Annotated in this window: 76 protein-coding genes, 1 tRNA gene and 1 rRNA gene (1 of these 78 only partly in view); 57 read left to right on the top strand and 21 right to left on the bottom strand. The window is 30.6% G+C overall.

The window, feature by feature from the left end; translation table 4 throughout:
- A protein-coding gene (locus OF377_RS00800; RefSeq protein WP_263836004.1) for an ABC transporter ATP-binding protein crosses the window boundary here: on the bottom strand, positions 1 to 767 show its 5' portion. Its footprint begins 325 nt before the window's first position; 767 of the gene's 1,092 nt are visible here — the first part of the coding sequence; it begins with the start codon at positions 765 to 767; the stop codon falls past the left edge of the window.
- A gap of 248 nt (positions 768 to 1,015) precedes the next feature.
- Here OF377_RS00800 and OF377_RS00805 point away from each other — a divergent pair, with 248 nt between their 5' ends.
- The 12 genes from OF377_RS00805 (at position 1,016) to OF377_RS00860 (ending at position 10,719) form a co-directional block, all read left to right on the top strand.
- On the top strand, positions 1,016 to 1,321 hold the full coding sequence (locus OF377_RS00805; RefSeq protein WP_263836005.1) for an urease subunit gamma: 306 nt from the start codon (positions 1,016 to 1,018) through the stop codon (positions 1,319 to 1,321).
- A gap of 36 nt (positions 1,322 to 1,357) precedes the next feature.
- A complete protein-coding gene (locus OF377_RS00810) occupies positions 1,358 to 1,732 on the top strand; it encodes an urease subunit beta (RefSeq protein ID WP_263836006.1) in 375 nt (124 codons plus the stop codon).
- A 20-nt stretch (positions 1,733 to 1,752) separates the two neighbouring features.
- Positions 1,753 to 3,573, top strand: a complete 1,821-nt coding sequence (gene ureC / locus OF377_RS00815; protein ID WP_263836007.1) for an urease subunit alpha — start codon at positions 1,753 to 1,755, stop codon at positions 3,571 to 3,573.
- A 91-nt stretch (positions 3,574 to 3,664) separates the two neighbouring features.
- Positions 3,665 to 4,120 carry an urease accessory protein UreE gene (gene ureE, locus OF377_RS00820; protein ID WP_263836008.1) on the top strand — a complete coding sequence of 152 codons (456 nt, stop codon included), beginning with the start codon at positions 3,665 to 3,667 and terminating at the stop codon, positions 4,118 to 4,120.
- A gap of 25 nt (positions 4,121 to 4,145) precedes the next feature.
- Positions 4,146 to 4,814: an urease accessory protein UreF gene (locus OF377_RS00825; protein WP_263836079.1), complete on the top strand. Its 669-nt coding sequence runs from the start codon at positions 4,146 to 4,148 to the stop codon at positions 4,812 to 4,814.
- Positions 4,815 to 4,852: 38 nt separating this feature from the next.
- A complete protein-coding gene (ureG, locus tag OF377_RS00830; protein WP_263836009.1) occupies positions 4,853 to 5,479 on the top strand; it encodes an urease accessory protein UreG in 627 nt (208 codons plus the stop codon).
- Positions 5,480 to 5,482: 3 nt separating this feature from the next.
- Positions 5,483 to 6,349 (top strand): urease accessory protein UreD, encoded by an 867-nt coding sequence (locus tag OF377_RS00835; protein ID WP_263836010.1) that lies wholly within the window; start codon positions 5,483 to 5,485, stop codon positions 6,347 to 6,349.
- A 124-nt stretch (positions 6,350 to 6,473) separates the two neighbouring features.
- Positions 6,474 to 7,091, top strand: coding sequence for a hypothetical protein (locus OF377_RS00840; protein ID WP_263836011.1), 618 nt, complete (start codon positions 6,474 to 6,476; stop codon positions 7,089 to 7,091).
- A complete protein-coding gene (locus tag OF377_RS00845; protein ID WP_263836012.1) occupies positions 7,069 to 7,512 on the top strand; it encodes a hypothetical protein in 444 nt (147 codons plus the stop codon). Before OF377_RS00840 ends, OF377_RS00845 begins: the two co-directional genes overlap by 23 nt.
- Before the next feature lie 82 nt (positions 7,513 to 7,594).
- Positions 7,595 to 8,059, top strand: a complete 465-nt coding sequence (locus OF377_RS00850; RefSeq protein WP_263836013.1) for a CinA family protein — start codon at positions 7,595 to 7,597, stop codon at positions 8,057 to 8,059.
- A gap of 63 nt (positions 8,060 to 8,122) precedes the next feature.
- The gene (gene recA / locus OF377_RS00855) at positions 8,123 to 9,169 is read left to right on the top strand and encodes a recombinase RecA (protein WP_263836014.1); all 1,047 of its coding nucleotides are present in this window, start codon (positions 8,123 to 8,125) and stop codon (positions 9,167 to 9,169) included.
- 122 nt (positions 9,170 to 9,291) lie between these two features.
- Positions 9,292 to 10,719, top strand: a complete 1,428-nt coding sequence (locus tag OF377_RS00860) for an HDIG domain-containing metalloprotein (protein ID WP_263836015.1) — start codon at positions 9,292 to 9,294, stop codon at positions 10,717 to 10,719.
- A 44-nt stretch (positions 10,720 to 10,763) separates the two neighbouring features.
- Here OF377_RS00860 and OF377_RS00865 read toward each other — a convergent pair whose 3' ends face one another.
- Together OF377_RS00865 and OF377_RS00870 are read right to left on the bottom strand one after the other, a co-directional pair.
- The gene (locus OF377_RS00865) at positions 10,764 to 10,961 is read right to left on the bottom strand and encodes a hypothetical protein (RefSeq protein ID WP_263836016.1); all 198 of its coding nucleotides are present in this window, start codon (positions 10,959 to 10,961) and stop codon (positions 10,764 to 10,766) included.
- A complete protein-coding gene (locus OF377_RS00870; RefSeq protein ID WP_263836017.1) occupies positions 10,948 to 11,631 on the bottom strand; it encodes a deoxynucleoside kinase in 684 nt (227 codons plus the stop codon). Before OF377_RS00870 ends, OF377_RS00865 begins: the two co-directional genes overlap by 14 nt.
- A gap of 133 nt (positions 11,632 to 11,764) precedes the next feature.
- Between OF377_RS00870 and dnaX the strand changes: the two genes are divergently transcribed.
- The 6 genes from dnaX to OF377_RS00900 are packed head-to-tail and all read left to right on the top strand — an operon-like array spanning position 11,765 to position 19,370.
- Positions 11,765 to 13,798 carry a DNA polymerase III subunit gamma/tau gene (gene dnaX / locus OF377_RS00875; RefSeq protein ID WP_263836018.1) on the top strand — a complete coding sequence of 678 codons (2,034 nt, stop codon included), beginning with the start codon at positions 11,765 to 11,767 and terminating at the stop codon, positions 13,796 to 13,798.
- A gap of 11 nt (positions 13,799 to 13,809) precedes the next feature.
- The gene (locus OF377_RS00880) at positions 13,810 to 14,112 is read left to right on the top strand and encodes a YbaB/EbfC family nucleoid-associated protein (protein ID WP_263836019.1); all 303 of its coding nucleotides are present in this window, start codon (positions 13,810 to 13,812) and stop codon (positions 14,110 to 14,112) included.
- 3 nt (positions 14,113 to 14,115) lie between these two features.
- Positions 14,116 to 14,718, top strand: coding sequence for a recombination mediator RecR (gene recR / locus OF377_RS00885; protein ID WP_263836020.1), 603 nt, complete (start codon positions 14,116 to 14,118; stop codon positions 14,716 to 14,718).
- Between the two features lie 12 nt (positions 14,719 to 14,730).
- Positions 14,731 to 16,086 (top strand): signal recognition particle protein, encoded by a 1,356-nt coding sequence (ffh, locus tag OF377_RS00890; protein WP_263836021.1) that lies wholly within the window; start codon positions 14,731 to 14,733, stop codon positions 16,084 to 16,086.
- A 16-nt stretch (positions 16,087 to 16,102) separates the two neighbouring features.
- A complete protein-coding gene (locus OF377_RS00895; protein ID WP_263836022.1) occupies positions 16,103 to 16,330 on the top strand; it encodes a 4Fe-4S binding protein in 228 nt (75 codons plus the stop codon).
- Positions 16,331 to 16,352: 22 nt separating this feature from the next.
- Complete coding sequence (locus tag OF377_RS00900) at positions 16,353 to 19,370, top strand: hypothetical protein (RefSeq protein WP_263836023.1); 3,018 nt, start codon at positions 16,353 to 16,355, stop codon at positions 19,368 to 19,370.
- Between the two features lie 66 nt (positions 19,371 to 19,436).
- Here the strand turns inward: OF377_RS00900 and OF377_RS00905 are convergent, their stop codons facing one another.
- Positions 19,437 to 19,913, bottom strand: a complete 477-nt coding sequence (locus OF377_RS00905) for a hypothetical protein (RefSeq protein ID WP_263836024.1) — start codon at positions 19,911 to 19,913, stop codon at positions 19,437 to 19,439.
- Between the two features lie 261 nt (positions 19,914 to 20,174).
- Here OF377_RS00905 and OF377_RS00910 point away from each other — a divergent pair, with 261 nt between their 5' ends.
- The 9 genes from OF377_RS00910 to OF377_RS00950 all read left to right on the top strand — a co-directional run bounded on the left by OF377_RS00910 (position 20,175) and on the right by OF377_RS00950 (position 36,130).
- Positions 20,175 to 23,879 carry a DUF31 family protein gene (locus tag OF377_RS00910; protein ID WP_263836025.1) on the top strand — a complete coding sequence of 1,235 codons (3,705 nt, stop codon included), beginning with the start codon at positions 20,175 to 20,177 and terminating at the stop codon, positions 23,877 to 23,879.
- Between the two features lie 43 nt (positions 23,880 to 23,922).
- Entirely contained in the window at positions 23,923 to 25,086 is a 1,164-nt protein-coding gene (locus OF377_RS00915) for a hypothetical protein (protein WP_263836026.1), read from the top strand.
- A 321-nt stretch (positions 25,087 to 25,407) separates the two neighbouring features.
- Positions 25,408 to 28,239 carry an excinuclease ABC subunit UvrA gene (gene uvrA, locus OF377_RS00920; protein WP_263836027.1) on the top strand — a complete coding sequence of 944 codons (2,832 nt, stop codon included), beginning with the start codon at positions 25,408 to 25,410 and terminating at the stop codon, positions 28,237 to 28,239.
- A 14-nt stretch (positions 28,240 to 28,253) separates the two neighbouring features.
- Positions 28,254 to 30,221 carry a Vmc-like lipoprotein signal peptide domain-containing protein gene (locus tag OF377_RS00925; protein ID WP_263836028.1) on the top strand — a complete coding sequence of 656 codons (1,968 nt, stop codon included), beginning with the start codon at positions 28,254 to 28,256 and terminating at the stop codon, positions 30,219 to 30,221.
- An 83-nt stretch (positions 30,222 to 30,304) separates the two neighbouring features.
- Complete coding sequence (gene hpt / locus OF377_RS00930) at positions 30,305 to 30,895, top strand: hypoxanthine phosphoribosyltransferase (RefSeq protein WP_263836029.1); 591 nt, start codon at positions 30,305 to 30,307, stop codon at positions 30,893 to 30,895.
- Positions 30,895 to 32,994, top strand: coding sequence for an ATP-dependent zinc metalloprotease FtsH (gene ftsH / locus OF377_RS00935; protein WP_318032041.1), 2,100 nt, complete (start codon positions 30,895 to 30,897; stop codon positions 32,992 to 32,994). Before hpt ends, ftsH begins: the two co-directional genes overlap by 1 nt.
- A gap of 90 nt (positions 32,995 to 33,084) precedes the next feature.
- Complete coding sequence (serS, locus tag OF377_RS00940; protein ID WP_263836030.1) at positions 33,085 to 34,338, top strand: serine--tRNA ligase; 1,254 nt, start codon at positions 33,085 to 33,087, stop codon at positions 34,336 to 34,338.
- Between the two features lie 30 nt (positions 34,339 to 34,368).
- Positions 34,369 to 35,505, top strand: coding sequence for a restriction endonuclease subunit S (locus tag OF377_RS00945; protein WP_263836031.1), 1,137 nt, complete (start codon positions 34,369 to 34,371; stop codon positions 35,503 to 35,505).
- Positions 35,465 to 36,130: a restriction endonuclease subunit S gene (locus tag OF377_RS00950; protein ID WP_263836032.1), complete on the top strand. Its 666-nt coding sequence runs from the start codon at positions 35,465 to 35,467 to the stop codon at positions 36,128 to 36,130. The genes OF377_RS00945 and OF377_RS00950 overlap by 41 nt, the downstream gene beginning before the upstream one ends.
- 141 nt (positions 36,131 to 36,271) lie before the next feature.
- Here the strand turns inward: OF377_RS00950 and OF377_RS00955 are convergent, their stop codons facing one another.
- The 6 genes from OF377_RS00955 to OF377_RS00980 form a co-directional block, all read right to left on the bottom strand.
- Positions 36,272 to 37,786, bottom strand: coding sequence for an IdeS/Mac family cysteine endopeptidase (locus OF377_RS00955; protein WP_263836033.1), 1,515 nt, complete (start codon positions 37,784 to 37,786; stop codon positions 36,272 to 36,274).
- Positions 37,787 to 37,851: 65 nt separating this feature from the next.
- Positions 37,852 to 38,883 (bottom strand): hypothetical protein, encoded by a 1,032-nt coding sequence (locus OF377_RS00960; protein ID WP_263836034.1) that lies wholly within the window; start codon positions 38,881 to 38,883, stop codon positions 37,852 to 37,854.
- An 18-nt stretch (positions 38,884 to 38,901) separates the two neighbouring features.
- A complete protein-coding gene (locus OF377_RS00965; protein WP_263836035.1) occupies positions 38,902 to 40,938 on the bottom strand; it encodes an iron ABC transporter substrate-binding protein in 2,037 nt (678 codons plus the stop codon).
- A gap of 204 nt (positions 40,939 to 41,142) precedes the next feature.
- Positions 41,143 to 42,183: a 30S ribosomal protein S2 gene (gene rpsB / locus OF377_RS00970; protein WP_318032042.1), complete on the bottom strand. Its 1,041-nt coding sequence runs from the start codon at positions 42,181 to 42,183 to the stop codon at positions 41,143 to 41,145.
- Between the two features lie 316 nt (positions 42,184 to 42,499).
- Entirely contained in the window at positions 42,500 to 43,294 is a 795-nt protein-coding gene (locus OF377_RS00975) for a Vmc-like lipoprotein signal peptide domain-containing protein (protein ID WP_263836036.1), read from the bottom strand.
- Complete coding sequence (locus OF377_RS00980) at positions 43,295 to 45,424, bottom strand: Tex-like N-terminal domain-containing protein (RefSeq protein ID WP_263836037.1); 2,130 nt, start codon at positions 45,422 to 45,424, stop codon at positions 43,295 to 43,297.
- A gap of 75 nt (positions 45,425 to 45,499) precedes the next feature.
- Here OF377_RS00980 and OF377_RS00985 point away from each other — a divergent pair, with 75 nt between their 5' ends.
- Genes OF377_RS00985 through rsmG form a run of 3 tightly spaced genes read left to right on the top strand, consistent with a single transcriptional unit; the run spans position 45,500 to position 50,178 of the window.
- Positions 45,500 to 47,614, top strand: coding sequence for a DUF31 family protein (locus OF377_RS00985; protein ID WP_263836038.1), 2,115 nt, complete (start codon positions 45,500 to 45,502; stop codon positions 47,612 to 47,614).
- A gap of 4 nt (positions 47,615 to 47,618) precedes the next feature.
- The gene (gene mnmG, locus OF377_RS00990) at positions 47,619 to 49,475 is read left to right on the top strand and encodes a tRNA uridine-5-carboxymethylaminomethyl(34) synthesis enzyme MnmG (protein WP_263836039.1); all 1,857 of its coding nucleotides are present in this window, start codon (positions 47,619 to 47,621) and stop codon (positions 49,473 to 49,475) included.
- A complete protein-coding gene (gene rsmG, locus OF377_RS00995; protein ID WP_263836040.1) occupies positions 49,468 to 50,178 on the top strand; it encodes a 16S rRNA (guanine(527)-N(7))-methyltransferase RsmG in 711 nt (236 codons plus the stop codon). Before mnmG ends, rsmG begins: the two co-directional genes overlap by 8 nt.
- 104 nt (positions 50,179 to 50,282) lie before the next feature.
- Here rsmG and OF377_RS01000 read toward each other — a convergent pair whose 3' ends face one another.
- The 8 genes from OF377_RS01000 to OF377_RS01035 all read right to left on the bottom strand — a co-directional run bounded on the left by OF377_RS01000 (position 50,283) and on the right by OF377_RS01035 (position 57,010).
- A complete protein-coding gene (locus OF377_RS01000; RefSeq protein ID WP_263836041.1) occupies positions 50,283 to 50,867 on the bottom strand; it encodes a PQ-loop repeat-containing protein in 585 nt (194 codons plus the stop codon).
- Positions 50,868 to 51,168: 301 nt separating this feature from the next.
- Positions 51,169 to 51,660, bottom strand: a complete 492-nt coding sequence (locus tag OF377_RS01005; RefSeq protein ID WP_263836042.1) for a hypothetical protein — start codon at positions 51,658 to 51,660, stop codon at positions 51,169 to 51,171.
- A 2-nt stretch (positions 51,661 to 51,662) separates the two neighbouring features.
- Positions 51,663 to 52,232, bottom strand: coding sequence for a PQ-loop repeat-containing protein (locus OF377_RS01010; RefSeq protein WP_263836043.1), 570 nt, complete (start codon positions 52,230 to 52,232; stop codon positions 51,663 to 51,665).
- 99 nt (positions 52,233 to 52,331) lie between these two features.
- Positions 52,332 to 52,898 (bottom strand): L-threonylcarbamoyladenylate synthase, encoded by a 567-nt coding sequence (locus OF377_RS01015; protein WP_263836044.1) that lies wholly within the window; start codon positions 52,896 to 52,898, stop codon positions 52,332 to 52,334.
- Complete coding sequence (locus OF377_RS01020) at positions 52,885 to 53,754, bottom strand: HemK family protein methyltransferase (RefSeq protein WP_263836045.1); 870 nt, start codon at positions 53,752 to 53,754, stop codon at positions 52,885 to 52,887. Before OF377_RS01020 ends, OF377_RS01015 begins: the two co-directional genes overlap by 14 nt.
- Positions 53,755 to 54,834, bottom strand: coding sequence for a peptide chain release factor 1 (gene prfA / locus OF377_RS01025; RefSeq protein ID WP_263836046.1), 1,080 nt, complete (start codon positions 54,832 to 54,834; stop codon positions 53,755 to 53,757). It lies immediately after the preceding gene.
- Positions 54,835 to 54,963: 129 nt separating this feature from the next.
- Positions 54,964 to 55,266, bottom strand: a complete 303-nt coding sequence (gene rpmE, locus OF377_RS01030) for a 50S ribosomal protein L31 (protein WP_263836047.1) — start codon at positions 55,264 to 55,266, stop codon at positions 54,964 to 54,966.
- 346 nt (positions 55,267 to 55,612) lie between these two features.
- On the bottom strand, positions 55,613 to 57,010 hold the full coding sequence (locus OF377_RS01035; protein ID WP_263836048.1) for a DnaA ATPase domain-containing protein: 1,398 nt from the start codon (positions 57,008 to 57,010) through the stop codon (positions 55,613 to 55,615).
- Between the two features lie 142 nt (positions 57,011 to 57,152).
- Between OF377_RS01035 and rpmH the strand changes: the two genes are divergently transcribed.
- The 16 genes from rpmH to OF377_RS01115 all read left to right on the top strand — a co-directional run bounded on the left by rpmH (position 57,153) and on the right by OF377_RS01115 (position 70,250).
- Positions 57,153 to 57,299, top strand: coding sequence for a 50S ribosomal protein L34 (gene rpmH, locus OF377_RS01040; RefSeq protein ID WP_263818122.1), 147 nt, complete (start codon positions 57,153 to 57,155; stop codon positions 57,297 to 57,299).
- Between the two features lie 8 nt (positions 57,300 to 57,307).
- Positions 57,308 to 57,694: a ribonuclease P protein component gene (gene rnpA / locus OF377_RS01045; protein WP_263836049.1), complete on the top strand. Its 387-nt coding sequence runs from the start codon at positions 57,308 to 57,310 to the stop codon at positions 57,692 to 57,694.
- Positions 57,652 to 58,806, top strand: coding sequence for a membrane protein insertase YidC (yidC, locus tag OF377_RS01050; protein WP_263836050.1), 1,155 nt, complete (start codon positions 57,652 to 57,654; stop codon positions 58,804 to 58,806). The genes rnpA and yidC overlap by 43 nt, the downstream gene beginning before the upstream one ends.
- Positions 58,806 to 59,657, top strand: a complete 852-nt coding sequence (gene rsmA, locus OF377_RS01055; protein WP_263836051.1) for a 16S rRNA (adenine(1518)-N(6)/adenine(1519)-N(6))-dimethyltransferase RsmA — start codon at positions 58,806 to 58,808, stop codon at positions 59,655 to 59,657. Before yidC ends, rsmA begins: the two co-directional genes overlap by 1 nt.
- Entirely contained in the window at positions 59,644 to 60,438 is a 795-nt protein-coding gene (locus OF377_RS01060; RefSeq protein WP_263836052.1) for a GHMP family kinase ATP-binding protein, read from the top strand. The genes rsmA and OF377_RS01060 overlap by 14 nt, the downstream gene beginning before the upstream one ends.
- 13 nt (positions 60,439 to 60,451) lie before the next feature.
- The gene (gene gltX, locus OF377_RS01065; protein WP_263836053.1) at positions 60,452 to 61,903 is read left to right on the top strand and encodes a glutamate--tRNA ligase; all 1,452 of its coding nucleotides are present in this window, start codon (positions 60,452 to 60,454) and stop codon (positions 61,901 to 61,903) included.
- Between the two features lies 1 nt (position 61,904).
- Entirely contained in the window at positions 61,905 to 63,143 is a 1,239-nt protein-coding gene (locus tag OF377_RS01070; RefSeq protein WP_263836054.1) for an HD domain-containing protein, read from the top strand.
- Positions 63,144 to 63,148: 5 nt separating this feature from the next.
- The gene (gene rpoE / locus OF377_RS01075; RefSeq protein WP_263836055.1) at positions 63,149 to 63,622 is read left to right on the top strand and encodes a DNA-directed RNA polymerase subunit delta; all 474 of its coding nucleotides are present in this window, start codon (positions 63,149 to 63,151) and stop codon (positions 63,620 to 63,622) included.
- Complete coding sequence (locus tag OF377_RS01080) at positions 63,622 to 64,491, top strand: ketose-bisphosphate aldolase (RefSeq protein WP_263836056.1); 870 nt, start codon at positions 63,622 to 63,624, stop codon at positions 64,489 to 64,491. The genes rpoE and OF377_RS01080 overlap by 1 nt, the downstream gene beginning before the upstream one ends.
- 11 nt (positions 64,492 to 64,502) lie before the next feature.
- Complete coding sequence (ychF, locus tag OF377_RS01085) at positions 64,503 to 65,609, top strand: redox-regulated ATPase YchF (protein WP_263836057.1); 1,107 nt, start codon at positions 64,503 to 64,505, stop codon at positions 65,607 to 65,609.
- A gap of 101 nt (positions 65,610 to 65,710) precedes the next feature.
- Positions 65,711 to 66,367: a thymidine kinase gene (locus OF377_RS01090; protein WP_263836058.1), complete on the top strand. Its 657-nt coding sequence runs from the start codon at positions 65,711 to 65,713 to the stop codon at positions 66,365 to 66,367.
- Positions 66,368 to 66,374: 7 nt separating this feature from the next.
- Positions 66,375 to 66,848, top strand: coding sequence for a hypothetical protein (locus OF377_RS01095; protein ID WP_263836059.1), 474 nt, complete (start codon positions 66,375 to 66,377; stop codon positions 66,846 to 66,848).
- Positions 66,835 to 67,665 (top strand): ribosome biogenesis GTPase YlqF, encoded by an 831-nt coding sequence (ylqF, locus tag OF377_RS01100; protein ID WP_263836060.1) that lies wholly within the window; start codon positions 66,835 to 66,837, stop codon positions 67,663 to 67,665. Before OF377_RS01095 ends, ylqF begins: the two co-directional genes overlap by 14 nt.
- A 24-nt stretch (positions 67,666 to 67,689) precedes the next feature.
- Complete coding sequence (gene topA / locus OF377_RS01105; protein ID WP_263836061.1) at positions 67,690 to 69,702, top strand: type I DNA topoisomerase; 2,013 nt, start codon at positions 67,690 to 67,692, stop codon at positions 69,700 to 69,702.
- Positions 69,703 to 69,728: 26 nt separating this feature from the next.
- Positions 69,729 to 70,052 (top strand): thioredoxin family protein, encoded by a 324-nt coding sequence (locus OF377_RS01110; protein WP_263836062.1) that lies wholly within the window; start codon positions 69,729 to 69,731, stop codon positions 70,050 to 70,052.
- Positions 70,053 to 70,161: 109 nt separating this feature from the next.
- Positions 70,162 to 70,250 (top strand) — tRNA-Ser (locus tag OF377_RS01115).
- 69 nt (positions 70,251 to 70,319) lie between these two features.
- On the opposite strand, the gene OF377_RS01120 is transcribed toward OF377_RS01115, so the two are convergent.
- Entirely contained in the window at positions 70,320 to 76,157 is a 5,838-nt protein-coding gene (locus OF377_RS01120; protein WP_263836063.1) for a hypothetical protein, read from the bottom strand.
- Positions 76,158 to 76,606: 449 nt separating this feature from the next.
- Here OF377_RS01120 and OF377_RS01125 point away from each other — a divergent pair, with 449 nt between their 5' ends.
- The 4 genes from OF377_RS01125 to OF377_RS01140 are packed head-to-tail and all read left to right on the top strand — an operon-like array spanning position 76,607 to position 80,433.
- Positions 76,607 to 76,870: an HPr family phosphocarrier protein gene (locus OF377_RS01125; protein WP_263836064.1), complete on the top strand. Its 264-nt coding sequence runs from the start codon at positions 76,607 to 76,609 to the stop codon at positions 76,868 to 76,870.
- 14 nt (positions 76,871 to 76,884) lie between these two features.
- Complete coding sequence (locus OF377_RS01130) at positions 76,885 to 78,861, top strand: transketolase (RefSeq protein ID WP_263836065.1); 1,977 nt, start codon at positions 76,885 to 76,887, stop codon at positions 78,859 to 78,861.
- A gap of 53 nt (positions 78,862 to 78,914) precedes the next feature.
- Positions 78,915 to 79,886: a hypothetical protein gene (locus tag OF377_RS01135; protein ID WP_263836066.1), complete on the top strand. Its 972-nt coding sequence runs from the start codon at positions 78,915 to 78,917 to the stop codon at positions 79,884 to 79,886.
- Between the two features lie 40 nt (positions 79,887 to 79,926).
- Positions 79,927 to 80,433, top strand: coding sequence for a dUTP diphosphatase (locus OF377_RS01140; protein ID WP_263836067.1), 507 nt, complete (start codon positions 79,927 to 79,929; stop codon positions 80,431 to 80,433).
- A gap of 61 nt (positions 80,434 to 80,494) precedes the next feature.
- Here the strand turns inward: OF377_RS01140 and OF377_RS01145 are convergent, their stop codons facing one another.
- Positions 80,495 to 81,811 carry a lipoprotein 17-related variable surface protein gene (locus OF377_RS01145; protein ID WP_263836068.1) on the bottom strand — a complete coding sequence of 439 codons (1,317 nt, stop codon included), beginning with the start codon at positions 81,809 to 81,811 and terminating at the stop codon, positions 80,495 to 80,497.
- Between the two features lie 11 nt (positions 81,812 to 81,822).
- Positions 81,823 to 82,632 carry a hypothetical protein gene (locus tag OF377_RS01150; RefSeq protein WP_263836069.1) on the bottom strand — a complete coding sequence of 270 codons (810 nt, stop codon included), beginning with the start codon at positions 82,630 to 82,632 and terminating at the stop codon, positions 81,823 to 81,825.
- Positions 82,633 to 82,933: 301 nt separating this feature from the next.
- On the opposite strand from OF377_RS01150, the gene rplJ reads away from it, so the two are divergent.
- The 7 genes from rplJ to OF377_RS01185 form a co-directional block, all read left to right on the top strand.
- A complete protein-coding gene (rplJ, locus tag OF377_RS01155) occupies positions 82,934 to 83,437 on the top strand; it encodes a 50S ribosomal protein L10 (RefSeq protein WP_263836070.1) in 504 nt (167 codons plus the stop codon).
- A gap of 15 nt (positions 83,438 to 83,452) precedes the next feature.
- On the top strand, positions 83,453 to 83,815 hold the full coding sequence (gene rplL / locus OF377_RS01160) for a 50S ribosomal protein L7/L12 (protein WP_263836071.1): 363 nt from the start codon (positions 83,453 to 83,455) through the stop codon (positions 83,813 to 83,815).
- A gap of 110 nt (positions 83,816 to 83,925) precedes the next feature.
- Positions 83,926 to 84,498: an elongation factor P gene (efp, locus tag OF377_RS01165; protein WP_263836072.1), complete on the top strand. Its 573-nt coding sequence runs from the start codon at positions 83,926 to 83,928 to the stop codon at positions 84,496 to 84,498.
- Positions 84,499 to 84,506: 8 nt separating this feature from the next.
- Positions 84,507 to 84,899 (top strand): transcription antitermination protein NusB, encoded by a 393-nt coding sequence (locus OF377_RS01170; protein ID WP_263836073.1) that lies wholly within the window; start codon positions 84,507 to 84,509, stop codon positions 84,897 to 84,899.
- Position 84,900: 1 nt separating this feature from the next.
- Entirely contained in the window at positions 84,901 to 85,638 is a 738-nt protein-coding gene (locus OF377_RS01175) for an RsmE family RNA methyltransferase (RefSeq protein ID WP_263836074.1), read from the top strand.
- Positions 85,619 to 86,626: a hypothetical protein gene (locus tag OF377_RS01180; protein ID WP_263836075.1), complete on the top strand. Its 1,008-nt coding sequence runs from the start codon at positions 85,619 to 85,621 to the stop codon at positions 86,624 to 86,626. Before OF377_RS01175 ends, OF377_RS01180 begins: the two co-directional genes overlap by 20 nt.
- 223 nt (positions 86,627 to 86,849) lie before the next feature.
- A 16S ribosomal RNA gene (locus tag OF377_RS01185) occupies positions 86,850 to 86,933 on the top strand; the annotation flags it as partial.

Consider the following 86,933-nt stretch of genomic DNA (forward strand, 5'->3'; position numbering starts at 1 on the left):
TCTAAATGGTTTGTTGGTTCATCCAAAACAATTGTGTTAGTGTCTTGAGCAAGTGATAAAGCAATTAGGGCTTTTTGTCGTTGTCCCCCGGATAAATCCTCAAGTTCTTTATGTTGAAACTCATATATTCCAACATTTTTTAAAGCTGATTCAATAATTTGCTTTTCTAATTTCGGATTAGCATTCACTCCAATTGCATTTGACCAAGGATAACGACCCATTTTAACAAAATCATAAACAGTTGTGTTTTCCGGAAAAACGCTTAATTGGGGAACATATGCCAATTCTAAAGCTAATTTCTTTGAATTGTATGCAGCATGAGCGTGATTTTTAATCGATCAGATTAAGGATTCAATAACTTCTTTTCGATCTTTTTTAAATGCATGAATCATTCGCTCGTATTGCAATTTAAACCACTGAAAGACAACAAATTCTTTACGGATTAATTTATTGTTAAAAAAGATTTGACCTGTACGTGGTTCAATAATTCGACACAACCCTTTAATTAGAGTGGATTTACCAGAACCATTAGGACCAATAATAACCAAAAAATCATTCTTTTTAATTTGAGCATTTAGATTTTTAATGATCATTTTAGAACCATAACCTAAGGAAACATTTTTTAAATCAAACAAAATTTCTTTGTTTGTTTCATATTTTTTAGACTTTACTGACTGAAACAGTTTTACTTCATTTAGATCAATAGTATTAGTTTCAGGATTATATGTTCTTTTATCTTCGGTATTTTGTTGTTTTTTGCGATGCATAACAAACCTTTCATGGAAAATGTATAATTTTACATTCTATTATTTTAAAGGATACAATTTGGTTTTTCTTTAATATAGCACTATTTTAGAAAAAAAATCATTTTTTATTGTATATAGCACAAAATAAATATTTTTGCACATGGTTAGCAATATTTTTTTAAAAAAACGGTCAAAAAAAGATTTAAAACCCCTTTAAAGGTGTAAAATAAAATTGCAAATTATTTTGTCTATTCAAAATGAGGTAAAAAATGAACTTATCACTAAGAGAAGTCCAAAAGTTAATGATTACGGTTGCAGCTGATGTTGCTCGTCGTCGTCTAGCTCGTGGCGTTAAATTAAATTATTCTGAAGCTGTTGCTTTAATTACTGACCATGTTATGGAAGGTGCACGTGACGGAGCTTTAGTATCTGATTTAATGCAATCTGCTCGTGAAGTATTACGTATCGATCAAGTTATGGAAGGTGTAGACGCAATGGTATCAATTATCCAAGTCGAAGTCACTTTCCCAGATGGAACAAAATTAGTATCTGTACACGACCCAATCTACAGATAATTACATGAATATATTAACTAAAGGAGAAAACAATATATGTCTGGTGGATCAAACCAATATACACCTGGGAAATTAGTACCTGGTGCTGTTAAATTTGCTGAAGGTGACATCGAAGTAAACAAAGATCGTCCTTCTTACAAAATTACTATTAAAAATACGGGAGACCGTCCAATTCAAGTTGGATCACACTTCCATTTATATGAATCTAACACTGCGTTAGTATTCTATGATGAACAAGGAAACGAGGATAAAGAACGTAAAATGGCTTGAGGGCGTCGTTTCGATATTTCTTCTGGAACTGCGATTCGTTTTGAACCAGGGGATAAAAAAGAAGTTACAATCATTGACTTCCAAGGAACACGTGAAGTGTTTGGGGTTAACGGTTTAGTTAACGGAAAATTAGATAAATAAAAGATTAGGAGAGTCTATTTATGTTTAAAATTTCAAGAAAAAACTATTCTGATCTATTCGGAATTACAACAGGGGATAGCGTACGTTTAGGTGATACTAACTTATTCATCCGTGTTGAAAAAGACTACACTACATACGGAGAAGAGTCTGTATTTGGTGGTGGTAAAACATTACGTGAAGGTATGGGGATGAATGCTTCATTCACTCGTGACCATTCATATGTAAACGAAAAAACTGGTAAAAAAGTTGAAGTTATGGACTTAGTTATTACTAATGCTTTAATTCTTGACTATACTGGTATTTACAAAGCTGATATTGGTATTCGTGATGGTTTAATCGCTGCTATTGGTAAATCTGGTAACCCACACTTAACTTCAGATGTTGATATGGTTGTAGGGATTGCTACTGAAGCTTGTTCAGGAGAAGGTAAAATCTTTACTGCTGGGGGATTAGATACTCACGTTCACTTCTTAGAACCTGAAATTGCCGAAGTTGCATTAGATGGTGGTATCACGACTTTAATCGCTGGTGGTACTGGTATGAACGATGGTTCAAAAGCAACAACTGTGACACCTGGTAAATGATGAATTAAAACTCAATTACAAGGTGCTGATGGAATGCCTGTAAATATTGGTTTCCTAGGTAAAGGACAAGGTTTAAATGAACCTATTTTAGAACAAATCGCAGCTGGTGCTTGTGGTCTTAAAATTCACGAGGACTGAGGTGCAACTGGACATGCAATTGACTCTTCATTAACAGTTGCTGACAAAACTGACGTTGCTGTATCAATCCATACAGATACATTGAACGAAGCAGGATTTGTAGAACATACAATTGCTGCAATGAAGGGACGTGTAATCCACGCGTACCATACTGAAGGTGCTGGTGGGGGACATGCTCCAGATATTTTAGAAACTGTTAAATACTCATTCTGTTTACCAGCTTCAACTAACCCAACTCTTCCATATACAGTAAATACAATTGCTGAACACTTAGATATGTTAATGGTATGTCACCACTTAAATCCTAAAGTTCCAGAAGACGTTGCGTTTGCTGATTCACGTATTCGTGCACAAACTATTGCTGCAGAAGACTTACTGCATGATATGGGTGCAATTTCAATTACTTCATCAGATACATTAGCAATGGGACGTATTGGAGAAGTTGTAACTCGTACTTTCCAAATTGCTGATAAAATGAAAATGCAATTTGGTTCATTAAAAGGAGATAGTGAATTCTCTGATAATAACCGTGTTAAACGTTATGTGTCTAAATTTACAATTAACCCTGCAATTGCTCATGGTATTTCTGACTATGTTGGTTCAATTGAAGTTGGTAAATTAGCTGATTTAGTTGCATGAGAACCTAAATTCTTTGGTGCGAAACCATTCTTTGTAACTAAGATGGGTAACATTGTGCGTTGTGTTGTTGGGGATCCAAATGCTTCAATTCCAACATGTGAACCAGTTATTATGCGTAACCAATTCGCTGCAATTGGCACTGCACTAAACAGATGTTCAGTTTCATTCGTTTCTCAATTATCATTGGATAAAAAACCATCTGTAAAAGAAGAATATGGATTAACTAAAGATTGTTTACCAGTTCGTAATTGTCGTAATATTTCAAAAGCTTCAATGAAATGAAATGACACAACTCCTAACCTAGAAGTAGATGCTCAAACTTTCGAAGCTACTGTTGATTTAGCTGACCTTGAAGGATGATTAGAAACTCCAGCTGCTGAATTAGCAAAAACTCTAAGACAAACAGCTGATGGTAAATACGTATTGGATGCTGAACCATTATCTACAGTTTCACTTGCTCAACGTTACTTCTTATACTAATATTAAAAATTCATTCAATATACATGCATAATTTAAAAATAGTTATATAATAAAGTTATGTAACTATTTTTTTAAAAAGCGAGGTATTTCAATGACAACTTTTAAGAAAGTCATTAACAATGTGCATACATTAATTAACACAATCGGATATACAATTGAAAATATCCATCTTACAAATGATGATGCACTGAAACGTGTCATTATTGTCAAATCAGATTTGAATAATGAATACGGTATTAAATTAGAAGAAGGTAAAAAACTAGTTGATGGAGATATTTTATTCCTAGACGAAGAAAATAAAAAAATGGTGGTTGTTCGTTTAGAATTAGCCGATGTTTTAGAAATCTCTCCTGCAACAGTTGGACAGATGGCTTATTTAGCTCATAACATTGGTAACCGTCATACTCCAGCTCAATTTACAGAAACTTCAATGATTATTCCATACGATTACTTAATTGAAGAATTCTTGCAAACTAGTGAAGCAAAATATGAACGAAAAAAAATTAAACTCAAAGAAGCGTTCCGACACTCAGACGCTGCACGTTAATGAACCTTTATTGCTTTTAGATTTAATGCAAATTACAAATGCGAACTTTCCGATTGGAACTTTTTCTCACTCTTTTGGAATTGAAACTTATATACGGAAAGAAATCGTAGACAATTCAGAAACATTAGAAAAAGCATTACTATTGTACATGAATGAACAATTATTATATGGTGATTTATTAGCAATTCGTCGAGTATATGAATTACTTGAATCAGACGAAATTAATGAAATTTGAGAAGTTGATAATATGATCAGCTTTCAAGGTTTAGCTCGCGAAACTCGTGATGGACAACGTCGGATTGGTGTTCAAATGATTAAGATTTATAACGAATTATACAAAGGTCCGTTATTAATTGAATATTACAGAAAAATTAAAGCAAAAGAATGCTATGGAAATCCAGCAATTTCCTTTGCTTTGCTTGCTAATTATTTAAATATTGACTTACACACAGCTCTTTATACACATCTGTATTCTACAACTGCAGCATTAACGCAAAACTGCGTGCGTGCAATTCCGTTAGGACAAGTACCAGGACAAATTTTGGTTAATAAACTAAAACACACTTACTTTGATGATATTATCACCAAAGCATTGAATTTAGATTTTGAGTCAGATTTTTGCAAAAACATACCTGGTTTAGAAATTGCTCAAATGGAGCACGAGGATGTTCCGGTTCGTTTATTCATGTCATAATGCTACATACTACAAATAAAAGGAAGTAAAAAAAACTTATGAAAAAACCATTAGTTATTGGTGTAGGTGGTCCAGTTGGTGCTGGAAAAACTATGCTTATCGAAAGATTAACACGTAAATTAACAGATAATGGATATTCAATGGCTGCCATTACCAATGATATCTATACAAAGGAAGATGCACGAATTTTATTGAATACTTCAGTCTTAGATGCTGATCGTATTATGGGTGTGGAAACCGGTGGTTGCCCACATACAGCAATTCGAGAAGATGCTTCAATGAATTTTGCTGCTATTGAAGAAATGATGGAACGTCACCCTGATTTACAATTGATTTTTCTTGAATCTGGGGGAGATAATTTATCTGCAACATTTTCACCGGATTTAGTGGATTTCTCAATCTACATTATCGATGTGGCTCAAGGAGAAAAAATTCCACGAAAAGGTGGACAAGGGATGATAAAATCAGATTTATTCATTATTAACAAAGTCGATTTAGCACCATATGTTGGAGCTAACTTGGATGTAATGCGTTCTGATACATTAAAATCTCGTGGTCAAAAAGACTTCTTTATGACAAATTTAAAAACTGATGAAGGTTTAAACGAAGTAGCAAAATGAATCGAAAACCGTTTACAACTATTTTTAGAAGAACAAGCTGACTAATAAATGATTCTTACTAAGGATAAAATCAAGGAATACGCTGCGTATATGTACATCAAAATTAGTACAGATGAACGGAGACCAGATAACTATGCACACACCGTTTATTTTACTAATTTCTTCCGAACTTCTAAACCACTATATGTAGATCTTGATGATCCTACTAACCCATGTTTTCAATTAATTGCTATGGGTGGTGGTTATATTGCTGGTGAAGTTTATCGAAGTGATTTTGAGGTTGAAAAAAATGCAAAATGTATTATTACAACCCAATCATCAACTAAAGCTTATAAAACTGTTAATGGTAAATCATCTAAACAACATACTAATATTACATTATCTGAAAATGCCATTCTTGAATATCTTTCAGACAACGTAATTGTTTATGAGGATGGAATGTTTGAACAGTACAATGTTTTTCGTATGCACAGTAGTGCAACACTAATTTATACTGAATGTTTTGGTCCAGGATGATCTCGGTATGATATCCCTTACCAATACGAAAAAATGTATTTAAATTCTAAAATTTATTATGACGACAAGTTAATTTTGTATGATAATTTAAAGTTTCAACCACGTAAGAATGACGAATCATCATTTGGGATTATGAGTGGTTATTCGTATTGTGGAACAATGATTGTCATTGACCAAAAAGTTACAGAAGATGATGTGATTCATGTTCGTCATTTGATTAAAGAAGCATATCCTGATTTAGATTTCGAATATGGTGTTTCAGGGTTTGATGTTCCAGGACTAGGAATCAGAACCCTTGCACATACTTATTTTGATGTTGAAAAAATCAACGCTGTGGCTCATACATATTTCAGAAAAAAACTATGAAATAAACGTGAACTAAAATTAAGAAAAATGTAATAAAATGCAATTTAAAAAAGTCAAAATCCAATGGGGTTTTGGCTTTTTTTAAGTAAAAATAGTTTTTAATCCGGTCATTATATTAGGGTGAAGAAAAGTGCAGTTATATACAAGTAAAATGCAAATGCAAGTTCTAAAGTGGTTATGAACACACGAAAAAGTAATATCTTGTGATCATTTGCAAATCCATAAGTTTTTATTTTTCTATAGTGTTTTCATACACTTAAAAAATGAGGATGCAGATTGAAAATATTTATCCGCTTATCAACATGGTCCGGTATTTAGTAATCTTTATGGTGATTATTTGTATCGTAATCAATTATTGCGCGAAATGGTGGAAAAAGAAAGTATTGATAATCTTAATATCAAAATTGCAAATAAGGTTTTATTTCTAATTTTAACGCATACAAATCAAGAATTATCAATGCTAACACATCATTTAGATCTATGAAGAAAATACGAATATTTATTATCTATTAACAAAAAACATATACGCATTAAAATTGATGATTTAAGTAATAATGACCAGTTATTTTTGGACCAAATTTATAATAGTTGCAAGGATATTGATGATTATTTGGTGCTGAAAATTCAAAACAAGCGTTTTGTGATTAGACAGGAAGATATTAGTAGAGTTGATAGCACAGTTTATCAAACACTAACAGATATTAATAACAAAGAAGATTTAATGAATCCTGTATATATCCAATGAAATAAGAATGGAGAAATGATCGTTGATTAATGTTAGGGATGTAGTGATGTTGTATTTACCGTTTCCTGGTCTACAAGCATCACTTGCGAAAAAAGCACATATGTATATTTGTTTAAATAAAACTGAAGATGTAAAACAATTTTTAAAAGTTCAAACACCTAAACCACAATTATTTTGTTTGTTGAAAAACTTTATTATTGAGTTACCTGATATTCAACGAAATCCATTTATTAATCCATCACTAATTGATTTAGATAAGATTTTTAGTTTATATCACACATTTATTCCCTTATCTTTAAGGACTAAACGGCGTAAGGATATTGCAAATCATTTCTACTTTGAAATTTTAGATAAACTATCATTAAAACAAACCGCAAGTTATTTAATTAACGATCGTGAATTATTAGTATGCAATGAAAAATTGCGATTATATAATTTGTCTTCACATTAAAACGTTTATAAACAATGTTTATGGTTGGAATGTTAAAATTATTTAAGATGAAAAAAACTAGTAGTTGAAGGAATATGTATATATGATTAAAAAACTTGTTGAATATTTAAAAAAGAATCGGTTAACATTATCAACTTGTGAATCAGCAACGTGCGGGGCATTAGCATCAATGCTAGCAGAAGAATCAGGTATCTCATCGTTTTATAAAGGTGGGATTATTAGTTATGCAAAAGAAACTAAAATTAATGTAGTTGGTGTTGATCCAGATATAATTGCTCAAACAACTACCATTAGTATTGAAACTGCCAAAGAGATGGCTTTAAAAACAAATAAGTTATTAAACACCCAAATCGCTTTATCAATTACAGGAAATGCAGGACCAACAGGGGATGAAAATAAGGAAGTTGGATTGTTTTATGTTGGGATTGCTGTTAACGATTTTGCTCTAGCGAAAGAGTTTCGAATTGCGGATAAAGGACGAAGTAAAAATCGTTTAGAAATGGCATTTGATGCTCTTGCTTATTTGTCATCGATTTTAGAAAAATAAAAAAATTTTTTTAGTAAATTTCCTTTTTTTCTTCGGTTATTAAAGCATAGGAGATGAACTATTATGAAAACAAAAAAAGAATTAGATGACCAAATTGATCCAATCGCATCATTAGAAACTAGATTTAGTAAAACATCATATTGTTTAGCTGATGATTTGGCCGAACAGAAAATCAAGGTTATTTCAACCGGATCATTACAGTTAGACAATATTACTGGTATTAGTGGAATACCGGTTTCCCGCATTACAGAAATTTTTGGCAATGAATCAAGTGGAAAAACAACAATTGCATTACAAACCGCCGCTGAATGTCAGAAAAGCGGTGGTAAGGTTGCATTTATTGATATGGAAGGATCATTTGATATTACATACGCAAAAAAATTAGGTGTTGACACATCTCGTTTGATTATCGCACAACCAACAACCGGGGAAATCGCTTTTGATATGATTGAAACACTGCTAAAAACTAACAATATTAATTTAATTGTGGTTGACTCAGTTGCCGCAATGATTCCTGAAAATGAATTTTTAAATGATATGAATGAAACAGCGATGGGTGCTCATGCTCGATTAATGTCAAAAGGTTTAAGAAAAATTCAGCCTTTAATTTCGCGTTCAAATACAGCGATTTTATTTTTAAATCAGTTACGAGAAAAAATTAACACTTTTTTTGGCAATCCAGAAATGACAACAGGTGGAAAAGCATTACGTTTCTATGCATCATTGCGGATTGAAACTCGTAAAGCGGATTTAATTAAGGATGGAACAAACAAAATTGGTGTGAAAACAAAAGTAACGGTCATTAAAAATAAACTCGCTGCACCAATGCAAAGTTGTTATATTGACATTTTCTTTGGTCAAGGTTTTAATTCAAACAATGAAATAATTGATTTTGCGATTCAGTATGGTGTAATTCGCAAAAATGGATCTTGATTTTACTTAGATAACGAAAAAATTGCACAGGGAAAAGATCAATTAAAAACATATTTAGATAACAATTTAAAAGTGTTTGAAAAAGTTAAAGAAAAAGTGATTAGTTTGATTCAAACACCACAACCTAACACCATTGAATTAAATGTTCCAAAAAGTGTTGATGTAGTGATTGAATAGTTATTAGTAGTCTAGATAATAGACTACTTTTTTCTTAATAAAAAATAAATTTCTAAGTAGTTATCATATTTTGCTGCCTAATTTTAGTTAATAACTATCTATAATTAAATGAGGTGATATATATGGAAAAAACATATTTAATTTTATTTTATATATTACTGAGTTTATTTGTGATAATTGCACTATCACTTATAGTTGGGTTAATAGTGTTATTTAAAAAGAAACAACTAAAACTTATATGAATTAGAAAAGATCAAGTAGATTTATATAAGAAAATTAGGGAGTTCGATAATCTTAAAGCAGAAAAAAATAAACTGCAAGATCAGTATGATATTTTGATTTCTGAAAAAGAAGATTGTTTAAATCAGATTGCCGAATTAAAAAGAACATATGAACAATGATTGTTGAAAGCAAATAATTATAGTGAACAAGAAGCAAAACAAGAATTATTGAATTATATGCATCAAAAACATAAAAAAGAACTTGCGAAGGATTACTTAAAGCAAAAACGTGATTTTGATGAATACTTCAAATATTATGCAAACAATATTTTAGTTGATACAATGCAAAATTTAGCGGAACCACTAATTGTTGAGCGTTCGCTATTTAATATTACAATGCAAGATGACAGCCTAAAAGGAAAAATCATCGGTCGTGATGGCCGTAATAAAGCTGTTTTTGAAAATGTTGCAGGTGTAGACTTAATCGTCGACCGTCAACAACCGATTATTGGTGTATCTTCTCCTAATCCAATCCGACGTGAAATCGCTTCATTAGCGATGAAAAGATTAATTGAAAGCAAAAACATTGATAGTAACCGGATTGAGTTAATTTATGAAGAAGAGAAAAACAAATTTGATGAAAATTTAAAAATTATTGGAAAAGATGTTTTAGAAAACCAGTTAGGTTTTTTCGATTTTATTCCCGAAGTTTATGAATATGTTGGTAGAATGAAGTTTAGAACTTCATATGGTCAAAACATTCTGACGCACTCTCTTGAATGTGCGCAACTTGCAGAAATGATTGCAAAAGAATTAGGTATTGATTCTGTTAAAGCAAAAAAAGTGGCTTTCTTTCATGACATCGGAAAAACTATTGATTTTGAAAGTGATTTAGATCATGTTGAAGCGGGCGTGCTTTTGGGACATCGTTTAAAATTTGATGCTGATATTATCAATGGAATTGAATCACACCACAATAAAGTTACCCCAACTAGTATTTATGGTGCTTTAGTTAAAGTTGTTGATACTTTATCAGCAGCGCGTCCTGGTGCCAGGGTAAATTCTTATGATGAATATTTCAAACGGGTAAATGAACTAGAAAATTTATGTTATGAATTTGAGGGTGTTAAACAAGCGTATGTGATTAAATCAGGACGTCAATTACGTGTAATGGTTGATGCAAATATTGTAAATGATGATTTATTAAACTATTTAGGTTATCAAATTAAGAATAAAATTGAAACTAATGATTTGCTTGGCAATTATAAGATTCAAATAGTAATGATCAAAGAAAAACGAATTACACTAGAAACAAATATTCCAGTTTAATATATGAAGAAAAATGAACTATATGTTTTTGGCATATAGTTCATTTATTTTTCATTAGTGTTATTATCGTCAGAATTACCCTCTTGATTTTTATTATCAGGATTATTTCCTTCTTTTTTTAGTTCTTCGCGTGCTGTTGCATCCTCTTTGGCTTTACTCACACCATAGATTGCAAAAACACTACCTAGACCAACAATTGTTCCTGCAATAAGAATAATTTTAGCCTTTTTACTTAACTTCATAATTGTATTTTTTAAGTTCTTCTAAAACTTTATTAACTGATTCTTCCACAGTTGCGCGTGCATCAAGCACTAAATAATCAATTCCAAAATCTTTACAAACATTAACCATATAATCAGTATATTTTTCCAATAAGTTTTTAAAATAAGTTTCGTTTTTGGCGAAATTATTAATTTCAACGGCACGGTTACGTTTATAAATTCGTTCTTTAAACAATTCTCAATTGCCATCAAGAATAATGTATAGTCTAGGAACTCCTAATTCATAGACTAATTCCTTACAAACACCATCTCATAAACTAGCATAATATTGAAAAACACTCGGTTTGTTGATGTTTGCATGAGCAAATAATCAATCCTCAAAAATGCTTCGATCAAAAATCGTTAAATTTTGTTGATTACAATTTTTCTTATAATTGTCAAATCGGTTTAAAACAAAATATAGTTGAAATAAAGAACCATACAAAATATTATTTTCTCTTTCATACATTTTTTGTAATAATAATTGCATTAATTGATCATTATCGTTTAGTTCATAAACAACATGGCTTTTATTGATTGCTTTATGTAATGCTTCTGCGAGAGTTGATTTTCCAAAAGCAATCATTCCGCCAATTGCAATTGCATTGGCAATTCGATTTTTTTTAAATGGTGGTGTATTTTGATTATTCATATTCATATTCTCCTTGATTGTAATTAAAATTATAACGAATAATATCTTGATTAGCAGATACAAAAATTAGAACAGGTTTGTTTTATTAAAGGCCAATAACATATAATTATAATATGTGACAGAAAGGTTATTTATGTCCAATTTATCACTTTACCGTTTATATCGACCACATACTTTTGCAGATGTGATTGGTCAAGAACATATTAAAACGATTCTAATGAATGCGGTTGGATTAAACAAAATTAATCATGCATATATTTTTAGTGGACCAAGAGGAATCGGGAAGACAAGTATTGCACGTATTTTTGCATCGCTAATTAACTGTTTAGATCCGGTTAATAACGATTGCTGCACAAAATGTACTAATTGTATTAATTTGTTAAATGATACAGCTGTGGATTTTGTTGAATTAGATGCCGCAAGTAACAATGGTGTTGAACAAATTCGTTCAATTATTGATAATGTTTATTATCTTCCGACAAATTTCAAGAAAAAAGTATATGTGATTGATGAAGCACATATGCTGACGACTCAAGCATGAAACGCTTTTTTAAAAACATTAGAGGAACCACCAGCACATGTTGTTTTTGTTTTTGCGACAACAGAATTTCACAAGATTCCATTAACAATTATTAGTAGGAGCCAAAGGTTTGATTTTCAAGGATTAAATAGTGGACAATTGAAAACTTTATTATTAGATGTTGCGAAAAAGGAAAATATTGTAATTGATAATTTAGCATGCGATTTATTGATTAATTTAGCACGTTATTCCGCACGTGATATGTTAAGTTTGTTAGATCAATTGGCTACTTTTAGCAAAAAAATTAATTTAGATTTAATTAATAGAACATTTAATTTAGTTGGTTACGAAGAAAAAATTAATTTTTTAAAATTAATACTAAATAAGGATTTTGCTCAATTAAAAAAAGTTTTAAATAATTTTGCTGAACAAGGTTGTGATTTGCAAACTTTTGTCTATGATTTATTAAATATCTTGTTTGTTTATAAAGAAAACGCTTTAGCTAAAAAATATATTTCTAACGATATTTTAAAAGAAAATGATTTTGAAGATTTAAAAAATTTTGAAAATTTAATTGATGAGGCAACAAATAGTTTGATTAATGTACATAGTCAATTAAAGAATAGTTTAGATGAACAATTTGAACTACTAAAAAGCTTTTATAGTTTAATGTTCCCTAGTGTTCGGGAGTTAAAGGAAATTGATAAACTAGTTGGACAAAAGCAACAGTTAAGATTGAAAATCAATGAAACTGTTGAGCAGAACAGTGTAAAATCAAAATTATTAGGAGAACAAGAATTGCAATCTAATCCTATAAAAAATTTATATGGTAGTAAGGTTTCAATTGTTCAACCAAAAGTTTTACCAAAAACTATTTTTTTTGATTTTAAATTTTCTTATAGTGATGAAGATATTAACAGTTTAGGAAAATTCAAACCTGCTCAGCAATTGAAGAGAACTAAAAGTATATCACCAATCATTGATACTGGTGAAATAAACGTTGCATCTTCAGAAACAAAGGTTAGGACTGAACCGTTGTTGGATTCAAAAGAAATTTTTTCTAATTCAACGACTTCACCAGCAACCAACCCATTATTAACAGAACTTAGTCAGCCAATTATTTCGCAATCACTCGAAGAGATTGAGAAACAAAATGAAGAGTATGCTCTAAACACCATTTTTAATGTTTATAAAGATAAAACAAAAAGTATTTCAGTAAATGAACAACTTAAATCTTTAAAGAATAAATGATTAGATCCAAACTCAGAATTATCATATTCTAATGAAGAATTAAAATGATTAAACTTAGTCAAGGAAATTAAGAGTATAGCTGCAGTATCTGAAAACGGAATTGTTTGTTTATGTAATAAAATTATTCTTCCCAAAATTTATAAAGCATTTAGTAATATTAATTTTATAACTTTTATTTACAAAAACTTGGTTCCTAATAAACAGTATAGTTTTCTAGCAAAAGCAACCTTTAGCGAACTAATTGATGTTTATAAAAAACAAAGTTATGACGAAAAATCGCCTATAATTAAAGATAATATTATTTATCAATGAATTAATCTGTATGCAGATTACCAAAAAGAAGGAGATCAAATTATTGATTTGATCGCTAATTTAGATAACGAAGAAAATGAATAAGGAGTTCATATATGAATTTACAAAAAATGATGCAAGAAGCACAAAAAATCCAAAATTCTTTAAAGAAGAAACAAGCAGAATTTGAAGCGAAAGAATTTGATTTTGATTACAAAAGCTTAGTTTCAATCAAAATTAAAGGCAACTTAGAAGTTTTAAGTATGATTTTTAGCCCTGATATTGTTGATCCAGATGATTTGGATACACTACAGGATGTAGCAGCAAAAGCAGTAAATGAAGCTGTTAAATCGGTGCTTGCTGCAAAAGAACAAATTACTAACTCAGTAATGCCAGGTGCTGCTGGTAAACTATTTTAATAAATGCAAAAACCTGTCGAATTTGAACTTCTAGTTGATGCTTTACGTTCGCTACCAGGTGTAGGAACAAAAAATGCTAAAAAATGAGCATTTTTTTTATTAAAACAAGACGCAAAATATATTAATGATTTTGTCAAACGTTTGAACAATGCATATGAAAAAATTAAGCAGTGTAAAACATGTGGAGTAATGACAAATGATAAGCAATGCTATATTTGTTTAAACCCCTATCGTGACCAAACAAAACTAATGGTTGTAACAACAAATGAAGATGTTGAGCGGATTGAATCAGCAAATATTTATGATGGTCTGTATTTTGTAACTGGTGGAGAAATTTCCTTTCGCAAAAACGTTGCTGTTGAACACACTAATTTAAATAATTTATATAGCAGAGTAACAGAGCATGGCTTTAATGAAATAATTATTGCCACAAGTTTCACCCACGATGGAGAAGCAACAGCAGTATATATTGCAGATTTATTTAAATCCCATTCAAATATTAATATTTACCGGATAGGATTTGGAATACCATTAAATTCGAGTATTGATTATGCTGATGATGAAACTTTACGACAATCTTTGATTAATAAGAGATTTTTGAAATAAGGAGATTAACCGATGTTAAATTCAATGATTAGTTCGCTTGTAGCAAAGCGAATGGCTAAAAAATTAAAAAAAGAAACAATCCAAGCAGAAGATTTAAAGGAAGTTTTAAGTGAGATTCGAATCGCTTTATTAGATGCCGATGTAAATCTTGGGGTTGTAAAAAAATTTATCAATGATGTTCGTGAAGCAGCCGTTGGTGTCTATATTGAAAAAAACCAAACTCCATCAGATATTGTTTTAAAAATTATTAAAGATGAGTTAGTTAAAATTTTAGGTGCTCAACATCAACCTGTAAATACAGCCAAATCACAATTAAAAATTATGATGGTAGGGTTGCAAGGTTCTGGAAAGACAACGACCTGTGGTAAATTAGCAAACTATTTCCGCAATAAATTCAATAAACGACCCATTTTAGTTGCTGCAGATATTTACCGACCAGCTGCGATTGATCAATTAGAAACATTAGCAAACCAAACGCGTGTTAATTTTTACGCTGATAGAGAAAATAAAAAAGTTGATCAAATTGTTAAACATGCAATGCATCAGGCAGACGAAGCAGATAATAATTTGATAATTGTTGATACTGCAGGACGCTTACAAACTAACGATGAATTAATGCAAGAGTTGGTGGATGTAAAACGTGCTTTTGTACCTGATGAAGTTTTTTTAGTGGTCGATGCAATGGCTGGGCAAGACATTATTAATGTTGCTAAAGAATTTCATTCACGTCTAAATTTAACTGGAATTGTGGTTACTAAATTAGATTCTGACGCTCGAGCAGGTGCTGTTTTATCATTAACTTCGTTGTTAAATGTTCCAATTAAATTCACAGGAACTGGGGAAAAATTAGGATCAATTGATGATTTTTATCCCGAAAGAATGGCTGACCGTATTCTTGGACTTGGTGACATTATGACCCTTGCTGAAAAAGCTATGGATGTTGTTGACGAGAAAAAAGCGCGTGCCTCATATAGCAGAATGATGGCGGGGAAAATGGATTTTGAAGATTTGAAATTGCAATTTGAACAAATGAACAAAATGGGTTCATTGGGTGCAATTAAAAAAATGATTCCAGGACTAAATAAAATTTCTGATGATGAAACAGAAAATGCGAGCGAAAAAATCAAAGTTTGATCTTATTTGCTTGATAGTATGACATTAAAAGAACGTCGAAACCCGCGTTTATTTAAAAAAGAACCAACACGGAAAATTCGGGTTTTAAAAGGATCAGGAAGATCACCAGATGAATTTAATAAATTGTATAAACAATGAGAAAATGCTCGGGATAAAATGGCTGAGATTGGCAAAATGTTAAAAGGTGGAAAGAATCCATTTGGTAAAGATGGTGGATTAGGAGATTTATTCTAGATAAGAGGTTTATACTATGAGTAAATTAATTGCAATTGTAAATCGTGAAGATTGTATTGGCTGTGGTGCATGCGCAACTGTTTGTCCAGTTGATGCAATTGAACTTGACGAAAATAACATTGCTTGAGTGAATGAAAAATGCATTAGTTGTGGTGCATGTGCCAATGTTTGTCCGGCAATGTGTATTGATATGGATGATATGCAAATTTGGTATGAGAAACGTAAAAAATATTTCAACCAATAACCATAAGACAGGAGGTTAGGTTATGAAAAAGAAAAAAATCTGATGGAAGTGTCTTTTGGGTTTAACACCTTTAACAATTATTGCTCCCATTGCTGCAAGTTGTAGTAATATTCAAAAACAAAATAATTACAATTTAGAAAAATTTGAGTATGATGATTATGTTATTCCTGCATCTAGTACATACGTCGATGCAAATGTAGATTACAGCCAAACTGATAAGGACTTTAATACATATTTTAGTGAGTACAATCAATTAGAAAGTGTTATCCAAAATCAAAATGAAAATTTCTATAAATATCATTTAATTAAAAATGGTTCAATAGCTGATTATATGAAGCGAGTAATTAGTCTAAATGATCCAGAAGTTGCAGATTGATATCAACGATTAACTCTTAATGGTATTAAAAAAGATATTGCAGCATATATTAATAAAATTTATAGCCAATACAATACATTAATTAAGGATGATTTTAGTTTTAGTGCATCGGATATTAAGATTAGTGCAACTCGTTTGAACTTAAATCAAGAAACCATAATAATTAACCCTAATCAAAAGTTGATTAGATTTGACCCTGATATTAGTGTCAATGATTTAAATCAAGATATTAAAATTAATTTAGACTTTAGTATTACTTTGACTAATCAAAGCAAACGAGACATTATTATTAAAGATTTATTTAGCACTAATGCCCAAGCGATTAGAAAAAACTCATCATTAACTATTAATTTTGCTGTTAAGGACTCTCCATTAATACTTGATTTATATCGAGATCAAAAATACAAAACATTATCAAATTTTGAAAGCCAATTATTACACAATACTTATAAATTAGGATACTATTTCAATGCAATAAACATTACTTCAGAATCTAAAGAAGTTCGTGAGAATGCGAAACAGGGAGAGGAAAATTTATTTATAATCTCGCCAGGTCCAATCAATTTAGTTTGAAATAGAGCTATGGGGCGAGTGTTGTGAGATTCATATGTTCTAAATCAGTCTTTAAAAAATGTAACATATAAACAAAATATTTTTAATATGAATAATGATTTGTTAACCAAATTAAAAACTATTAAAGGGAACGATATCCTTGAGGATATTAAACATAATTTCGAATCTGGTCAATTGGTAGTCAAAACAACAGTTAATAATGTTTTTGATATTCTTAACAGCGTTTATGAAGATCAAAATTTAGTTACATTGTTTAAGACAAATGCGAATGCATTCTATGATTTACTACTAAATTATACTCGCAGTAAAGCAATTGCAAAAATTGCTCAGACCTTTGCGTCGAACCGCTCATTCGGTGAGGTCCTTGAGACCTTTAAACCGGTTTTGGGATATATTCTTGACATCTTGCTAAAAGATAAAAAGAGTATCAAGAAAATTATTTATGAGAAGTTTATGAGTATTAATTTTGCCCAAAACTTAATTAATGAAGCGGACCAATTACAAGCTTTAATCGCTTCGATTGATTTAGCACCCATTGTTCCGTTTAAGCGCTTGATTAATGCAGTATTTCAGGAAGTAATTAACTCAGAGAAAAAAGCGAAAACAGATAATGACGGAACTTATGGGATTTTTAATTTTTTTGACGACATTGCGAGTTTGTTATTATCAATTCCAACGAACGATTTGCCTGAATTAAATATTGGCGAGGATTTGACGCTAGCGAGTCTTGTTAATGAAATCAAAGAAATTATTGATTTAATTGTTCCTAAGCAAAATGATTCGTTGGGTGCGGAACAAAAATATTTATTTTCACAAATCAAAGTACTTGATTTAATTAGTTTAAATCAGGATGAAACAATTAACTATAAAGAAGGATTAATAAAAATTATAGATTTATTAAAAACCTTCAAAATCATGATTCCTGAAAATATTTTGGAAATTTTAAATACTTTTATTTTCAAAAATGGTAATTGAAGTAAAGCAAATATTCAAAAATTGTTACGAAGCTTTTTGTATTTGGAAACAACAACTAATAATGAAACCACAACAATTAGCTTAAAAGATTTTATTAACAACCAAATTGCTATTAGTTTTGACGAACAAACACTTGAGTTTGAATACGATGATGAAAAACAAACTATTAATAAATTACAAATGTTTTACACATATACAATCAAACAAAATGTTGGGTTTAATTTACAAAATATTTACGATTTATTACCATCAAGTGATGACAATCAACAAATTAATAAAATTATTTCGATTGTAAGAAACGAACTGCCTAAGCGATTGGAATTAATTGCTGGGGACTATCTTGAACATAAAGTTGTTATTAATGAACCTCAACAAATTACCCCAATGATCTACAGAGCAAAAGAAAATGATCAGTATGCTTTAGGTTATACTTTTTATCCCCAACACACTGTAAATGTACATTTTACAGAAACTATTAAGAAATTATTAGACCAGAGCCAATATACCGCAAATACAATTTTATCCAAAGATTATTTAGCACCAGTTTTAAGTTTATTATTTTATCGTCAATGAACATTTAAACAACCATTTTCAATTTTTGCAACAAATTCCATTAGCCCATTAAATAAAATTAATGAGCAATACAAGGATGAATGAAGTAAATTCAATCAGAACGCATACCATACTGACTATACATTTATATATGACCCTACCAAATGAAAAGCATTAGCTACAAATAATATCAGCGTACTAGATAATTTATTTAATGAAATTGAGACAAAATCGATTGATAAAATTACTTTAACAGATGCACTTAACCGAAGAACTAGTATCTACCAAACAAACGACGTTTTAAATGTTGACTTAGAAGAATTAATTAAAAACAAGGTTTTTGCTTTTGGAAAAGGTATAGATTTGGATAATGATGTGTATATTACCGCTTTACCGGTTGTTTTAGGAATTCCCAAAACAACCGAAAACGAATCTGATGAATTACTTTATCAAAATGTTTTAATGAAAAAAATATTGTTAGTTATACATTTTAAAAAACCAGTTGTTGATTTATCTAATCCTAATCAACCATTACTAGTTTGAACAAAAAGGATATTTATTTAATTTCAAAGAAAAACCTTTGCTTATAAAATAAAAGCAAAGGTTTTTATATTTTCAATAATAAATGAACTAATTAGTGCGTGTGTGAGTATGTTCATGACTGTGGTCATCATTGTTTGATGATGAACAACAATCTTCATTATCGTCTGAACAACAATCTGTGTGTTCGTGGTCGTGAGCTTCTTCGTTGTTTTCACTACAACAGTTGTCCTCACCACAGCAATCGTCTTCATCATCACAGTCATCTTCACTAAAATGAATATCTAAAAAGAATTCAGATAAGTCTAATACCGTTTCATTTGAAGCAACAAATTTGTCTAAACGTGCTTGTAGATCGTTTTCTTTTAACGAAAAAACAGCTACAGTTGATTGGTAGTCTTGGTATGAAACATAAAGTTCAGAACCTAAATCAGATGCTTCGTAACGAGTTTGATCTTCTTCGTTTGCAATTTCTAAAAATGTTTCAACATCTTCAGGTAGGACAACGAATGAGCGTGCATTTGATAGTGAAATATAGGTTGAGTTTAATTTAATTAATTTAGTCATTAAAAATGTTCCTTATTTTATATAAATTTATATATTATAAATTATAAACTAATACTAAGACACATAATTAAATAAGAGAAAAAAAGAACACAAAAATTTATAAACACCGATAAATCTTTATAAATTGAAAAAGAATAGGAACATTGAAAATCTTTTTTAAAATATGCGTTAAATTTTTATAAAATTAATTTAATTTGCTAATTCCTTTATATGTTATAAAAGGAATTTATTTTTTGCTATAATCACATAAAGGAGTGTACCATGCGTTTTAAAAAAACAAAAATCCTAATTAGTATTGGACTAGTTAGCACAACATTTCTCATAACTCCGTTATTAGCATCGTGTTTTGCATTTCCAAAAACACCATCATTATCGCCAGTTATTGAACCCAAAAAACCAGAAGTTAAAGCTGAAAAACCAGAATCAAAACCAACAGTCTCAGAATCAAAACCGAACGAAAAAAATGTTGAATTTGAGAATGAATCTGATGGTAATTTTAACACTGGCTTCGCATTTGAAATTGATAATTTTATCAATTATGATTTACATAATTTAAACTACTGAACTTTAGGTTATACAGTTAATAAATACACTTATTATAAAGCAACAAAAGCAATTATTGATATTAATGGTAATCAGATAGAATCTAATTTGAAAGATGATCATATTTTGATTCCCTTTAACCTGTTAAAACCTAATAGCGACTACAAATTAAAAATTATTTTTTACGATGAAGCAGGTAGTCGTTTATCTGAGCAAATTGTTACTGATATTACAACTCCCCCTCTTGACTTGATTGCAACTAATACAATTGAAAAAACAATTAGTTTTAATGAAACAGAGCAGAAATGACACTTTAATTTCCCGTTTGCATACAGTTTTTTAGATATAAATTACACATACCGTGCTGTTTTAAAAGAAGGCGAAGGGGCCCAAAAAATCATTGACTCAGAACCGGTTATATTAGTGAATAATACGTTAGATTTTACTTTCACTAAGGATCAATTAAGCCCTAATACTAAATATTATTTAATTGATTTAAAAATCAGTACGAGTCAAGAAGATGAAACCCGTATTGACCAATACCAGCTTGGGCAAAACTACAGCTTAACAACGGATTTATTAAATGAATTATCAAACCCAAATACAAATAATTTATCAGGGGATAGTGACGGGGATTCTATTAGTTCAAAACCAGTTGATGAGGCAAAGCATAAAGGCGAAAACAAGCCTGTACCACAAGCTGTTGAACTTAACTATTTAAAAAATTTTGATTTTTCTTATGATGTTAACAAGGGTTGGATTTTTCTTCCTATCTTCAGTCAAACAGATTTTAGTTTCTTTAGTTTTTCATATAGAAATAGTAATAATGAAACTAAAGAAACTAAAATCATTCCTGTGCATAATAGACTAGATTCATATGAATTGGGAATTATGTTAGATAATGAAAATTATGAATTAACTAAAATTGATTACTATAATGCTGATCAAGAATTAATTGGTAATCAAAATTTAGAAAATATAACTTTTAGTAATGAATTGTTGTTTTTGAATTCTGAAATGCAAATTTCACCTACTAAACGCTATTTAATCCAGCAAGAAAGTCAATGAATTTTAAATACAGACTTATATTTTGGTCCATTGACTAAAAAGATTAATAATCCAATTACTATTCAATTAGAACTAATCGATGCTAATCGCCAAATTCACAAATCAGAACTCGTAACTTTAGAAACATTAAGTTCAAGCCAAGAAATTAGTTTTGTTTTTAATGATTTAACTCCCAATACTCGTTATTTAGTAACTGAATATAAAATAAATTATCAAGACAAAAATTTAGAAGATTTAATCACTGCACAAACGCGTAATTACACAGTTGCAACACCGAATCAGTTACAAACGTTTGAATTGGAAACTATTAATATTGACAACTCTGACATTAATAATAAAGCGTTGCTACAATTACAATTTAGGAATTTAAAAAACAAATATATTGTTGTTTATTTAAACACCTTAAAAAAAGATGGTACTGAAGAATTTGTACGTGCACGTTCTAATCCATTTTATGTAAACGAGAATGGGCTTGCTACATACCGTTTTAACTACCACACAAACCAAGAATATTACTACTATGCAACTATGGTTTTTGATAATGAAGAAGCAGCAAAACGTTATCAGCAACAAGGGTTGTTAGAAGAAAAATATCAAGTTGTTTATCAACAGGAAAATAAACTTATTAGCGTTAATGAACAGCAATTAAATTTAGAGTTTAGTCAATGAACCCCAACTGGTTTTGATTATAGTAATAATTTTATTTTATCATTTAGAACTTCAACAACTGATCACATTGGGTACCAATTAGAAATCATCGAGGTTAATCATCCGGATAAGATTTATTATTCTTCAATTGTAGATGCCTCAAATCAAATTGTGCGTGCTCAAATATCAGGTTTAGAAATAAATAAAAATTATCAAGTACAAAAAGTTAATATTTTTAACATTGCAGACCACCAAATTAAACAGAAATTTTTTAGTGTTAGTTATCCTTTCACAATTAGTGAAACTAGTGTTAATAATGATGCAAACGAGAATGCAATTCGATTGTTGAAACAAAATTTAAAAAACGATTCTCGTTCGTTAGCGAAATTCATTCGTGACCGTTCATTTAGAATAAACTATCCAGGAGAAATCTATGAATTATATGGGGAGAGAAACCCTTACCATGCACAAACCCATTTGATTACAACTGGTTCGATGAATTCAGGAACTGGATGAGTTTTAGATAAAGATTTATCTGATCCGTCAGGAATGACTTACTATATTGCAACAAATTTACACGTTGTTGCGCAATTAGCATATCCGTTAATTATTAGTAATAACGAAAAAACACTATCAAATCCGAACTTAAACACACGACGTTTAAATGAAGAAGACCGAAATCGTTTAGGTAGTGACTATAATATATTTAATTTTAGTTATTCAGGTACAGATCGTTTACCGTTTAGTGCTTTATGAAAAAACCATATTAGTATTTATACACCAAGCACAGATTCCAATTGAAACACAAGAGAACGTTTCCAAGCACAAAATAATTCGGTTGATTTATTTAGATATTATGTTCGAAGTTATTTAAACTACCGTTATATTGACCAAAAACGTTTTGATGAACTAGGACTTGCAAATGAGGATAACAATATTATTAGTTTCGAAATTTTAGATCCTTATATCGTTGATTATGTACGAAAGGAATACAAAGACTATCGGAACACGGAAGATTACGTGGTTACCAAAACAATTTCTAATGCAGGTGTTGATATGGCGATTGTTAAGGTCAAACTAAATCCCCGTCTACCAAAACCACCAGCATTTGTAGAATATGATAAACTGCCAACGTTAGTTGCTGCATTAAAGACTGATGATTTGGGTAACCGAAGTGAAGAAATTAGTATTTATGGTTATTCGCGAATGCAAGATGGTAACATTCCATATGACCAAGCGGCAAGTTTTACTGGAATTAGCAATCGTTATTACAACCCCTCTTTATTTACATATAATAAAGCTTTTGGGGAGTACCGAGTTCCAAAAGAATATAGTAAATACGCATTTTATTATGATACATTTATCAATGTAGCATATAACCTACATAACACACAAGAAGAACGCCAAAATCTAAAGAAGTTGGTTGCAGCAATCACAGAAAATAATTTTTATATGATACCTTCGCCTGACCAACCACTTTCTACTTTTCATCGTGGTTCATCTGGATCAATGGTTATAAATAAAGATAAAGAGCTTGTAGGAATTTTTTATGCAGGAAGTACCGACCAAAACAATGTTTATGCATTATGACAATCATTAGACTACAACAAAAGTTGATCACCAATTGCTCATTATTTATCAACTCGGACAGCAGAAAACTCATGATTAAAAAAATATTGATCAGCAATTAAAAAACTAGATCAGTAAAAATCATGGGTTTTTACTGGTTAAATTAAGGAAATAAGTTTTGATGAGAAAATATAAATGATGATGGTTTATCATAAGTTTTATACCAATTAGCACAGTAAGTTTTTTAGCTGTTGCTTGTGCGCAATTAAATCAGAAAACAGTGGTGCAAAAACCTAAGACAATCTTTTTAACTAATGAATTAAATGATTTGAGTATATTAGAAAAAGAGCAAGAATTAATTAAGAAGGAACTTGAACAAAACCTTACAAATATTGATTTTAAATATGATTTAAATGAAGGTTGGGTATTTAGTGTTAAATTTAAAAATCCAAGTTTATTTCAAACTTTTAGTATTACTTTTGAAAACCAAGAAACCAAACAAAAGCACACATATAAGAGTGTACGATTCCAAGATGTTTATAAATTAAATATGCACCTTAACAATGATTTATATTTAATGAAATCCATTAGTTATTTTGATAAACATAGTGAGTTAATTCACCGAGTAAACATAACACAACCCCTTGGCTTCCAGAGAAAAAATTTAAATGTACTCATAAATGTTAGTGTCGCGGATGAAGCGAAAATGTTATATCACATTGATTCAAATACATGAAGAATTCCAATTAATCTACATATTGATTTTAGTAAGCAATTATATTGAAAAACCAAAGAGGTTGTCTTAAAAATTCGTGATGAAAATAATGTGGTTTATACATCAAACCCATTATTATTGAAGGATTCTAATTTGCATAATGCACATTTTTCCTTCATTAATTTATTGCCTCGGAAACAATATTTAATAGATAAATTAGAAATTAAGAATGTCCCAAATACATTTCATAATTTAGTTCGTGTACATTTTAACAAGCAATATATTGATACAGCAGCATTAATTCAACATTTCAGTATTACTAAAGGACTAATTAAATATCAATCATCAACTCAAAAAGCCCAATTGTTATTACTATTTAATGGTTTAAAAAATAAATATGTACAACTGGTTTTTTATAAGCATTTTAAGAACCAAACAACAAATGCAATTCATCAACAATATGTTGGGAAAATTGATTTAAATGGTCATCTACAAATTGAATTTCCCTATGATGAAAATGCTGATTATGAACTAAATAATATTCTGGTTTTCGATGATACAGATGCAATAATATATGTTTTAGATAACCAAAAAATGTTTAAAAAAATGGAAGTAAGAACAAATATTTAATACCATAAATTATCTAATTGATACACAATAAATTTAGTTTTGATATCTAATAATAAAATAAAAATTTGTAAATTATTTGCACAAATGTGTTTTAGTGTATTTTAACTGGTATTTGTTAAAAGTCGACAAATAGCGGTGTTAGCATTGAAGAATTTAACAGAATAATCAACAAATAGATAGTTTAGAGATTTGCGGAATAGATGAGCAAAATCAATTAAAAATAAAGTAATAGATTATTTAGGGATAATAATTTAATTATCCAACAAAATAATTTAAGAATCAATGCAATAGTGCATCCAAAAATAGCAAATAAGGAGACTTATGGATAAAATTATTATTAAAAATGCATATGCAAATAATTTAAAAAATATTGACCTAACACTTCCTAAAAATAAGCTAATTGTTATTACTGGTGTTTCGGGATCGGGAAAATCATCATTAGCGTTTGATACCATTTATGTTGAAGGTAAACGACGTTACTTTGAGTCCTTGTCTAGTTATGCACGACGGTTTTTAGGCGGAAATGAAAAAGCAGACGTTGAAAGTATTGATGGGTTATCACCCACAATTGCAGTAGATCAAAAAACAACTAGTCATAATCCACGTTCAACCGTGGGTACCAGTACAGAAATTTATGATTATTTACGCGTGTTATTTGCACGGGTCGGGGTAGTACACTGTATTAATAACCACGGAATTATTTATGCACAAACTAAAAAAGAAATTTTAAATTATATCCTTGAACAACCGCTTGGTAGTAAAGTTGAAATTCTCGCACCAATTGATATTAAGCACTATAAGAGTAAAAAAGAAATTTTAAGTTATTTACAGGATGAAAACATTATTCGGGTTTATTTAGATAATCAATTATTTTTAGTTAAAGATCTTCTTAAAATTGATGAAAAAACAAAAGCCATTAGTGTTGTTATTGACCGAATCGTTTTGGATAAGGATGAACAAATACGAACTCGTTTAAGCGAATCAGTGGAATATACATTAAAAATGACAGATCAACGCGTGTTAATTAAGATTAATGATAATTATAAAATGTTTTCTACTGTTGCAATTTGTCCTGTTTGTCACTTTAGTATGAGCAAAATTGAACCGAATCTTTTTTCGTTTAACTCGCCACATGGGGCGTGTGAAAAATGTAAGGGCTTAGGGTATAACTATGTACCTGATGAACGCAAAATGATTCCCAATCCTCAATTAAGTATTAACCAGGGTGGAATTGATTTTTTCAAAAATACAGTTAACACTACAAACATGGATTGACAACGCTTTGCATGTTTAATTAAACATTATGGTATTGACCAGTCAATTCCGATTGCAAATTTAAAACCTCATCAACTTGAATTATTACTATATGGATCCACAACTCCCATTAATATCGATTTATTATCTGCTAACAACAAAGCATACAATAGTGTAGATTATGTAGAAGGAGTTTTAGAGCTTGTTATGCGTCGGTATGAAGAAACTAATTCTGAACAAGCACGAGAACACTACAATAAATATATGAGTGAGCAAACGTGTAAAACGTGTGCAGGTAAAAAACTTCGTAGAGAAGCCTTGACAATTCGGATTAACGATTTAGATATCATTGATTTTACGCAATTAAACGTAAATGAAGCACTGGATTTTTTTATACAATGGAATCTAAATGATGAACAACAACAAATTGCTAATCCATTGGTTAAAGAAATTACAGACCGATTAGGATTTTTAAAAAATGTTGGATTAGATTATTTGAACCTTGCACGGAGTTCTTCGAGTTTATCAGGGGGAGAATCACAACGTATTCGATTAGCAACCCAAATGGGCTCAAAATTAACGGGGATTTTATATGTACTTGATGAACCATCGATTGGATTACATCAAAAGGATAACGACAAACTAATTGGAACACTTAAAGAAATGCGGGATCTGGGAAACACAGTTATTGTTGTAGAACACGATTTAGATACTATTCGTGCTGCAGATTATGTTGTAGACATTGGATTAAAGGCAGGCGCGGAAGGTGGTTACGTTATTGCCGCGGGGACTGTGGAAGAAGTTGCTAATAACCCTAATTCGTTAACTGGGAAATATTTAAGTAACAAACTAATGATCCCTGTTCCAACAACTCGAAGAAGTGGAAATGGTAAAAAAATTATTTTGCAAAAGGCAAGTGGAAATAATTTGAAAAAGGTTGATTTAACTATTCCCCTTGGCAAAATGATAGCAGTTACGGGAGTGTCTGGCTCGGGAAAATCAACCCTAATTATGCAAACACTAGTTAAAGCAATTGACTATCATAACTTTAATCCTTTTGTCAAACCAGCACCCTATAAAAATTTAATAGGCCATCAAAACATTGATAAAATGGTTTTAGTAAATCAGGACCCAATTGGGCAAACATCACGCAGTAATCCTGCAACTTATGTTGGTGTTTTTGATGACATTCGTTCGGTGTTTGAAAATACTAAACTCGCAAAGGAAAAAGGTTTTTTGAAAGGTCGTTTTTCTTTCAATGTTCCCGGAGGTCGTTGTGAAAAATGTTTAGGTGACGGAACCATTCGTATTGGAATGCACTTTTTACCTGATGTTTATATTCAATGTGACGAATGTAATGGACAAAGATATAATGATGAAACTTTAGAAGTAAAATTTAAACAGAAATCAATTTATGATGTTTTACAAATGAGTGTAGCCGAAGCATTAGAGTTTTTTGTTAATTTTCCGATTATTCATAGAAAACTGCAATTATTATCGGATGTTGGATTAGGGTATATTAGCTTGGGCGCACCATCAACTAGTTTGTCTGGTGGAGAAGCACAACGTATCAAATTAGCTAAATTTTTGCAGAGAAAACCTACTGGAAAAACATTATACGTATTAGATGAACCGACAACAGGTTTACATTTGCACGATATCGCTCAGTTGATTACCATTTTTAATCGTATTGTAGATAATAAAGACACGATTGTTGTTATTGAACATAATCTTGATTTAATTAAGGTTTGTGATCATATTATTGATTTAGGATTAAACGGAGGGGACGAAGGTGGTAAAATTATCGCTACTGGTACTCCTGAACAAGTGGTTGCAAATCATCCTGAATCCTATACTGCAAGATATCTTGCGCCATATTTAGAAAAAAATAACAAGTAAAGAAGGAATAAATAATGAAAAAGAAACATTTATTAATTAGTACAATTGCAGGGATTACTGCTCTAGCAGGAGTAGCAGCTGTTGCAAGCAGTTGTAGTCAGAAAAACAAAAACAAAGAGAATTTCTTTAAGATAAAAGTTGAAATTAACAATTTTTATATGTCTTTAACCCCAGCACAAAAAACAGTTTTTGATAATAAGTATAGAGCAATGATTGCTGATATTGAAAAAGCTTACAATGAAGCTAAAAACAAGGCGGATTTTACTAAAATTGATGTGAAATTTAATCAATTATTAACAGATATCAAGCATGATCCGTTATTTGAATCTTCTAGTACAAATTCAACGGAGAATACGAATCAGTCTAATACAAAGACAGATCCAATAGTAACTAGACCAGAATTTATTAAAACAAAACGCACTCCAGAAGAAATTATTGGTAATGGTCAAATTGCAACATTAGTTTTAAATGATGACGCGATTTTAAATAATTTTTTAAAACAAGCAAATACCGTTCGCAGCGTTACACCAACATATGTAGAGCCGACATTTGATTTAAAAAACATTAAAAACCAACAAACAGAAAATAACAATGCTTTTGGAATTGATGGAAAAAATATTTTTAGCTTCCAACAAAATGAAATTAGTTCGTTAGATTTTTATTCATTTATTCATAATTTTCAAATTAACGATTTAGGTTTAATCGCTAATTTAGCATTAATGGATGCTAAAACAGAAAACGATAAAGTAGTGTCAACAGCAGTTCCGTTTAACACATTAAGTGCAAGTAATGTTTCTTCATATGACCGAAACGGCTTCTTAGATTATGATATTCAACATGGTCAACTACGTTGATTCTCATTAATTCGTGACCCTAAAAATTCTAACAGCACTTACCAAACGCAAACCACAATTTTAAAAGGGTTTAAAGCAGATATTAGTAAAGTTTTTATCTTTGATGAAAAGACTATTGCATGAGCTAATAAAGAAACAAAGAGTCAAAACCTTATGGTAGAGTTTTCAAAAAAAGATAGTGATCAAAAAATAAGTGTGGAAACTGAATTTCAATATATTGAAGATCCAAGAGCAAATTTGATTTTAGCAAAAATTAGTTTAAACGAAGCAAGCGGTGGCGAATATACAATTAGTAAAATCTATGCAAAAGATGCACCAGATACTAATTTGTATAATGCTGCAGAAGATCAACAAGCAAATTTACACAAGTTTATTGTTTATAAAGACAACCAAACAATTGAACCAAATGCAAACATCAACATTAATTTATTTTTAACTCCGCAAGGGCAACAAATCCGACCGATGTTCGGAATAGGGAATATCGAAATAGATAATGTGTTACGCCAAAAAATGCAAGATGATGAAGCTTTTGCTAAAACTAACAAAGAATCGATGATTCTTTTCTCAAAACCATTAGCAAACATTTCTTTAAATAATTTAGATGAAACATTCTTTCCAGTTTTATTAACTACAGATGAACTTGCTAACTACAACTACCAATATGTTGTAACTAAGGATTCAGAAGTAAATAACCAATTAATTTTTAAAGTTAAATACATCAACAAAACAACAAATAAAGAAACATTGTCTGAAAATGAATTAAAAATTCGTTATACATCACTTTACGATGCAGAAAATATTACATCTGTAAAAGTTGAAATGGATGGATTTAAAAAAGATAGTGAAGCTTACACTCAGTATGTAAATGATAATAAAGATAAAGATTTAAAAGCTATGGATTACGATGATTTAATGGATTTAATTAATCAAGCGTACACTATCTATTATTCAGGGATTGATTTAGAAAACAATACTGTGTATACAAAAGCTGAAGTTTTAGATGATAAGACAATCCAATTGTCTTTCTATACTACATACCAACAAACAACAAGTGAAATTAAAACATCAACAACACCAAATATTTTATTAGGAACCGCAACAATTGATATCTTTAAGTCAAGCAATTAAACAACCATTAAGGCCAGCACTTAATGTGTTATAATTAAAAGATTAATCATATTGTATTGATAATCATAAGTAGAGGTTTTATTTTGAAGCAAGTAGATAGTAGAATTAAAGAAGTTTTAATTACTGAAGAGCAAATTAACGAGCGTGTCAAAGATGCTGCTGCGTGAATCAACAGTAATTATGAAAACAAAACGCCCATTATTATTGGGATTTTAAAAGGGTGTATTCCTTTTCTTGGAAAATTAATTCCTCATATCAATGTCGATGTGCGGTTTGATTTTATGGCCATTAGTAGTTTTAAAGGCGGAATTACTGCACAAACTGAACCTGAAATTGTAACTGATTTAAAATTTAGTGTTCAGGGTGAAGATATAATTCTAGTTGAAGACATTATTGATACGGGTCGAACTATTAAAAAAGTTATTAGTTTATTATTAGCTCGGGGCGCTAATTCAGTTAAACTTGTAACTTTGGTAGACAAAAAAGAAGGTCGAAAAGTTGATTTAGTAGCAGATTTTGTTTGCTTTGATATCCCATTGGTTTTTATTGTTGGTTTTGGTTTGGATTATAAAGAAATTATGCGTAATTTCCCATACATCGGGGTTTTAAAAGAAGAAGTTTATATGCAGGATTTACAACAACAAAAAGCTAATGAAGAAGTTGGTGAAAGATAGTGCAAATAAAACAATCATTATGACAAAAGCTTCGCCATTTTTTTAGCGCATCTGCTGATGATTCGCAAGATTTGAGTCAACCAAAGACTCCTAACCTATCAAAAGAAGATAAAAAACGAAATAAACGCAAAATTATTATTATTTCATTAGTGATTGCAGCACTTGTTGCTCTTGCAATTGGACTAATTGTTTATTTTTCATTACCATCAAATGACTTTTATTTATATGTAAATAGAGCTGTTTATGAAAATGGAGTTTTAAAGGTTTTTGCTACATCTCCTGATCCAGCCAAACAAATATTATTAACTGAAAATAGTTACTTTATCTTTAAACAAGAGTATTTAACAAACCCAACAACTAAGGTGTTTTTGAATACCGGATTTAATTATGAAATTACATATTATGACTCCGTAATGCGCCAATATGTGCATTTTACAGTTGTAAAAGATGGAAGAGAGTTATTTTTAGGTTCAAGCGCTTTATCAGAAGTTTTTGGTAATCAACCTAATTGATTTTTAGGATCATTGCAACGAGTGGGGTTTAGACCCCAAGGGTTTGACGCGCGTATTATCGTATCACCAATTATCTCAATTCTATTAATGTTTATATTTATTTGAATTTTCTCACGAATGGCTCGAGCACAAAATGACGCAATGATGGGAAATAATAAACAGTCTGCAAAACTGACACGTTCAAACGTTCGTTTTTATGATGTTGCAGGAATTGCAGAAGTTAAGAATGAGTTAATTGAAATTGTTGATTTTTTAAAAACTCCAAAAAAATATGTTGCAGCAGGTGCACGAATTCCTAAAGGGGTTATGTTATATGGACCTCCAGGAACAGGTAAAACTTTAATTGCAAAAGCAGTTGCTGGGGAAGCAAATGTACCATTCTTCCAAACAACAGGTTCATCTTTTGAAGACACGTTTGTTGGTGTCGGTGCTCGTCGTGTGCGTGATTTGTTCGCAAAAGCGAAAAAGGTGGCACCAGCAATTATTTTCATTGATGAAATTGATTCAGTTGCTAAAAAACGAGGTAATTCATTAAACAACTTACAAGACCAAACAATTAATCAGTTGCTAGCTGAATTAGATGGTTTTGAAACTTCTAGCGGTGTGATTGTTATGGCTGCAACTAATCGTTTAGATACCCTAGATGAAGCGATTTTACGTCCTGGACGTTTTGACCGCCATATTAGTGTCAATTTACCAGATTTAAATGAACGTCGTGACATTTTAAAAATTCATGCAAAAAACAAAAACCTTTCAAAAAAGGTTGAACTATTGGAAGTGGCACGTCGCACACCCGGTTTTTCAGGTGCTCAATTGGAAAACGTCTTAAATGAGGCAGCATTGCTTGCTGTACGTGATAATTCAGTTACAATTAAGATGCAACATTTAGATGAAGCGATTGATCGTGTTATTGCTGGACCATCACGCCCGGAAAAAGTGATTGAGGACCATGAAAAGAAGCAAATTGCATATCACGAAGCCGGCCATGCCCTTGCTGGTTTATATGCTCCTGGAACAGAGATTGTCCAAAAAATTACAATTATTCCGCGGGGTCAAGCTTTAGGATATACGCTACAAACTCCTGAAAAAGCAGAAACTGTTCTGCAAACTAAACAACAATTATTAAATCATATGCGAGTGGCGTTAGCGGGCCGTGCAGCAGAAGAGATTATTTTTGGTTTAGACCAAATTACTACTGGTGCTGCAAATGATTTCTATAAAGTTGCCCGGATTGCTCGGGGAATTGTTGCACAATTTGGAATGACTGATTTTGCACTAACTCAATTAGTTCCAACTGAAGGAGTCGACAACCCTTACCGGAATGCTTATTCAGAACAAACAGCTTTTAAAATTGACCAAGAAGTAGAAAAACTTGTGCAACAAGAGTATAAAAAAGCTAAACAAGTAATTAATGATCATCGTGACGAGTTAGAATTAATGGTGGAAACATTGTTAGAATTAGAAACAATTTTACGTCCGCAGATTGAATATATTCATGAACATAAAGAATTACCACCAGAAGTACTCACTGCACGTGCAAATCGTTTACAAAAAAAACAAAACGAACCAGTTGATGTTGATAAATAACTAAAAACAACACCTAAATTTAAAGAAAGAAGACTTGCTGGTCTTCTTTTGTCTTATAATCAATATTGTTTATCTTAATAAGGAGTCTTTATGTTAGACCTTAACCTATTTCGCAATAACCCATCATATATTAAAACCAAATTACAAGCACGTAATTTTGATGTATCAGTTGTTGATCAAGTTATTGATCTAGATGCACAAGCACGCGCATTAATGCTTGAATCTGAACGTTTACAAGCAAATAAAAATCAGGCAAGCAAACAAGTTGCAATTCTAGCCAAGGAAGATCCAGTCAAACACAAGGAAATAGTTCAAAAATTAAGTCTTTGAAAAGAAGAAATTAATCAATTAACAGACAAATTAATTGTTATTAAGAATCAATTAAATGATTTGTTGCTGAGTATACCTAATATATTTGACGATAGTGTTCCAATTGGAAAAAACGAGGATAATAACGTAGAAGTTAAACGTTGAGGAACACCTATTGATTTTGATTTTAGTCCCTTGGCACACTGGGATCTTGCTAGCAATAACAACTTGATTGATTTTAGCAAAGCAACCAAAGTTACAGGCTCTCGTTTTATTATTTATACAAATAAAGGAGCAAAATTATATCGCGCTTTGCAGCAATTTTGCTTAGATCATAACACAAAACAAGGGTTTATGGAGATTGCTTGTCCAGTGATTGTAAATCAAGATTCACTATATGCTACTGGACAATTACCTAAATTCAGCGAAGATTTATTTGCATTAAGTAATACTGATTATTACTTATCACCAACTGCTGAAGTCCAATTAACGAACTTATTTAGAAATGATATTCTTACAAAAAAAGACTTACCATATAACTTCACTGCCCTAACAGCATGTTTCCGTAGTGAAGCAGGATCTGCAGGAAAAGATGTGCGGGGTGTAATTCGTCAACATCAATTTATGAAAGTTGAAACTGTGAAAATTGTTGAACCAACAACAAGTATGGATGAACTCGAAAATTTGACACGCAATGCAGAGATGATTCTTGAAGCGTTGAAACTTCCATATCGTCGTTTATTATTATGTAGTGGGGATATAGGTTTTAGTAGTGCAAAAACCTACGACCTTGAGGTTTGACTACCTTCATACAATGCGTATAAAGAAATTTCTAGTTGTTCAAATTGTTTAGATTTTCAGGCACGTCGCGCAAAAATTCGTTATAAGGATAAAATTGAAGACCAAGCACAGTATGTACATACTTTAAATGGATCAGCGTTAGCGATCGATCGCCTATGGGCAGCAGTTGTAGAAAACTACCAAACGGCAGATGGCGGTTTTAATATTCCTGAAGCACTAAAACCCTATTATTAAAAATTGTGTTGCACCAATTAGGAGATTATGATGAACATAATTGATCTCATTAAAAAAGAAAAAGTAGAATGAAAAGCAATTGCTGATATTAAAGCGATTAAATTAGTTTCTACTAGCAATAAAATTAAAAAAGAAGGTTATTTGAAAAAAGGAGAAAACCCTATTATTGATCAGGGACAAAACTTTATCTCTGGTTACACTAATGACAAACGGGGTATATTAAACGAACCGCCCTATGTTGTTTTTGGGGATCATACTGAAATATTAAAATATATTGAATTTCCTTTTGTTCAAGGAGCTGATGGTATTAAGATATTCAAAGTTGATGAGTCAAAAATTAACTCCAAATATTTTTATTATGCTGCTTCAAATTTCTATCAAAAATCAGGAAAATATAAACGACATTTTTCGGAGCTAAAAGAAATTTTAATACCTATACCAACGCTTGAAGAACAAGAAAAAATTGTGAAAACTCTTGACAAATTTACAAAATATGTTAGTGAACTGCAATATAGAAATAATCAATATACTTACTACCGAGATTATTTATTAGATGATAAAAATCTTCTAAGAATGACGGAAAAATTAATCGCTGACAAAGTTCTTTTTGAGAATAAGAAATTAAAAGATATAGCATATTTGCAAAAAGGTAAAACGATTACTAATAAACAAATTATTACTGGTGATATTCCTGTAGTCAGCGGTGGAGTTAAACCAACTTATTTCCATAATCAAGCAAATATCTTTGAACCTGTAATTACCGTTGCCGCTAGTGGTTCAGCAGGATATATAGACTATTATGAAAAACCAATTTGATTATCTGATGCAATTGGTATCACTCCCAAAAATAATGTATTATTAAAATATATTTATTATTTGCTTAATAAGCAAAAAATGATTTATGGGCTTAAAAAAGGTGATTTAATACCACACGTGTATATTAATTATTTAAATAATATTTCTATTTTATTACCCCCATTGAAAATACAACAACAAGTCGCCAGCATCCTTGATAAGTTCAGTGAACTTGTAACCCAGACAACTGGTTTGCTTCCAGAAGAGATTGAGAAGCGTCAAAAACAATACGAATATTACCGCGAAAAACTCTTGACATTTGATTTAGAAAGTGGTAGCAAGCAAGCAAGCAAGCAAGCAAGCAAGCATTAATAACTACTTATCTTTATTGCAATCATTATGCCTTAAATACAATGTTAAATACTTAATAAATGATTATCCTAATTCAATTCCATATGTCAAATTAAAAGATGTTTGTGAAATGAAACGAGGAAGAACGATATCTAGAAAATATATTGCTGATAATGTTGGCCAATACCCTGTTTATTCTTCACAAACATTAAATGATGGAATCATTGGGAAGATTAATAGTTATGATTATGATGGAAATTATGTTACATGAACAACTGATGGAGCTTATGCAGGCACTATTTTTCATAGAAAAGGTAAATTTAGCATTACAACACATTGCGCAGTGATTAAATCAAATAATAACAATTTATTGCTAACTGATTTTATTGGTTATTTTTTATCAATTAATACTAAAAAATTAGTTAAAGGTTCATCCAACTTAATGCTAGGTATTGATGAAATAAGCAACATCGAAATCCCCTTAGTCCCAATCCACATTCAGCACCATATTGTTCAAACTTTAGATAAACTATCAAGTTTAATAAACCAAACAACAGGCTTGATTCCTAGCGAACTTACTTTCCGAACTAAACAATACGAATACTATCGTGAACTATTATTGAATTTTAAGAAAGAAATTGATTAGAAATAAAAACTATTTCCGTATAAACTGGAAATAGTTTTTGTTTGTTTAAAAGTATGATTTTTTTAAAATTGTTATTTATAGTGTTTTGCAAAAAATAACTAATAAATTTAGATTATTTATATACAAATTCGTAATTATAATTTACTGGTTATTCGGTTTATTTTGACGAGTGAAATACATTTCTCATTCTGCTGCACCACTGTCTAAAGTATAAAGATATAAAACCCTTTTACCATGAATTTTACCTGTATTTTTATCCTTTTTATAGCTGCTAATTCGCATATTAGTTCCATTTTCATTATAGTGGATTAATAAACGTTTTAAACCAACAGCTTGAGATTTATCATTATAATTCATTGTATTTCCTTTATCATCTCCATCGGAAATATATAAAGCAACAATTCGGTTATTTGCATCAAAATCTGCGCCTCAAACATTTACAATGTGAGCATATGTTGACGTCATATTAAAAACAAGTCCCATGGCTTTTTTGTTATTAATACTATCTTTAACCAATTTAGAGAACTGATCAATGTTGTTTAAACTGTGAATGTCAGTTAATAGTTTTTCATGAAAAACATCTTGAAAGAAACCACGCGTGGCAGATGGGGCATATTTCATAGGGTTATTACGATTTGGTACAGATACATATCTATAACCATTAATAAACATATCGATTAATTTATCTGCTCATGTATATTCAGCGTCAAACATCTTATTGAAAAAATCAAAGATTTTTGAGCGATCAGGGTACTTGTTTTCATCGTGATAAACGGCGTTTAGGTCATTTAAGGTGATTGACTCATTGCCCGCACGAATAGTTCCTTTAGTTGGATCAGTTAAAAAGCGATTAATATAGTCTTTGTTGATATCTAACCATCAGTGCAACATATTGGTTGCAACAATTGCAGTACATAGATAATCATCACCTTCTGCGAAACGTTTGTTGATATCATACCAACCTTCGTTTTCAGAGTTTAATAGGGGATATTCACGCATTTGTTCGAGTTCAGGATCTTGGGGTGTTGTGAATTTTGAAGGATCAACATTTACACCTTGGATTCATAATGTTTCAACAACTTGGGGTATTGCATCCAATGATGGTTCTAGTTGTGTTGAATTATTTGATTGTTCAGTATTTTTGGGTGTAGCTTGAATATTTGAATCAGAAGGTGATTCGTTAGTATTTTGTTTATTATTGGATTGGGGTATTGATGGTTGGGGATTTTCTTGATTCACACTAGGATTGTTATTTTTTTGTAATTCCTTTTTTGTTTGATTTTGCTTATTATTTTGAGTGGATGAATCTGTATTAATTTTAGTATGTTTCTCAAAATTGGCTTCAACTTTAGGTTGTTCTTTTGTTTCTGACTGTGTTGTTGGGTTATGTTGAAAAAGTAAATCTGGTTTAACAGATGATTTTTCTTTTGATTGAGAAGAAATTTGTTCTGTTATTTTTTTAACCACTTTTTCATTAGTATCTGCTTGTTGTTTTTGGTTAATACTACTATTACTTTGATTTGGTTTTTGAGGATTCTGAACTTCAGGAGTAATAGGTTTTTCTTGTTGTTTGCGTGCACAACTAACGATAGTTATTGCGCCAGCACTGATTATTAAACCAGTAGCTAAGAATATTGGAATAATTTTATGTTTCATATTTATTTATATATAGCTGATTATTTAATATTAGAGAAAATAAATTTAAGTGAATTATAAAGAATTTATTTAACAATAATCTCTACTGGATCCTTAAATTGAATTGTGTGTTGGTTGTACACATCATGATGGTGAGTATGTTGAAATGAAACCCCGGTGATTCGAATTTTATCGTGGTTTTTTAAATAGTTTAAATCATTAATGGTAAATTTTAAGACTGATGTTGTTCCTACTCCATCCTGAGGTGTAACGCTTTTTACGGTAACACTGTCTGTCCAAGCACCAACACCATCAATTCGTAATTGAATTTGTGAATGATCATGCTTAAATATATTATAAATATCTTTTAAAATAATATCGTTAATGACACCAGTGTTTTTATTTATTGAGTTATCGTTATTTACGAAATTAATGACACTATTTGATTCACCAAGTCTGGTTTTGGTGTTTCGAACTAGACGAACTTCATCTTGTTCTAAATCATGGTGGTGGTCGTGTCCAAAACTATCATCATCATTTAAAACATATCAATTGTAGATCATTAATTCATTTTCTTCGTCTATATTAAGTTCTTTCCCTAAAACATATTGGTTGTCAATCAAAGTTCTTTTTGGTCAAGGTTCAGTCGTGTTAAAACGAGGATCACTTGTAATGTTAAGCGCTAGTTTACTTTGGCCTGGTAGGTTTTCTAGGCTATTTTCACGATTAGGTTCTTGAATGCTATGTTGATGATTGTGATCGTGATGATCGTGATGATCATCAATGTTTGTAGGTTCGAGTGCTGTTTGTGTTCTAATGATTTCACTTAATTGATTGATTTTTATTTGCATCTTGTTTTTTAAGTCATCTAGTCGGCTTTTATTGCTTGTTTTTTTGTATTCAGCAACAAGGTCATCAAACGCCTTTTTAGTTGGTTTTTGATTAGTTTGCATATTGATTGACAAACTTTGGTATTTTGTTTCAAAACTATTAATTAATTCTGTTAATTGGGAATCTTCTTTTTCAGATTGGCATGCAGCAGCGATAGCAGGAATAGTTGTCACTAAGGCTGTACTTGCAGCAAGAATAGTTATTAATTTTCATTTTTTGTGTTTCATATAAGTTCCTTTTGTTAATTATTTAATAAATTTATCTCAGTAAGATCCCCATTGAAATGTATCATTAATTTCTGATGCATATTGATTTTTCTTCTCTTGAGGAATTAGCTGCAATAAATTATCTAGTGTTGCATCAAGAATTTCATTATATCCAATTGGGGAACGAATTCCTTCAGTTCATAAGGTGTAGTCTTCAACAAAGATGTTTTTGGAAAGAATTTTGGGATTGTGAACGGTTTCTTTTTGAACCTTGTTGGTTAACATCTTGTTGATATAAGTATTTATTGTATGATTCGAGAATAAGCTTTGTTTGTTTTTGGAAAGATTGAAAATGACATCAAAATTGTTGTTAAATTTTGCAAAGTTCCCTTCTTGTAACCCACCACTACCAAGATTTCATCATCAACCATGATCATCCATATTTAAAATGGAATTGGTAATTGATTCACGCGCTTTGCGTACTTCTTCGCTTCCGTCATCACGAATACAGTGTATTTCTCCGTTATCGTGAATATGACACCCCTTAGGGAGTCGGTTAGAAACAGGTTGTAATAATGCCTGATAGGCATTACCTTGTAAACGGGGATTAGGTCCGCGGAAGCCTAAGTCATAATAGAGAAAACCATATTTAGAAATAGTCTGCAAAGTGTTTGTTCCATTTCGTTCAAATGTAGTTAATAAACCTAGCGATAGAGATTCACGATTATCGAATTGATTTTTCTCAGGATTGTAGTTTGGATCAATGATTCCTAACTTTTGAAATAAAGATCGCATCTTATGCAAGCGCTCATAAATATTGCCTGCAATTTCATTTGCGTTCTTTAACGCATTTTTCATCAGTGTTAATCTTTCGGGTTCGTTCTTAAATAATTCTGCTGCTTCTTTTGAATATGCATACGCAGTTGTTCAGTATGCAATATCATAAAGATATAACATCGATTCACGCATTGAACCTAAATATACTTGAGCTCCACCATCCGCGCGTAAATTTTGTTCATATACAGGGTGGTGTTGTAAAATTGATTTACTTTCCGAACGATCTAAATCACATAAAGGTAAAGGACTATCAAGATCATAACTACACATATTTGGTGTATAGTTTAATTTTTTGACTCCTGCTTCTTTTTCTTTTTTACTAATGATTAAATTATTAAATAAACGGTAGATTTTTGAATTAAGGGAGTTTTGATTTTGTCATCCTTTTTCAGGTGCAAAAATAGGAATATTGTTTTGGTTAATAATAACCTCATTGTTGGCATTAACACCCTGAAAACCAATGATAAATTTAGCAAAATTTGATTTTCAAAAATCAAAATTAAGATTTGCGTAATCATGCAAATAACGTTCATTTACTTGTTTAGCGTGGTGAGCATAGTTGTATAGAGGGTATAATTGACCTTCTTTTTTATCTAAATATTCCAAGCCAAGTTTTAGATTAGTCTTTAAATCATTATTAGGATTATTTTCGAAATCTGTAATTGTTTCAGGGGATAATGTTAAAAACATATCTCGACTAACCTTAAAATCAACCGGATAAGCGTGTGTACTTTTTTCTATTGGACCACCTTGGATGTCTAATGTTCGCGCACCTGGTTGGTAGTGGGAGCTATCAAAAAGATAACGTTCATACATGACCATTGATCCTTTGTTAAAGTATCAATACTCTTCTGAACGTCCTTCGTTATATCCGTTTCCGCTAAAACTAAATCATGATGGATCAAAAACTTGTATTTTGCTTTCAATTCCTGCTAATTTATTTGCTAATGCATTTGCAAATGCGGGTTTATGTAAAACATAGGAAGTGAATTCCTTGTGGTTCATTGCGTTGATATAAGGAAAAGGTTCTTTTTTGTTTCAGAACAATTGAGTTGGGTAAAAATCGGGTGTAATCCCTAAAGCGAGCAAATTATCCGCTTGCGAGACATATGTAGGAAAAATTTTATATGTTTTTGCTTCGTGCTGGCAAGAAACAGCAACTGCACTAATACTAGTTAGGGTAGTGATTCCTAATAATACAGAAGATCAAATTTTTGCTTGTCGTTTAATTTTTTTCATGAAATACCTGTTAATGTCTTTAAGACTATGTTTTATATATTATATGAGTGGAATAAGAAAAAATCAGAGATTTATGGATATTGTTGTATTTTTAGTAATTAAGGAGAAAAACTAGCACAAAATACTAATATGTATATATGGGTAGAAAAAAACCTTTTGCAGAAAGACAAAAGGTTTTTTAATAATTGTTAATTAAAAACAGAATTATTTAGCTTCAGCGTTGATAACTGTTGGTTGTTTTGCTGGAGATTGGTTGTTTGGGCTTCGTGTATCGTTTGGACGATTGTTGTTAAAACGGAAATTATTACGTTGGTTAAAATGACGCACATAATTACGATTAAACATCCCTTTATTTTTGTTTTTTCAGTTTGAACGAGTTTCTGGTAAAACAATTTCTTCGTCTTTACGTCCAACAACTTTTGTTGCTTCGTTACGTACTTCAGCAATTGCATCGGCTAGTACTCCAAGGATTAAAGTAATAGATTTTACAGAATGGTTGTTTACTGGAATAATGTAATCAACTAATGCTGGATCAGCGTTTGTATTTGCTAATGCAATTACAGGAATTTTTAATTTTCTTGCCTCAAGCACTGCATTTTCATCATTAACTGGATCGACAACGACCAACACATCTGGCAATGCACGCATATTTTTAATTCCGCTATAGAATTTAGCTAATTTGTCAGTTTCTTTTTGAATTTCTAATTGTTCTTTTTTTGTGTATTTACTAATGTCGTCACTTTCAATTCGAGCTAAATTACGGTTATACTTACGAATTGAATTACTAATGTTGTTAAAGTTAGTTAAAGTACCACCTAATCAACGTTGTGTAACGTAGTAAGAATCAGTACGTTCAGCTTCGTTTTTTACAATGTCTTTCACTGCTTTTCCGCGAGTTCCAACAAACATTGCCTTTCCACCGCTAGAAACAATTTCTTGTAAAAATTTGTAAGCACGATCTAAAAATACTAGTGTTTTTAAAATATTAATCACGTGGTTGTTAGAACGTTTAACGTGAATGTATCCTTGCATTTTAGGGTTTCATTTTTTAGGATTTAATCCGATATGAGCACCTGATTCAGTTAATTTATTAATTGAAACAAGTTGTTTTAAATTTTTTATAGTTGAATTTGCGTTGACTTTAGACTGAATAGCATCAGCAGGTGTAGTAGGTTTGTTTTCTACTTTCGCAGTTTCAACTGTTTCTTCAACAGTTGATTCAACTTTGTTAGTCAAATTTTCCATTTGGAAGCACCTTTCGATTATTAATATTTGTTATTTTCAATAACCTATTTATTATATCACAAAGTTTTTTTGATTTTAGGATTATTTACTATTTTCTGATATGAAGAATTATGTTGCATCAAAAACAGAAATATAATTTTTTGATATTATTGATAATATAGGCTTTAGTTTATTAAATTATGGATAAAAACCAAGCATTTATTTTTATACAATATTTTTTATTTAATCATCGGTCATTCGTATTTGCTAATGTATATTTTTGTAAAAAACTTATTAGTGTAACTTATATACAAAAAACAAAACCAGTTTGGTCTTCTTAAGCAGTAGTTTTTAATTCAGTACGTATACTATGTTTCTGCTCACCAATACTGATGGTAATTTCGACACTTAATTTTTGTTCATTATAATCCGGTGAAAAATTATAAAATTGCAAATCAGTAATTTGAATTTTTAAGTCTTTGAATGGGGCTTGTGCTTTGTATGTTTGAACTTTTTCCATACTAGGGTTATTAATATTTAAAATCAAAGCTTCATTTCCGAGTTCCTTGATTTCGCTTAGGTTTTTGGTCTTATATTGATCTTTGATACGTACACCGAACATATCAAGATTTAGGGTTTTATTCTCCTCGATGGCATCATTTAATAATTTTAAGTTTTTGGTTTTTTGCTGTAAGACATCCAGTTCATTTGCAGTGATATAATTATCAATAACAAAATTTTTAATACGAGTTTGTTTATTATATTTAATTTCAATTTCGAAATAGATATTCTTTTCTCCAACCAGATGTGGCTTAGTCACAATGGAATAAGAGAGAAGTTTTGGGTCGATTCCATCCGATGATGAAAGGATTGGAGGAACAATTTCTAAAATTGTATAGTTTAAGGGATTTTGTTCATTTTTTGCGAAATGGTCCAATGCATATTTTGCTGTTACTTTTTTCTTTTGATATTCGGATGTTAATTTATAATTTGGTTCCAGTTTACGAAAAAGAACATCACCAATTTCAGTGGTGCTACAACTTGTCGCAACTGCAACAATTGATGCTGATAAGGCGATTGTTGCACTTAATAATCCTATAAATTTATATTTTATTTTTTTATTTTTTTGCATCTATATCACCATTACAACAACTTGTTGCTTATTAATATTGATTTTATCAATTTTGACACTAACTTTTTGATTAATAAACAAATTTTTTTGGTTTAGAACTAATTTATTGGGTGCAAAAACTTGTTTTGCAAGACCAATATCAATAAAAACGCCAAAGTCAGTTACATTACTAACAACTCCGTTGTAGATTTGATTAATTTCCAAATCTTCTCAGTTTTTAAGTTTGTTTCACAACATTAAACTATTATAAGATGTTCGGATATCATAATAGGGTTTAGCTAGTGCATTAAGAATATAACTAACTGTTCAGAATGAACTATGAAATTGGTCAGCTAATTGATTAATTAAAACATCATTGATGTTTATATTGACGTTTTGAGTTTGAATATCAGAATCTTTAATGTGTAATTCGCACATTATTTGGTGCGCCAGTGGGTAATCATCAGGGTGGATAATTGTTTGATCAAGAACTTCATTTGGGTTAATAACCCGTAGAAACCCAATTGTTTGTTGATAAATTAAAGCAGTGACATAAGGGATATTTTTAATTTCATCGCGAGAACTAATTGTTTGGTGAGTATTTAAATACTTCTGAATACTACTTGCGGCTCGTTTGTTCATTCCAGAAATATGGGCAAGTAAATATTTGTTGCTTTGGTTTACATCAACACCCACATTATTAACACACGATGAAACAATATAGTCAAGTTCTTGATTTAACTCCTTGTTATTCACATCATGCTGGTATTGACCAACACCAATGTTATGGGGGTCAATTTTAATAAGTTCATTCAAAGGATTAATTACCCGGCGAGCAATGCTGATTGCTGATCGTTCATTAATTGGAACATCGGGGTGTTCTTCAGCAGCGATATCTGTGATTGAATACGCTGATGCTCCGTCTTCATTTACCGATGTGAATGGAACTGATAATTGATTATTTTGTAATAATTCATTAATTCAAATTAATGTTTCACTAGACGCAGTCTTATTCCCAATAGCAATTAATTGGACGTTAAATGTTGTAATTAAATCAATAATTTGGTTTGTTGCTTTTTCTTTTTTATTTACTGGTGGATGCGGAAAAACGGTTCCTGTATATATGACTTGGTTATTTTCATTTATAATTGCTAATTTGCAACCATGAGCAAAACCGGGATCAATGCCTAAAACGGTTTGGGACAATAGGGGTTTAGTTAGCAGAAGATGTTTTAAATTAGTGCTAAAAACCTTAATGGATTGACTTTGAGCATAATTGTATAAATCTTGAAAAACATTATTAGCAACAGAAGGGAATAATAAACGTTTTAAACCATCTTTCGCGGCTAGTTGTATATATTTTGCACAATCGGTATTACGCTTCTTATGGTATTTGTTACTCATAAATTCAATAATATAATCTTCATCAAAAACCATCTTAATTGTTAAAATTTTTTGTTGTTCTGCACGATTTATTGCCATCATTTGGTAAGGTTTTATGTGGCTGATTTTGATTTGTCAATCATAATAAAGATGGTATTTTTCGTTTGGATCTAATTCAGGCTTAGCTAATTTAGTTTTAATAAAACCATAGTTTTTTAAACTTTTTAAACTCATCTGTAAAGCCGTTGGATCGCGAGCAATGATTTCGGCAATAATATCGCAGGCATAACCGATGATTTGCTCAGTGTCCTTAATTTCATTACTGACAAATTTTTGTGCTTCCTGTTTAACATTGGTGCGAAAATTATTAGCAAGAATAATATCAGCAAGCGGTTTAAAACCTAAATCAATTGCTTTTTGAGCACGGGTGATTTTATTTGACATATATGGGTGATAAATTGTTTCTAACTCACTCATTGTATTTGCGTTTAAAATAGCTTGTTTCAAACCATCGTCTAGTAAGTTTTTAGACATTAAGCTATTAATAATATACTCTTGACGTTTGTGAAATTTTTGTAAATACAAAAAACGATCAGCAATTGTCTTGATTGTTTGTTCGTCCATATTATTGGTCATCGCTTTTTTATACCGAGCAATAAAAGCAATAGTGTTTTTATGTTCTAAAAGATCTATAACATTTTGAATATAAACTGACTTTGTATTTAGCTCAGCGCTTAATATTTGAATAATTAAACTGATATCTTGCATATTGTGTTCCTAACTTGTCACGATATTTTGGTATCATTATATAATTATATTTGATTATATAGTAATTGGTGATTTATGATAAATTCAACGAAAAAGAAAATTCGTAAATGAGCGTTATTATTTGGAATTTCAGCGCTTTTGACACCGGCAATGAGCGGGTGTTTTTTACTACAGCATAATTCTTTAAAATTAGTGAGCGAGAACAAACTAGTTTATTTTGTCAATAAAGCTGAATACCAGTATGAAAAACTTCCGTCACAGGTTGATGACGAATTTTTATTATCATCATTTAATTATCAAATTACACACAAAAATGATCTGTTTCCTCTAGAACAAGATGATTTACGAATTATAAGTAAAACAGCAGATGACCAGAGTGGAACTCTTGCTGTCGTACTCTGGGTAGATTCTTTGAAAATCAGTATTGAGACACAGATTAAAAATGTTTTTTTATCTAGTAAAATCTATAATTTAATTCATAATAATCAATATTTAACACCTCAAATTTATAGTTTAGAAGATCTATTGAACTACCAGGGCAATGCTTTTTTATTTATTAGCCAAAACCCGTATTACCGTAAGTATTTGCAGCAAGCAAATGAGTATTTTAATAATGGTGCTAATGATAAGGAAATTACAGAGTTTTATTTAAAGAAAACAGGGTTTTTAGGTTTTAATACCGATCGTGAAAAACGAATTGGATTGTCTAAAAGTATCCAATCAAATCAACAGTATAAGTTTGAAGTTCAATTCTTAAATCTAATTAATTTCGAAGTTGAAAAAATTCAAAATAATATTGATCCAAACTACTATATTGATACACAAATCATTAATCATTTAATTGACAATAACCCTTATGGTCACTTACCATCATCTTTTTTACAGTTTTTTTCAATGTTAAAAAAAGATGATTATAGTAAATTGTTGAAAAAGATTAACCAAAATGTTAATGATGTAGAAATTAAAGATATTCGTTTCAATTTCACTGATCGTCATGGGGAATTAGATATTATCGTGGAATTAACGAATGGGTTATATGTCTATAAACAATTTAATCATCACAATTCAAGTTTAATGATTAATGAAGATTATTTCGGTTATATTTATGACAGGACAATTAGTTTACATATTTTACAAACTAATTCTGAAAATAAAATTTCTATCACTAGTGGAACGGGGTTTATTTTAGATCGTATCCTTGATGATGATACTGAGAACTTTACTTTTTTAGTTGCAACTAATAATCATGTATTAAATTTGCGAAACTATGGAGCACTAAAAGATGAAACACATTGGTTTGATGAACAGACTTATTTAGATTATTTAAAGAAGAATAAGCACAATTTATCAAATACAGTGTACGAAGATAAAGACCGCTATAAATATTTGTTATGAGGTAAAACTGATAGTAAATCCCCGATTTCAAATAATCGCTCAACGATTAATGGAATTAACTTCTCAAGTTTACACAAAGTCAAAAATTATACTAAGCAAATATATCAACAACCATTTTGGTTCACTCCTTCTTTGTTTGGTTATGATTTTGATTTTCAAACTAAGCAATGAAATCATTCGCTAATAACGACAAATTTAGGGACAATTGATTTGGTTGTTATTCCTATGAAATTTAGCAAGGAAGATGTTAGAAAGGCTTTTCCGAAATTGTATAAGAAAATTAATACTCCACAAGAAAAGGACTGATATCTTAATTTTAGTGAAGACTATCGCTATCATCCACAATTAACGACATTCTCTGCAGGATACGAAGGAACAAATCAATTATCTACGGGAATTAGCTTGTGAAAGGGTTCAAAAGGTGTAGGCTCATTAGTGACATCAGGTGATCATATTTTAAGCGAATCAAGTTTGTTAACGAACGGAAAAAATCCCATTACTAGTGATGATTATCGGTTTAATATAGGCGGGCAAATTTTTACTTCGGATCAGTTTGGAACATTAATTGGTGGTTCATCCGGCTCGATGATTATTGATGCAAACTTTAATTTAGTTGGGATTCATTATGCTGGGTTGGAGGGAGATAAAAAACACAATATTAATAGTTCATTAATTGGGAATTTATTTCATAACCAGTCACCTGATTTGCAAGGTGATATTAATGTTTTAACAGCTCTTAAAAAGCAGCTAAAACTTTATAATATTAAAACGATTAAACATAATCCAAGGGGGTAGAAAAATGTCAAATAAGAAATATGATGTGATTGTTGTTGGTGCTGGACATGCTGGTTTAGAAGCGTGTTTTGCGACTGCAAAACTTGGTTTAAAAACATGCTTAATTACTCTTGATGAAAAAAGTATTGGTCTAATGCCTTGCAACCCATCGATTGGGGGTCCTGCTAAGGGGATCGTCACCCGTGAGATTGATGCACTAGGTGGGATGCAAGGGAAAGCAGCGGATGCTTGTGCTATGCAGATGAAAATTTTAAATTCTTCCAAAGGCCCTGGAGTATGAGCGATTAGATCGCAAACAGATAAGGTTGCATATCATCAATACTTTGTTGACAAAATTAAACAACAAGATAATTTAGATTTATTAATTACAGAAGTTATTGGCCTTGTTGTAAAAAACGAACAAGTATTAGGTGTTAAAATAGTTGATAACTCCATTTTAGAATCACAGGTTGTTATTTTAACAACAGGAACATATTTAAAATCTGTAACACATAAAGGAGCAGTTCAAATTAACGAAGGTCCAGATGGTTTGAAAAACACTTCACAACTATCAGTACAACTAAAAGATTTGGGGTTTAGTTTAATTAGACTAAAAACTGGAACTCCGCCACGAATCCATAAAGATAGTATTGATTATTCGCAAATGTTATATGAACCGGGCACTGATGATTTAATTGCATTTAGTCATTACAAACCTTTTTACAAGCCTTTTAATGAACAACTACCATGCTATATTATTCATACTTATCCAGCATTACACGATTTAATTAATACACATTTAAATGAATCGGCAATGTATGGGGGAATGATTAATGGGATTGGACCACGTTACTGCCCATCGATTGAGGATAAAATCGTAAAGTTTGCAGATAAACAACGTCACCAGATTTTCATAGAACCAGAGTCATATAGTTTAGATTCCATTTATTTAGGTGGGTTTTCCACTTCCATGCCCATTGAAGTGCAGGATAAGATGATTCGTATGCTACCAGGTTTAGAGAATTGTCAAATTCTTAAATATGCTTATGCAATTGAATATGATGCTATTGATCCGACCCAATTGTTTGCCACTCTTGAATCTAAGAAAATCAAGAATTTATATTTTGCTGGTCAGATTAATGGGACAAGTGGGTATGAAGAGGCTGCTGCTCAGGGGTTAATAGCAGCATTAAACGCATATTTAAAAATTACAAATCAACCACCGTTGATTTTAAAACGAACTGAAGCATACATTGGAGTAATGATTGATGATATTGTCACAAAGGGTGTTCAGGAACCATATCGATTATTAACTTCACGTGCAGAACACCGTTTATCACTAAGAAATGATAATTCAGATGATCGATTAATTAAATATGGATATAAAATTGGTTTAGTAAGTAACGAAGTTTATGATTCTTATCAAAAACAACAAGCCATTAAAAAAGAAGTTTTTGACTGATTAAAAACAACTACTGTTGGACAGATTGATGTTTTAAAAAACACAACAAATAAGACCAATACGTATTTATTTGATTACTTAAAACGTCCTGAGATCAAACTAAAGGATTTACTTATATATAACGAGAAATTTGTTAGTTTGGACAACCAATTAGTGAATAAGATTCAGATTGCAGTGAAATATGAAGGTTATATCAAAAATCAGGAAGAGCATTTAGCTCAATTGCAAAGTTTAGATCATATTAAATTAGATCCACAATTGGATTATCATTTAATTCCAAATATTTCATTAGAAACCAGAGACAAACTTCAACGGATTAAGCCATTAGATTTACAACAAGCTTCTCGGATATCTGGTGTTAATCTGGTAGATATTGCAATGATTAAATACTATTTAGAAAGTAATAAAAAGAATGGATAAAACAACTTTTATTAATGTAATTCAAACAGATTTTCCGCATATCACTAAGGAACAAATTGATTTGATTATTACTTACAAAGAATTAGTTCAGGAATACAACCAGTATTTTAATCTTACAAGATTAGATACTGAAGAAAAAATCTACCAAGAGTTTTTGTACGACTCCTTACTGCCATATAAAAACAACACTTATATGCCTATTGATGAGCACAAAAAAATAATTGATATTGGTTCTGGATCAGGTATACCGGGTGTGTTAATTGCTATTGTTTTTAATAAATATGAAGTAAGTTTATTAGAGGCAAACAGCAAAAAATGTAGTTTTTTGGAAACAGTAAAAACAAAATTAAATTTAACTAATTTAAATATTTTAAATATGCGCGCTGAAGATATTAATAGTAAACAACGTGAAAGTTTTGATCTCGCAACTTCTCGTGCAGTTGCAGCACTGTATAAGATTCTAGAAATTTCTGTCCCATTTGTTAAAGTTGGGGGCTACTTGATTGAACCAAAAGGTTTAAATTACACAAATGAAATCAACGAAGCTGCGTCAACTATTGGTGTGTTAGGACTAGAGCAAGTTCATCAGATTGATTACATTTCTAATCAAAAAACAAATCATATATTGATTTATACTAAGAATAAACCGACAAACAAAAAATATCCGCGAACATGAGCCCAAATTGTGCAAAAACCATTATAACAAATAATATAAAACAGGTTAGGGTTTAGCGATATAAATAAAGTGTAACACCATTACGATGTTACACTTTTTATTTACATATATAAAAAAAGATTAATTTAATATTATTTTTGTTTTTTTAAATTAACTTTAGGTGCTAAATGAAGATCATAATATTCTTGTTCAGTGAGCCCAAGTTTTTTCGCTTTTTTAACATTGCTTAATTTTAAAAAAGCAACCATAAAAGCAGTTATTCCTAGAAAAGAACTTCCTATAAACATTAAAATTCCTGGAATTAAAAACCCAGAAATATATGATTGGTAATTAAAAACATATTTTCATTGGTTGTTGGTTGGATCAGTAAATTTACCGACTATAAATGTTTTTGCATTAGGAGAAACAGACATTAATCCGATGCCATAAATTGCTAATGTACTAGAAGCAATAGCAGTTAATAAAAAAAGTAAAAAACTTAATTGTGTTGTATTTTTGTCACGCATTGTTTTTAGTGTTTGTGGAAAGGCACTTAGAGCAATGAGAATAGTTCCGATAACAGAAAAGATTGATATTGCAATACCAATAGGTGTTGCAGATGATGAAATTTCAGAATTTATTTCTCCTTGATCATTGATTAGGTTCTTAATATTGTCATTAGTTAGATGATTATTCTGTTGTAGACGACTCTGGAGACTGTATAGATTATGATGCATATATTTATCCTCTTTATTATGTTGAAATTTTATTTTTGAAGTTGTATATAAATACTACAACATTTTCAATAGTAAATTGAAGAATAATTATTATTTTTTAAAATGTATAAAGAACTTGATTCCAGCCTTGTATAACAAAAAAGATAATGCTTTTAAAATTTGACAATTAGTGCATAAAAATTTTTCTTACGTTTTTATTGGTAAGGAATGATAATTTATTTATTTTTTTAAAACCCTAAATACATTATGTATATAAAAAAAGAAACCATTAGGTTTCTTTGATTAAAAATTCTTTAAGATATTATTTAGCAGTTTTAGCGTTCATTGGGAAGTGTAGGTTGCAGTATTCTAATTCTGTCATACCTGCAGCTTTTGCTTTTTTCATATTTGTGATTTTTACTGATAACACGATGATTGTTAAGAATAATGATAGTGTTTCAGAAACAGCGACTAAAGCGAACGCACCTGGTGCTAAACTAAAACCTAATCAAGCAAAGATTGTTAAGAAAGCCAACCCTAATACTGATAAAATTCACATTCCTAAAGATAATACTTCTGTACGACGAGATTTAAGCGTAGCAACTACCCCTGGTACATAAGCGATGAAAACTAAAACAGCTCCGATAACTTGGAAGAATACAGCTCAAGGATGTACAGGGAAACCGTATGTTTGTTCTGCATCAACCATATTTGTATAAACAATTTGGTCAGAAACAATAAAGCCCTTGTCTGTAAATGTATCAACAAGATTTTTTGAAGAATCAGTTGATTGCAATAGAGAACTAATACTCATAATTATTTAGCTCCTTTCAAGTTAAGTGTTGGTTTAATGTGAATTTCGTAGTATTCACTTTCTGACATTCCAGCTTTTTTAGCTTTAATTTGGTTTGCAAGTTTAACAAATGCAACCATAAATGATGTAACGGCCATAAAACCTTCACACGCAAGTAAGAAGATACCTGGTACTAAGTAACCGGCTACATATTCTTGATAGTTATATACATATTGCATTTTACCTTCTGCTACGAAACTACCTTTGGCAAAATCAGATGATTTTGGATCTACTGTAATTAATCCAATACCATATAGAGCTAAGAAAGTTGTTGCTAAACCTGTTAAGAAAAATAGTAAGAAACTTAATCCTGCTGTGTTTCTATCTTTCATTGTTTTGATTGTTTGTGGAAATACACTTAGTGCAATAACAATTGTACCGATAACACTAAATACTGATACAGCAATACTTGCTCCACTAGCTGCTGATGAAACACTTGAATCTGCTGTTAAAACACGAAATCCTTTGTTTACTTCTGTCATTAATTTAGAAAAATAATCAGATATTTCAACATTATTTTGTAATAAACTCATAATTTATAATAACTTCTTTCATTATTTTATATTTATGCATATTTATATTACAACAAAATTATTTGCTCCACACATTTTTTAAGGTTTTTTACACAAATTTTATAATTTAGTAGAATTTTTCGGATTATTACCATGCAAATCATTTAGAAATTCTTCTACTAATCGAACATTCGCACCCTTGCGAATATATTGCCAACGATCAATATCAATAATGGTTGAAGGCAATGTAGTTTTTGCTTGTCCTTGAATATACAAAATATTACTATTTGCTCCGAATTTAAAAATTGCTTCTTGCTCGTTTAAAACTGGTGCTTCCCCTGAAAGGTTAGCACTGCTGCAATATAAAGGTCCATGTTTTTGAATTAATTTTAAAATTGGTAGACTATTGGGCATTCGGTAAGCAATATTATTTTTTATTACAGTAATTTGACCAGGCCAAATGATATCTAAAAATTGTTTTTGAGCAATGGTTAGATCACCTAAAAGATCATAATTTGCTACAAAGCGGACAATCGGCTTATCAGCTGGTCGCTTTTTAATGTGGTAAATTAATTTATCGTTTTTTGCAAGGATTCCCATGATTGTATCAGTAGGGAGAATGATGCACTTATTATCATTCAGTGCGTCAGAAATGATATTAAGATCGTTAAAATTATGAATTTTCATGATTTTTGTCTCGTTCTTTGATCATTAAGATTCGATCTAAACCTTGATAATCTTTTTTGAATATATAATTAGTTATACCTAAGTTTTTTAGTAATTGAACTAATGGTTCACGTTGATCATATCCAATTTCAAAAAAAAGTATACATTTTTGATGATTTTTTACTCATCAATTAATGATGTTACTATAAAAACTGATACCCAGTGGATGATCCGGATCAACAAGAGCATTGTACGGGTCGTTTTGTAAGACACTTGTATCCAACAAAAAACTCGTTTTGATATATGGAGGATTGCAAATAATTAGGTCAAATTTTTTTGTTGTACTTTGCAGAAAATCTTGGTAATCCATATGGACGGTTGTAGTTTTTAAATTATACTTATTCGCATTTTTCTGAGTATTAATAATTGCTTTGTTGTTAATATCAACTGATGTTAAATTGATATTTGGATAATGGCTAACAATACTTAACCCTAAAACACCTGTCCCACAACAAAGATCTAAAACTTCGTTTACACTTGTTTGTTGAATAATGTAATTATTAACCATTTCTACCAATAGTTCACTAGTATTACGAAACATAAAAACATCATCATCAACTATCCAAGAACGGTCGTAAAAATAACCTTCTCTTAACAAACGCGCCAACGGAATTTTGTTGTTAATAAATTGATTTCAAATATTTATTAACGACTCTTTAATAGCATTAGGTATATTCTTACTAAAATAAGGATATAAATCCGTTAAATTAGCGATTTGCGGATAAAAGTGGTTAATAAGACTAAAAATATTAGTGTGTTCTAAATGGTGAACTAAACAATCTTGATATGCGATTTGGTAAAAACGTTGAAAAGTCATTTATATTTCGAGATTAGTCATTAAATTAGTTTGTTCATCAGCGATTAAAGGATCGATGATATCATCAAGTGTTCCGAGCATCACATACTCAAGTTTGTTTAAAGTTAAATTGATACGGTGATCAGTAATTCGGTTTTGTGGATAATTGTAGGTACGAATTTTTTCAGAACGATCACCTGTTCCCACCTGGTTCTTTCGCAAGTTAGAAAACTCTTCGTTTTGTTTTCGTTGTTCTTCTTCTCAGAGTTTAGAACGCAACATTTTCATTGCAGTTTCGCGGTTTTCGATTTGTGATTTACCCTCCTGGCAAGCGGCAACAATTCCAGTTGGGATATGGGTAATTCGCACAGCTGATTCAGTTCGGTTAACGTGTTGCCCACCTGCTCCACTGGCACGGTAAGTATCAATCCGCAGATCAGATGGGTTAATTGTTACATCAACTTCATCTTGCTCTGGCAACACTGCAACTGTAATTGTCGATGTATGAACACGTCCTTTTGATTCTGTCGCTGGGACACGTTGCACTCTGTGGACTCCGGATTCAAATTTCATTCGTGAATACACTTCATCCCCTGAAATCATGAAGGAAATAAAATTAAAGCCAACTGAAGATGGAGTCATTTCGATGATCTTCATCTTTCAGTTTTTGGATTCAACATACGCTCGATAGGTATCAAATAGGTTGCCAACAAAAATTGATGATTCATCACCCCCAGCAGCTGGGCGCATTTCGACAATTACGTTCTTGTCATCATTCGGATCGCTAGGCAATAAAAGAATCTTTAATTTTTCTTCTAATAGAGGAACAGCATCTTTTGCTTCATGTAATGTCATTTGTGCTAGTTCAAGCATTTCTTCATCTTTTTCGGTTTTAATAATTTCTTCTGCATAAATACCGTTGTTAATTGCCTGATCATAATCTTTAAAAACATCCGCAACTTTATTTGTTTTCTTTAATTGAATATTAATGTCTTTTATTCTTTTAAAATCATTTGAAATAGTTTCTAGTTCTTTTTTTAACTCTTCGTTTTTAATAACAACTTTTTTAATTGCTTCAAATAGTTTTTTGTTATATTCCATAACATACTCCTTATTTATTTAGTTAATGTGATAATAAAGATAAAAAATAAATAACAGATGCCTGTTATTTATTTAACAATACTTTTATGTAAATAATCCAAGCATTCAAATTCTTTGGAATGCGTAGGGTTAGTTGTTTCCTAAAGCATCAAAACCACTAGTTGGACGTGCTTTTGTTTTTTTCACGCTAGGTTTTTTAACAGGTTTGTTTTGTAAATTTTCTTTAGCTGTTTGGAATTTAGAACTTAATTTTTCAGCTCGACCACGTAAAGCGGTTGTTGCGTTTTGTTTTCCAATGTAGAATGAGTGGCAATTTGAACAAACTTCAACAGCCATTTCTGTGTTTTTAAAAGTTGTTAAAATGGGGTAATCTTTTTGGCAAGTTACACATTTAAAAACAGTTTCATTTAAATCTAAGTGAATGTTTTTCATTTAATATACTTCCTTATAATATTATTTTTTATCAATTATTAATTTGCATCATACGCTTGAAACTTTAATACAATACTCTTAATTATATAATAAGTATTAAAAATTGACAATAGAAATTTTTCCATAGTTTACATTATTATAAAAAACAATTGGAAATTTAATTTAATATTTTAAAAAATGTTAATAAGCCTAATTTTTCTAATGCATTATGAAAATTTTAGTATTTCATTGCTGAAATAACTTTTTTAGTTAAACTTAAAAATACTCATATGTTTATGATTCACTTTTACAGATTTATATATGATTAAAAGATAAATTCAAATGAGTATAACTTTGAAAAATAAGCTTAATTATTTTGTACAACCTTTTCGATCATTACTTTTAATTGTTGGGCAAAAATTTCATCCTCATCAATTTTTTTGGCAATTTTATCAAATGCATAGGTCACTGTGGAATGTGACTTCATATTTAATAGACTGGCAATTTCAGTATATGTCATATTTAATGAGTGACGCAAAACATAAATAATAATTGAGCGAATTCACACAACTTCTTGTTTGCGGGAATCTGATAAGATTAATGATTCGTTCATATTGTGGTAATGGGCAATTTTGCTTATAACCTTAGCAGGATCAATTTTGTTATCAATCATTTCTAAACCAATTCCATATTCAATAGATTTTTCTTGAATAAAAGGAAGTTCAATATAACTGACTTTTTTTTCTCCACTCAAAGCCCAATAACCAATTTGTTTTAAGAACCCAATCAATTGTCGAATATCTTTATGAAAATGATTAGCGATGTAGTTAATAGCATCACTTGCGATGGTAAAATGTTTGTTGATCAATAACCAGTTATTGATAATTTCAGTTGCATCACTAACACTTGGGACACTTAACTTAACTTGCAATCCCGAAGCAAGACGCGAAAGTAGACGCGTTTCGAAAGCAACCAACTCACTAGTTTTTTTATCTGCAGTAATAATAATTTTGCCACCATTATTTTTAATAGTGTTAAAAATGTTAAAAAACATTTCTAATGCTTTGGTTTTATCACTTAAATTTTGAATATCATCAATTATTAATAGATCACTACTTTCGATTTCGTTTTTCAATTGCTCAACAACGTGAACACCCTTAAAAGCGGCGGCACTAAAACGTCGGAAGTATTCTGAAGCTTCAATGTAATAAATTCGCTTAGTAGGATCTTTTTTATGGTACTCATTCGCCGCGGCAGCTGCGAGGTGCGTTTTTCCGATTCCTACTTTTCCAAAAATAAAAATTGGGTTAACATAAGAGTAAATATTGTAATCATCATCAAGCAATTGGTGGATTGCATTAATTGCTGATAAGTTGTATGTTGTTTTAACTAACCGAGCAAAAGTTAATTCTTTTAACTCTTTTTTGAAATTAATAATTTCATTGGCATTTGCCTTTTGTAAATCCATTATTAATTGATTTCTGGCACTTAAAATTTTAATTTCTTCATCTGTTAAAAATAAAACTTCATGAATTTCTTGGTTAAAATATTCAAATTCTTTAATAAGTGCTGTTTTTAAAACATCAAAATAAGTTGTCGAAGCAATTAGTTGTGAATGTTGATCATTGACATTAATTTGTAAAATATGATTGTCAAAAGCAAAAACTTTTGCTTTAATTAAATTGTTGACTAATCGAGGGTCTATTTTGTTAAAAGGAATCGACTGAATTGCTTTCAGATATTTATTTTGGATTTCATTTAACATATAATCTCCTTTGATGAAAAACAGACAAATACAATGTTATAAAGCAAAGATTTTACAACACAAACACATATATATTAATATATATTGATTAAAAGGTGTTATAATTTTTTAATATGTTTTTTAATTTGAAGGTGGTGTACATATGAAAAGAACTTTCCAACCAAATAACCGTAAACGTGCTAAAACTCATGGTTTCCGTGCTCGTATGCAGACAAAAGATGGTCGTAACGTTTTAGCTCGTCGACGTCTAAAAGGAAGACATAGTTTAACTGTTTCATCTGAAAGATAAAACACAGTATGGCTAAGTTTTTTAGTCTTAAAAAAAATTTACAAATTCTCAAAATTATTAAAAAACACCAGAAAATTTCAACAAATATTATGTCGTTTTATTATTTGTTCACAAACGACAGCAAAACCCATATCGCAATTTCTGTTTCTAAAAAACATTTTAAATTAGCAACAACACGCAACCGTATTAAACGTTTAATTAAAGCATATTTTTTAAATTTAAATATTAAGTTGGGTTATTGTAACTTGGTAATTATTGTTAATCCATCTTTTATGGATGGAGTTTTTAATGTTAATCAGTTAATTGTTGAAAAAGCAGTTTTAAAAATAATAAAGATCAGAAAGGACAAGAGATGGGAACAAAGATTGATAAAAAAGCAGTCGTCAACCGTTTAAGTTATGCTGTAGAAAACTTTTCCGGCGCGCAAACTGCAACATCGCATCTCAAAGCAAAGAAAAAGAAAATTACTAGTTTATTAGTAAAAATCTTTAAAGCTATTATTTATGCTTTCTTTTTAGGTATCGGATTGTACGGGTGTTTTCAAAACATGGCCAACCACTGAACAGTACAATCACTTGTTGTTGGAAATGGTTTAGAATTAGGTTTTAATCCAGATCCAACAAGTGCTTCTGGAGATATTCGCTTTGATCTTATCTATAACGGGTCAGGACCATTTTATGCCTATGATGGTTTTACATGAGCATATGGACCATTCTATGCATTGTTTGTTTGACCAATTGGTCAAATTTTATTGCATTTTTTATATGCAACTCGTGATTGACCAGTTGGACTAAATGTTATTTTAGGTTTAATTATTGTCTTGTTTATTATTCGTTTAATTACAGTTGCAATTACTGCACGCGCAACGTTCCAAGCAGAAAAAATGAGTGAAATCCAAGGGAAGATTGCCGAGATTAATGCCAAGTATAAAGATGCTAAAGATATGCAATCACGTCAAAAGAAGCAAATTGAAACACGAGAAATTTATCGTAAACACGGAATTAAACCACTTGCGCCTTTTGAAAGTATGATTATTACTTTACCAATTTTCTTAATTATCTACCGGGTTGTTACAATTTTAAGATATTTAAAATTTGTTAGTTTATTTGGAATTTGACAATTAACAGAAACGCCAATTTCCCAAATGTTCTCAAATTTTACAAATGGTGGTTGACATTATTTATTCTTCTTATTGTTAGTTATCCCTGCACAAATTGTTTCTCAAAAAACTCCACAATGACTTGCAAAAAAACGGGGTCGTGGAGCATCAGTTGTTGGAGCAAAAAACCAACAACAATTAAAACGTTCACGTATGACACAAAATATTATTATGATTGTGTTAGCAGTTGTAGTTGCTATTTCATCAACAGGGGTTGGATTGTATTGATTCTTTAATGCAATCTTCACTATTGTTCAATCTGTTATTATTCATAAAATTATTATGAAGCGTCGAGCAACAAGTGCGACACGTATAGATTCAAAATTAGCAAAATTGGGTATTAGTTAATGACAGAAAAAGATATTAAACACAAATTACACAAAGAAAGTTTTGTTCCATCCAAAAAAATGGGGCAAAACTTCTTGCTGTCTAATCAGATAAAAAAACGGATAGTAGATGAAGCTGATGTTGGTCCTGATGATCTTGTAATTGAAATTGGTCCTGGACTAGGAGCTATCACTGATATTCTTGTTCAACGCGCAAAATTTGTACAGGCTATTGAACTTGACAAACGATTATATGCACATTTAATTGAGCGAATTAAGGTTATAAATTTTAATGTTATTAATCAAGATGTTTTGAAACTAGATCTGGACCAATTAATTTTAGATTTATTGGCGAAACAATCATACAAGAATATTAAAGTGGTCGCAAATTTACCTTACTCAATTTCATCAAAAATTATTGAGAAACTGATTAAATGTCAGTTTATACAAAAAAGTTTTATTATGGTGCAAAAAGAAATGGCTGATCGAATTACTGCTCGTGTAAATAGCAAAGACTACAATGCATTTAGTGTGTTTGTACAAATGTTTGCAGAATCAACTACACTTTTTGATGTACCGCCTCAAAATTTTTATCCGGCACCCCAGGTGATGAGTTCGGTGGTATTGTTAGAAAATACACCAGCTGTATGCAACGACCCGCACACAATGCTTAAATTTTTGCGCTTATCGTTCTTAAATCGCCGTAAAAAATTAGTTAATAATCTATGTACTGTTTATCCAAAAAGCAGAGTATTAGATGCTTTAAACGAGTTGAAATTAAATGAGAATATCCGCGCTCAAAATTTAACACAAACAAACTTTATTAACTTGTTTAAAATATTAATTGGGGGGACGAATAATGAAGGCTATTAATATTAAGGCACATGCAAAGATTAACTTAGGTTTCAATATCTTAAAGAAAAATGATAATTGTCAAAAACATGATTTTGAATCAATCTTTATTCGAGTAGATAATTTGTACGATGAAGTGCAAATTAGTGAATCGCCTAAACCATACGATATTGTCAATTATTATATTAATAATAACGAGATACTTGTCTATAGTCGTTTGATTTATAAAACTCTCGATTATTTACGATCACAAAAATTTACTAAAAAATATTACTGAATTAAAATTATTAAAAACATTCCTATTGGTTCAGGTTTAGGTGGTGGTTCAAGCGACGCTGCTGCTGTTTTTAAAGGAATTTTAGAACCTGCTGATTTAAACAAGTTAAATTATTATGAAATCGGAACTTTACTTGGGGCAGATATTCCGTTTTTTCTTTCTGATTACTCATCAGCTTATGTAACTAATTTAGGAACTGCTTTAATGGATTTAAGCGGGTTTATTAAATTTAAATACAATGTTCATATTTTAAATATTAATGTGAACACCCAATTAATTTATCAGAAGTATGACCAATTTGAAAAAGAACAACCTAAAAATAACTATATTAGTATTATTGATCAATTAAAAGAGAATCAAATTCCAACTATGATTTTAAATGATTTGCAACAGCACTGTTTTGATCTTTATCCGATGATTAAATACCGGTATGATGAATTAAGGAAACAAACCAATGATCTAGTTTTATTGTCAGGTTCAGGAAGTTCTTTAATCTCAATTGCAAGAGAACAAATTAAGGAATAAAAGGAGTAAAGAAATGCAAATTAGAACACGTTATGCTCCATCACCAACTGGTCATTTACATATTGGTGGTGCACGAACAGCTTTGTTTAATTACTTATGAGCAAAACATAATAATGGATCTTTTATTATCCGGATTGAAGATACAGATATTGCTCGAAATGTAGAAGCAGGAATTGACTCACAATTCAACTATCTTGCTTGAATGGGAATTATTGCCGATGAATCAATTAAAAATCCCAACCCAAAATATGGTGCATATCAGCAATCTTTAAAGTTTACACAATATGAGCAACTTGCAGAAAAATTAGTACAAGAAAAGAAAGCTTACTATTGTTTCTGCACAAAAGAACAATTAGAAAAAGACAAAGAGTGAGCACAACAAACAAATCAAACTTATAAGTACAATAAGCGTTGTGCATTTTTATCTGAACAGGAGATAGCAGATAAACTCGCTGCAAACACTGAACACACTATTCGATTACGAATTAATGAAAACGAAAGTTTTAGTTGAAACGACTTGATTCGTGGTCCAATTACAATTAATGCGGATGCATTAACCGACCCTGTAATTTTAAAATCAAATAAAATTGCCATGTATAATTTTGCGGTAGTTGTTGATGATTATGAAATGCAGATTAGTCATGTTATTCGTGGTGAGGAACATATTTCAAACACCCCTTACCAACTAGCAATAAAGAAAGCTCTTGGTTATAATGATTACGATATTCAGTATGCTCACTTATCAATAATTGTGGACGAAACGGGCAAAAAATTATCAAAACGTAATTTAGCATTAAAACAATTTGTTCAAGAATATGAACAAGAGGGTTATTGGGGAGAAGCGATTGTTAATTTTATTAGTTTGTTAGGTTGGAGCCCTAAGTCATTTGCAGAAAAAATGGATTTAGCCACAATGGTTAAGGAATTTGATTTAGCACAAGTTTCGAAGTCTCCAGCCTTCTTTGATATTCAAAAAATGAATTGATTTAGTAATTTATATTTTAAACAAATGGACGAAAATGTTTTTGTAGATTTTTTAGCTAATCACAAGCTAACAAGAGATTTGTTTACTAATGATCAGCAATTTGCGCAAAAAGCTTTGTTGTTTAAAAAAGAGATTTATAATTTAACAAATTTATTAAATGTATTAGATGAACACTTCAATCCTAATAAACAATTAAATGATGAATACAAGGCAATTATTGAAACTAATGAAGCAAAAAATGTGATTCGCACTTTCTATGACTTATTATTGAACACAACCGCTTTTGACCCTGCGATTATTACCGATTTAATCAATGAAACTAAAAACAAAACGGGTGCAAAGGGTAAAAATTTATTTATGCCTTTACGAATTGCTACTACATTGAGTTCACATGGTCCTGAGCTAAATAAAATGATTTATTTCACAACAAAAAAACAAGTGCTAGCAAATATTTTAGATGTATTGGAGTTAGTTAAATAATATGCGTATTAATGATTTCAATTATATTAACGATCCTATTTTAGGGGTAATTACTTTTGATGATGATCCATGAGCTATGGAAATTATCAACTCAAAGGAGTTTTGACGTTTGCATAAAGTTAAACAATTAGGGACATCTCATGGTGGCTTTTATTCTGCGTCACATACAAGGTTTACCCACTGTATCGGGGTTTATTATGTAGTTAAAAAAATGTTATCAAAAATTAAATTCATTAATAGCGATATTAATGATTTAGATTCAAACAAAATTGTTGTTAAAGCAGCTGCTTTATTACACGATTTAGGTCATGGTCCTTATTCACATTCTTTTGAAGAAGCTTTAGGGAATTACAATCATGAACAAGTAGGATTAAACATTATTATCGACCCTCAATCAGAGGTAAATGCCATTTTACGCAAACACAATATTGATCCAAATCGTGTTGCATCAGTGATCGATCATACAATCGAAAAGAAATGGATGCACCAAATGATTTCGGGCCAAATCGATGCTGACCGTTTAGATTATTTACAACGTGATTCGCACTATTGTGGGGTAAAATTCGGTTTGCTAGATTATGATTTGTTATTTGCATCAATGATTGTTTATGAAGATGAAATTGCGTTCCACAAAAGCTCATGAAATGTATTAGAAAATATTTTATTCTCTCGCTACGCAATGTTTGAGAATGTTTATTACAAAGATATTTCAGTAACATATGATACACTGATGCAAAAAACACTGAAACGGGTTTTTGATTTATACCAAAAGAAACAATGGTTTAACAACCCTAGTGCTTTAAAAATTTTTACACCATTTCTTGAAAACAGAGCATGAACTTATGATGACGTAATGCTATTAGATGATTCATCCTTTTTGGAAGCTTTTAAATCTTTTGCCAACGAAGATGATGAAATCCTGCGCACACTTGCTCAAAATTGATTACACAACAAAGAGTTTATTACATATGAGTCAGGGTTAGTTGCTCGCTCATATCCAATTGATAATTCGAAAAAAGATTATTTTTACAAATCAACCGAATACTATAATAAAAAAATTTATGATTTTAATGATCCAGTTCGTTTATACAAAATTACAAACAAAAATGAAGTGCGAATTTCACACTTAGAAGATGTTAGTTTGTGCATTGGTGCATTAAAAAATCAAGACCGATTACGTCAGAAAAAATACATTTTCTACCGTATTAACCAAGACGATAAAGATTCTAAAGGAGTTTAAAAACGATGAATAAAAAATATTTAGATATAGCTTATGAAGCAATTGCAAACGATAAGGAGATTCAAAAACTAAAACGTAGTTTCAATTTTGATTTTATTGTGCATAAAATCGTGACTAACTCCGATTTACAAACTGATGAAATGGTTCAACATTATGGTGAATTGTATTCTGCGATTTTGCAAGATCCACGTTTTATTCTTGTCGCTGAAAAAGAGTGAAATTTACGAGAACATTTATCGTTAAAAGAAATTACAAAAATCGCAAATGCAATGTATGAAGTTGGTAGTTATAAGGATAATGACGAAGACGATAGTGACGATGTTAAATTAGCAAAAATTAACAAAGAAAAAGAAGTATTGGAAGAAGAAGAAATCGGTCTTTCAGACTTTGAATATGATTCTGAAGATGAGGAAGAACTTGTGATCGTGACAACCGATGAAAACGAATCGCAAGATGATGAAATCGAGGAAGACGAATAATGCAGAAAAAAATTGTAAATGCAACAGCAATGGTAAAACACGCATATGACAACCAATACGCTTTACCAGCCTTTAATGTAAATAATTTAGAATGACTAAAAGCAATTTTAGTTACCTTAAATAAGACTAGAACACCAGCGTTGTTAGCGTTTAGCGAAGGTGCTATTCGATATATGGGTGGGTATCAAACAGTTTATGATTTGGTAGTAAATATGGTGAACTATTTAGATATTGATATTCCTGTGTGTTTACATTTAGATCATGGAACATTTGATGGGTGTTTCAAAGCGATTGATGTTGGTTTTACATCTGTAATGTTTGATGGATCACATTTAAATTTTGCAGATAATTTTAGTCAATCACAAAAAGTAATTGCGTATGCTAAGGAACACAATGTTTCTGTTGAACTGGAAGTTGGTTCAATTGGAGGCGTAGAAGATGATATTGTTGCAGATGGTGAATTAGCACCGGTTGGTGATGTTTTACAAATGGCTAAACTTCAACCAAGTATGCTTGCTTGTGGAATCGGCAACATCCATGGCTTATATCCCAAAAACTGAAAAGGACTACATTTTGATTTATTAAATGAGATTAATCAAACTATTCGTATTCCTTTAACTTTACACGGAGGTTCAGGAATCCCAAGTGAACAAGTTCTGCAAGCGGTGAGTATGGGAATAGCAAAAATTAATATTAACACTGAAGTTCAATTAGCATATGCATACAGTTTACAAGCTTATTTTAAAAATCGTGATTTAAAAGAAGATAAAGCATATGCTTTTCGAACAATCGCTGAATATGCAGCAACAGATATTAGTAAACAAATTGCAAATATTGTTTATGAACTAAAAGCAAATAATCGAGTTTAAAAGGAGGATTTATGGCTTTAGCAGCAGGTATTGTTGGTTTACCTAATGTTGGGAAATCAACAATCTTTAACGCAATTACAAACTCCCAAGTGGAAGCGGCAAATTATGCATTTGCAACAATTAATCCTAACGTGGGCGTTGTGGAATTAAAAGACGAACGTTTAGCACAACTTGCGGCATTAATTACTCCTGATAAACTAGTTTATACGAATTTTAAATTTGTAGATATTGCAGGTTTAGTAAAAGGAGCAAGTCAAGGTGAAGGTTTGGGAAACCAATTTCTTGCAAATATTCGCGAAGTTGACGCAATTTGCCACATGGTTCGTTGTTTTGAGGATAAATCTATTTTACATGTACATAATAAAATTGATGCACTGAATGATATTGCTGTTATTAATTTAGAATTAATTATTGCTGATTTAGAAGTAATTAATAAACGTATCACAAGAATCAAAAAGAAAGCGGAAGCTGGCGATAAGGAAGCAAAAAAAGAATATGAAGTACTTGCTAAAGTGCAAGCAATTCTTCTACAAGATCAACTTGCTTCAACAGGTGTATATGATGAAGATGAACGCCGGATTTTAAACGCTTTCCAACTAATTACAATGAAACCAGTTTTGTATATTGCAAATATTGCCGAGAGTGAAATTAGTAACCCTGATAGCAACCTTGAGTATCTAAAAATTAAGCAATACGCAGCTGCTAATAATGCGAATTGTATTGCCTTATCCGCACGTATAGAACATGAAATTAGTTTACTAGATGAAGAAACACAAGCTATTTTTATGCAGGATTTAGGATTAACTGAGTCTGGTTTAAATAAAGTTACTAAGGCAGCGTATGATTTATTAGATTTACAAACCTTTTTCACTTACGGAAAGGTTGAGACGCGTGCGTGAACATTCAAAAAGGGAATGAATGCTCAAGAATGTGCAGGTATTATTCATACGGATTTTGCAAAGGGTTTTATTAAGGCAGAAGTTATTGGTTTTAATGATTTAATTACTTATAAAACCGAACAAGCCATTAAAGAAGCGGGTAAGTTACGGATTGAGGGTAAAAACTATATTATGCAAGATGGAGATGTGTGTCATTTCCGTTTTAATGTTACTAAATAGATAGATTCATAAAGAAATTAATCGGCAGATTAATTTCTTTATTTTGTTTAGAATTAGTTTTATAAGTTGTAAAATTATGTAATACATTAAGAGGAAATATTATGGCAAAACACAACGCATTTAAAAAACGACTAGGATGGATTGAGTTAATTACAGGTCCGATGTTTGCTGGAAAAACAGCAGATTTAATTCGTCGTATTTCTCGTTTAGATTACGCTGATGTAAAATATGCAATTTTTAAACCAAAACTAGATACACGACAAAAACAAATGATTTCATCACGCAATGGGCTAGAATTACCATCAATTGAAATTACAAAACCAGAAGAAATTTTGGATTATTTGATGCGCGATGAAGTACGTGCACAAGACATTAAAGTTATTGGAATTGATGAAGCTCAATTTTTTGATAACACCCTTGTGGAAGTATGCAATATTCTTGCGGAAAATAAATATGTGGTTATTGTTTCGGGTTTAGACAAGGATTTCCGGGGAGAAACTTTTGGGTGTATGAATGATTTATTGATTGCAGCAGATTATGTTACTAAACTAACAGCAGTTTGTCACAATTGTGGAAGTGAAGCAGCGTATTCGCTGCGGATCGTTGATGATAAGCCAGCGCGTTATGACGAAAGTTTAATCTTAATCGGATGTAAAGAGTCTTATATGGCTGTTTGTCGTCATCACCACCGAGTACCAGGGCGACCTTATCGTTCAGAATTAAGTAAAAAATTTATTGAGTTTGCAAGGAGTAAATAAAAAATTTATGATCATACCAGAAGATAATTTTATTATTTTTGATAAATTCAAACACTATATTACGCAACGCTGATATTATCGTTGTAAGTTTTTACCTATTACTTTATTTAGCGTTATGGGTGCTAGTTTAATTACTTTTTTTTATTTGTTAGTGGTTCATCTAAATGTTCTTTATAACCCATTTTTTAATTTTAATCAACACTACGATGAAAAAGGATATGTCATTGGGTTTAGTTTACTATTAATTTTTATAACTTTTTGTAGTGTTTTAATTGGCTTATTAGTAAATACTAATAAAGTGATTAATTATGTGCAAAATAAGGTTGTGAAAAACTACTTGCGTAAACAAAAAACAAACATCAATAAACGTTATTTTGTTTACCTATTTAACAGGTTTCAAAAACACTATCGTACGCAATTAATGTATGATCCTTACCACTTTTATAACTGAATGGTTAAACTTCATCATGACACTCATTAATCCTAATAAAATTAATTGATTTCCAGGGCATATGAAAAAAGCCACTGATGAAATTAAAAAACAATTAAAAAATATTGATTTCGTTATCCAAGTGCTTGATGCTCGTGCAATTAAGACTTCATCCAATCCTGATTTACAACAATGGTTTCACAACAAACCAGTGATTAACATTGTTGTTAAAAAAGATCTGGCTTTACTTGATCAAAACCCCGGTGATAATTATTTGGTTGGGTCATTAAAAAATAAAGGTTTTCGTCAATTAATTATCAAAAAACTATATCTTATCTTTGATGAACAAATGAAAAAGTACCAGCAAAAAGGTTTAATAAATCCACAATTTACAGGAATGGTGATTGGATTACCCAACATTGGTAAGTCTTCTTTAATTAATTTTTTATTACAAAAAAATCAATTAAAAACTGAAAACCGACCAGGAGTCACCAAAACCCAAGCCGCAAAAACAATTAATACTCATTTTAAATTAATTGATACGCCAGGCATTTTTATTAAAAATATTACTGATCAAAATGACGCTTACAAGTTGATTATGATTAACTGTATTCGCAAAGAAATAGTTGATTTAATTTATCCTTTAAGTTATATTTATGATTATTATGTTGCATATCATCCAAACGATCTCGCAGCATTTTATCATTTAGATCGTTCGTTGGATTTTATTTCCTTCGTTGATCACATCTGTGCTCGTTATCTGTTTTATTTACCAAATAATGAATATGACTATAATCGAGCATATAATCTACTTTATGATCACTTTAGCAACCAAATGATTTGCAAGGTGAACTATGATCGCAGTTAAAAAATAACTGCTGGAGGAAATTTTATGAATTTAGTTGTTGTTGAGTCGCCAAATAAGTGCAAATCAATTGAATCTTACTTAGGAGAAAACTATATTGTAGTTGCAACTGGCGGGCATGTACGAGAATTGTCAAAACGTTGAGGGTTTGATACGCAAACTTATGATCCCAAATGACAGTTGATTGAACAACCACGTGCAAAACAAAAGAAAAAAGACTTAGTAAATGAAATTAAACGCCTTGCTGGTCTTGCTGACGAGGTTTATCTTGCAACTGACCCGGATCGAGAAGGGGAAGCGATTAGCTGACATATCTATGATTTATTGCCGGCACTAAGTCAAAAGAAAGTAAAACGAATTACTTTTAATGAGGTAACCAAAAAAGCAATATTGAATGCAATTGATAATAAAACAGATATTGATTTAAATCTCGTTCACTCACAATTTGCTCGCCGAATTTATGACCGCGTAATTGGTTTTAAATTATCTGCATTAACTAAAAAATTATTAAAAGCTCAATCGGCTGGACGGGTACAATCAATTGCTCTTTTATTTGTTGTTGAACGAGAATGAGAACGACAAGCCTTTGTTAAAGAGGATTGATTTGAAATCAAAACCTTGTTAGAAAACAATTTAGAATTAGCATTACGAAAGATTAAATATACAATGAATTTGTATAAACCTGATGAGTCGAATGTTGTACGTTTTGCAAATAAAGAGGATGCACAAAAAGTTTATAACGATTTAGGTGATATTTTTACAGTTAGTCAAGTTGCTGAACCTAAGGTGAGTAATGGTGAAAAAGTATTAGCTTTGACAACAGATAAATTATTACAGTTTGCTGCAAATAACCTTGGGTGATCAGCGTCTAAAATTACAAATGTTGCGCAATCAATGTTTGAGGGGTTAGAAATTAACAATGAATTTCAAGCATTGATTACATACCCTAGAACCGATAGTGAACGGTTAAGTGAAGAATTCGTTGCTTCTGCTCATCAATTTATTATTGATGAGTTTTCGGCTGCTGATATTAACAAGGATGCTAAATACAAAGAAGCTAAGAATACCCAAAATACGCAAGATGCGCACGAAGCCATTCGTCCTGTTAATATCAATGTTCGCCCGCAAGATATCAAAGATTTTGTGACACCTGATGTTTATAAACTTTATCATCTAGTTTGAACACGCACATTAGCAGCGTTGATGAATCCACCAACTTTTATCCGTCAGGATTTATGGTTTGACAACAATGGTCACGAATTCCATTCAGCAGTTCGTAGCATTAAAACTCTTGGCTATTGAAAACTTGATTTTTACGAAAAAATTCGTAATGAAACACCTAAAAATTTAATGAGTGTTGAAGTTAATGACAAATTTAACAAAAAGGAAATTAGCGTTATTAACAAAGAAACAACCCCACCACCTTACTACACTGAAGCAACATTAATTAATGCTTTAAAAAAAGCGGGTGTTGGTCGTCCATCAACCTACGTAACCATGGTTAATGTAGGGTTAAAACGGGGATATGTTAATAAAGAAAAAAATAAATTAATTCCCACGGACTTAGGTATGCTTGTGATCAAGGAACTAAAAGAAGCGTTTAAGGATGTTATTTCGATTCCTTTTACTTCAAATATGGAAGAAATTTTAGACCGAATTGCTGCAGGGGAATTAGAATGAAAAGAGCCATTAAAGGACTTTGTTCCAAAATTTGATAAAAAAATTCAAGATGCTTATGCTACAATTGAAAAGATTGAAGATGAGAAATATGGTGCATTGTGTCCGGAGTGCGGTAATGAGTTGTTAATTAAAACAGCTTTCCGTTACCGTACGAAATTCATTGGCTGTTCGAACTTCCCCGCATGTAAGTATGCACAACCGTTAGAAAAACCCGAATTACTAGATGAAATATGTCCAGAATGTAAAAAAAGTCCGTTAGTTAAACGAAAAAAGAAGCGTACTGGCGAACCATTTATCGGGTGTAGTGATTTCCCACGGTGCAAGTATATTCAAAATCTAAAAGAAACTAAAAAAGACTAATTTTATTGGTCTAGAAAGAGGATTAAATGTTAAAATTTCTATCTAAAGAAGATAACTTAGATACCCTATTAGCTGAAAGCACAAGCAAACCAGTTTTATTAAACTTTTTTGCAACGTGATGTCCACCATGCCGAATGTTAGGTAAAGAAATTGAACGTCTAGAAGATAAGTATAAAGATCAATATACAGTTATTAAGGTTGACGTTGATCAATTTAATGACCTTGCAGCGCAATATAATGTTTCATCAATTCCAGCATCATTCTTTGTTCGTAACAACGAAGTTGTTGAAAACAAAGTTGGATATATGGATTTAGGAACTTTAACAGCAAAATTAACAAAATTAAAATAAAGATAATTAAAATCCTCCAAAGCAAATTTGGAGGATTTTTTCTCGTCATAAATACCTAAAACCCTTGCTATTTTGTTAGCTTTAAATTATAATAATTAAGTTATATTTTGGAAGCATACTCAAGTGGTTAAGAGGGCACCCTGCTAAGGTGTTAGGTCGTTCTGCGGCGCGTGGGTTCGAATCCCACTGCTTCCGCCATTTTAAAAAATAATATTCAAACGAATAAAAACACGATAGTTATTAGGACTATCGTGTTTTTTTATTTTTTTAAGCGGTTTCTGTGCTGTAAAAATAACTGCGGTTTTCTTTCACTATTCGTAGCATTAATTGTAAATTTTCTTTGATAACAGCGTATTGAACATATCACTCTTTAAATCAACGTTGACCCATTCGATTTTCTCCATCTCGGATTGTTGTGCGTAGAGTTTTAAATTTATCTACACCGTAATGATCTCAATGAAATAGTTGTAGTTTAGGAAGATGTTTATGTAAAGGGTCTTTAGCACTAATAGCTTGATTATAAATTCGTGTTCCTCCAATCATCGGCACAAATAAAGCGTTATTTCTATCTTGTGGTTTTTTATCAAATCAATTTTTATATCATCGTCCGTTATCTTTTCCGAACATGATTCCTGATAGATTATAGCGCTCGTCTCGAACTGTTTCGTTTGGTAATTTTGAATATTTATTAGGATAAATAGAATGACGTGCGTAGGTGTCTCAACGCATATTTCCAAAACGTCGTTCGACAAAGAATTTTGAAGCCGCCTTACTAATTTGTTCAATTCATAATTCCTTAAGCGTATATTTTGCTTCTAAATCAAGACCCCATTTGCTGTGTCTTGATTTGTTTCAATATTCAGAAGCACGGAAAGTAAACACCTTCGGAGTTTTTGGAGCATAGTAGATTAACCAATTAAAAATAGAACCCCAACCTTGAGCACTTTGTAACTTAGTAAATTGATCAACATATACTCCAATATAATCACCCCATGTATAATATGTTCAATGAGCATTATATGACTGATACATATCATATTGGAGTAGTTCAGGGATTAAAGGAGTGGCATAAAAATATTGAGTATTTAATGTACCATTTAATTTAATAGTTTCATTATTGCTATTTGCACTGTCCAGATTAAATGTTAATTCTTTCAAACGTTGTCGGTCTAACTCATTATTAGTGTAGGGAACTACCTTGAAATTAATAGATTTTAAATGGTACCGATAACCGGCCTTTAGATTACTTAAAAGTAAGCTAAAATTCAGTTTGTATATAAAAGTTTCATTATTAATTAAGGTTTTTTCAACAAAGGTATTTTTGTTTCTAGAAGAACTAGATTGTATAAAGCTAAAGGTTAATTGGTTTTTATGATTAGAATTATCAATTAGATATTCATCAGACATATTTTGACCATCTTCTTCAAAAACAAAGGTAATTGGATTGTTTTCATCAATATCTGCCCCATATAAATAAATGTTATCTAAACGAAAAATATGATCAAAACTCCTTAGATAAATACTGTTTAAATCTATATTTTTTGGTAAGTCATAAACCGCATCAGTAACCGGAGATCAACTTTGATTAGTAGGTAACAAATTATGGTTATTAACAACAAGGGCGTTTGATGCTTGGTAAACAGCATGCGGACTTAGACGCTGAATTGTTAGATTATGATTATCATTAGTTTTAGTTAATAGTGGTTGAAATTGTTCATTATTAATTTGGTATTCTAGACCAATAAATTCATATGTCATATCGGTGTTTACAACATTAGTATCAAGAGTAAAAGTTAGTGTCTGCTCAGTATCGTTAATCTCATTTAGTGTAGTTACATGCGAATAAATATGTCTATTCATGTCGCTGTTAATTCTGAATTTTGCTCTCATTTTAATTTGTTGTAAATTTGTTCAATATTGTCTATTAATTGCTGTATCTAAAATGGAGTTCTCGTTTTGAAAATAGTTAGTTTTGAATTTAGTCTTAAAGGTTGTTGTAGTTTGATTAGATGGCACCGTAATTGTTTGCAATTGGTTTGTTAATAACTCCCAACCCAGATTAATTCGGTAGGAAAAAATATTTGTTAGATTACTTAGCCGGTTGTAAATTATATTTGATGTCATATTAATTCCAATAAAATTTGATGCTCTAGATGGTGTTTCTTCAAAAGTTATTTCATTAATGACAAAATCCTCATTAAACAAGGATGGAAGATAAAAATCAACTGTTTTAGCACCATTAGAAACCGTAACATTTGCGCTAATTACTTCTTGATGCTGACCAAGAAGATTAGAAAATTTAATTGTCAATACTTCTTGGCCAACAAGTACATTATCGGGGTCGTTTAAGATTAAACGTAATAATGATTTATTTGCATCACGAAAGTAATTATGATGTTCTTCAGGATGAGTAATAACATTAAAACTTTGAACAGTAATGGGCTGGTGAACAGTGTTAATGGTGTTATTGGTTGGAATAATTGATCATACTGGCACAAAATGTTTGCTATCAAGGGTTATGTTTTCGTTTAAAGATCAATAAAAACCTTTTAGAATATATTGTTTACTATTAGTTGGAATGTTAGTAGTAAAAAGAACGTGGTTGTCATTTTGTTTTAGCATTGCCGTTTGAGAAAGTAATTCATCTTCGGAATCATTAGCACTAAATGCTAAACGCAAATAAATGTTTCGCTCACTAATTACGCTTTGATCAAAAAGCTTCTGAAAAACAACGGTAGTATGTAATAACGGTTGGGTATTTTCAAAATTTCAAAGATTTTCAACGCTAGTTAACATTGTTAATAAACCTAAATTATTTTCGATATAATTTAAATTTTGAACAGGATTTATGCTTTGGGTTAAATTAATTAAATTTTGTTGCAAAGTGCTGAATTGTTGTTGTGGAATGTATGTTTGTAATTGATTAAAAAAACTTTGAATTTCTCGGATTTTTGTTAAAAACATTGTCACTATATTCAAATCATTATCATTGCTTTCTAATTTGTTTTTTATTTGATGATAGATGTTTCACAAAGATTGATAATTTAATAATAATTGATTAGCCTTATTTAAAATATTTTTTCAAATTGATTTGAAATCATTGGGAAAATCAAAGATTAATTTTTGAATTGCAGTTACTTTACTTTCTAATGCTTGCCCTGTGTGATTCTCAAAATTAAAATTATTTAACTCAATAATAATTTGATTAAAGAGTTTTGCTGAATTTAGGTCTTTTGATAACAATTCTATTTGTGTACTTAAGAATGTCTTAAAATCAGAGTTGGCATTTTCATAAGCTGTAATATGTTCTTTTAATTGGTTAATTTTTTGTTCGATTTCATTAGGTGTATCGAAAATATTTTTAAGTGTTGTTTCGATTTCGGCAAATTCATTGATGATTGTTTCCGCTTGTTCAATATTAATTAAATTAGTTTGGATTTGTGAACGTAAAATTTGTGTTGTTTCATCATTTTCCAAAATTTTAATTAATCGGCTTAATTCAGTTTTTCAAAGAATTAAATCATTGGGCTTTGGGAGATGAAATGGAATTGTAAAAAAATTGTTAATATCACTTAGAAAACGTTTAGCGGCTATGATTTCAGATAAATAATTAATTTTATCTGTCCAGTATTCAAATGTTAATTGGCTAAAATTTTCAGATTCGTTAATCTTATTTAGCAACATATTAATATAAGTTTTATTTTGTTCATTACTATCGTTACTAATAACAAGAAGTTTTGTGTTATTAATAGTTTGGGTTGTTGTTTGGTAATTATTAATTAAGTTTAAAGTATAGTTGATTTCATTAATTAATCAATTTTCAAAGATTTGATCCGAATTTACAGATGACTGTATACTTGATAATTCGCTTTCCAAATCATTTTGTTTTGCGTTTAATACTTCTTGCGAAACATTAAACGGATCATTTGTGTTTATGTAATTTTTTATGTCTTGAATTTTTTTGTAAATATTTAAATTACTAATTAGATTGTTATATTTGTTAGTTCAATAATTTTTGACATCATTGATATTAAGAAGTTGATCGTTTCTGATTGTAGATAAGGTTGTGTTAATTATTGTTTCATAATTATCCTTAACTGGTTCATTGTTCATTAAGTCAAGAATTGTTTCTTTATAAATTTTTTGTCAATTAATTAATGTATTTAATTGGTTTTGCAAACCTGCTAACGTTACTTGCTGATCAGAATTGAAAAGGTTATTAACATCATGGTGGTATGTTAATAATTCCTTAATCATAGATAAATTAGTTTGCAGATGATCTAATTTAGTATTTGGTTCAGACAATGCTTTTCTTGTAGTAGACAAAAGATCATTTACATCAATTAATTGTTTTAGTTGTTGCACGCGATCTTTTAAGACGAGAATAACAGTTGACACAACATTATCTGCTTCTGCTTTTAAAACGGCTCGTTCAAAAATAGCAATTACGGCAAGTTTGTCATCACGTGTTTTTGTTTGATCAACTAAAACTGCAAAAGTAGAGTAATAAGTTTGATCAACAAGAATTAAGTCATTCAGTTTAACTAGTAATTCATTAATTGTTTTGATTACCTGAGGTGTCAATATAGTTTGTGAGTGCTCTAGAATATCAGTGAGTTCTATTTTGGATGAAGATAGTTCTTGGTTTGTTGCTAGTGGATCAGAAGCTGTTACAACAAGGCGAGCTTTGCTGATTGCTTTGTTAATATCATTAATATTTTTGGCGTTTGCAAGAAAATTTAAATAACTATTTTTAATATTGTTTTTAATGTTTGTTTCACTATTAATAGTCGATCTTAATTGTTTAATTAATCTTGTTGGATTAAGTTTATTTACATTAGTTTCAAGTAAGCCTGTAATAATGCTGTGGTATTTTTTATGCAAAATATCCAAACTTTTTCAGGTTGCAAGTTCTTGTGAACCTAATTCAAAAAATGATGAAGAAGAAGAAACAAATGTCAAAAAAGTTTCCAAATGATTTATCCAAGCATCTAGATTGCTATTTTGAAAGGGATGAGCGATTAAGTTTTCGTTTATAAAACCAAAAATACTTGGTCATTTAGTTATTAATTTTTCTGTTAAGAAACCTTTTCATTCATCATCATTATTAAGTTTTTTTATTTCCTCAAATAAAGAATTTCAAACAGGATTATCGATGTTAGGATCCGGATCACTTAAGACGTTTTTAACAGCTTTAATTAGTTTGATTTTATTGGCGTATAAAATCTTTGTTTGCTTATTTGTTATGTGCTCGTTAATACTTTCTGCTTGGGTAATTAACGAATTAGGGTTATTAAAACGATCATAATTGTCTCAATTGTTTTTAATGCTAGTTAAAAGCTCATTAATACCTTGGAGATTTGCAAGATTAATGTGTTTAATTTTTTCAAAACGAGTAATTAAATGTGGGTTTATTTGTGCTAGTTGATTAACTAAACTACTTACCTCATTAATTTCTTCAAAAGTAATCTTTTTTTGGTTCTGTGTTTTTTGTTCAAGATTTTCAATTTTTAACAATATTTGATTAGTAATAGTGAAATCATTAACAAGGCTATTTAAATGAACTTTGGTGCTGTTGAATTTAGATGCATTAAGTTTTAAGATGTTGTTTTTAATTTCAAAGATCAGATTAGATAAATTACTGCTATTAAAATTAGGCTTATTTAAAAGTGCTTTAACTTGTTTGACTAATTCAAAAATACGAATGTAGTGTGGAATTTTTTTGTTTATTTCTTTGATTACTTTATCTTGTTGTTCCTGTATAAAATTATTGGTTAAATTGTTAACAGATTCCAATGCTTGCGTATAATATTGATCAAAAAGTTCGTAATTAAATGTTTGTTGCTGACTAATTTGTTCAGCGAGCAAAATATTACGTCATGATTGATAAATAATAAGTTGGTTTCGTATTTCTTGTTGGTCCTCTGTGTTTAATAAATCCTGTTCAAGTTGCTTAATTTTTTTATTAACTTCGCTTAATGTTGGTTTGTATTTGGTAGTTGAGTATTTACATTGAGATAAACCTACCCCTAAGCCAATTGCTAGTGCGCCAACAGCGAATGTAGTTGATAGAAAAATAACTGTTAATTGCTTTTTATTTTTCATCAAAAAATAAATCCTTTCGTTATAAAATTACATATTTTTTTATGTATGTTTTTAAACATACTCCGTAATTATAAACAGGAAAATATTTGCAATATTTAGGAAAAAAATTAAGCTTTTTAAGGGATTTTTGAAAAATACACAAAAGTGTTTAAATTTTTCCACAAAAGATATAAATTTCTTAATTTTTATAAATTAATTTTTTATGTAATTTATGCATATTTTCACCAATGTTGGTTATGGTTTATTTGTGTAAAATTTTCAATTAATTTGTGGAAAAAAATTAATAATAAAATAATTTTTTTTATCGTTTTTATCAATCAACTCAATCGAGTGTTAAAATTTTTGTATTGGTTTTTAACGAGTTGGTGTTTATTTATAAAAACATTATCAGTTAAAATATCAAAACATCTTATTGTTATAATTAACTATATTGTTTAAATGAGGTTATTATGGTTAGTCGAAAATATATTGTTAAAGCAAAGGTTGAAGATTTTATTAAATGTATTAGTTCATTAGTAAACCAAACATGTGATTATAGTTCAAGTATTAAAGTTTATGCAAACAATATGCGAGCGGATGGAAAATCAATTATTAATATTATGGCTCTTGGAATTGTTAGTAATACCGAAGTTGAATTTATTGCTGATGGAGATGATGAACACGAAGCATTGGCTAAAATTCATGATGTACTAGTTAATTATCAAGTAATTTAAGAAAGGAATAAAAAATGAACCGATATGTAAACGCGATGCGATCATTAGCGTTGCAATGTATTGCACATGCTAATCAAGGCCACAGTGGGATGAGTATTTCCGCTGCTCCTATTATTTATACTCTGTACAAAACATTTATTAATATTTCTTCAACTGAGCCAAAATGAATTAACCGTGACCGTTTGGTTTTATCAGCAGGCCATGGGTCAATGAGTTTATATCCGGCATTGCACTTTGCTAATTTAATCCCTATGGATGAGATGAAGAAATTCCGTCAGGATTCACATCTAACTCCGGGGCATCCTGAAATTTTGGATGATAATTATATTGATGCAAACACAGGGCCGCTAGGACAAGGGGTTGGAAACGCTGTTGGAATGGCGCTGGCTGAATCATATTTAAGTCAGAAATTTGCCAACTTAAAAGGGGTTATTAACCATTACACTTATGTTGTTGTAGGCGATGGTGATTTACAAGAAGGAATTTCTTATGAAGCTATGAGTCTTGCTGGTCGCTTAAAACTATCTAAATTAATTATGCTCCACGACTCTAATGATTTTCAATTAGATACACCAGTTTCTGCGGTATTTAACGAGGATTTAGCGTTACGAATGCAATCGATGGGATGGAACTATTTGACATGTGATAATAATCCCGAAAATATTGCGGCAATGATTCAGAAGGCGCGTGCAAAAACAAATGATAAACCAACATTTATTGAAGTTAAAACAATTATTGGTGAAGGGTTGTCAGCACAAGCTTCCGCAAATGCTCATGCATCGGCTGTTGATGCTAAAGAATTAGATAATTTTAACCAGCATTTTCATCTTAAATGAAAAGATTTTCAATTTGAAGATGAAATTTATGATCATTTTAACTTTAATATTGTGGTTCGCGGTGATTCAGCATACGCTCAATGAAAAAATCTTTTAATGCGTTATCAAACTAAATACCCTGAGGATGTTGCAAATTTGCAAAAATATATTAACCAGGATTTTGAGGATTTGAGTAGCATTTTAGATGAAAGAAAAATTACTAATTTAAACCAGGCGACAAGAAATTACTTCAAAGAATATTTAGCTCAATTAGAAGCTATTAATTTTGATTCTTGTTTATTAATGAGTGCTGATACCGCGAAATCAACTAATTTACGTTATCTAAATTCCAATTTAAACAATAATCAATTATCGCCTTATGTACAAATGGGTATTCGTGAATTTGCAATGGGTACTATTATGAATGGGGTTTTATATCATAAAGGTTTACGTGCGATGACAGGAACATTCCTTGCATTTAGTGATTATATGAAACCAGCAATTCGCTTAGGTTCAATTGCTAATTTACCAGGGATTTATGTTTTTTCGCATGATTCATATGCTGTTGGCGCTGATGGGCCCACTCATCAACCAGTAGATCAGTTAACAATGTTGCGAGCAATTCCAAATTTAGAACTAATTCGACCTGCGGATCATTATGAAACAAAACACGCCTTAGTGTATGCATACCAACAAAAAACCAAAAACATTGTGATTGTAACATCGCGGCAAAATCTTAAACAAATTAATATGTCACCAGTTGTTGATTTTAGTTATGGAGCTTATGTTGTTCATAACCCTTGATCAATTAAACAAAACAATGTTTTTACCTTAGTTGCCAGTGGTTCTGAAGTTAGTCTTGCAATACAAGTTGCCCAAAAAATGAATGAGACATACAATTTAGATGTTAAAGTAGTTTCGGCGTTTAATTTAAATAAACTATTAGAACAAAAAGAAGATATTATTGCTGACTTATTAGCAAATAAAAATGGTCTATTGACGATTGAAGCAAGTAATGATAATTTATTTTATCGTTTGCACAAATATGCGGGTAATAATAACTTTAAATGTGTGCAAGCTACAGGTTATGGTCGTAGTATGGATGGCGACCAATTGATGATTGAAAAAGGTTTTAACGTTGAATCTATTGTTGCCCAATTATTAGCATGAAATTAATCATAAGTTTTATTTTATAGAAAACTATAGATAAGAAAAGGGTTAAAAATAAAATGTGAAAATGACCAAATGCAACGGCATTTATTAAAGACTTAGAACAACCTAGAGGTGGTTATTTACCACATAAAATGTTTAAACGTTGTGAAAAGTTCACACAAATAGAGCCTTACAAGCCAAATATTGATCAAATTTTATGAGGAACATTAGTTGATTATTTAATGCGGATTAACCTTGAAAAAGATTTGGACCAAAATAAATTAAAAGATATCTTAAAAGTTAGTATTTATGGTATAAATAACGCAATAAAAAGAGATAAATTTGATGATTTTATTTCTGAAAAAACTTTTTTTGAAAATCTGTTTGGAATGTTTAATTATAAAAATATTAACTGTAAAAAGAATTACGACATTATATCTTTGTTATGTCGTTATGACCAAAATTATCGGCAAAACCAGACAGACTACATTTATGAGTTGTTAAAACATGAACAAAAAATTTGGGAAAATTTAAAGAGTCAGTATGGTTTGGATCAAAATGAACAAAAAGCCAGATCTAAATTACGTAATTTTTTATTTGATGATGTTTGCAAAGTTAAAGACACAGATTTGGTTTTGTCTTACACAGATTACAAAAATTTGTACGCTATGGTTCAAAATACTTTAGCAATGTTTGATCATTTATTAAAGACATCAATTTCGAAACAACAATATAGTGGTTTAACATTCGATGGCGCTCCTTGTTGTTATATCTATGGGGCAGACTTAGATTATATTATTGGTGATCATTTAGTAGAAATGAAAACAACAAAACAAGAAAAGGTAAACAAGAATTGGTCATACCAATTGCTCATTTATTACTTGCTAGGAAGGCGATGCTCAAACCAAGCAATTTTTGAAAAAATTAGATACTTTACAATCATTAACCCTAAAATGAATATTTTAATGTCATTGGATATTACTACACTTGATGAAGAGTTTTTTAAAAAGCACGATGCTCAAATCGGCTTCCAAGAAATTTATAAATAAGTAACAAATATTTGAGAATAGCTATGGAGAATAAAGGACAATGGCAAACAAAGAACTTATAATGGATTTTAGACATATTTTTAATTTGCAAAAACAACTTGATGAAACAATTTTAAAATATGCTAATCATGATCATTTAATTGATATTGCACGACCACGGTTATTAGCTTTGCTTGTTGAAGTGGGTGAATTTACTAACGAACTTCAGACATTTAAATATTGAAAAAAACAAAAACAAATCAATCAACAAAAAATGTTAGATGAACTCGCAGACGTCTTACACTTTGCAGCAGCAATTAGTTTAGACTTAAATGTTGAACCTTTAATCCAGGCAAAAATTATTGATCAAGATTTGACTGAACAAATTATTGGAATTTACAATGGGATTAGTTTATTAGCGCAAAATTACAGCAAACAAAATATGACCACCGTAATGCAATTAATTTATGGATTATGCATATTGCTAGAATTAGATACACAAACTATCACTAATGCTTATAAGCAAAAAAATCAAGTTAATTACCAACGAGTACAAAGCGGCTATTAAAAACGTTTAGTCAAACAACAAAAAAGAATTCTCATGACTACGAGAATTCTTTTTTGTTGTTTTATTGTGCTGGTAATTTGGTATTAATTGTGGGATCGATAACCATTCTAAAAGGTTGTTCATCAATGTTATGGCCAAAAAAGGTGATTTCTATGGCGGTAATAATTATTGGGTTCTTAGTATTTAACAAACTAGGATTATCAAAAACAAATTTAATTGTGCCGTTACGTACCGGATTTGTTGCATGAGAAATAAATTCTTGCTCATCAACTTGGATGACCAAGTAAACAAAACGCGGGGAAGCGTAACCGCGATTAATATTTTGGTTAATAAAATTCTCGATTTGTCCATTATAAAAATTATTTGCTTCAAAACTAATTATTAAGTTATTGTTTTTAGTACTCACTTGTACATTATTTTTATCCTTGATATATTCACTTGCATTGATTGGTTTGTTATTTAAACTTAAGAAATTGTTGTTGCTGCGAGTAGCAAGGTTGTTTAACATATAATTAACTTCCTTTGTGATATTATCAATAGTTATAGTGAAAAAAACGTTAATAGTACCATTTTGATCATTGGCGTTATTAAAAGTAACGGGACTAATAATAACTTTGGGATCTGAAAAGTCAATGAGTATATCATTATTTGTGATTTGACTAGGGTACAAGTTAGTTTTTTTAATGTGGACATATTTATTAATATCCCGTGTATAAAGTGCGATTTGATCACGGGGGCTTTGGATAGGGGTTAGCGGTTTTCTGGTAATTTTGATTATTATTGGCTGTTGTAAATCGTAAATTTCTTCACTAGTAACTTTTGGATTAGCACCAGACTGTTCCAGTTGTACAAAAGCTAGTTTATTAATTTCTAAAAAACCGTTATTAGTTAATTTTTGTTTTAAATAATTGGGGTCAAATTCAAAATCTAAAATAACAAATTTTTTATCGCCATTAACAACAATACTCTGAACATTAATAAAAGTTAACAGGGATGAAGTTTTATCAGAAGTATAAAGTCGAAGAAACGGATACTTTTTCAAATTGCTAATCATTTTTGGTTCTAAGAAGATTTGTGTTTCTTTAAGAGTGTACGTTTCTAAATTAATAAACTTATTTGTTTCAAGAATCTTGGCATTAATAATCTTGTTTGATAATTCGATAGAGGGTCTTGTTTTTTTATCGTCCCTTGCATCTGGGCCAAGTTTTGAACTATAAACATCATCTTCGGTGTTCCCTATTGGTTGTTTTTTTGTTACTGAAGGTACTAGTTGAGTTTTTTGCTTATCTTTTTTATATGGGGTACAAGCGGTAATAAGTGGGATAAACAGGCAGGAATTTAGTAATGAAAAAAGAAGTGTTTTTTGTAGTTTTTTCATAAATATCTCCTTTAATGGTGATGTTCGTTGCTATGACTATGATTTTCTTTGCGGAGTAAACCGGGGTTTTTAAAATTATAATCACTGTAATCACTAAACTGATATTGGTTAATATCTATTGTGTCAGGATGGTTTTTTGAAGGATTATATTTGGCATTTGTTATGTTAATTTTTAAGGGATTACGCAAAGGTCAAACGACAAATTTTTCTAGTAACACTCCTGGTTCATTTACACTAGGAACTGAAATTAAAAAAGCAATAAATTTAAGATGATATGTTTGCTGGTTGTTAAAACTCTCATTTTTGGGATTTGGCCGAAAAACAATATCGTACAAATTATCAGGTTTTTTGGTTAGCAAATTAGAAATGTATAATTCATCATACTGATTAGTTATTCCAAAAAGAAAGTGATGAACAAAACGGATATCAAGATCAATAGACTGTAACTCTTTGAGAATTTTGGATTCATTGTTAGTAATTCTAAATGAAACGTTATTTATAACTTTAGTTCTTTGGTTTAGATGCAAATAGGTTGTAGGTTGAAAGTTAATAAAATCATCCGCATAAGATGCAGCTTTAATTACACGGTTATGAATCGTTGTTAAGGGGATAACGGGTTGGTAGTTAGTGTCTTGAGATTTGGCTTCAGGTTTAATCTTTTTTTCTAGCTCATTGATGATTTTTGTTGGATTAAGCGGAGTTTGGATTATTTGAGGTCTTTTTATTGACTCGTTAGTTTGTGTCACTCCCACACTAATCCCAATTCCTAAACAAAGAACACTTAATCCAGTTGCAATTATAATAATGTTTTTCTTTTTCATAAAAAACACCTCTTGCGAATATTATATTATTTTTTCTATGTGTAGTAGAGGAAATGGCTAATTACTAACAAAAGAAAAGCTAAAAAATAGAAATATCAATTAATTTAAATCAAACTCGCAAATTAATAGTTTTTATATTATCTGTTTGGTTTTTTTAAATGTAAATTGGTAGCAAAAAAAAATAAAATGTGTTAGAATAATTAAGCAATGTGCCCAAGAAGATAACGGTGTAAACTTAATAATGTTATCCAGGTGCAATCGTACTGTGCATGTTGCAAATGAATATAAAAAGAGGTATATTATGTCAGATATTCGACGCAATATCGCTTTAAAGCAATCAAAAGTCGACCAAATGGCAGATGTATTCAAAAATGCTAAATCATTTATTGTTTTTGAATACAAAGGCTTAAATGCTGCAAGTACGCTCGCATTAAGAAATACTTTACATGCATCTAATGCACGTTTATATGTCTTAAAAAACAACATCACGCGACGTGCGTTTGCAAAAGCAGGTGTGGTTGGTTTTGAAGAATTGCTTCAAGGACCAAACGCAGTTGCGGTAGCGACTGAAGATGAAATTGCTGCGATTAAAGCAGTTTATGAAGTTTCAAAAGAATTTGACTTCATTAAAATTAAAGGTGCTTATGTGGAAAATGCGTTTGCTGAACCAAGCAAAGTTGCAGCCCTTGCATCTATTCCAGGTCGTGAAGGCCTTTACTCAATGCTATTATCAGTTTTGACTGCCCCATTAAGAAATGTTCTTTATGGATTAAAAGCAGTTGCTGAACAAAAAGAAAACAATTAAGAGGTATTTTTACTTATGGCAAAATTAACAAACGCACAATTTATTGAAGCGATTAAAGAAATGTCAATGCTTGAATTAAACGAATTAGTGAAAGCAATTGAAGAAGAATTTGGTGTAACAGCTGCTGCCCCAGTTGCTGTTGCTGCTGGACCAGTGGAAGAAGCTCCAACTGAAGTAACGATTAAACTAGCTGAAACAGGGGCAAACAAAGTTGCTGTTATTAAACTAGTTCGTGAAATTACAGGTTTAGGATTAATGGAAGCAAAACAAGTTGCTGAAACTGTTGGTTCTGTAATTAAAGAAGATGTAAAAGTAGAAGAAGCTAACGAATTAAAGAAGAAATTCGAAGACGTTGGTGCAAAAGTTACTTTAGCGTAAATTTAAAACTTTTTGCAAAACAAAATCTTTCCCCAAACGAGGAAAGATTTTTTTATTTGATATTTATCGTTTATAATAATAGATTGTATAAGATAAAATAGGTGATTATTATGGCAAACATTATTCATGCAAAAGATTTACGTGCGGGACACACGTTCTTTTTAAAAGACAACATATATCAAGTAATTGAAAACTCATTTAATAAAACAGCAATGCGTGAAGGAATCGTCAAATGTAAAGTTAAAAACTTACGTTCAGGAGCTATTACTGTTGAAGTTTTAACTGGTTTAAAGGTAGAACAAGCTTTGGTGGAAAAAGTGAAAATGACTTTTAGTTATGATGATGGTTCAAACTATGTATTTATGAACAATGAAACGTTCGACCAATTTGCAATTCCTTATCAACAGTTAGAGTGAGAAAAAAACTTTATTGAGGAAGGCACAGAAGTAATGATTATGCGTTATGAAGACGAATTGTTAGGTGCAAGCTTACCAGATCAAATAGTAGTAACAATTAGCGAAGCTGAAGAAGCGGTGCAAGGAAACTCTGTTTCAAATGCGACAAAACGTGCTTGATTAGCTTCGGGTTATGACTTCCAAGTGCCACAATTTATTAAATCAGGGGAAAAAGTTTTAATTAATACTGCAACTGGTCAATATGTTTCACGTGCGAAACAAGAATAAGGTTTTGTATGCAACAAGTAGTATCACAACGTAAAAAACGGATTAAATTATTTCAATATATCTACAGTTATATAATGTATAAAGTAGATATCCCAGCAGCGGTTGAACGCGCTGCACAAATGTTTCAAATGGATATGGACTGATTAAAAGCAGCAGAGTATTATTTGGCGAATCAAGAAGATTTAATTAACCAAATTCGTCCGCATTTAAAAGATGGATGAGTCTGAGAACGTCTACCATATGCAGAGCAAGCGTTAATGCTTGCAATTCTGTGTGAATCTAAAATTTTACATACACCTAAATCAGTTATTATTAACGAAGCGGTCGAAATTATTAAAGATTTCTGTGATTTAAAATCCTACAAGTACATTAATTCAGTGCTTGATGCGATTTTAGTTTAGTATGCACCAATACAATATATTACGTATTGACCGCAAGCAACATGTGATATTTGATCCTGAAGATGTTTTTAAAATTACAAAAGTACATCGAATTCGAATTAATGAAGAGATTTATGTACTATGAAATAACAAAAAATATCTAGCAGTAATCCGGTCAATTGCTCCATTACGTGCGGAAGTTCTTCGACAGATTCAAGCGAACGAACGCCGTTATAGTTTAGACGTTTATTTAGGAAGTCTAAAACCTAAACCATTTGAGGATGCGGTTAATAAATTAGTACAATTAAATGTTTATCAAATTCATCAGTTAATTTTAGACCGAACATATGATGAACATCAGATTCGCACTGAACGAATTCAAAAAATTACAAACGAAGCAACTAGTCAATCTAAACGTTATGACCAAGTGCTTTATTACCCCAACATACCTTTTAATAAGATGCTAAGTCAACTTCACCAGTATGATGCAGTTTTCGTTGCCAATGAAAAAAACGAAGAAGTGTATTTATATGACTTAAAGATTCGGTGAAGTTTTGTCAAGAATGTTGCGATTATTATCGGAGGAGAGGGTGGTTTTACTGGTGATGAAATTACACGTTTAAAAGCTAACCGCAATGTGTATATGATTAAACTTACACCTACAATTTTACGAGCTGAAACAGCAGCGGTTTATTTAACGAGTGTTTTAGATCAATTTTTAAATTACCAAAGGAGAGAAGATGAAACAAAGGTTAATTAACTATCTTATTGTTTTAGCTGGGATTCTTGCAGTTATTAGTATTGCTGTTGGTTTCGGAGTATTTATGCATGCGCAAAATACGAATTTGCAAGCAAACGATAACAGTTTAGACAAACAGGAATGAGGGCAACTGGGATCTTTTTATGTTCGTGAAACATTAGATCCAAACGCATTTAAAAAACTAACATTTAATCAACAAAATATTATCGTGAATGAGCGTGGAGATATCTTTAATTCCCTACTATCGTTTAATAAAGTGAATTTAGCGACCCAAATTGTGCCAGTGTTTACTGTTTTATTAAGTGGTTTGTCCATTTTATTGTATTTCTATTTAAATAAAAAAGAGCGTGCAAAGATTAAGGAAAACATTAATCCTAAGTGAGTGCGTCATAGCTTATTAACAACATCAATTGCAATGGGAAGCGTACTATTAATTACAATTTTTTTAAGTTATTTATTAGTTGGACTAAATTTTGTAGATAATAATTATTACAATTTATCCACAATACAAGAAAAATATGATTTACTTGTTAAAATGTTAAATCATAAAAAGATAGGATATATTGTTGTTTTTATTTTAGTTATTTTATTTGCAACTATTGTTGTTGGTTTTAATAATTTTGTATCGTTTAGAATTACATACCAAATTACAGCTTATGCAACAAAACATAAATATGATGCTGACCGTTTAGATCCCCGTACTGAATATTTTGATGTAGTCGAATCAAGTCAAGATGAATATATGAAATTTGTTTTAGAACAAAAACAGACAATGAGCACAAAGGTTTTTAGCGAGATCACAGAAGTAGAAAATCAGTTACTTAAAGCAGCCAATATTGATTTTGTTACTGGTTTAATTAACAAAAAGATTGAATTGCGTCAACAAGCAACAAACGATGTTCTCATGAGAACACAAAAAGAACAACCAAAATATGATGAATTTATTTCTGACTCCCAAGATTCACAAGGTTCATCTGGTAATTTTTAATATTTTTTGAAAAAACGCATAAAATGCGTTTTTTTGTTGCTCTTTTTAATTTTTTTATATATAATTATTCAAGTGTTTTTAAAAAAAGATTTCACAAATATAAAAAATAATAAAATTTTTTAAAAAAATGTTGACAAATTACTTTTAAAAGCACTATAATATTATGGTGTGCTTAACGAAAAGCACAGCAAAATGATCTTTGAAAACTAAATAGAATCCGTCAATTTTTAAGAGTTTGATCCTGGCTCAGGATTAACGCTGGCGGCATGCCTAATACATGCAAATCGAACGAGGTTAGTTTACTAAC

It is taken from the genome of Ureaplasma sp. ES3154-GEN, assembly GCF_025780075.1.
Classification (GTDB): Bacteria; Bacillota_I; Bacilli_A; order Mycoplasmatales; family Mycoplasmoidaceae; genus Ureaplasma.